The sequence below is a fragment of the Kitasatospora sp. NBC_01302 genome (assembly GCF_035976515.1).
GTDB lineage: Bacteria > Actinomycetota > Actinomycetes > Streptomycetales > Streptomycetaceae > Kitasatospora.
The window spans coordinates 1886380-2001722 of record NZ_CP108404.1 but is presented as its reverse complement, the minus strand read 5'-3'; the positions used below and the strand labels follow the sequence as shown (position 1 = coordinate 2001722).

The window sequence follows — 115343 nt, the reverse complement described above, 5'->3', positions numbered from 1 at the left end:
CGGATCCGTCTTGCCGGAGCTGTTCGGAACTGAGGACTCGTCATCAGGCCTTTCCCCGCTGCCTGCTGTCGCCGCGTCGGGTGGCCACCGGTGGGCCGCCGCCCGGACCGAGTTGTACGGCACCCCCCAGGCGGTGCTATTGTTCTTCTCGTTGCCCGGGCGATTAGCTCAGCGGGAGAGCACTTCGTTCACACCGAAGGGGTCACTGGTTCGATCCCAGTATCGCCCACCGGACAACATCGGGCCCCAACTGCCACGGCAGTTGGGGCCCGATGCATGTTCCGGGTCAGGCAGCGCTCTCGCAGCTGTGCCCGACGCCCGGCAGAGCGCCGCAGACGCAGCGGGCCGGGCGAAGCGGCCAGGACCGGTCCACCTGCTCCGGGGTGCCGGACCGGTCGAACCAGTCCTGCAGGCCCCGCGCTTGGGCCGCGTGCCAGCGGGCCTGGCGCAGGTGCAGCTCGGCCGTGGAGAACTCGCCCAGTGCGGTGCTGTAGCGCCGGCCCACCGCGCGGACCAGCTGCAGGGAGGCCCAGGCGTCGGCGCTCGCGTCGTGTGCGTCGGCGAGCGCTATGCCGTAGTGCGCGCACAGGTCGGTGAGGGTGCGCCGGCCTTTGCGGTAGCGGTCCACGTGCTTGTCCAGCACCCGCGGATCGACCACCAGCAGCTCGGCGTCGGCGAGCACGGCGGCCAGCGAGCTCTGCCGGTGACGGCGCAACTCCCGGTCCAGCAGGGTCAGATCGTAGGGCGCGTTCATCACCACCAGCGGGACGCCGGCCCTGGCCTGCTCGGCCAGCGCCCGGGCGATCTCGGCGGTCACCACGACCGGCGAGCGGCCGTGGGCGCGGACCTGCTCGTCGGTGATGCCGTGCACCGCGCGGGCCCCTTCGGGGATCGGGACCCCCGGGTCGACCAGCCAAGTCAGCCGCTCCACCGGCGCGTCGGGCGCGGCCTGCAGGACCAGGGCGGCGGAGACCACCCGGTCCTGTTCCACGTCCACGCCGGTGGTCTCGGTGTCGAAGGAGGCGAGTGGGCCTTCGTACCAGTGGAGGTTCCGCATCGTGACCACCCCTCAACTCCCCTGACGTGCCCCCGGACCCGGCCTGGTGCACCGTCGAGGACTGACGGTGCACCGGCGCACGGTGCGGTTCCGAGCAGGTGATACCCCGTGGCGCCACCGCTTCAATCCCGCGCGGCCCGGGCGGATGGCACGGCCCCCGGACGGGAGATCGCCGAGCCGCTGCCGACCCGCTGCCGGACCGGCGACCGGGCCGGTGGACGCAGGTGTACGGCGAGCACGGTGGGCTCGGTACCATCGGGGAGCGCAGTACCAGCTGCGTCCCCCATCACAGCCAGCACGTCAGGAGAGACCGGTGACGGACGTCCGGGTAATCATCAACCGCGAACCCGATCGGGAAGAGCGCGTGGTGACCACGGGCACTACCGCCGCCGAGCTGTTCGCCGACGACCGCGGCGTGATCGCGGCCCGGGTCGCGGGTGCCCTGAAGGACCTCGCGTACCAGCTGCAGGACGGCGACGAGGTCGAGCCGGTCGAGCTCACCAGCCCCGACGGCCTGAACATCCTGCGCCACTCCACCGCCCACGTGATGGCGCAGGCCGTGCAGGAGATCTTCCCCGAGGCCAAGCTGGGCATCGGTCCGCCGATCAAGGACGGCTTCTACTACGACTTCGACGTCGAGAAGCCGTTCCATCCCGATGACCTCAAGGCCATCGAGAAGAAGATGCAGGAGATCATCAAGAAGGGCCAGAAGTTCTCCCGCCGCGTGGTCACCGACGAGGCGGCCCGCGAGGAGCTGGCCGGCGAGCCGTACAAGCTGGAGCTGATCGGGCTCAAGGGCTCGGCTGCCACGGCCGGTGAGGGCGCGGACGTCGAGGTGGGCGGCGGCGAGCTGACCATCTACGACAACCTGGACCCGAAGAGCGGCGAGCTGTGCTGGGGCGACCTGTGCCGCGGCCCGCACCTGCCGAGCACCCGGATGATCCCGGCCTTCAAGATCATGCGCTCGGCCGCCGCCTACTGGCGGGGCAGCGAGAAGAACAAGCAGCTGCAGCGCCTCTACGGGACCGCCTGGCCGACCAAGGACGAGCTGAAGGCCCACCTGGACTTCCTGACCGAGGCGGCCAAGCGCGACCACCGCAAGCTCGGCAGCGAGCTGGACCTCTTCTCCATCCCCGAGGAGATCGGCTCGGGCCTCGCGGTCTTCCACCCCAAGGGCGGCGTGATGCGCCGGGCCATGGAGGACTACTCGCGCAAGCGGCACGAGGAGGCGGGCTACGAGTTCGTCTACACCCCGCACGCCACCAAGGGCACGCTGTTCGAGCTCTCCGGCCACCTGGACTGGTACGCCGACGGCATGTACCCCCCCATGCAGCTCGACGGCGAGAACGACTACTACCTCAAGCCGATGAACTGCCCGATGCACAACCTGATCTACCGCTCGCGCGGTCGGTCCTACCGTGAACTGCCGCTGCGGCTCTTCGAGTTCGGCACGGTGTACCGGTACGAGAAGTCGGGTGTGGTGCACGGCCTGACCCGCGCCCGCGGCTTCACCCAGGACGACGCGCACATCTACTGCACCAAGGAGCAGATGGCCGGCGAGCTCGACTCGCTGCTCACCTTCGTGCTGGACCTGCTGCGCGACTACGGCCTGACCGACTTCTACCTGGAGCTCTCCACCCGGGACCCGGAGAAGTCGATCGGCTCGGACGAGGACTGGGAGGAGGCCACCGAGACGCTGCGCGCGGCGGCCGAGAAGCAGAACCTCGAACTGGTCCTCGACCCCGAGGGTGCGGCTTTCTACGGCCCGAAGATCTCGGTCCAGGCGCGGGACGCGATCGGGCGCACCTGGCAGATGTCGACCATCCAGGTCGACTTCCAGCTGCCGAACCGTTTCGAGCTGGAGTTCCAGGGCGCGGACGGCAACCGGCAGCGGCCGGTGATGATCCACCGGGCGCTGTTCGGCAGCATCGAGCGCTTCTTCGCGGTGCTGCTGGAGCACTACGCCGGTGCGATGCCGCCGTGGCTGGCGCCGGTCACCGTGGTCGGCATCCCGATCACCGAGGAGCACGTGCCGTACCTCCAGGAGGTGGCGGCCGAGCTGAAGAAGCGCGGGATCCGGGTCGAGGTGGACGCCTCGGACGAGCGGATGCAGAAGAAGATCAGGACCGCTCAGAAGAGCAAGATTCCGTTCATGCTGATCGCGGGCAATGACGACGTCGAGGCCGGCGCGGTGAGCTTCCGCTACCGCAGCGGCGAGCAGAAGAACGCCGTCCCGGTCGCCGAGGCCGTGGCCGAGATCGTGGACGCGGTGGAGCGCCGGATCCAGGTGTGACCTGAGTGACGGGTGTGGGGCGGACTCCTTGCGAGGAGTCCGCCCCACACTGGTTTGGCGGGGGGTCCGGCCGAATATGCTGATCGACATGACGAGTGAGCCGGAACTGCAGCAGGGTGTCGGGGAGCCGGACGGCTTCCGGCGCCTGTGGACGCCCCATCGGATGGCCTACATCCAGGGTGAGAACAAGCCCACCGGGCCCGCCCCCGATGACGGTTGCCCGTTCTGCTCGATTCCGTCGCTCAGCGACGAGGACGGGCTGATCATCAAGCGCGGGCTGCACGCCTTCGCGGTGCTCAACCTGTACCCCTACAACGGCGGTCACCTGATGCTGGTCCCGTACCGGCACGTGGCCGACTACACGGAGCTGACCGAGGAGGAGACCGTCGAGGTCGCGCTGCTGACCAAGCAGGCGATGACCGCGCTGCGGGCGGCCTCGGGGGCGCACGGCTTCAACATCGGGATGAACCAGGGTGCGGCCGCCGGAGCCGGGATCGCGGCGCACCTGCACCAGCACGTGGTGCCGCGCTGGGGCGGGGACACCAACTTCATGCCGGTGGTGGGGCACACCAAGGTGCTGCCGCAGCTGCTGGCCGACACCCGCAAGATGCTGGCCGACGCCTGGCCGCAGCCGTAGGCGGCGCCGTAAAGCCGCGGGGCCCGGTGCGAACACCGGGCCCCGCAGCGTTTTGGCCTCTGGTCACCAGGCGTCGTAGACGTCCGACTTGAAGGGCCGGACGCCCTGCAGCTCGGAGCGCATGATCAGGCCGCGGTTGGTGAACCGGTCGGTGTTGATGTCGTGGTCGGCGAGGAAATCGATGGTGGCGGCGAGCACCGCGCTGACCACCGGGGTGACGATCCGCATGGAGTCGTCGGCCATGAAGCGGCTGTTCCAGGGCCCGGTGGCCCAGGCGGTGCGCAGGCCGAAGGGCTCCGGGAGCTTCATCGTGCCGCCGAGCCAGGCGAGCAGCCCGGGGGCCCGCAGGAACGGGGCGCGCAGCGCCTGGCGGACCACCTCGTCGTTGTCGATCAGCGGCAGTTGGATGGTCCGTTCCTCCCAGAACTTGCCCGTCTTGGCCTGGGTCATCTCCTTGGGCTTGGGCTTGTCGTGGAAGACGCCGGCCACCGGCCCCAGGGTGTGGCCGTTGACCGAGACCCGCAGGGTGTTGCCGAGCACGGTGACGGTGACCAGCACGCTGACGACCAGTCGGCCCTTGTTGAGGACGAACTGGGTGCCGAGGTAGTGCCGGGGGCCGTCGAGGCCGAAGCCCTGGCGGTTGGCGATGTTGACCACGGCGTGGTCGCGCATCCGCGGGCCGTCCATGTCGGGGCCGCCGGGGCGTCCGATCTCGTCGGCCCCGGCGCCGACCTCCATGATCACCCACTGCTCGACGGAGGAGTGCGGCACGCCGCCGTTGCCGACGTCGCTGCGGCCCAGCCCGTTAAGCCGGTCGGTGATCTTCTTGACCAGGTCCCAGGTGTGGAAGGTGCGGAAGTCCTCGTGGCCCTCGGCCGGCCGCAGGTCCTCCACCAGCTCCCAGGAGCCCCAGCGCTTGCCGAGGCCGAGTATCCCGTTGACGCCCGCGTAGTGCAGGACGTTGGTGTCCTGCTCCAGGGAGAGCTCGGTGAGCTTGACCTTGAGCTGGGCGGCGCGCTCGTCCTGGTCGTGGCGCGGCACGGCCTGTGGCACGACGGCTACCGCGTTGCCGTCGATCACCTCGGTCCACCGGGCCCGCAGCTCCTTGAGGGTGCTCAGGCAGATCCGCTTGGCGAGGAACCAGCCGAGGACCGGGACGAGCATGATCACCCGGAGGTAGAGGCCGAGCGGCCCGCCGACCGGTGGCCGCCAGGCGAGGAGACCGGCCAGCACCAGCAGCACGGTCACCACGATCGGACCGAAGACCCCCTCGCGGCGCGACGGCCCTGCGCGCAGCCAGATCCGCAGCCGGAAGCCGATCAGCCAGAGCAACGTGCCGGGCAGGAAGAGGACACCGGTGAGCAGCGTCACCAGCATCAGCCTGCGGTCGCGGGTGGCCCGCACCTCCTCGGCGGCGAGGCAGTGCTCGACCACCATCCGGGGCTCGGTGCCGAAGGAGGGCACGATCGGCTTGCGCCCGGCCCCCAGCGTGCGGGCGATCACGGCCTTGCTGTAGGCCTCGCCGAGGTTGGGGCGCAGCAGCTTGAACCGGCCAGGCTTTCCGTTGACGCCCGGCTGGACGGCCTCGACGAAGCCGTCCACCTCGCCGTCGCGGTAGGCGACCGACGCGAGTGCCTGGGTGACCGCGGTCTGCGGTGCGGCATCCGTGCGGGGTATCTGCGCACCCGGGGTCATGTCGAGCTTGCTCATGGCTGCGGCCTCCCCTCCTCCCCTGTCAGCGGCAGGGTATCGCGCCGCCGACCTGTCGCGTCGATGATCGTCTGAAGAGCCGTCACCCGATCGGTGTGGCACGAGTCTTCCCCGTCTGCGGCACTTCGATCCGGATGGTGCAGGATCGGTGTCATGGTTACTGAGGAAGCTCTGATCCGGGCCCCTGATCCGGTACTGGTCTTCGACGGGGACTGCGCGTTCTGCACCTCCTGCGTCCGGCTGGCCGAGCGGTACCTGCGCCAGACGCTGGCCTCGGGGGGCTGGACGGCCCGGCCGTTCCAGTTCGCCGACCTCGCGGCGCTGGGGGTGAGCAAGGAGCGTGCACAGCGGGAGGTGCTCTGGGTGACGCCCCCGGGGGAGGTCTTCGGCGGGGCGCAGGCGGTGGCGAAGCTGCTGCTGCGGTCGGGGAACGCCTGGGCGTACCTGGGCGCGGTGTTGACGCTGGCGCCGGTGCGGCCGCTCGCGTCGGGCCTCTACCGGGTGGTGGCACGCCATCGGCACCGGCTGCCGGGTGGCACCGCGGCCTGTGCGCTGCCGCGCCGGGCGTAGCGGGTCCGACGGCCTGGATACCATGGGTCACGCCGGGTGGGCTGATCCACTCGGCCGCCCGGTGCTGCCGCAGCTGATGGCCGCCGGTGAACTCCCCGAAGTGAGATCGGAGCGGTCGGGAAGGCCATGCTCAACAAATACGCGCGTGCCTTCTTCACACGTGTCCTGACCCCGTTCGCCGCCCTGCTGCTGCGCTGGGGGGTGAGTCCCGACGCGGTGACGCTGGTCGGTACGGCGGGTTCGGTGGCCGGTGCGCTGGTCTTCTTCCCGCGGGGCGAGTTCTTCTGGGGAACGATCACCATCACCCTGTTCATCTTCTCGGACCTGGTGGACGGGAACATGGCCCGCCAGGCGGGCACCTCCAACAAGTGGGGGGCGTTCCTGGACTCCACGCTGGACCGGGTGGCGGATGCGGCGATCTTCGGCGGCCTGGCGCTCTGGTACGCGGGCAGCGGGAACAACGACCTGCTCTGCGCGATGGCGGTGCTCTGCCTGGCGAGCGGCCAGGTGGTGTCGTACACGAAGGCGCGGGCCGAGAGCCTGGGCCTGCCCTGTGACGTCTCCGGGCTCGTCGAGCGGGCCGAGCGGCTGGTGATCACGCTGGTCGCGGCCGGAGTGGCGGGGCTGCACACCTTCGGGGTGCCGTACGTGGAGTGGCTGCTGCCGGTGGCGCTCTGGGTGGTGGGCGTGGGAAGTCTGGTCACGGTGCTGCAGCGGATGCTGACGGTGCGCCGGGAGGCCTTCGAGGCCGCGGCCCTGGCCGCGCGGGACACCGACGACGCACGGAAGAGCTGAGGCGGGCGAATGCGCGAGAAGCTGGTCGACTCCGGGTACGCCGCAGGCTGGGCGGTACTGAAGCTGCTGCCCGAGCCGGTGGTGCGGGTGCTGGGCGACCAGCTCGCCGACTTCACCTGGCGGCGGCGCGGGCGCGGGGTGAGCAGGCTGGAGGCGAACCTGGCCCGGGTACGGCCCACCGCCTCGCCGGCCGAGTTGCGCGAGCTCTCCCGGGCCGGGATGCGCTCGTACCTGCGGTACTGGATGGAGTCGTTCCGGCTGCCGACCTGGGACGACCGCAAGATCGCCGACCGGATGCAGGTCGAGGGCATCGAGCACCTGGTGACGGCGATGGAGTCGGGCCGGGGCGCGGTCATAGCGCTGCCGCACATGGCGAACTGGGACCTGGCGGGCGCCTGGGTGGTGCGGCACCTGGGATTCAACTTCACCACGGTGGCCGAGCGGCTCAAGCCGGAGTCGCTCTTCGACCGGTTCGTGGCCTACCGCGAGGGCCTGGGCATGGAGGTGCTGGCGCTGACCGGCAGCGACGTCTCGGTGATCGGCACGCTGGCCCGGCGGCTGCGCGCGGGCAAGCTGGTCTGCCTGGTGGGGGACCGGGACCTGTCGGCCGCCGGCCTGCCGGTGGAGTTCTTCGGTGAGACGACCCGGATGCCCGCGGGGCCGGCGGCGCTGGCCCAGCGGACCGGTGCGGCGCTGCTGCCGGTGACCCTCTGGTACGACGGGCCGGTGATGCGGGCCCGGATCCATCCGCCGATCGAGGCGCCGGAGGGGCCGGACCGGCAGGTGGCCAAGGCGGCGATGACGCAGGCGATGGCCGACCTGTGGGCGGCGGGGATCGCCGAGCACCCGCAGGACTGGCACATGCTGCAGCGGTTCTGGGTGGCGGATCTGCCGTCCGAGGGGGCTGCGCGGCCACAGGACGCGCAGCAGGAGCAGGGGACGTCGGCGGAGCCGACGACGCATGCCTAGTCGCGGGGGAGCGCCCATGAAGATCGGTATCGTCTGCCCGTACGACTGGGACGTCCCGGGCGGGGTGCAGTTCCACATCCGGGACCTGGCCGAGCAGCTGATCGCCCTGGGCCACAAGGTCTCTGTGCTGACCCCGGCCGAGGACGAGTCGGCGCTGCCGTCGTACGTGGTCTCGGCCGGGCGGGCGGTGGCCGTGCCCTACAACGGGTCGGTGGCGCGGCTCAGTTTCGGGATCCTGTCGGCCACCCGGGTGCGGCGCTGGCTGCGCGACGGGGAGTTCGACATCCTGCACGTGCACGAGCCGACCGCGCCGAGCCTGTCGATACTGGCCGCCTGGGCGGCCACCGGGCCGATGGTGGCCACCTTCCACACCGCCAACCCGCGCTCGCGGGTGATGGTGGCGGCCTCGCCGATCCTGCAGCCGGCGCTGGAGAAGATCAGCGGCCGGATCGCGGTGAGCGAGTACGCCCGCCGAACCCTGGTCGAGCACCTGGGCGGCGACGCGGTGGTGATCCCCAACGGCGTGGACGTCTCCTTCTTCGCCGAGGCGGGGCGGGACGAGCGCTGGACGGGCGCGACGATCGGCTTCGTCGGGCGGATGAACGAGCCGCGCAAGGGACTGCCGACCCTGCTCGCCGCGCTCCCGGCGATCCTGGCCGCCCACCCCGAGGTGCGCCTGCTGGTGGCGGGCAAGGGCGACGAGGCGGAGGCCGCGGCCGGCCTCGCGCCCGAGGTCCGGGCCCGGGTGGAGTTCCTGGGCATGATCAGCGACGTGGAGAAGGCGCGGCTGCTGCGCAGCGTCGACCTGTACGTGGCGCCCAACACCGGCGGGGAGAGCTTCGGGATCATCCTGGTGGAGGCGATGGCGGCGGGGGCGGCGGTGCTGGCCAGCGACCTGGACGCGTTCGCCCAGGTGCTGGACGGCGGTCGGGCCGGCGAGCTGTTCCCGGTGGAGGACGCCGAGGCGCTGGCGGCGACCGCGGTGCGGCTGCTGGACGATCCGGCGCGGCTGGCCGAGCTGCGGGCGGCCGCGACCGAGCACGTGCGGCGCTTCGACTGGTCGACGGTCGGCGCGGACATCCTCTCGGTGTACGAGACGGTGACCGACGGGATGGGCAGTGCGCCCAAGGTGCGCGAGGACGAACGCAGCGGCTGGCGCGAGCGGCTGGGGCTGACGCGGGACTAGGGCATGGGAGCGGGACCGGTAGGGGGCGGGCCGGGGGCGCCGTCCGGGGCCGGTAGCGTTACGCCTCGTGACTACCTGGATCTGGGCCGCGGTGGCCGTGGTGCTCTTCGCGGCCTACCTGAGCTGGACCGCGGGCCGGCTGGACCGGCTGCACGCGCGGATCGACGCCGCCCGCGCGGCGCTGGACGCCCAACTGCTGCGCCGCGCCTCGGTGGCGCAGGAGCTGGCCACCTCCTCGCTGCTTGACCCGGCCACCTCGATCGTGCTCTACGAGGCCTCGCACGCCGCGCGGCAGGCCGACGAGGAGCACCGGGAGGTGGCGGAGAGCGAGCTGAGCCAGGCGCTGCGCGCGGTCTTCGCCGAGCCCGAGCAACTGGCCGAGCTGCGGGCCGCGCCCGGCGGCGAGGAGGCGGTGCGCGATCTGACCTCGGCGGTGCGCCGGGTACCGATGGCCCGCCGGTTCCACAACGACGCGGTGCGCGCGGCGCGCGCGGTGCGCACGCACCGGCTCGTGCGGTACTTCCGGCTGGCCGGCCGCGCGCCGTTCCCGCTCGCCTTCGAAATGGACGACGAGCCTCCGGCGGCCCTGGTACCGCAGGGGACGGTGGCCTAGACCGGGGCTCGGCGGGGCACCGTACCCTGGCCGCGGGCTGCTCGGAAACGGACTGATTGTCGTATCGATTTGGTGTGCCTGGACTCGGTGGCGCATCGATCACGTACCCGAACGGCCTACCATAGGGCGATAGCACACCGGTTCGTCTTCGAGTGAGGTCTCACGTGTCCACCAGCACTCCCGCTTCCGCCGACCAGCCGCAGATCGGTACCGCCCGGGTCAAGCGCGGCATGGCCGAGCAGCTCAAGGGCGGTGTGATCATGGACGTGGTCAACGCCGAGCAGGCCAAGATCGCCGAGGATGCCGGTGCCGTCGCCGTCATGGCCCTGGAGCGGGTCCCGGCCGACATCCGCAAGGACGGCGGCGTGGCCCGGATGTCCGACCCGGACATGATCGACGGCATCATCAACGCGGTCTCCATCCCGGTCATGGCCAAGTCCCGCATCGGCCACTTCGTCGAGGCCCAGGTCCTGCAGGCGCTCGGTGTCGACTACATCGACGAGTCCGAGGTCCTCACCCCGGCCGACGAGGTCAACCACTCCGACAAGTGGGCCTTCACCACCCCCTTCGTCTGTGGCGCCACCAACCTCGGTGAGGCGCTGCGCCGCATCGCCGAGGGCGCGGCCATGATCCGCTCCAAGGGCGAGGCCGGCACCGGCAACGTCGTCGAGGCCGTGCGCCACATGCGCCAGATCAACGCCGACATCCGCCGCCTGACCACCCTGGACGAGAACGAGCTCTACGTCGCGGCCAAGAACCTGCAGGCCCCGTACGAGCTGGTCAAGGAGGTCGCGCAGCTCGGCAAGCTCCCCGTCGTGCTGTTCTCCGCCGGTGGTGTGGCCACCCCGGCCGACGCCGCGCTGATGATGCAGCTGGGCGCCGAGGGCGTCTTCGTCGGCTCCGGCATCTTCAAGTCCGGCGACCCGGCCAAGCGCGCCGCCGCCGTGGTGAAGGCCACCACCTTCTACGACGACCCGAAGGTGATCGCGGACGTCTCCCGCGGCCTGGGCGAGGCCATGGTCGGCATCAACTGCGACACCCTGCCCGAGACCGAGCGCTACGCCAACCGCGGCTGGTAGTCAGCCCGCGCCTGTCGGCCCGCCGCGCACCCTGGGGTCGCGGCGGGCCGCTCCGTGCGGATGTGGCCGCACCGAACCGCAGTACCGACGTGAAGAGGAATTCCACCGTGTCGAGCAGCACTCCCGTCATCGGCGTCCTGGCCCTGCAGGGCGATGTCCGTGAGCACCTGATCGCGCTCGCCGAGGCGGACGCCCTGGCCCGTCCGGTCCGCCGGGCCGAGGAGCTGGCCGAGGTCGACGCCCTGGTGATACCCGGCGGCGAGTCCACCACGATGTCCAACCTGGCGCTGGCCTTCGGCCTGATGGAGCCGCTGCGCGCCCGGGTGGCGGCGGGGATGCCGGTCTACGGCTCCTGCGCGGGCATGATCATGCTGGCCGAGAAGATCCTGGACGGGCGCGAGGACCAGCAGAGCGTGGGCGGCATCGACATGACGGTGCGCCGCAACGCCTTCGGCCGGCAGAACGAGTCCTTCGAGTCCGCGGTCTCCTTCGCGCACCTGGAGGGCGAGCCGGTGCACGGCGTCTTCATCCGGGCCCCGTGGGTGGAGTCGGTGGGCGCCGGCGTCGAGGTGCTGGCCGAGCTGCCGGCGGCCGACGGCGCCGAGAGCCGGATCGTGGCGGTGCGCCAGGGCAACCTGCTGGCCACCTCCTTCCACCCCGAGCTGACGGGGGACCACCGGGTGCACGCGTTCTTCGTGCGGATGGCCGAGCAGGCGCTGGAAGCGGCGCGGGTCTGACCGGTGACCGGTGCGCCGGTTCGACACCGGTAAGATCTCCCCTGTTTCATTTCCCTTTGGCGACGTAAAGGAGCTGGTGATGTCCGGCCACTCTAAGTGGGCTACCACCAAGCACAAGAAGGCCGTGATCGACGCCAAGCGCGGCAAGCTCTTCGCCAAGATGATCAAGAACATCGAGGTGGCGGCGCGCACCGGCGGCGGTGACCCGGCCGGCAACCCGACGCTCTACGACGCCATCCAGAAGGCCAAGAAGAGCTCGGTCCCGATCGACAACATCAACCGCGCGGTCAAGCGCGGTTCGGGTGCCGAGGCCGGCGGGGCCGACTACTCGACGATCATGTACGAGGGCTACGGCCCCAACGGCGTCGCGGTGCTGATCGAGTGCCTCACCGACAACCGCAACCGCGCCGCCTCCGACGTGCGCGTGGCGATGACCCGCAACGGCGGTTCGATGGCCGACCCGGGCTCGGTGTCGTACCTGTTCAACCGCAAGGGCGTGGTGATCGTCCCGAAGAGCGACGGCGTGGACGAGGACAAGGTCCTGGACATCGTCCTCGAGGCCGGCGCCGAGGAGGTCAACGACCTCGGCGACACCTTCGAGGTGATCTCCGAGGCGACCGACATGGTCGCGGTGCGCACCGCGCTCGTCGACGCCGGTCTCGACTACGACTCGGCCGACGCCAACTTCGTGCCCAGCATGCAGGTCGAGCTGGACGTGGACGGCGCCCGCAAGATCTTCAAGCTGATCGACGCGCTGGAGGACAGCGACGACGTGCAGAACGTCTTCGCCAACTTCGACATCTCCGACGAGGTGGGTGCGCAGCTCGACGCCGAGTGAGCTGAGGGCTCGTCAGCGTGACGTCCACCGGCCCGGCGGTCCTACAGGGACCGCCGGGCCGGTGTCTTTGGCGGCGCTGTCGCAGCGGGCGGCTATGGTCTGACCTGGTTGGACCGATGCTGATCCGGTCGGACCGACTCTGGGCCGGCAGGACTGACGGAGGGTGGGAGCGTGCGGGTGCTGGGCGTGGACCCTGGGCTGACCAGGTGCGGCGTCGGCGTGGTCGACGGCGCGCCGGGCCGGCCGCTGCGGATGGTCGGGGTCGGCGTGGTGCGCACCCCGGCCGAGGAGGAGGTCCCGCGCCGGCTGCTGGCGATCGAGGAGGGGCTGGAGAGCTGGCTCGACGCCCACCGGCCCGACATCGTGGCCATCGAGCGGGTCTTCGCCCAGCACAACGTGCGCACCGTGATGGGCACCGCGCAGGCCAGCGCGGTCGCCATGCTCTGCGCCGCCCGGCGCGGCCTGCCGGTGGTGCTGCACACCCCCAGTGAGGTCAAGGCCGCCGTCACCGGCTCGGGCCGGGCCGACAAGGCGCAGGTCACCGCGATGGTGACCAGGCTGCTGCGGCTGGACGCGCCTCCCAAGCCGGCCGACGCCGCGGACGCGCTGGCGCTGTCGATCTGCCACATCTGGCGCGGCGCGGCGAGCGGCAGGATCGCCGCCGCGCTGGCCGCCACAACCACTTCCGCCCGTCAGGTTCCCAAGGAGTACCGCGCGTGATCGCCTTCGTCCAGGGCCCGGTTGCCGCCCTCGCCCCCGGCAGTGCCGTCGTCGAGGTGGGCGGCGTGGGGCTCGCGCTGCAGTGCACCCCGAACACGCTGGCCGCGCTGCGCCTCGGCGAGCCGGCCAGGCTGGCCACCTCGCTGGTGGTCCGGGAGGACTCGCTGACCCTCTACGGCTTCGCGGACGAGGACGAGCGGGCCACCTTCGAGGTGCTGCAGGCCGCCCCCGGGGTCGGACCGCGGCTGGCGCAGGCGATGCTCGGGGTGCACAGCCCCGAGGCGCTGCGGGTCGCGGTGGCCGGCGGGGACGAGCGGGCCCTGATCAAGGTGCCCGGCATCGGCAAGGCCAAGGCGGCCAAGCTGCTGCTGGAGTACAAGGACAAGCTCGGCCACCCGCACGGCACCGTGGTCCCCGCGCAGCAACCGGCCGCCGCCGGCCCCGCGCCGTGGAGCGAGCAGCTGCACGCGGCCCTGGTCGGCCTCGGCTACGCGCCGCGCGAGGCGGACGAGGCGGTGCTCGCGGTCACGCCGGAGGCCGAGGCGCAGCAGCGCACCGACGTCGGTGCGCTGCTCAAGGCCGCGCTGCGCAGCCTGAACCGCACCCGCTGACCGTCCCCTTATCCCCCTGACGACTCGTCACTTTGTCGACTTGGAGCCCGCCCTGATGAGCCCGTACGACTCCGATCCCGAAGGCCGGCTGGTGGCAGCCGCTGCCGACGACGCGGACCAGGCGGTCGAGGCGGCGCTGCGTCCCAAGCTGCTGGACGAGTTCATCGGCCAGGAGCGAGTGCGCGAGCAGCTCTCGCTGGTGCTGCGGGCCGCCCGCAAGCGCGGTGCGGCGCCCGACCACGTGCTGCTCAGTGGCCCGCCCGGGCTCGGCAAGACCACCCTGTCGATGATCATCGCGGCCGAGCTGAACGCGCCGATCCGGATCACCTCGGGCCCGGCCATCCAGCACGCCGGCGACCTGGCCGCGATCCTCTCCTCGCTGACCGAGGGCGAGGTGCTCTTCCTCGACGAGATCCACCGGATGTCGCGGCCCGCCGAGGAGATGCTCTACATGGCGATGGAGGACTTCCGGGTCGACGTGATCGTCGGCAAGGGTCCGGGCGCCACCGCGATCCCGCTGGAGCTGCCGCCCTTCACCCTGGTCGGCGCCACCACCCGGGCCGGACTGCTGCCGCCGCCGCTGCGCGACCGTTTCGGCTTCACCGGGCACATGGAGTTCTATGCGCCCGCCGAGCTGGAGCGGGTGGTGCACCGGTCGGCCGCGCTCCTGGACGTGGAGATCGATCCGGTCGGCGCCGCCGAGATCGCCGGACGCTCCCGGGGCACGCCGCGCATCGCCAACCGGCTGCTGCGCCGGGTGCGCGACTACGCGCAGGTGGAGCACGACGGGCGGATCACCCGGCAGATCGCCGCCAAGGCCCTCGCGGTCTACGAGGTGGACGAGCGTGGTCTGGACCGGTTGGACCGGGCGGTGCTGGACGCGCTGCTGCGGCTGTTCGGCGGCGGCCCGGTGGGCCTGTCCACGCTGGCCGTCGCGGTGGGGGAGGAGTCCGAGACGGTCGAGGAGGTCGCCGAGCCGTTCCTGGTCCGCGAGGGCCTGCTGGCCCGCACCCCGCGCGGGCGGATCGCCACCGCGGCGGCCTGGCAGCACCTGGGCCTGACCCCGCCGCCGCAGTCCCAGTCCGGCCGCTCGGGAGTGCCGGGGCAGCAGAACTTCTTCGCGTCCGAACCGGTCTCCGGACCGGGTGCGCAGGAATCCGCCGAGGACTGACCGTGTCGGGGACTCGCCACCTTTGGCGGCAGGATGCGATGCTTGGCGTTGTCCGATCAGAGCGGGTCTCCTAGACTTCGCCGGACCGTCCCGTCTCACCTGCCGGGTCGACCATCGCCACTGGCCGTTTATCGGATGGCCTGTTTAAGGACCTTGCTGCTGTGCAACTCATCATTCTTCTCCTCCCGATCGCCGCGATCTTCCTGATGTTCCGATCGCAGAAGAAGCGGCAGGCGCAGGCCCAGCAGATGCAGTCGGCCATGGAGCCGGGCTCGGCGGTGCGCACCATCGGCGGCATGTACGCGCAGGTCAAGTCGATCAACGACAGCACCGTGGAGCTGGAGATCGCTCCCGGCGTGGTGGCCCACTTCGCCAAGAGCGCGATCGCCGCGGTGATCGACCCGCAGGAGTACGACGAGATCATCAACGGCCGTCCCGAGGAGGACGAGTCCGTCGAGCTTGCCGATGACGAGTCCGTCGAGGAGATCGACGCCATCGAGGCCGACTCCCTCGAGGACGCGCGCGAGCAGGAGAGCATCAGCCTGGCGAAGGCCGACGGCGACAAGCCCGCAGCCAAGTAGCACGGACGGTCTGCAGCACTTTCACGGTTGTCCGCGGTCAGCGCCGCCTCCTGCCTCAGTGCGGGCTGGCGGCGCTGGGCCAGCGGCATGGGACAGGGAGAAACGAGCAAGGTGGCAGCACCCAAGTCGCGTCCGCGCGACGGTTATCCAGGAAGGGCGCTGGCCCTGATCCTGGTGGTCACCGTCGGACTGGTCGCCCTCATGTTCGGGACAGGCCACAAGACGCCTCGCCTCGGGATCGATCTCGCCGGTGGCACCAGCATCACGCTGACCGCCTCCTCGCAGGACAAGGCCGCGATCAACCAGTCCAACATGGACATCGCGGTCGGGATCATCCAGAAGCGCGTCAACGCTTTCGGTGTCTCCGAGGCCGAGGTTCAGACCCAGGGCAACGACAACATCATCGTTGACATCCCCAAGGGCACGAACAGCGCGCAGGCTGCCAAGCAGGTCGGTACCACGGCCAAGCTGTACTTCCGCCCGGTGCTGGCCGAAGCGCCCACCGGTGTGACCCTGCCCCCCGCCAGCCCGAGCGCGCAGCCGAGCGCCAGCGGTTCGGCCAGCCCGTCGGCCGGTGCCTCCGCCTCCGCCAGCGGTTCGACCGCTGCCAGCGCCAGCGCCGGTTCGCCCAGCGCCGGTGCGGGCACGCCCAGCGCCTCCGCCAGCAAGGCCGGCAAGGCGCTCTCCGAGGGCCTGCTGGCCGCCGACCCGAGCGGTACGCCGAGCGCCGGCGCCTCCGGTGCCGCCACGCCGCCCAGCGGCGCCGCGGCCTCCGGCAGCCCCTCCGCCCCTGCCTCCGCGCTCCCGCCCGTGCCGACCGCCCCGGCCGACATCTCGGCCGCGCTGACCTCGGGCACCGTGCCGCCGGACCTGGCGCAGCAGTTCACCGCGCTGGACTGCTCGAACCCGACCCAGCGGATCGACTACCAGCAGGCCGACCCGACCAAGAACACCGTCGCGTGCTCCTACGACAAGGAGAAGCTCGCCACCGGTGGCAACGGCTGGTACAAGTTCGCGCTCGGCCCGGTCCAGGTCAAGGGCCAGGACGTCACCAAGGCCACGGCCGGCTTCGACACCCAGCAGGCCGCCGGCTGGCAGGTGCAGCTCTCCTTCAACGACGCCGGCTCCAAGGCGTTCGCCTCCACCACCGGTGCCCTGGCCGCCCAGCAGTCGCCGGCCAACCAGTTCGCCATCGTGCTGGACGGCCAGGTCGTCTCGCACCCCATGGTCAACCAGTCGATCACCGGCGGCAACGCGGTGATCAACGGCAGCTTCAGCCAGGACGACGCCACCAGCCTGGCCAACGTGCTGAGCTTCGGCGCGCTGCCGCTGAGCTTCAACCAGAGCGACGTCACCACCGTCAGCCCGCAGTTGGGCGGTGACCAGCTGCACGCCGGTCTGCTGGCCGGTGCGATCGGCCTGGCGCTGGTCGTCCTCTACTCGCTGATCTACTACCGCGGCCTGGGCCTGGTCTCGATCGCCGGTCTGGTGGTCTCCTCGATCCTGACCTACACGATCATGTGCCTGCTCGGTGCCAGCATCGGCTTCGCGCTGAACCTGCCGGCCGTCTGCGGTGCGATCGTGGCGATCGGTATCACCGCCGACTCCTTCATCGTGTACTTCGAGCGCATCCGCGACGAGGTCCGTGAGGGTGCCCAGCTGCGTCCGGCCGTGCAGCGCGCCTGGCCGCGGGCCCGGCGCACCATCCTGGTCTCCGACTTCGTGTCGCTGCTCTGTGCCGCGGTGCTGTACATCTGCTCGGTCGGCAAGGTCCAGGGCTTCGCGTTCACGCTGGGTCTGACCACGGTGCTCGACGTCGTGGTGATCTTCCTCTTCACCAAGCCGATGATCACGCTGCTGGCCCGCCGCAAGTTCTTCGCCAGCGGCCACCCGTGGTCCGGCCTGGACCCGAAGCGTCTGGGCGCCCGCCCGCCGGTGCGCGGCGGCCGCCGTCGCCCCGCCACCTCCGCCGCCGTCAAGGAGGCCTGACGTCGTGTCACGCTTCAGCAACCTCGGCCACCGTCTCTACCAGGGCGAGGTCAGCTTCGACTTCGTCGGCCGGCGCAAGCTCTGGTACAGCATCTCCGCGGTGATCGCCGCCGCGGCGCTGTTCGGCCTGACCGTGGTCGGCCTCAACCTGAGCATCGAGTTCAAGGGCGGCTCGGTCTACACGGTCAAGAAGCCCGGCCTGACGATCAGTCAGGCGCAGGACTCGGTCAACAAGATCGTCGGTGACTCGACCCCGCAGGTGCAGTCCACCGGTGACGGTCAGATCCGGATCCAGGTCAGCGCCAACGAGAAGATCCCCTCGGCCGAGGTCACCCAGAAGCTCGCCAGTGACCTGTCGATCCCCGAGGCGAACATCAACGCCCAGGTGGTCGGCCCGAGCTGGGGCCACCAGATCTCCCAGAAGGCGCTCACCGGCCTGGTCATCTTCATGATCCTGGTCACCGCCTACCTGGCGATCGCCTTCGAGTGGCGGATGGCGCTGGCCGCCCTGGTCGCGCTGCTCCACGACCTGGTGATCACCATCGGTGTCTACGCCCTGGTCGGCTTCGAGGTCAGCCCGGGTACGGTGATCGGCTTCCTGACGATCCTCGGTTACTCGCTCTACGACACGGTCGTCGTCTTCGACACCGTGCGCGAGAACACCAAGGGCATCGAGAAGCAGAACAAGCTCACCTACAGCGAGGCGGCCAACGCGGGCCTCAACCAGACCCTGGTCCGGTCGATCAACACCACCGTGGTCGCCCTGCTGCCGGTGGCGGCGCTGCTGTTCATCGGTGGCGGCCTGCTCGGCGCCGGCACCCTGAACGACATCTCGCTGGCCCTCTTCATCGGCCTCTCCGCCGGTGCCTACTCCTCGATCTGCGTCGCCACCCCGCTGCTCGCGCAGCTCAAGGAGCAGACCCCGGAGATGCGGGCGCTGGCCAAGCGGGTCGCGCAGCGGCGCTCGGCCGACGCCAAGGCGGCGGCCAAGGCCGCCGAGGCGGGCGAGGCGCCGCTGGACGACGCTGACGACGAGTCGGCGCAGGGTCAGGCGGCCGGCGTCGCGGCGGGTATGGTCGGACAGCGCAACCAGCCGGTCAGTCGCGCCCGCGGCAAGGGCCGACCGTCCGGCAAGCACTGACGACCAAAGGACTCCTGTGACCTCCGCTGACACCGCCTTGACCGAGCTGCTCAACAGCCGGATCAAGGACGTGCCCGACTACCCGAAGCCCGGGGTGCTGTTCAAGGACATCGCCCCGCTGCTGGCCGACGCCGAGGCGTTCGCCGCGCTCACCCGGGCGCTGGCGGACCGGGCGCGGGAGCTGGGCGCGACCAAGGTGGTGGGCCTGGAGGCACGCGGGTTCGTGCTCGCGGCCCCGGCGGCGTTCGCCGCCGGGCTCGGCTTCGTGCCGATCCGCAAGAAGGGCAAGCTGCCCGGCGAGGTCTTCGAGCAGTCCTACGACCTGGAGTACGGCTCGGCCACCCTGGAGGTGCAGTGCGACGCCTTCGCGCCCGGTGAGCGGGTGCTGGTGGTGGACGACGTGCTGGCCACCGGTGGCACCATCGCGGCCTCGCTCGACCTGGTGCAGCGCGCCGGGGCGACGCTGGTGGGAGTGGTGGTGCTGATGGAGCTGGGCTTCCTGGACGGCCGCGAGCGGCTCTCCACCCACCTGGCCGGTGCTCCGCTGGAGACGCTGATCACGGTGTGAGCGGCGCGCTCGGGCACGAGCGCCGGACGGCTTCGGGAGCGGTGACCGCCTTGCGGTCACCGCTCCCGGCATGTCAGGCACGGGCGGCGGAACACCCGCGGGTCACGCTCGGTACCATGAAGGTTCAACCGGTGCGTACCGAGGAGTGTCTTTGCCCGACGAGGTAGTGCCCACGGCCGCAGCCCAGGACGGCCAGCCGGCCGGCCAACCGCCGGCGGGCGACAAGCCCGCGCCCGCCGGGGCCACTCCGATGCGCCCGGCGGCGTCCCCGTCCGGCCTGGCCCGCGCGGTCACCCCCGCCCTGCGCCAGGCCTCCTCCTCCGGCGGCATGCGGGCCCGCCTGGCCCGCTTCGGCGGTCAGCGCCAAGCGGTGCTCAACCCGGTCCTGGAGCCGCTCTTCCGGACCATCCGGGCGGGCGACCCGAAGGCCGACCCGGCGCTGCTGCGCGACATCGAGCGCGCCTACGCGGTCGCCGAGCGCTGGCACCGCGGCCAGAAGCGCAAGAGCGGCGACCCGTACATCACCCATCCGCTGGCGGTCGCCACCATCCTGGCCGAGCTCGGGATGGACGCGCCGACCCTGATGGCCGGCCTGCTGCACGACACCGTCGAGGACACCGACTACGGCCTGGAGACCCTGCGCCAGGACTTCGGCGACTCGGTCGCCCTGCTGGTCGACGGCGTCACCAAGCTGGACAAGGTCAAGTTCGGCGAGGCCGCGCAAGCGGAAACGGTTCGCAAGATGGTCGTCGCGATGGCCAAGGACCCCCGGGTCCTGGTGATCAAGCTCGCCGACCGGCTGCACAACATGCGCACCATGCGCTACCTCAAGCGGGAGAAGCAGGAGAAGAAGGCCCGCGAGACGCTGGAGATCTACGCCCCGCTGGCGCACCGGCTGGGCATGAACACCATCAAGTGGGAGCTGGAGGACCTGGCCTTCGCCATCCTCTACCCGAAGATGTACGACGAGATCGTGCGCCTGGTGGCCGAGCGCGCCCCCAAGCGGGACGAGTACCTGGCCACCGTGATCGACCAGGTCCAGGGCGACCTGCGCGGCGCCCGGATCTCCGCCTCGGTGACCGGTCGGCCGAAGCACTACTACTCGGTCTACCAGAAGATGATCGTCCGAGGCCGCGACTTCGCCGAGATCTACGACCTGGTGGGCATCCGGGTCCTGGTCGACACCGTCCGCGACTGCTACGCGGCGCTCGGCACCATCCACGCGCGGTGGAACCCGGTCCCCGGCCGGTTCAAGGACTACATCGCGATGCCCAAGTTCAACATGTACCAGTCGCTGCACACCACGGTGATCGGTCCCGGCGGCAAGCCGGTCGAGCTGCAGATCCGCACCTTCGACATGCACCGCCGCGCCGAGTACGGCATCGCCGCGCACTGGAAGTACAAGCAGCGCGCGGTGGCCGGTGCCTCCAAGGTGCGCACCGACACCCCGGCCCAGGTCCGCAAGGACGACAAGGCCGGCGCGGTCAACGAGATGGCCTGGCTGCGCCAGCTGCTGGACTGGCAGAAGGAGACCGAGGACCCGAGCGAGTTCCTCGAGTCGCTGCGCTTCGACCTGTCCAACAACGAGGTCTTCGTCTTCACCCCCAAGGGCGACGTGATAGCGCTGCCCGCGGGCGCCACCCCGGTGGACTTCGCCTTCGCGGTGCACACCGAGGTCGGTTACCGCTGCATAGGGGCCCGGGTCAACGGGCGTCTGGTGCCGCTGGAGTCGACGCTGGAGAACGGCGACCTGGTGGAGGTCTTCACCTCCAAGGCCGAGGGCGCCGGGCCGTCCCGCGACTGGCTCGGCTTCGTCAAGTCGCCGCGCGCCCGGAACAAGATCAAGGCGTGGTTCTCCAAGGAGCGCCGCGAGGAGGCGATCGAGCAGGGCAAGGAGTCGATCGCCCGTGCGATGCGCAAGCAGGGCCTGCCGATCCAGCGGATCCTGACCGGCGACTCGCTGGTCACCCTGGCGCACGAGATGCGCTACCCGGACATCTCCTCGCTCTACGCGGCGATCGGCGAGGGCCACGTCTCGGCGCAGTCGATCGTGCAGAAGCTGGTCCAGGCGCTCGGCGGCGAGGAGGGCGCCACCGAGGAGTTCGCCGAGACCGCCACCGTGCCGACCCAGGACGGCCGCGCGGCGCGCCGTCGGCGGGCCAAGGGCGACCCCGGGGTCATCGTCAAGGGCGTGGACGACGTCTGGGTCAAGCTGTCGCGCTGCTGCACCCCGGTGCCGGGCGACCCGATCGTCGGCTTCGTCACCCGGGGCAACGGCGTCTCGGTGCACCGGGCGGACTGCGTCAACGTGGACTCGCTGACCCAGCAGCCGGAGCGCATGATCGAGGTCGAGTGGGCGCCGACCCAGTCCTCGGTCTTCCTGGTGGCCATCCAGGTGGAGGCGCTGGACCGCTCGCGGCTGCTCTCGGACGTCACCCGGGTGCTCTCCGACCAGCACGTCAACATCCTGTCGGCGGCCGTGCAGACCTCCCGGGACCGGGTGGCGATGAGCCGGTTCACCTTCGAGATGGGCGACCCCAAGCACCTGGGGCACGTGCTCAAGGCGGTGCGCGGGGTGGAGGGCGTCTACGACGTCTACCGGGTCACCTCGGCCCGCAAGTAGTCCATGCGAGAGGGGCCCCGCCGTTCAGTCGAACGGCGGGGCCCCTCCCGTGTCGGCGGCGGATCAGCCGCTGAACTCCTCCAGGCTCTTCAGCGCCTGGTCGAGCAGCGCCTGGCGGCCGGCCAGCTCGGTCTCCAGCTTCTTGGCCTTGGCCTCGTTGCCGGCCGCGCGGGCCTTGTCCAGGTCGGCCTTGAGCTTGTCGACCGCGCCCTGCAGCAGCCCGGTCATGCCGGCCGCGCGGGCCTTGGCCTCCGGGTTGGAGCGCTGCCACTCGGCCTCCTCGGCCTCGCGGATGGCCCGCTCGACCGTGTTCAGCCGGGCGTCCAGCTTCGGCCGGGCGTCGCGCGGCACGTGGCCGATCGCCTCCCAGCGCTCGTTGACCTCGCGCAGCGCCGCCTTGGCCGCCTTGAGGTCGGTGATCGGCAGGATCGCCTCGGCCTCCAGCAGCAGGGCCTCCTTGAGCTTCTGGTTCTCACCCTGCTCGGCGTCGCGCTCGGTGAAGATCGCCGAGCGGGCCTGGAAGAAGACGTCCTGGGCGCCGCGGAACCGCGCCCACAGCTCGTCCTCGGCGTCGCGCTGGGCGCGGCCCGCGGCCTTCCACTGCGCCATCAGGTCGCGGTAGCGGGCGGCGGTGTCACCCCAGTCGGTCGAGTCCGACAGCGACTCGGCCTCGGCGACCAGCCGCTCCTTGACCGCCCGGGCCTGGTCGCGCTCGGCGTCCAGTGCCGCGAAGTGCGCCTTGCGGTGCTTGGAGAAGACCGACCGGGCGTGCGAGAACCGGTGCCACAGCTCGTCGTCGCTCTTGCGGTCCAGCCGCGGCAGGCCCTTCCAGATGTCCACCAGCGCGCGCAGCCGGTCGCCGGCCTCCCGCCACTGGGTGGACTCGGCGAGCTGCTCGGCCTCGGCGACCAGTGCCTCCTTGGCCGTGCGGGTCTCGTCGGCCGCCTTGGCGCGAGCCGCCTTCCGCTCCACCTGGCGCGACTCGATCTCGCCGGCCAGGGTGTCCAGCCGGTGGGCGAGCGCGGCCAGGTCGCCGACCGCGTGCGCCTCGGTCACCTGGGCGCGCAGGTGGTCCAGCGCGGTCTGCGCCTCCTTGGCGGCCAGGTCCGTCTTGCGCACCCGGTGCTCCAGCAGGCCGATCTCGGCCGCCAGACCCTGGTACTTGCGCTCGAAGTAGGCGAGAGCCTCCTCGGGGGAGCCCGCCTGCCAGGAGCCGACGACGCGTTCGCCCTCGGCGGTCCTGACGTAGACGGTCCCCTGCTCGTCGACACGGCCCCACGGGTCGCTGCTCACAGCGCCTCCTCCACATGACGGTTCGCCCACGGCTCGGTGGTGCGGATCCGTCGTCCACAGTTGAATGTGCGGCGGACCGATGGTCCGCCGTCCCCGCCCGCCCGATCGGTTCGGCTGCCGAGGGTGACGGCGAGCGGGTCAGGGCACCCTATACAACAGCAACATAGGCGACCAGGCCCGGTGCTGTCCGCATCCGGGCCGGGCCAATTCACGCGCCGATCGCTTCGGGCTCACGACACCGGTCAGGCCTTGGTCGCGGTCACCGAGTTGAGCACGACGTTCGCGTTCGGCGCACCGTCGCCGCCACCGCCCTGGACACCGCCGGCGGCGATGTTGTTCAGCACGTCCATACCGCCGGTGATCTTGCCGAACGGGGTGTAGCTGGGCGGCAGCTGGGTGTCCTTGTAGACCAGGAAGAACTGGCTGCCGTTGGTGTTCGCGCCCGCGTTGGCCATCGCCACGGTGCCGGCCGGGTAGGTGGCGCCGCTCAGGTTCTCGTCCGTGAACGAGTAGCCGGGGGTGCCGCTGCCGGTGCCGGTGGGGTCGCCGCACTGCAGGACGTAGATGCCCTGGGTGGTCAGGCGGTGGCACTTGGTGTGGTCGAAGTAGTTCTGACCGGCCAGGAAGACAAAGGAGTTGACCGTGTGCGGGGCCTTGGACGGGTCCAGCTCCAGGTTCACGGCGCCGCAGCTGGTGTTCAGCGTGACGTCGTACTTGGCGTTGGTGTCCACCGACATGGCCGGCTCGGTCTTCCACTGCTTGCCGTTCGGCGAGCCCGCCGCCGGGGTGCTGCAGCCCTTGACCGCCACCGGGCTGGCCGCCGGCGCGGTGGCCGGCTGGCTGGGTGCCGACTGCGCGTCGGTCTTCTTGGCGTCGGACTTGAACGCACCGCCCGCCCAGGCACCGCCGGCCGCGAGCACCACCACGGCCAGTGCGGCACCGAGAATGGCGTTGCGGCGCTTGGCCTTGGCCACGGCCTCGGCGCGGTTCTTCTGCTGCCGCTCGTACTTCTCGCGGGCGAGCTGCCGTCGCCGCTGTTCGCTGCTGACCACCGGCCGTGTCTCCTCTATCGCACCGAATGTGGATGTTCGGGGGATCATCGCATCCACCGGCCGCCAAGTGTAGGGACCTTGTCTGTAAGCACGCGGTCAAGTGGCCCGATGGACGTAGCAGGGCGGCCCGCCGAGGGGGATCTGGTTCGCTACCGACCCCTTACCGCCGGTAGGCTGCACCGGGAGACTCTTCCGCCCGACCTGCAGAGCCACCCGAACGATCCCGCCGACCCCCGCCTGAGAAGGACTGCCGTGTTCATCGCCGGATTTCCCGCCGGAGCGTGGGGCACCAACTGCTACCTCGTGGCGCCGGCCGCCGGCGAGGAGTGCGTGATCGTCGACCCGGGGATGGACGCCACCGAGGGTGTCGAGGCGATGATCCGCGAGCACCGGCTGAAGCCGGTCGCGGTGGTGCTCACCCACGGCCACATCGACCACGTGGCCTCGGTGATGCCGATCTGCGGCGCCAAGGGCGTGCCGGCCTGGATCCACCCCGACGACCGGTTCATGCTGACCGACCCGGAGAAGGCGCTGGGCCGCTCGCTCGGCGCGCAGCTGCTGGGCGAGCTGACCATCGGCGAGCCGGACGACGTGCGGGAGCTGACCGACGGCTCGGTGCTGGAGCTGGCCGGCCTCGAGCTCACCGTCGACCACGCGCCCGGCCATACCAAGGGGTCGGTGACGTTCCGGACGCCTGCCACCGAAGAGATCCCGCCGGTTCTCTTCTCGGGCGACCTGCTCTTCGCCGGCTCCATCGGGCGCACGGACCTGCCCGGCGGCGACCACGACGCGATCATGCGCTCGCTGGCCCGGGTGTGCCTGCCCCTCGACGACGCCACCGTGGTCCTGTCCGGCCACGGCACCCAGACCACCATCGGCCGCGAGCGCGCCACCAACCCCTACCTCAGGCAAGCAGCGGGGGCGATCCCCCAGGCGGGCGGCGCAGCTCCCGCGGCCGTGCGACGAGGAATGTGACGGAAGACCAGTTGAGCACCTTCACCGCCCCCAAGGGCACCTACGACCTGCTGCCGCCCAGCTCCGCGACCTTCCTGGCCGTGCGCCAGGCGCTGGCCGCACCGCTGCGCCGGGCCGGCTACGGCTACATCGAGACCCCGGTCTTCGAGGACGTCAAGCTCTTCTCCCGCGGCGTCGGTGAGTCCACCGACATCGTCACCAAGGAGATGTTCACCCTCACCAAGCGCGGCAAGGAGGACCTCGCGCTGCGTCCCGAGGGCACCGCCTCGGTGGTCCGCGCGGTGCTCGAGGGCAACCTGCACAAGCTCGGCAACCTGCCGGTCAAGGTCTGGTACTCGGGCAACTTCTACCGCTACGAGCGGCCGCAGAAGGGCCGTTACCGGCAGTTCTCCCAGGTCGGCGCCGAGGCGCTGGGTGCCGAGGACCCCGCGCTGGACGCCGAGCTGATCATCCTGGCCGACGACGCGTTCCGCTCGCTGGGCCTGCGCGAGTACCGGCTGCTGCTCAACAGCCTGGGCGACAAGCAGTGCCGCCCGGTCTACCGCGCCGCGCTGCAGGAGTTCCTGCGCGGCCTGGACCTGGACGAGGACACCCGCAACCGGGCGGAGATCAACCCGCTGCGGGTGCTGGACGACAAGCGCGAGGCCGTGCAGGCCCAGCTGACCGGCGCCCCGCTGCTGCGCGACTTCCTCTGCGAGGACTGCAAGGCCTACGACGAGCAGGTCCGCGCGCTGCTGACCGCGGCCGGCGTGGCCTTCGTCGACGACCCCAAGCTGGTCCGCGGGCTGGACTACTACACCCGCACCACCTTCGAGTTCGTCCACAACGGCCTGGGCGCGCAGTCCGCGATCGGCGGCGGTGGCCGCTACGACGGCCTGTCCGAGATGCTCGGCGGCCCCGCGCTGCCCTCGGTCGGCTGGGGCCTGGGCGTGGACCGGATCTACCTCGCGCTGGAGGCCGAGGGCGTCGAGCTCGACGTGCCCGCCACCACCTCGGTGTACGCGGTGGCCCTCGGCGAGGAGGCCAAGAACGTGCTCTTCGCCAAGGTGACCGAGCTGCGCCGGGCCGGGGTGGCCACCGACCTCGCCTTCGGCGTCAAGGGCATCAAGAACGCCATGAAGTCCGCCGACCGCTCCGGGGCCCGCTTCGCCCTGGTCGCCGGTGACCGTGATCTCGCCGAAGGGGTCGTCCAGCTCAAGGACATGACCACCGGCGAGCAGAACCCGGTCGCACTCGAAGCACTCGTCACCACCCTGAAGGAGAAGCAGCTGTGATCCGCACGCACGACGCGGGCACCCTCCGCGCGGAGCACGCCGGAGCGACCGTCACCCTGGCCGGCTGGGTCGCTCGCCGCCGCGACCACGGCGGGGTGGCCTTCATCGACCTGCGCGACGCCTCCGGCACCGTGCAGGTCGTGGTCCGCGACCTGGAGTCGGTGCACGGCCTGCGCGCCGAGTACTGCGTCAAGGTGGTCGGTGACGTCCGGGTCCGCCCCGAGGGCAACGAGAACCCGGACATCCCGACCGGTGCGGTCGAGGTCGTGGTCAGCGCGATCGAGGTGCTCTCCGAGGCCGCGCCGCTGCCCTTCCAGGTCGCCGAGTACGAGCCCGGCACGGTCAACGAGGAGGTCCGGCTGCGCTACCGCTACCTGGACCTGCGCCGTGAGGGCCCGGCCCGCGCGCTGCGGCTGCGCTCGAAGGTGAACAACATCATCCGCCGGGTGATGGAGGAGAACGACTTCCTCGACATCGAGACGCCGTACCTGACCCGCTCCACCCCCGAGGGTGCCCGCGACTTCCTGGTCCCGGTCCGCCTGCAGCCCGGTCACTGGTACGCCCTGCCGCAGTCGCCGCAGCTCTTCAAGCAGCTGCTCATGGTGGCCGGCATGGAGCGGTACTACCAGATCGCCCGCTGCTTCCGCGACGAGGACTTCCGCGCCGACCGGCAGCCGGAGTTCACCCAGCTGGACATCGAGGCCTCGTTCGTCGACCAGGAGGACATCCTGGCCCTCGGCGAGAAGCTGGTCGCCGCCGTCTGGCGCGAGGTGCACGGGTACGAGATCCCCAACCCGCTGCCCCGGATGAGCTACGCGGACGCCATGAGCCGCTACGGCTCCGACAAGCCGGACGTCCGCTTCGGCCAGGAACTCACCGACCTCACCGAGTACTTCAAGGGCACCGAGTTCCGGGTCTTCCAGGCGCCGTACGTCGGCGCCGTGGTGATGCCCGGCGGCGCCTCGCAGCCGCGCAAGGCGCTGGACGCCTGGCAGGACTGGGCCAAGGCGCGCGGCGCCCGCGGCCTGGCCTACGTGATCATCGACGCGGAGACCGGCGAGCTGCGCGGCCCGGTGGCCAAGAACCTCTCGGCCGAGCACCTGGCGGGCCTGGCGGACGCGGTCGGCGCCAAGAACGGCGACGCGGTCTTCTTCGCGGCCGGCAAGGCCACCGCCTCGCAGGAGCTGCTGGGCGCCGCCCGTCTGGAGATCGGCCGCCGCTGCGAGCTGATCGACGAGTCCCAGTGGGCCTTCCTCTGGGTCGTCGACTTCCCGATGTTCGAGCCGATCGAGGACGACAAGGGCGTCTTCCAGGGCTGGCACGCGGTGCACCACCCGTTCACCGCGCCCACCGCCGAGTCGCTGGCGACCTTCGACACCGACCCGGGCAGCGCCCTGTCCAACGCCTACGACCTGGTGCTCAACGGCTCGGAGCTGGGCGGCGGTTCGATCCGTATCCACCAGCGGGACGTGCAGAAGCGGGCCTTCGACGCGATCGGGCTCTCCGAGGAGGAGGCGCAGTCGCAGTTCGGCTTCCTGCTCGACGCCTTCAACTACGGCCCGCCGCCGCACGGCGGGGTGGCCTTCGGCCTGGACCGGATCGTCACGCTGCTGGGCGGCTACGACACGATCCGCGACGTCATCGCCTTCCCGAAGACGTCCACCGGTGGCGACCCGCTGACCGGGGCGCCGACCCCGATCACCCCGGCCCAGCGCCGCGAGGCCGGTGTCGACGCCAAGCCGAAGTCCGAGGCTCCGCAGGAGTCCTGACATCTGATCAGCCATCTCCGGCCGGTGTGCACCTCGCGCACCGGCCGGAGTGCGTTCCACGAAGGGGTGGGCCGTGAAAGTACGCACCAGAGTCGAGGAGCCCGCGGACGCGCCCGCCGTCAGACGGGTGCACATGGCAGCCTTCCCCGGCCCCGAGGAGGCCGACCTGGTGGACGCGCTGCGCCGGGACCCGGCCTGGCTGCCGGGCCTGTCCGTGGTGGCCGTCGACGGCGGCGGGCTGGTGGTGGCGCACGCGCTCCTCACCCGGCTGAGGGTCGGCCGGGGCAAGGGCCTGGCGCTGGCCCCGGTCGCGGTGGCGCCCGAGTGCCAGCGCCGCGGGGTCGGCGAGCGGGTGGTGCGGGCCGCGCTGGAGCTCGCCGAGGAGGCGGGGGAGCGGCTGGTCGTGGTGCTCGGCGACCCCGCCTACTACGGCCGGTTCGGGTTCACCCCGGCGGCCCGGCACGGGGTCACCGGGCCGTTCGAGGTCCCGGAGGAGGTCTTCCAGGTGCTGCCGCTGACGGCCTACGACGGCAACCCGCGCGGGCACTGCGGCTACCCCGAGCCGTTCGAGGCGGCGGCCGTCGGGAGCTGATCCCGAGCTGCGGAGCCCGGCGAGCGGCCCTAATGTGAAAGGTCGTCAGCTCCGCTCCCCGGGAGGCGCCGCCATGTCCGACCAGCCCGCCAGGCAGCCGCGTCTTGCCAAGGCGCCCTATGAAGCCGAACTGCTCAGGCTGCAGAACGAGTTGGTGAAGCTGCAGGAGTGGGTGCGGGTCGAGGGGGTGCGCCTCGTGGTGGTCTTCGAGGGGCGCGATGCGGCGGGCAAGGGCGGCGTCATCAAACGGGTGACCGAGTACCTCAACCCGCGCGTGGCCCGGATCGCCGCGCTGCCCGCCCCCACCGAGCGCCAGCGCGGCCAGTGGTACTTCCAGCGCTACGTGGAGCAGCTGCCGGCGAAGGGCGAGATCGTCCTGTTCGACCGCAGCTGGTACAACCGGGCCGGGGTGGAGAAGGTGATGGGCTTCTGCACCGACGAGGAGTACTGGCAGTTCCTGCACCAGTGCCCGACCTTCGAGCGGATGCTCATCGAGGCCGGCATCGAGCTGCGCAAGTACTGGTTCTCGGTCAGCGACACCGAGCAGGAGCGCCGGTTCCAGTCCCGGCTGGACGACCCGATGCGGCGCTGGAAGCTCTCCCCGATGGACACCGAGTCGATCAGCCGGTGGGAGGACTACTCGCGGGCCAAGGACGAGATGTTCGTCTACACCGACATCCCCGAGTCGCCGTGGAACGTGGTGGAGAGCGACGACAAGCGCCGGGCCCGGATCAACATGATCGCCCACCTGCTCTCCACGCTCCCCTACACCGACGTCACCAAGCCGCCCGTCGCCCTGCCCCCGCGCCCGGCCTCCAAGGGCTACCAGCGTCCCCCGCGCGATCTGCAGAAGTACGTCCCGGACCACGCCGCCGCGCTGCGCGAGGTCAAGCTCCCGACGGGCCGGCGCAAGCGCAAGCACAAGCACAAGCACGACTGAGCCTGTCGGTCCACTCGCATAGGGTGGCGGGGTGGACGAACCGGACCTCTTCACCGCAGCCGCCGAGGACCGCCAGGCGCAGGAGCCCGGGCGCGCCCCGCTGGCGGTGCGGATGCGCCCGCGCACCCTGGACGAGGTGGCCGGGCAGCGCCACCTGCTGGCCGACGGCTCACCGCTGCGGCGGCTGGTGGCCGGCTCGCGCGGGCCGGCGGCGACCAGCTCGGTGATCCTCTGGGGGCCGCCCGGCACGGGCAAGACCACCCTCGCGCACGTGATCAGCCAGGCCGTGGAGGGCCGCTTCGTCGAGCTGTCCGCGATCACCGCCGGGGTCAAGGAGGTGCGCGCGGTGATCGAGGGCGCGCGCCGCGCGGTGGGCATGAGCGGCAAGGAGACGGTGCTCTTCCTGGACGAGATCCACCGCTTCTCCAAGGCCCAGCAGGACTCGCTGCTGCCCGCCGTGGAGAACCGCTGGGTCACCCTGATCGCCGCCACCACCGAGAACCCGTACTTCTCGGTGATCTCCCCGCTGCTCTCCCGCTCCCTGCTGCTGACCCTGCAGTCGCTCACCGACGAGGACATCCGCGCTCTGCTGCGCCGCGCGGCGGCCGACGAGCGCGGCCTGGCCGGCAGCGTGGTCCTCGGCCAGGAGGCCGAGGACCACCTGGTGCGCCTGGCCGGCGGCGACGCCCGGCGGGCGCTGACCACGCTGGAGGCGGCGGCCGGGGCCGCGCTGGAGCAGGGCGAGGCGGAGCTCACCCTGGCCACCACCGAGACCGCCGTCAACCAGGCCGCGGTGCGGTACGACAAGGACGGCGACCAGCACTACGACGTGGCCAGTGCGCTGATCAAGTCGATCCGGGGCAGCGACGTGGACGCCACCCTGCACTACCTGGCCCGGATGATCGAGGCGGGGGAGGACCCGCGGTTCATCGCCCGGCGCCTGATGATCTCCGCCAGCGAGGACATCGGCCTGGCCGACCCGACCGCGCTGCCCACCGCCGTCGCGGCGGCCCAGGCGGTGGCGCTGATCGGGTTCCCCGAGGCCCGGATCATCCTCTCCCAGGCCGCCATCGCGCTGGCCCTCGCGCCCAAGTCCAACGCCGCCTACCTGGCCATCGACGCGGCGCTGGCCGACGTGCGCCAGGGCCTGGCCGGCGCCGTTCCGCCGCACCTGCGCGACGGCCACTACGCCGGCGCCGCCAAGCTGGGCCACGCGCAGGGCTACCAGTACCCGCACGACCTGCCCGGCGGCATCGCCGCCCAGCAGTACGCGCCGGACACGGTGCACGGCAAGGCCTACTACCAGCCGACCCGGCACGGCGGCGAGGCCCGGTACGCGGACATCGTGGAGTGGACCAGGGCCCGCCTCAAGGGGGAGCGGCCCAAGCCCTCGGGTGAGTGAGCGGGCGGCCCTGCGGTCATCGGCCCGGTGATCAGCCGGTATACTCGGCCGAAGTGCCTTGTTCCGGGTCCGGCAGCCGTACGGCTGACCGGCCGCACCAGCGGGACAACGGCCCGCGGCTTCCCCTGCGGGAGCCGCCAGGAGCGTCGCGCACCTTCACAGGTGTCGCGGGCGGCCCGTCGCCTTCACCGGATGACGCAGCCGCGCGTGTGCATGCACGTCAGTGCCCGGCCTCGGAGAGCGGCTGACCACCCCTGGTGGTTTTTCTCCGGACCGCGAGAGGCGACCTCCGTCAACACCTGGTGAAGCCGTATTCGCACACTGAAAGAGGTTTGGTTCCATGGCGAACCAGAAGCGTCCCAAGGTCAAGATCGCGCGTGCCCTTGGCGTGCCGCTGACCCCGAAGTCCGTCAAGTACTTCGAGGCCCGCCCGTACCCGCCCGGCCAGCACGGCCGTGGCCGCAAGCAGAACTCGGACTACAAGGTCCGTCTGCTCGAGAAGCAGCGTCTGCGCGCCCAGTACGACCTGAGCGAGAAGCAGATGGCCCGCGCGTTCGACCGCGCGAAGAAGGCCGAGGGCAAGACCGGTGAGGCGCTGGTCGCCGAGCTCGAGACCCGTCTCGACTCGCTGGTGCTGCGTTCGGGCATCGCCCGGACCATCTACCAGGCCCGCCAGATGGTCGTGCACGGTCACATCGAGGTCAACGGCGGCAAGGTCAACAAGCCGTCGTTCCAGATGAAGCCGGGCTACGTCGTCACGGTCAAGGAGAAGTCCAAGGAGAAGGTCCCGTTCCAGGTCGCCCGTGAGGGTGGCTACGCGGGTGAGGGCCAGACCCCGAAGTACCTCGAGGTCAACCTCAAGGCCCTGGCCTTCCGCCTGGACCGCGCCCCGCAGCGTCGTGAGGTCCCCGTGATCTGCGACGAGCAGCTGGTCGTCGAGTACTACTCGCGCTGACCCGCGAGCCCGGTACCCCGGTACCGGGGCGGGAGCCCCCGCGGCCTTCGGGCCGCGGGGGCTTTCGCGTTCCCGGCCCGGCCCCTCGGCCGGCCCGGTACGACCCGCGCTGCCAGCGCTTTATCCGGTCCGACCACGGTCCGCGGCGCGATAGGGTTCCACTCTGAGGAGTGAAGGGAGCACGCGGGTGTCCGTGGGAGAGCTGGCCGGCCTACTGGTTGCCGTGGGCTGGGTCGTGCTGGTCACCCTGCTCGCCGTCGTCCTGGTCCGCCTGTCCAAGGTGTTGCGCGAGGCCACCGTGCTGGTCTCGGCCGTCACCGAGCAGGCCGTCCCGTTGCTCTCCGACGCCAGCGCCGCCGTGCGCAGCGCCCAGGAGCAGCTGGAGCGGGTCGACGACATCACCGCCAACGTGCAGGACGCCGCCGCCAACGCCAACGCGCTCTCCTCCACCGTGGCCGCCACCCTGGGCGGACCGCTGGTCAAGATGGCGGCGTTCAGCTACGGCGTGCGCAAGGCCGTCGGCCGCCAGCAGGCCGGGCTGACCGTGCCCGCGCAGAGCAGCGAGCGCGAGGCGCTGGCCCAGCTGATCCGTGCCGAGGTGCGGGCCGCCACCGCCCCCAGGGGCGGGCTGCTCTCCCGCGTCCGGCGAGCCGTGAAGGGCTGATGCACCGTGGTACGTCGCATCTTCTGGATGACGGTCGGCGCCGGCGCCGCCGTCTGGGCCATGAACAAGGCCAACGAGGCCACCCGCCGGCTCACCCCTGACAGCCTCTCGGGCGCCGCCGCCCGCAGCGCGCTGCACCTGGGCGACACGGCCAAGCGCTTCGCCCTGGAGGTCCGGGCCGGCATGGCCGAGCGCGAGGAGCAGCTGCGGGCCGACCTCGGCCTGGACGGCACCGCGGTGGTCGAGCCACCCGCCCGCCGCGCGGCGCGAGCTATCGAGGCGGCACCGAGCCCAGGCCAGGTCGCCGCCCTGCCCCCGTCGCGCGTCATCACCCCCTATGTCATCGCGTCAACGCCCCGTCAGCTCGAGCAGCGCCGGGACAAGCACCCTTAACCGGAAGGACCACTCATGGAGTCGGCAGAGATCCGCCGCCGCTGGCTGCGCTTCTTCGAGGAGCGCGGCCACACCGTCGTTCCGTCGGCGTCCCTGGTCGCCGACGACCCCACCCTGCTGCTGGTCAACGCCGGCATGGTGCCGTTCAAGCCGTACTTCCTGGGCGAGGTCAAGCCCCAGTTCTCCCGTGCCACCAGTGTCCAGAAGTGCGTGCGCACGCTGGACATCGAGGAGGTCGGCAAGACCACCCGGCACGGCTCGTTCTTCCAGATGTGCGGCAACTTCTCCTTCGGCGACTACTTCAAGGAAGGGGCCATCAAGTTCGCTTGGGAGCTGCTCACTTCCTCCGTCGCGGACGGCGGCTACGGCCTGGAGAAGGAGAAGCTCTGGATCACCGTCTACAAGGACGACGACGAGGCCGAGCAGATCTGGCGGGACGTCATCGGTGTGCCCTCGGAGCGCATCCAGCGCCTGGGCATGAAGGACAACTTCTGGTCGATGGGCGTGCCGGGACCGTGCGGCCCCTGCTCGGAGATCAACTACGACCGCGGCCCCGCCTACGGCGAGGAGGGCGGCCCGGCCGTCAACGGCGAGCGCTACCTGGAGATCTGGAACCTGGTCTTCATGCAGTACGAGCGCGGCCACGGTGACGGCAAGGACGGTTTCGAGATCCTCGGCGACCTGCCGAGCAAGAACATCGACACCGGTCTCGGCCTGGAGCGCCTGGCCGCGATCCTGCAGGGCGTCGACAACCTCTTCGAGATCGACACCAGCCGCCTGATCCTGGACCGGGCCGCCGAGCTGACCGGCCACACCTACGGCGCCGACCACAAGTCCGACGTCTCGCTGCGCGTGGTCACCGACCACATCCGCACCGCCGTGATGCTGATCGGCGACGGCGTCACCCCGGGCAACGAGGGCCGCGGCTACGTGCTGCGCCGCATCCTGCGCCGCGCGATCCGCAACATGCGCCTGCTCGGTGCCACCGCCCCGGTGGCCAAGGAGCTGGTCGACATCACTATCGAGGCGATGTCCCCGCAGTACCCCGTGCTGGAGACGGACCGCAAGCGGATCGACACCGTCGCCGTCGCCGAGGAGTCCGCCTTCCTGCAGACCCTGCGCAGCGGCACCCAGCTGCTGGACGCCGCGGTCACCGAGACCAAGCAGGCCGGCCACGCCGCGCTCAGCGGTGAGCAGGCGTTCAAGCTGCACGACACCTACGGCTTCCCGATCGACCTCACCCTGGAGATGGCCGAGGAGCAGGGTCTGGCCGTCGACGAGGCCGGCTTCCGCCGCCTGATGCAGGAGCAGCGCGACCGCGCCAAGGCCGACGCCAAGGCCAAGAAGATGGGCCACGCGGACGTGGCCGCCTACCGCGAGGTGGCGGACCGGTCCGGCGCCTCCGTCTTCACCGGCTACAACAGCACCGAGGGCGAGGCCACCGTCGTCGGCCTGCTGGTGAACGGCGCCCCGGCGCCGGCCGCCACCGAGGGCGACGAGGTCGAGATCATCCTCGACCGCACCCCCTTCTACGCCGAGGGCGGCGGCCAGCTCGCCGACCACGGCCGGATCCGGCTCGACTCGGGTGCCGTCGTCGAGGTCCGCGACGTCCAGCAGCCGGTGCCCGGGGTGGTCGTGCACTCCGGCGGGGTGCTCTTCGGTGAGGTGGTGCTCGGGGCCTCGGCCTACGCCACCATCGACATCGAGCGCCGCCGCGCGGTCTCCCGCGCCCACAGCGCCACCCACCTGACCCACCAGGCGCTGCGCGACGCGCTCGGCCCCACGGCCGCCCAGGCCGGTTCGGAGAACGCCCCCGGCCGCTTCCGCTTCGACTTCGGCTCGCCGGCCGCCGTCCCCGGCACCGTGCTGACCGACGTCGAGCAGAAGATCAACGAGGTGCTGACCCGCGAACTCGACGTCACCGCCGAGGTGATGACGATGGACGAGGCCCGCAAGCAGGGCGCCATCGCGATGTTCGGCGAGAAGTACGGCGACTCGGTGCGCGTGGTCACCATCGGCGACTTCTCCAAGGAGCTGTGCGGTGGTACGCACGTCGGCAACACCGCCCAGCTGGGCCTGGTGAAGCTGCTCGGCGAGTCCTCGATCGGCTCCGGCGTGCGCCGGGTCGAGGCGCTGGTCGGCGTGGACGCCTACAAGTTCCTGGCCCGTGAGCACACCGTGGTGGCCCAGCTGACCGAACTGGTCAAGGGCCGTCCGGAGGAGCTGCCGGAGAAGATCTCCGGGATGCTCACCAAGCTCAAGGACGCCGAGAAGGAGATCGAGAAGTTCCGCGCCGAGAAGGTGCTGGCCGCGGCTGCCGGTCTGGCCCAGGGCGCCGAGGACGTCCGGGGAGTGGCCCTGGTCGCCGCCCGGGTCGCCGACGGCACCGGCGCGGACGAGCTGCGCAAGCTGGTCCTGGACGTGCGCGGCCGCCTGGGCTCGCGCCCGGCCGTGGTCGCCGCGTTCACCGTGGTGAACGACCGTCCGCTCACCGTGATCGCCACCAACGAGGACGCCCGCTCGCGCGGCGTCAAGGCCGGCGAGCTGGTGCGCGCCGCCGCCAAGACCCTCGGCGGCGGCGGTGGCGGCAAGGACGACGTGGCCCAGGGCGGCGGCACCGACCCGGCCGCCGTCGGCGCGGCCATCGAGGCCGTGCGCGCCCTGGTCGCGGAGCGCGCCGCCTGATGGAGCCGCAACTCCAGGAGCCCAAGCCCTGGCGCCGGGGCCGGCGGATCGCCGTCGACGTCGGTGACGCCCGGATCGGGGTCGCCTCCTGCGACCCCGACGGGCTGATCGCCACGCCCGTGGAGACGGTCCCCGCCGGGGGCCGTTCCCAGGGGCGGCTCAAGGCCATCGTCGAGGAGTACGACGCCATCGAGGTGGTGGTCGGCCTGCCGCGCTCGCTGAGCGGCAAGGAGGGCCCGGCGGCTGCGAAGGTCCGCGGCTACGCGGGCCGGCTGGCCGCGCTGCTCGCCCCGGTGCCGGTGCGGCTGGTGGACGAGCGGATGACCACGGTGACCGCGGCCCAGGGCATGCGCGCCGCGGGCGTGAAGGCCAAGAAGGGCCGGTCGGCGATCGACCAGGCCGCGGCCGTGGTGATCCTGCAGAGTGCCCTGGAGGCTGAACGAGTGAGCGGTCGGCCGCCCGGTGAGAGTGTCGCACCAGTCAGCTGATCACTCTTCCTAATGTGTGCGCAGGGGCCCGCCCGGACGCGTCCGGGCGGGCCTCCTCGCTGACCGGGCAAGGGCACACAAGGGGCAGAGGCGATGGACCAGGACGCGGTGCCCGGGCTGAGCCCGGGTCATCTCGGGGCCCCGGCCTTCGAGCCGGCCCCGGCTCCCGACGACCTGTGCACCGGAGCCGACCCCGCCGACGAGCTGCCCGCCGAACCGCCGTCGAAGCACCCCGACCGCACGGGTCTGGCCTGCGGGCTCACCCTGCTGCTGCTCGCGCTGCTGGCCGGCGGCACGCTGCTGGGCCTGCGGGCCGTGTTCGTCCACTCGGGGCCGACCCGCCCGGCCGACTACGCGGGAGGCGGCCACGGGACCGTGATCCAGATCTCGGTGCCGACCGGCGCCAGCCTCACCCGGATCGGCCAGATCCTGCAGCAGAACCAGGTGGTGGCCAGCGTCAAGGCGTTCACCTCCGCCGCGGCCAACAGCACCGCCAGGATCCAGCCCGGCACCTACGCGCTGCGCCGCCGGATGTCGGCCGGCGCCGCGCTGGGGGTGCTCGGCAACCCGGCCAACGCCAATGCGCTGACCATCCCGGAGGGCCGTCGGGCCAGCCAGGTCTACACCGCCATCGACCAGCGGCTGAACCTGCCGCCCGGCACCGCCCAGCACACCGCCGAGCAGCACCTGGCCGACCTCAACCTGCCGGACTACGCGGGCGGCAACCCGGAGGGTCTCTTCTACCCCTCCACCTACAGCGTGACCGGCGACACCACGGCGCTCGGCCTGCTCCAGCAGATGGTGGCCCGGGCCGGCCACGAGTTCGGCGCCGACGACCTCGACCACCCCGAGATCAGCGGGCTGACCGGTTACCAGGCGCTGGTGGTGGCCAGTCTGGTGCAGGGCGAGTCGGACAACCCGGACGACATGGCAAAGGTGGCCCGGGTCATCTACAACCGGCTGGCCCGCTCGATGCCGCTCCAACTGGACTCCACCATCAACTACGCGCTGGGCCGCACCACCCTGCACACCACGGTGAGCGACACCCAGCTCGACTCGCCGTTCAACACTTACCGGGTGCCCGGCCTGCCGCCGACCCCGATCGACAACCCCGGGCACGACGCGATCCAGGCCGCGCTGAACCCGGCGCCGGGGGACTGGATCTATTTCGTCACAGTGCGCCCCGGCGACACCAGGTTCACCGACAGTGAGCAGCAGCAGCGCAAGAACGTCGACGAGTTCAACGCCTACCAGGCCCGGCACTCCGCCTCCCCCAGCCCCAGCGGTGCCGTTCCGCCCCCACTGAGCGGGCACTGACGGGCCGTCGGCCGCGGCGCTGAGGCGCGGTCGGGGCCTGACGCGGCGATGAGGGAACAGGGAGTACCGTGCGGTACGGTAACGTCTCCCCTCAGCCGTCGCGCTAGCACGCCGGTTCGAGGTACTGCCGGGACGCCGTCCCGGACGGCCGGTCCGATCAACCGTCCGTCTCCGTCGGCCTAAGGGATTTCATGACTGATCTGGGTCGGGGCTACGGCTCCCAGCCGTGGCACGCCACCGAGCCCGGCTACGGTGAGCAGCCGGCGCAGGCCGCCACTGCCGGTGAGTCGGAGTACCTCCCGCAGGATCCGTACGGGCAGCAGAACCACCAGTACCAGGTCCAGGGCCAGGAGCAGTACGGGCAGCAGCAGGCCTACGTGCCGCAGGACCCGTACTCCCAGCAGCAGTGGCAGCAGCAGGCCTTCCAGCAGCAGTACCCGCAGCAGCAGGGCTACCCGCAGCAGGGTGGCTACGTCCAGCAGACCGGCTACCCGCAGCAGGCCGAGTACCAGCAGCAGGGCCACCCGCAGCAGGACGGCGGCTACCAGCAGGTGCCGCAGCAGTACGTCTCGCAGCAGTTCGACACCGGTCAGTTCGCGACCGGGCCGTTCGACACCGGGCAGTTCCCCCAGCAGCAGCAGTTCGCCGGTCAGCAGCAGGGCTTCCAGCAGCAGCCGCCCCAGCAGCAGCCGCCCCAGCAACAGGCCGTCCCCCAGCAGGTCGCCCAGCCCCAGCCGCAGGCCCAGCCCCAGCCCCAGCGGACCGCGCCGCGGCAGGCCCCGCGGCCCGCGGGGCCGGGGCCGGACGGCATCGACTGGGAGGCCGAGGCCGCCGCGCTGGAGGCCGGCGCGCACCCGGGTGCCGCGGCCCGGCAGGCCGCCGAGGGCGAGGAGAGCGCCGAGGGCGAGGGCACCGAGGGCGAGTACGCCGACGAGGAGTACGAGGAGTACCCCGAGGACGGCGAGCACACCGAGGACGACTTCGCCGAGGAGGGGCACGAGGGCTTCCTCGGCCCGCAGGACCTCAGCCAGGAGGCCGAGGCCGAGCGCAAGGCCAAGGGCAAGAAGTCCGGACGCCGCAACGGCGGCGCCTGCCTGCTGGTGGCCCTGGTGCTGCTCGGCGGCCTGGGCGGCGCCGGGTGGTGGGGCTACGGCTTCTACCAGAGCACCTTCGGCCCGCCGCCGGACTTCACGGGCGCCGGCACCGGCAAGGTCCAGATCCAGATCCAGGACGGTGCCTCGGCCGGCGACATGGGGCAGGTGCTGCAGAAGGCCGGCGTGGTCAAGAGCGTGGGCGCCTTCAACAACGCCTACACCAAGGCGAACAAGACCATCCAGCCCGGCTACTACTCGATGCAGCTGCAGATGTCAGGCGACGCGGCGGTGGCGCTGATGGTCAGCGAGGCCGGCGGCGACTCGCTGATCATCCCCGAGGGCAAGAAGTCCTCGGACATCTACGCGATGATCGACACCAAGCTGAAGCTCTCCCCGGGCACCACCGCGAACGCGGCCAAGGCGAACGCGGCCAACCTCGGCCTGCCCGCCTACGCGAACAACAACCCCGAGGGCTTCCTGTGGCCGACCAAGTACTCGGTGGCCCAGGGCATGAAGCCGGAGGACCTGCTCAAGCAGATGGTGAGCAACGCCCTGGCCGAGTACAGCCAGCTCAACCTGGACACGGCGGCCCAGAGCGTCGGCCTGAAGAACGCCTACGACGTGGTCAACGAGGCGAGCATCCTGCAGGCGGAGGGCAACAACGTCGCCGACTTCGGCAAGATGGCCCGGGTCATCAGCAACCGGCTCGCGTCCAACGACATGCACCACGCGCTCGGCATGGACACCACGCTGCAGTACGCGCTGGGCACCAAGACCCTGACCTATGCGCAGATCCACGACGGGTCGAACAAGTACAACAGCTACATCAACCCGGGCCTGCCGCCGACCCCGATCTCAAACCCGGGCGAGGACGCGATCAAGGCGGTGCTCAACCCGACGCCGGGCGACTGGACGTACTTCCTCGCGATGACCCCGACGAACACGGTGTTCTACAACAACAGGGGAGACTTCTCGGCGGGCGTGAAGCAGTACTGCACCGCGCACGGACAGGCCTTCGACGCCAGCGACACCACCTGCAAGTAGCGGGCGCGCGGCGGCCGGTAGGTTGGTCCGGCTCTGTCCGGCAGGAAAGGTGACCAGGCTCGTGACCATCCACCACCGCGCGGCCGTGCTCGGCTCGCCCATCGCGCACTCGCTCTCCCCGGTGCTGCACAACGCCGCCTACCGGGCGCTGGGGCTGGACGACTGGGAGTACGGCCGCTTCGAACTGGACGAGGCCGGGCTGCCGGGTTTCCTGGCCGGCCTCGAACCGGGCGGCTGGGCCGGCTTCTCGCTGACCATGCCGCTGAAGCGGGCGGTGATCGGGCTGCTGGACGAGGTGAGCGAGACCGCCCTTGCGGTGGACGCGGTGAACACCCTGGTCCTCGAGGCCGACGGCCGGCGCACCGGTGACAACACCGACGTGCCGGGCCTGGTCGCGGCGCTGCGCGAGCGCGGCATCGAGCAGGTGCCCGCGGCGGCGGTGCTGGGCGCCGGTGCCACCGCCTCCTCCGCGCTGGCCGCGCTGGCCCGGCTCGGCGCCGAGCAGGTGACCGTCTACCTGCGCAGCCCGGAGCGGGCGCGGCAGATGCGGGAGCTGGGGGAGCGGCTGGGGGTGGCGGTGCGCACCGCCGACTGGGCGCGCGGCGCCGAGGCGCTGGCCGGCCCGCTGACCGTCTCCACCACCCCGGTGGGCGCCACCGACGCCTTCGCGGACGGGCTCACCGCCACCCCGGGCGCCCTGTTCGACGTGCTCTACCACCCCTGGCCGACCGCGCTCGCCGCCGCCTGCGCCGAGCGCGGTGCCACCGTGCTCGGCGGTCTCGACCTGCTGGTCCATCAGGCGGTGCTGCAGTGCGAGCGGTTCACCGGGATCACCCCGGGGCCGCTGGCGGCGATGCGGGCGGCGGGCGAGGCGGCGCTGGCCGGGCGTTAGGGCCCTCGGGCCTCAGTGCTGCGCGCCCGGCTCGCGGCCGCGCAGCACGGCCACCAGGCCGAGCAGCGAGACCACCGCCCAGACGCCCTCCAGCAGCAGGAACCCCCACTGCGAGGTCAGCGCGGCCTGGGTGGCCAGGATCGCCGAGCCGCACAGGTTCAGCAGCAGGTAGCCGCGCGAGCGCGCGTCGAGCTTGCCCCACTGGGCGAGTGCGAACGGGATCAGGATGAGAATCGAGCCGAAGATCTGCACGGCCTGTTCCATGACGGGGACCCCTCCACGGGTCTGCGTCGTCTTGTCGGTCCGGGTACGGCGCGTCTCGTCCGGTGGCCGCCGGGAAGCGGTCGAACACCATTGTGCCTGATCAAACGCGGGACGGACATGTCCGCTCCCCGGACCGTGGCCCGCGTGCGGGCGAGGTCGTGAAAGGATTCACCGCAGGGCTCGCCGCACGGGCCCGCAGACCGAACCCCGGCCCGGAGCGCCGCGCGAGCGCCGTGAACCGGACCGCTGACGAAGGAGCACCGTTGGGTACGTTGCGCTGGCTCACGGCGGGGGAGTCGCACGGCCCCGCTCTCGTTGCCACCCTGGAGGGCCTGCCCGCGGGCGTGCCCGTGACCACCGCCGCGGTGGCGGATGCGCTGGCCCGGCGCCGGCTGGGCTACGGGCGCGGCGCCCGGATGAAGTTCGAGCAGGACGAGGTGACCTTCCTCGGCGGGGTGCGGCACGGCGAGACCATGGGCAGCCCGGTGGCGATCATGGTGGGCAACACCGAGTGGCCCAAGTGGCAGCAGGTGATGGCGGCCGACCCGGTCGACCCCGACATCCTCGCGGGCCTGGCCCGCAACGAGGCGCTGACCCGCCCCCGCCCCGGCCACGCCGACCTGGCCGGCATGCAGAAGTACTCGATCGACGAGGCCCGCCCGATCCTGGAGCGCGCCAGTGCCCGCGAGACGGCCGCCCGGGTCGCACTCGGCGTGGTGGCCCGCGCGTTCCTCAAGGAGACCTGCGGCATCGAGATCGTCTCGCACGTGGTCGAGCTGGGCGCCGCCAAGGCCCCGGCCGGCGTGTTGCCGCAGCCCGCCGACGAGGCCCGCCTGGACGAGGACCCGGTGCGCTGCCTGGACGCGGCGGCCTCGGAGGCGATGGTCGCCGAGATCGACCAGGCCCACAAGGACGGTGACACGCTCGGCGGCGTGGTCGAGGTGCTGGCCTACGGCGTGCCGGTGGGCCTGGGCTCGCACGTGCACTGGGACCGCCGGCTGGACGCGCGGCTGGCCGCCGCGCTGATGGGCATTCAGGCGATCAAGGGCGTCGAGGTCGGCGACGGCTTCGAGCTGGCCCGGATCCCCGGCTCGCAGGCGCACGACGAGATCGTGCCGACCCCCGAGGGCGTCAAGCGCACCTCCGGGCGCTCCGGCGGCACCGAGGGCGGCCTGTCCACCGGCGAGCTGCTGCGGGTGCGGGCCGCGATGAAGCCGATCGCCACCGTGCCGCGCGCGCTGCGCACCATCGACGTGCGCACCGGCGAGGAGGCCAAGGCGCACCACCAGCGCTCGGACGTCTGCGCGGTGCCGGCCGCCGGCATCGTCGCCGAGGCGATGGTCGCGCTGGTGCTGGCCGACGCGGTCAGCGAGAAGTTCGGCGGGGACCACGTCAGTGAGACCCGGCGCAACGTGCAGGGCTACCTCGACAACCTGATCGTCCGATGAGCGGTGTCATGCCCGCGGGGCCTTCGTCCGGCGGGCCCAGGGCCGTGCTGGTCGGTCCTCCAGGGGCCGGCAAGAGCACCGTGGGCCGACTGCTCGCCGAGCGGCTCGGCTGCGGCTTCCGGGACACCGACACCGACATCGAGCAGCGGGCCGGCAAGCCGATCCCGGACATCTTCATCGAGGACGGCGAGCCGCACTTCCGCGAGCTGGAGGCCGCCGCGGTCGCCGCCGCGCTGGCCGGCCACGACGGCGTGCTGGCGCTCGGCGGCGGCGCGGTGATGGCGGACGCCACCCGGGCGCTGCTGGCCGGCCGCCCGGTGGTCTACCTGGAGGTGGCGCTGCACGACGCCGTCAAGCGGGTGGGCCTGGACGCGCCGCGCCCGCTGCTCGCGGTCAACCCGCGCCAGCAGTGGCGCGAGCTGATGGAGCGTCGCCGACCGCTCTACCTGGAGGTGGCCGCCGCCACGGTGGCCACCGAGGGGCGCACCCCGGAGCAGGTCGTGGACGCCGTACTGGAATCTCTGGAGTTGAAGGACGCATGAGCAGCACCGACACCGTCACCATCCACGTCGGCGGCTCGGCCGGCCACGCTCCGTACGACGTGCTCGTCGGCCACCAGCTGCTGGGGGAGCTCAGCGGGCTGATCGGCAACCAGGCGCGCCGGGTGGCGATCATCCACCCCGAGGCGCTGTCGGCCACCGGCGAGGCGATCCGCGAGGACCTGGCCGCCGAGGGCTACGAGGCGATCGCGCTGCAGGTGCCGAACGCCGAGGAGGCCAAGAGCGCCGAGGTCGCCGCCTACTGCTGGTCGGTGCTCGGCCAGACCGGGTTCACCCGCTCCGACGTGATCGTGGGCCTGGGCGGCGGCGCCACCACCGACCTGGCCGGCTTCGTGGCCGCCAGCTGGCTGCGCGGCGTGCGCTGGGTCGCGATGCCCACCACGCTGCTGGGCATGGTGGACGCGGCGGTCGGCGGCAAGACCGGCATCAACATCGCCGAGGGCAAGAACCTGGTCGGCGCCTTCCACCCGCCGGTGGGCGTGCTCGCCGACCTGGCCACCCTGGAGACCGTGCCGAAGCACGACTACGTCTCCGGCCTGGCCGAGGTGATCAAGTGCGGCTTCATCGCCGACCCGGTCATCCTCGACCTGGTGGAGGCCGACCCCGCCGGTGCCGCGACCCCCGCCGGGCCGCACACCGTGGAGCTGATCCGGCGCGCCATCCAGGTCAAGGCCGACGTGGTCTCCGGCGACCTCAAGGAGTCGGGCCTGCGCGAGATCCTCAACTACGGGCACACCCTGGCGCACGCCATCGAGCGCAACGAGCGCTACAAGTGGCGGCACGGCGCCGCGGTCTCGGTCGGCATGGTCTTCGCCGCCGAACTGGGCCGGCTGGCCGGGCGGTTGGACGACGCGACGGCCGACCGGCACCGCACCGTGCTGGCCTCGGTGGGCCTGCCGCTGAGCTACCGGGCGGACGCCTGGCCGAAGCTGCTGGACGCCATGAAGGTCGACAAGAAGTCGCGCGGCGACCTGCTGCGCTTCATCGTGCTCGACGGCCTGGGCAAGACCTCCGTGCTGGAGGGCCCGGACCCGTCGCTGCTGGTCGCTGCCTACGCGGAGGTCTCCGGATGAGCCGGGTGCTGGTGCTGAACGGTCCCAACCTGGGGCGCCTGGGCAGCCGGGAGCCGGACGTCTACGGCGCCACCTCCTACGCCGGGCTGGTCGAGCGCTGCACCAAGCTCGGCCGGGAGCTGGGCTTCGAGGTGGAGGTCAAGGAGACCAACTCCGAGCAGCAGATGATCGAGTGGCTGCACTGGGCGGCCGACGAGAAGACCCCCGTGGTGATCAATCCGGGTGCCTTCACGCACTACTCGTACGCGCTGCGCGACGCGGCGGCCCAGCGCACCGCGCCGCTGATCGAGGTGCACATCTCCAACCCGTACGCCCGCGAGGAGTTCCGGCACACCTCGGTGATCGCCGCGATCGCCTCCGGCACCATCGCCGGCTTCGGCCTGGGCTCCTACGAGTTGGCGCTGCGCGCCCTGGCCGAGCAGCTCACCACCCGCTGACTGCGCGCACCTCGGTTCTGCACGCAGGCCCGGCCCCGGCCCGCAACTGGGCTCGGCGCCGGGCCTGCGTGTAATGTCCCCGCCGGGAGGTGTGTCCGTGACGCAGCAGTACGCAGGGGGAGTGCCCCCGCGCCCGGTCGTGCCGCCGCCGGTGGCGCCGCGCCAGAGCGTGCAGCCGTATCCGGCCACCCAGGGCGCTCCCGTGCCGCCCCCCGCACTGCCTCCGGCGCCGCCGCAGGCCGCCGAGCCGGACACCGTGCCGCTGGTCACCGTCCCGCCCGCGCCGCAGCCCGCCGGTCCGCCGGGCGCCGCGGCGTCGCCCGGCGGCGCGACCGGGCACTTCGTGATGCCCACCGGTGCGCCGGTCCAGCTGCCGGCTGCCGCGCAGCCCCAGCAGGTGGGGCCGCTGGCGGTGCTGCTGATCGGCCCGGCCGGCGCGGGCAAGACCACGGTGGCCCGGCACTGGGCCGAGCGCCGGCCCACCGCCACCGCGCACATCAGCCTGGACGACGTCCGCGAGTGGGTGTGCTCCGGTTTCGCCAACCCGCAGTCCGGCTGGAACAACGCCTCCGAGGCCCAGTACCGGCTGGCCCGCCGCACCTGCGGCTTCGCCTGCCGCAACTACCTGGCCAACGGCATCTCCTGCATCATCGACGACGCGGTCTTCCCGGACCGGCCGGCGATCGGCCTGGGCGGCTGGAAGCGGCACATCGGCCCCGGCATGATCCCGGTGGTGCTGCTGCCCGGTCTGGACTCGGTGCTCGCCCGCAACGCCCGGCGCTCGGGGAACCGGCGGCTGAGCGACGAGGAGGTCGCGCTGATCCACGGCCGGATGGCGGGCTGGTACAACTCCGGGCTGCCGATCATCGACAACTCGCAACTGGACGTCGCCGCCACTGCCGAGGCGCTGGACCGGGTGATCGCGGCCCGGCTGGCTGGCCGGCCGGTGCGCTGAACCGAGGCGCCTGCGCCGCCGACGCCAACTCAACTCCGAGAACCGAGACCTGAGAGCCCCGATGCCCGAAGGCCACATCCTGCACCGGCTCGCCGCCCAGCACCAGGCGGCCTTCGGCGGCCGGCCGGTGGCCGTCGCCAGCCCGCAGGGCCGCTTCGCCGAGGGCGCCCGGCTGGTCGACGGCCACCCGCTGGAGCGTGCCGAGGCCGACGGCAAGCACCTCTTCCTCGGCTTCGGCGAGGCCTGGATCCACATCCACCTGGGCCTGTACGGCGTCGTCACCTTCGGCCCGGCCCCCGCGCCCGCGCCGGTGGGCCTGATCCGGCTGCGGCTGGCGAACGAGGACCAGTACGCCGACCTGCGCGGCCCGACCACCTGCGAACTGCTCACGCCCGCCGAGAAGGACGCCGTGCACGCGCGCCTGGGCCCGGACCCGCTGCGCGCGGACGCCGAGCCGGACCGCGCCTGGCAGCGGATCGCGCGCAGCCGCAGCACCATAGCGGCGCTGCTGATGGACCAGAAGATCCTGGCGGGGGTGGGCAACGTCTACCGCGCCGAGGTGCTCTTCAGGCACGGCATCGACCCGCACCGGGCCGGTCGCGACCTGGCACCGGCCGAGTGGCAGCTGATCTGGCACGACCTGGTGGAACTGATGCGCGAGGGAGCGGCGATCGGACGGATCGACACCGTGCGCCCCGAGCACACGCCCGAGGCGATGGGCCGCCCGCCGCGGGTGGACGACCACGGCGGCGAGGTCTACGTCTACCGGCGGGCCGGGCAGCCCTGCCTGGTCTGCGGCACCGAGGTGCGCACCGAGCAGCACGCGGCCCGCAACCTGTTCTGGTGCCCGCGCTGCCAGCAGCGCTGATCCGACGTCAGGAGATGCTGACCGCACGGTGGTTGGCCGCATCCGCCGCTCGCGTGACGGGTGCCGGTGCCGGTGCCGCTGCCAGCCGCCGCAGGCAGGCCCGCCGCTGCACCAGCGCGAGCCCCGCGATCACCGTGCCGAGCGCCAGCCAGCCGGCCGGCCCGGCCGTCATCACCGCGCCGGTCAGCAGCAGCGGGCCGACCGACTTCTGCACGGACTGGGACATGCCGGCCACCCCGAGGTAGGAGGCGCGGGCCCGCGGCGGTGCCAGCCGCACCGCCAGCTCCCAGGAGCTCACCGAGCGCATCAGCTCCGCCAGGGTGACCAGCGCCGCCGCCCCGAGCAGCGCGAGCGAGGCGGCCCAGGACCCGCCGCCGGTGGCGACCGCCAGCACCGCGCAGCAGGCGAGCATCGTCACGCCGTACACCGCCACCGCTCCCGCGGCCCGGCGCGCTCCCTCGGCCCGGGCCGAGACCCGCAGTTGGAGGGCCACCACCAGCACGGTGTTGAGCACCAGGAAGGCCGGCACGAAGGCCTGCGGCGCGCGGGTGTGGTGCACCAGCCACAGCGGCAGGCCGACGTTCAGCACGGAGTCGTCGAGGTTCATCGGGACGTCCAGCAGGACGAAGAGCAGGTAGCCGCGGTCGCGCCACGGGCTCGGTGCACGCTCGTCCTGGCGGGCGCCGCCCGTGCCGTCCGGCCGGGCCGCGGTCTGCTCGTGCGCCCGCGGCTCCCGGGTGCGCCGCACCAGCGCCGCGGCCAGCGCGAAGGAGAGCGCGTTGCCCAGGATCAGTGCCCGGTAGGCGTCCCTGGTGCCCACCGCCAGGCCGAGCGCCGCGATCCCGGCGCCCAGCGCGTAGCCGGCGTTGGCCGCGCTGCGGGAGAGCGCCTGGTAGGTGGTGCGCCGCTCGCCCGCGACCCGGGTGGCGAAGAGCATTTCCAGCGTCTTGGCCGCCCGCTCGCCCAGGCAGGTCACGGCGACCACGGGCAGCAGCGTCGCGAAGCCGTCGCAGACCAGCAGCAGGCCCATGGTGCACAGGCGCAGCAGGTGGCAGCCGATCAGCAGTCCGCGCACCGGCAGTCGCCCCGCCAGCCGCCCGGCCAGCGGTGAGCCGGCGATGCCCGCCACCGCGGCGACGCCCAGCAGCAGCCCCACCTGACGGGCGTCCAGGTGGCTGACGACGGTGAAGTACAGCACCGAGGCCGCACCCCACACCCCGGTCCCGGTCCGGTCGAGGAACTGGGTGAGCAGCATGGTCCGCGCGTCCCGGCCGCCCGGTGGCCGGCGCAACTGCGCCACCAGCGTCTGTCCGTTCCCGCTCCGCCGCACGACCGGCCCCCGCTCCGCTCCGGACGCCGCGAAGCCACCGTGGTCGCAGGGGAGCAGGAAGCAGCCTGGCCGATATCAATCTTGATGTCAAGATACTTGATATCAAGACACTGCTTGGGGCTCCTCAACAGCGGCCCTCGATCACCTTCGCCACCAGTGACAGCAGCAGCTCCCGCTCCTCGGGGACCAGCGGCGTCAGCAGCTCCTCGTTCGCCGTGTCGCCGAGCCGCTCCAGCCGGGTCAGCAGCTCGGCACCGGCCGGGGAGAGTGCGATCGCGTTCTTCCGGGCGTCCCGGGGGTCCCTGTCGCGCAGCACCAGGCCCTTGGTCTGCAGGTCGTTGAGGATGCCCACCACATCCTTCGGGTCGATCCGCACGGTGCGCGAGAGTTCGGCCTGCGCGAGCGGGCCGAACTCGGCCACCGCGCAGAGCACCGCGTGGTGGCCCATCCGCACCCCCTCCTCGCCGAGCGCGTCGGCGACCAGGCGGTGGGCGAGGGCTCCGGCGCGGCCGAGGAACCAGCTCGGGAGGGTCTGCAGGCGGGAGAACGGGGCTTCGGTCATGGAGTCCTTCAGGGGATCCGTCATGAGGTCATCCTAAAGTCGTTGGAGATCCCAATGAAAGCTGCTAGCGTTGGGGTCACCAACGGTTTTCGAGGGGGAGCGAACCATGCGCAAGGTCAGGTTTCACCGCTACGGCGGCGCCGAGGTGCTGCGGCTGGACGAGGTCGCCGCGCCGGTGCCCGGTCCGGGTGAGGTGCGGGTGGCGGTGGAGGCGGCCGGGGTCAGCCTGATGCTGCTGAAGATGCTCGCCGGCGTCGGCGGGAGCCCGCTGCCCGGCTCGCCCGGTGGCGGCTTCGTCGGCCGGATCACCGCGCTCGGTCCGGATGTGACGGAGTATCAGATCGGTGACCGGGTCGGCGGGGTCGCCGCCGAGGTCTACGCCGACCAGCTGCTCGCGGCGCCCGCCCTGATCACGCCGGTGCCCGAGAGCGCGAGCGCCGCCGACGCGCTCTGCCTGGTCCACGGGGGGTTGGTGGCGCTCGCGGCGCTGCGGACCGGTGCGCTGGAGCCGGGGCAGTCCGTCCTGGTGACCAATGCGGCGGGCGGGGTCGGCCACCTGATCGTCCAGCTGGCCAAGCTCCTCGGCGCCGCCCGGGTGGTCGCGGCGGTCGGTGGCCCGGGCAAGGACGACTTCCTGCGCTCGCTCGGCGCGGACGAGGTGGTCCGCTACCAGGACGCGCACTGGGGCGAGCCGGTGGACCTGGTCCTGGAGGGGACGGGCGGTGAGGTGCTGCCGCGCGCGCTGGCCGCACTGGTGCCGTTCGGCCGGCTGGTCACCCTGGCCGGTCACGGCGGCACCCTGGACGCCGGGGCCGTGCTCGGCTCGGCGGCCACGGTCACCGGCCTGTCGATGGGGCAGTTGGCCCGCCACCGGCCCCAGGTGGTCGCCGGCTGCCGCGCCGAGCTGTGGCGGCTGCTCGCCGAGGGCCGGCTGCGGCCGGTCAGCCAGGTCCTCCCGCTGGCGCGCGCGGCCGAGGCGGCGGCGCTGCTGGAGTCCAGGCGCAACCTCGGCAAGGTGGTGCTGGCGGTCAATCCCTAGGACCGGACAGGTGCTGGCGGGCCTCAGCGCCGGCGCGCCATCGGGGCCAGGTAGACCCGCAGCCTGGTCCGGTGCCACCAGGCGCCGGTGGCCCGCCGCTCCGGCCGGCTGGTGAACCGGTAGCGGTAGAGCACCGCCCGGACATGGGTCGGCGGTGCGTCGGGGAAGGGGTTGTGCCGCAGCAGCCGCAGGGTCGCCCGGTCGCCCGCCAGCAGCCGCTCGGCGAACGGCCGCAGCCACGGGCGCGCGTAGGCCGGGGAGATCGCCGCGAACCACATCAGCCAGTCCAGCCGCAGGTGGTAGGGCGCGTACTGGCGCGGCCGGTGCCGCACGTCGCCCGGCTTGCCGCGGAACTCGTACGCGCGCCACACCGTGTGCGGCGTCAACCGCTCCTCGTCGGTGCCCTCGACGACCACCTCGAAGCGGATCCGGCTGATGCTGCCGAAGGCGCCGTAGGTGTTGACCAGGTGCAGCCGGTTGAAGGAGTAGTTCATCAGCTGGCCGCGCGAGAGCAGGTTGCGGGCCGGCCGGTAGCTGAGCCAGACCACCAGCGCGGTCGCGGCCAGCACCACCACCTCGTACCAGAGCGGTGCCCGCGCGGTGGCCGGCCGGCCGGCCCCGGGCAGCCGCAGGGCGCCGAAGGCCAGCGCGATGGTCAGCCAGTTGAGCCAGGCGAAGTTGCCCGAGGCTACCAGCCAGAGCTGGGTGACCACCATCGCCGCGGCCGCCCAGGAGGCGACCGGCTGCGGGGCGAACAGCAGCACCGGCAGGCCGAGCTGGGCCAGGTGGTTGGCGGCCGCCTCCACCCGGTGCAGCGGCATCGGCAGGTGGTGGAAGTACCAGCTCAGCGGTCCGGGCATCGGCTGGGTCTCGTGGTGGTACTTCAGGCAGGTCAGGTCCCGCCAGCAGCGGTCGCCGCGCAGCTTGATCAGCCCGGCGCCGAACTCCACCCGGAACAGCAGCCAGCGGAACAGGAAGAGCACCAGGACGGGCGGGGCGACCTTGTCGTTGCCCAGGAAGACCGCCAGGAACCCGGCCTCCAGCAGCAGCGACTCCCAGCCGAAGGAGTACCAGGTCTGCCCGACGTTGACGATCGACAGGTACAGCAGCCAGAGCAGCGCCCACAGCAGCATGGCGGCCCACAGCGGCACCAGGTCGGCCAGCCCCGCCGCCACGGCGGCGGCGAGCAGCGCCCCGCCCCCGGCGAGGGCGGCGAAGGCGCGGTCCGAGTAGCCGAACTGGAACAGGCTCGGCGCCTCCCGGAAGGGCCGGTGGCGCAGGTAGCGCGGCACCGGCAGCATCCCGTGCTCGCCGATCAGCGCCCGGAACTGCCGGGCCGCCGCCAGGAAACCGACCAGGTAGACGAGGGCCAGCAGGCGCAGCAGCACCAGCCGGCTGAGCGCGTACCCGGGCGCGGTGAACCACTCCACCCGTCCATCTGACCACCCGTGGCCGCGGCACGCCGTCCGGGCGCGGCGCCCGGCCCGCGTGGAACGGCCCAGTAGAACAGGCGCGCCGGGGACGGCCTCCCTAGGCTTCCAGACATGTCCGATGCGCACGCGGCCCGCCGGGAGCGGCTCAGCGAGTACTGCAGCGCCAGTGGGGCGGACGCGGCGCTGATCAGCAAGCCCGCCAACGTCCAGTACCTGACCGGCTGCCCGCCGTGCGGTGCGGCCCTGTTGCTGACCCGGGAGCGAGCACTGCTGGTGTTGCCCGCCGATCTGCCGCCCGACGACAGCGGCGAGCGGCCCGACGAGTCCGGTCTGCCGCGGCTGGCCGCCGCCGCGGGCCAGGACACCACGGCGGCCGCCGCCGCGGCCGCCGCCCGCTTCGGCGTGGCGGAGCTCGTGGTGGAGGAGCACGACCTGACCGTCAGCCGGCACCGCACGATCGCCGAGTCGGCCCCGGGGGTGCGGCTGGCCGACGTCAAGCGCGCGGTCGAGCGGCTGCGGGTGGTCAAGGACGAGCAGGAGCTGGCCGGACTGCGGATCGCCGCCGAGATCGGCGACCAGGCGCTCGGCGAGCTGCTGGAGTCGATCCTGGTCGGCCGCACCGAGCGCCACCTGGCGATGGAGCTGGAGCGCCGGATGATCGACCACGGCGCGGACCGGGCGGGCTACCCGGTCTCGGTGGGCACCGGCAGCCACTCCGGGCGGGCCGACCACCGGCCCACCGACCGCCGGGTCGAGGAGGGCGACTTCCTGACCGTCTCGCTCGGCGCCCAGTACCGCGGCTACTCGGTCTGCACCACCCGCACCTTCGTGATCGGCGCGGCCCCCGCGGCCTGGCAGGTGGAGCTGCACCGGCTGGTCTTCGAGGCCCAGCGGGCCGGGCGCGAGGCGCTGGCCCCGGGGGTGCCGGGCAGCGAGCCGGACCGTGCGGCGCGCGAGGTGCTGCGGGCCGGCGGGTACCAGGAGGAGCGGCCGCAACCGTTCGGGCACGGCGTGGGCCTCGAAGTCCGGGAGGCGCCGCAGCTGGGGCCCGCCGAGATGGGTAAACTGGACAACCGCGTGCCGGTCACCGTCGGTCCAGGGGTACACCTCCCGGGCCGCGGCGGAGTCCGGATCGAGGACACGCTCGTGGTGCGCCCCCTCGAAGAGGGCGGACCTGAGCTGCTCACCATCACCACCAAGGAGCTCCTCGCCCTGTGACCACCGCTCCCGGTGGGGGCAGGCCCGCACCCTTGGTTCCTTGACAGCTATATCAGGAGTAAGTGCGCCCGTGGCTTCCACGAACGATCTCAAGAACGGCATGGTCCTCAAGCTCGAAAACGACCAGCTCTGGTCCGTCGTCGAGTTCCAGCACGTCAAGCCGGGCAAGGGCCCCGCCTTCGTGCGCACCAAGCTCAAGCACGTGCTGAGCGGCAAGGTCGTCGACAAGACGTTCAACGCGGGCACCAAGGTCGAGACCGCGAACGTCGACAAGCGCGGCATGCAGTTCTCGTACAAGGACGGCGAGCAGTTCGTGTTCATGGACATGGACACCTACGACCAGCTGTTCATCGGCAAGGAGGTCGTCGGCGACGCGGCCAAGTACCTGCTGGAGGGCTTCGAGGCCCTGGTGGCGGTCTACAACGGCGCCCCGCTGTACATCGAGCTCCCGGCCTCCGTCGAGCTGGTCATCGAGGAGACCGAGCCCGGCCTGCAGGGCGACCGCTCCACCGGTGGCACCAAGCCCGCCAAGCTGGAGACCGGCGCCGAGATCGCCGTCCCGCTCTTCATCACCACCGGTGAGAAGATCAAGGTCGACACCCGTGACGGCAGCTACCTCGGCCGGGTGAACAAGTAACCGTGGCGTCAGCACGCACCAAGGCGCGCACGCACGCCTTCCAGATCCTCTTCGAGGCCGACGGCCGGGGCGTCGACCCGCTGTCGGTGCTCGCGAGCTGGGTTGCCCGCGCCCGCGAGCCCAAGCCCGACGAGGGTGTGCCGCAGGTCGGCGAGTACACCATGCAGCTGGTCGAGGGCTATGTGCAGCACGCCCGCCGGATCGACGAGCTGATCTCGACCTACGCGGTCGGCTGGACGCTCGACCGGATGCCGGTCGTGGACCGCAACGTCCTGCGGCTCGGCGCCTACGAGCTGATCTGGGAGGACGGCGTCCCGGACGCGGTCGTCCTGGACGAAGCGGTGGAGATCGCCAAGGAGTTCTCCACGGACGACTCTCCGGCCTTCGTGAACGGCATGCTCGCCCGTTTCATGGAGCTGAAGAGCACGATCCGCCGCGACTGAGCGATCGCCCTCCCGCCCCTTCGATGGCCGTCGGACCTTTTGGTCCGGCGGCCATCGCGCGTATGTTGTTACTGACCAGTAGCCAATTGCGAAGGGCGTTCCGCCATGACGACTGCGACCCGGACCGACAGCGAGTTCGACCAGGCGATCGCCCTGGAACCGGACCCCGGCACGCCGGGGCGCCACCGCGGTGAGCTGGGCGCCGGCTGGCAGATCGGCGGTGGGGTCAACGGCGGGCTGCTGCTCGCGGTGGCCGCCAACGCGCTGCGCCAGGAGCTGCCCGAGCACCCCGACCCGCTGTCGATCAGCGGCTACTACCTGGAGACCTCGCACCCCGGCCCGCTGACGGCGCTGACCTCGACGGTGCGCCGCGGCCGTTCGCTCTCCACCGCCACCGCTTCGCTCTACCAGGACGGCGCGGACGGCACGCCGGTCGAGAAGCTGAGAGTGCTGGCCAGCTACGGCGAGCTGGCCGCGCTCACCGGTGAGGTGCACACCTCGGCCGTGCCCCCGCAACTGCCGCCGGTGGAGCAGTGCGTGGGCATGGAGCACGCGCCCCCGGCGCTGCTGGAGCAGGCCGCCCTGCTGGAGCGCTTCGACCTGCGGCTGGACCCGGCCACCGTCGGCTGGGCGCTGGGGCAGCCGGCCGGGGCGGGCCGGATCCAGGGCTGGTTCCGGCTCGCCGACGGGCGCGAACCCGACCCGCTGGCGCTGCTGCTGGTGGCCGACGCGCTGCCGCCGGTCACCTTCGACCTGGGGCTGCCCGGCTGGGCGCCGACCGTCGAACTGACCGTCCACCTGCGGGCGGTGCCGGCCGCGGGCTGGCTGCGGGTCAGCCACGCCACCCGCAACCTGGCCGGCGGCTACTTCGAGGAGGACTGCGAGATCTGGGACTCGGCCGACCGCCTGGTGGCGCAGTCGCGCCAGCTGGCCCGTGCGCCCCGCGGGCGGGCCTGAGCGGCCCAGGGGCGGGTCCGACGCCTGACGGGCCGGCCCGAGCGCCTGACGGGCCGGCCCGGCCCGTCACGGCGGCCGGATACGCCGACGGCGCGGTCCCCCCGGGGACCGCGCCGTGACGTTTCTGCAGCTTGCGAGGGTGTTCCCGCGCTCAGCTCGCGTCCTCGTCGCGCACCGCGCGACGAGCGTCCGAGTTGAGCACACCCCAGCTGATCAGCTGCTCGGTGAGGATGGACGGCGACTGGTCGTAGATCACGGCCAGCGTGCGCAGGTCGTCCTGGCGGATCGAGAGCACCTTGCCGTTGTAGTCCCCGCGCTGGGACTGGATGGTGGCCGCGTAGCGCTGCAGCGGGCCGGCCTTCTCGGAGGGGACCTGGGTCAGTCTCTCCAGGTCCAGCACCAGGCGCGGCGGCGGCTCGGCCGCACCGCCCGGCGTGCCGCCGGGCAGCAGCTCCTGCACCGGGACACCGTAGAACTCGGCCAGTTCGGCCAGCCGCTGCACCGTCACAGCACGGTCGCCACGCTCGTAGGAGCCGACGACGACCGCCTTCCAGCGTCCCTGGGACTTCTCCTCGACACCGTGCAGGGAGAGACCCTGCTGAGTGCGGATAGCGCGGAGTTTTCCTCCGAGCTGCTTCGCGTAGTCGCTGGACATTGTTCTCCCCGGACGAGAATTTCCTGATCATGACGGTCACGGGGGAGTGGGGGTGATCCCGCGTCCCAAAGAGCGTCCTACCGGTGGGTTCGACGTCTGTTCCGTAACTCACTGTGAGGTTACGTAGAGTAAGGTAGCTGCGTCAAGCCGAATGGGGCAGTCGTGCGAATGGTCTGCTACCTCTGCGTGAACACGACACGACGGATGGCGGGCGGCCCATGATCGCCCTGGTAGCATGGCCAAGGCTCCGGGTGCGACCCGGCGGCCACTCCCGACATCCTTTAAGACCCGTCCCGTGAGGCGGGGAAGGAGGTCCGCTTCGGCATGACCACATCACAGACAGACATTCCGCGTCCGCCGCACCAGGTGCTGGACGGCGCCGACATCTCCCGGGTGATCACCCGGATCGCGCACGAGATCGTGGAGCGCGCGAAGGGCGCCGAGGACGTCGTCCTGCTCGGCATCCACACCCGCGGTGTCCACCTCGCCCGCCGGTTGCACGCCAAGCTGATCCAGATCACCGGGCGCGAGATCCCGCTCGGCACGCTGGACATCACCATGTACCGCGACGACCTGCGGCTCAAGCCCGCCCGGGCGCTGGAGCACACCGAGATCCCGGCCGGCGGCATCGACGGCCGCCTGGTGATCCTCGTCGACGACGTGCTCTTCTCCGGCCGCACGGTGCGCGCCGCGCTCGACGCGCTGGGCGACATCGGCCGCCCCCGGGCCGTGCAGCTGGCCGTCCTGGTCGACCGCGGCCACCGCGAGCTGCCGATCCGCGCCGACTACGTGGGCAAGAACCTGCCGACCTCGCTGCGCGAGGCGGTCCAGGTCCAGCTCGCCGACGCCGACGGGCAGGACGCCGTCCTGGTCGGCGACCGCGACTACGCCGCCCGCAGCTCGCAGGCACTCGCCACCCCGAACCGCCCGGACCCCCAGATTTCGGAGTAATGGTCCCGTGAAGCGCCACCTCGTCTCCGCCGCCGATCTCAGCCGCGACGACGCGCTGCTGATCCTGGACACCGCCGAGGAGCTGGCCCAGCTCTCCGGACGGGCCGTCAAGAAGCTCCCCACGCTGCGCGGTCGCACCGTCGTCAACCTCTTCTTCGAGGACTCCACCCGCACCAAGACCTCCTTCGAGGTCGCCGAGAAGCGGCTGAGCGCCGACGTCATCAACTTCGCCGCCAAGGGCTCCTCGGTCTCCAAGGGCGAGAGCCTCAAGGACACCGCGCTGACCCTGCAGGCGATGGGCGCCGACGCCGTCGTCATCCGGCACCACGCCTCCGGTGCGCCGGCCCGGCTGGCCCAGTCCGACTGGCTGCACGGCAGCGTGATCAACGCCGGCGACGGGACACACGAGCACCCCACCCAGGCCCTGCTGGACGCGCTCACCATGCGCCGCCACCTCAACCCGGGCCTGGGCAACGACCTGAGCGGCCGGCGGATCACTATCGTCGGCGACGTGCTGCACAGCCGGGTGGCCCGCTCCAACGTGCTGCTGCTGCAGACGCTCGGCGCGCAGGTCACCTTCGTGGCCCCGCCCACCCTGCTGCCGATCGGCATCCCGAACTGGCCCTGCGAGGTCAGCTACGACCTGGACGCCGCGCTCGCCAAGACCGACGCGCTGATGATGCTGCGCGTCCAGCGCGAGCGGATGAACGCCGCGTTCTTCCCCACCGAGCGCGAGTACGCGCGCCGCTACGGGATGAACGGCCAGCGGATGGCCAAGCTGCCCGAGCACGCCATCGTCATGCACCCCGGGCCGATGGTGCGCGGGATGGAGATCACCGCCGAGGTGGCCGACTCTCCGCGCTGCACCGCCGTCGAACAGGTCGCCAACGGCGTCTCGATCCGGATGGCCGTCCTGTACCTGCTGCTTGGCGGGGCCGTCTTCAACGACGGTCCCACCGACGCCCCCCGCACCGAAACCAGTGAGGCCGCCCAGTGACCAGCTACCTGATTCGCAACGCCCAGATCCTCGGCGGCCCCGCGCAGGACATCCTCATCACCGACGGTGTGATCAGCGAGATCGGCACCGGCCTGAGCGCCGAGGCCGACGTCGACATCGACGCGCACGGCCTGATCGCCCTGCCGGGCCTGGTCGACCTGCACACCCACCTGCGCGAGCCGGGCCGCGAGGACGCGGAGACCGTGCTGACCGGCACCCAGGCCGCGGCCATGGGCGGCTACACGGCCGTGCACGCGATGGCCAACACCTTCCCGGTGGCCGACACCGCGGGCGTGGTCGAGCAGGTCTGGCGGCTCGGCCGGGCCTCCGGCTACTGCGACGTGCAGCCGGTGGGCGCCGTCACCGTGGGCCTGGAGGGCAAGAAGCTCGCCGAGCTGGGCGCGATGCACGACTCGGCCGCCGGTGTGCGGGTCTTCTCCGACGACGGCAAGTGCGTGGACGACGCGGTGATCATGCGCCGCGCGCTGGAGTACGTGAAGGCCTTCGACGGCGTCGTCGCCCAGCACGCCCAGGAGCCGCGGCTCACCGAGGGCGCCCAGATGAACGAGGGCCAGGTCTCCGGCGAGCTCGGGCTCGGCGGCTGGCCGGCGGTGGCCGAGGAGGCGATCATCGCCCGCGACGTGCTGCTCGCCGCGCATGTCGGCTCGCGGCTGCACGTCTGCCACGTCTCCACGGCGGGCTCGGTGGAGATCATCCGCTGGGCCAAGGCCAAGGGCTGGAACGTCACCGCCGAGGTGACCCCGCACCACCTGCTGCTCACCGACGAGCTGGTGCGCAGCTACGACCCGGTCTACAAGGTCAACCCGCCGCTGCGCACCGCCGAGGACGTGCAGGCGCTGCGCACCGCGCTGGCCGACGGCACCATCGACGCGGTCGCCACCGACCACGCCCCGCACCCCGCGGAGGACAAGGACTGCGAGTGGGCCGCCGCCGCGATGGGCATGGTGGGCCTGGAGACCGCGCTCTCGGTGGTCCAGCAGGCGATGGTCGACACCGGCATGCTGACCTGGGAGGGCGTCGCGGACCGGATGTCGCACCGCCCCGCCCGGATCGGCCGTCTCAGCGGGCACGGACGGCCCGTCTCGGTCGGTGAGCCGGCCAACCTGGTGCTGTTCGATCCCGCGTACCGTGGCAGCGTGAATCCGGACAGCTTCGCCTCCCGCAGCCGCAACACCCCCTACCGCGGGCTCGACCTGCCCGGCCGGGTGCACGCCACCTTCCTGCGCGGGGTGGCCACCGTGCTGGCCGGCGAGCTGGTCGAGCAGGGCGAGCTCGCATGAGCGCCGTGCCCGCCCTGCTGGCCATGGAGAAGGCCAAGGTGCACGACTGGCCGAATTACATCGGCTGGTCGGTCGGCCTGCTGATCGTGATCGCGGTCGTCTACTGGCTGATGCGCCAGGGCTGGAACTGGCGGCGCACCCTGCAGTCCGACCTGGCGGCGCTTCCCGCCGTGCCGGCCGAGACCGGCACGGCCATCCTGGAGAGCAGCGGCCGGTACCACGGCAGCACCATCGCCGGGAGCTGGCTGGAACGGGTCGTGGCGCACGGCCTGGGCGCCCGCAGCCTGGCCGACCTGACCCTCACCGAGCGCGGCCTGCTGGTCCGCCGCCCGGGCCAGGCGGACCTCTGGCTGGCCGCCGGGGACCTGACCGGCGCCCGGACCGACTCCGGCATCGCCGGCAAGGTGGTCCCGGCCGGCCTGCTGGTGGTCGGCTGGCGGCTGGCCGGCCCCGGCGGGGAGACCGGCACCGAGCTGGAATCCGGCTTCCGGCTGGACCACCCGGACGACCACGCGGCCTGGGTCACCGCGATCGCACAACTCGCAACACAGCCGGCCCCGGCCGGTACGACGAAGACGGAAGGCGTAACACCATGACCGCACCTGCCCCCACCGCGCCGCGCCCCTGGCGCGACCGCGTGCCCGCCGTGCTGGTGCTGGAGGACGGTCGCACCTTCCGCGGCCAGGCGTACGGCGCGATCGGCGAGACCTTCGGCGAGGCCGTCTTCAACACCGGCATGTCCGGCTACCAGGAGACCCTCACCGACCCCTCCTACCACCGCCAGGTGGTCGTGATGACCGCCCCGCAGATCGGCAACACCGGCGTCAACGACGAGGACCCCGAGTCCAAGCGGATCTGGGTGGCCGGTTACGTCGTGCGCGACCCCGCCCGGGTCCCGTCCAACTGGCGCTCGCAGCGCTCGCTGGACGCCGAGCTGATCGAGCAGGGCGTGGTCGGCATCAGCGGGATCGACACCCGCGCCCTCACCCGCCACCTGCGCGAGCGCGGGGCGATGCGGGTGGGCATCTTCTCCGGACCGGCGCTGGCCGAGCCGGCCGAGCTGCTGAGCCGGGTGCTCCGGGCGCCGGAGATGAAGGGCGCCGACCTGTGCGCCGAGGTGGCCACCAACGAGCCGTACATCGTCCCGGCGATCGGTGAGAAGAAGTTCACCGTGGCCGCGGTCGACCTCGGCATCAAGGCGATGACCCCGCAGCGGATGGCCGAGCGCGGCATCGAGGTGCACGTGCTGCCCGCGAACGCGACGGCCGAGGACATCTACGCCGTGCAGCCCGACGGCGTCTTCTTCTCCAACGGCCCCGGCGACCCGGCCACCGCCGACCACCAGGTCGCGGTGCTGCGCGAGGTGCTGAGCCGCCGGACCCCGTTCTTCGGCATCTGCTTCGGCAACCAGATCCTGGGCCGCGCGCTGGGCTTCGGGACCTACAAGCTCAAGTACGGCCACCGCGGCATCAACCAGCCGGTGCAGGACCGCACCACCGGCAAGGTCGAGGTCACCGCGCACAACCACGGCTTCGCCGTCCAGGCCCCGCTGGACCAGGTGAGCGACACCCCGTTCGGGCGCGCCGAGGTCTCCCACGTCTGCCTCAACGACGACGTGGTGGAGGGCCTGCAGTGCCTGGACACGCCCGCCTTCAGCGTGCAGTACCACCCCGAGGCGGCGGCAGGCCCGCACGACGCCGCCTACCTGTTCGACCGCTTCGTCGAGCTGATCGCCGCTGCCCCGACCCGCACCACCGCAGGGAGCTGACCCGTGCCGAAGCGCACTGACATCAAGTCCGTCCTGGTCATCGGCTCCGGCCCGATCGTCATCGGCCAGGCGGCCGAGTTCGACTACTCCGGCACCCAGGCCTGCCGGGTGCTGCGGGCCGAGGGCCTGCGGGTCGTGCTGGTGAACTCCAACCCGGCCACGATCATGACCGACCCGGAGATCGCCGACGCCACCTACGTCGAGCCGATCACCCCCGACTTCGTCGAGCGGATCATCGCCAAGGAGCGCCCCGACGTGCTCCTGCCCACGCTGGGCGGGCAGACCGCGCTGAACACCGCCATCTCGCTGCACGAGAACGGCACGCTGGCCAAGTACGACGTCGAGCTGATCGGCGCCAATGTCGAGGCGATCCACAAGGGCGAGGACCGCCAGCTCTTCAAGGGCGTGGTGGAGGCCGTCAACGCCAAGATCGGCCACGGCGAGTCGGCCCGCTCGGTGATCTGCCACTCGATGGAGGACGTGCTGGCGGGCGTCGAGACGCTCGGCGGCTACCCCGTCGTGGTCCGCCCCTCCTTCACCATGGGCGGCGCCGGTTCCGGCTTCGCGCACGACGAGGAGGACCTGCGCCGGATCGCCGGCCAGGGCCTGGCGCTGTCGCCGACCACCGAGGTGCTCCTGGAGGAGTCCATCCTCGGCTGGAAGGAGTACGAGCTCGAGCTGATGCGCGACCGCAACGACAACGTCGTGGTGGTCTGCTCGATCGAGAACTTCGACCCGATGGGCGTGCACACCGGCGACTCGATCACGGTCGCGCCGGCCATGACGCTCACCGACCGCGAGTACCAGACGCTGCGTGACATCGGCATCGCGATCATCCGCGAGGTCGGCGTCGACACCGGTGGCTGCAACATCCAGTTCGCGATCAACCCGGTCGACGGCCGCATCATCGTGATCGAGATGAACCCCCGGGTCTCCCGCTCCTCGGCGCTGGCCTCCAAGGCGACCGGCTTCCCGATCGCCAAGATCGCCGCCAAGCTCGCCGTCGGCTACACGCTGGACGAGATCCCCAACGACATCACCGAGGAGACCCCGGCCTCCTTCGAGCCGTCCCTCGACTACGTGGTGGTCAAGGTCCCGCGCTTCGCCTTCGAGAAGTTCCCGAGCGCGGACGCCACGCTGACCACCACCATGAAGTCGGTCGGCGAGGCGATGGCGCTGGGCCGCAACTTCCCCGAGGCGCTCAACAAGGCGCTGCGCTCGCTGGAGAAGAAGGGCTCGCAGTTCACCTGGGTCGGCGAGGTGGGCGACAAGGCGGAGCTGCTGACCAAGGCGCAGGTGCCCACCGACGGCCGGATCAACACCGTGATGCAGGCGATCCGGGCCGGCGCCACCCAGGAGGAGGTCTTCGAGGCGACCCGGATCGACCCGTGGTTCGTCGACCAGCTCTTCCTGCTCAACGAGATCGCCGTCGAGCTGGCCGAGAGCGACAAGCTCGACGCCGAGCTGCTGCGCCATGCCAAGCGGCACGGCTTCTCCGACCAGCAGGTCGGTGAGATCCGCGGCCTGAAGCCGGACGTGGTCCGCGAGGTGCGGCACGCGCTCGGCATCCGTCCGGTCTTCAAGACGGTCGACACCTGCGCCGCCGAGTTCGCCGCCAGGACCCCGTACTTCTACTCCTCCTACGACGAGGAGAGCGAGGTCGCCCCGCGCACCAAGCCCGCGGTGATCATCCTGGGCTCGGGCCCGAACCGGATCGGTCAGGGCATCGAGTTCGACTACTCCTGCGTGCACGCCTCCTTCGCGCTCGCGGACGCCGGCTACGAGACCGTCATGGTCAACTGCAACCCGGAGACCGTCTCCACCGACTACGACACCTCCGACCGGCTCTACTTCGAGCCGCTCACCCTGGAGGACGTGCTGGAGATCGTCCACGCCGAGCAGCAGGCCGGTCCGCTGGCGGGTGTGATCGTGCAGCTCGGCGGCCAGACCCCGCTGGGCCTGGCGCAGGCGCTGAAGGACAACGGCGTGCCGATCGTGGGCACCCAGCCCGAGGCGATCGACCTGGCCGAGGAGCGCGGCGCCTTCGGCCGGGTGCTGCGGGACGCCGGCCTGCCGGCGCCCAAGCACGGCACCGCCTTCTCCTTCGAGGAGGCCAAGGCCATCGCCGACGAGATCGGCTACCCGGTGCTGGCCCGCCCCTCCTACGTGCTCGGCGGGCGCGGCATGGAGATCGTCTACGACGAGCCCTCGCTCGCCTCCTACCTGGAGCGGCACGCCGGTCTGATCTCCGAGCACCCGGTGCTGATCGACCGCTTCCTCGACGACGCGGTGGAGATCGACGTCGACGCGCTCTACGACGGCACCGAGCTCTACCTCGGCGGCGTGATGGAGCACATCGAGGAGGCCGGCATCCACTCCGGCGACTCGGCCTGCGCGCTGCCGCCGATCACGCTGGGCGGCCACGACATCAAGCGGCTGCGCACCTCCACCGAGGCGATCGCCAAGGGCGTCGGGGTGCGCGGTCTGATCAACATCCAGTTCGCGCTCTCCGGGGACATCCTCTACGTGCTGGAGGCCAACCCGCGCGCCTCGCGGACCGTGCCGTTCACCTCCAAGGCGACCGCCGTGCCGCTGGCCAAGGCGGCGGCCCGGATCTCGCTCGGCGCCACCATCGCCGAGCTGCGCGCCGAGGGCCTGCTGCCGGCCGAGGGCGACGGCGGCACGCTGCCGGCCGACTGCCCGATCTCGGTCAAGGAGGCCGTGATGCCGTGGAGCCGCTTCCGCGACATCCACGGCCGCGGCGTGGACACCGTGCTCGGCCCGGAGATGCGTTCGACCGGTGAGGTCATGGGCATCGACAAGGTCTTCGGCACCGCGTACGCCAAGGCCCAGGCCGGTGCGTACGGCGCGCTGCCGACCAAGGGCAAGGTCTTCGTCTCGGTGGCCAACCGCGACAAGCGCAACCTGGTCTTCCCGGCCCGGGCGCTGGTCGAGCTGGGCTTCGAGGTGCTCGCCACCGCCGGCACCGCCGAGGTGCTGCAGCGCGGCGGGATCCCCTCCACCCTGGTGCGCAAGCACAGCGAGGGCGAGGGCCCGAACGGCGAGCGGACCATCGTGCAGCTGATCCACGACGGCGAGGTCGACCTGATCATCAACACCCCGTACGGCACCGGCGGCCGACTGGACGGCTACGAGATCCGCACCGCGGCCGTCTCCCGCGGGGTGCCCTGCCTGACCACCGTGCAGGCGATGGGCGCGGCCGTGCAGGGCATCGACGCCCTGACCCGTGGCGACGTCGGGGTGATGTCGCTGCAGGAGCACGCGGCGATGATCAACTCCGCCCGCCAGTAGGACGATCCTGTGTGGGGGGCACCGTGCCTCGGTGCCCCCCACAGCCATGCGAGGAGCCCCCTGTGTACAAGCTGCTGTTCAATCTGGTCTTCCGGAAGATGGACCCCGAGAAGGCCCACCACCTGGCGTTCTTCTGGATCCGGCTGGCCGCCTCGGTGCCGGGCCTGCGGCAGCTGGTCGCCCTGGTGCTGGCCCCGCGCGACAAGGCGCTGCGCACCACCGCGCTCGGCCTGGACCTGCCGGGCCCGTTCGGCCTGGGCGCCGGGTTCGACAAGAACGCGGTGGGCATCGACGGCCTGGCGATGCTCGGCTTCGACTACGTGGAGATCGGCACGGTCACCGGTGAGCCGCAGCCCGGCAACCCGGCGCCGCGGCTGTTCCGCCTGGTGGACGACCGTGCGCTGATCAACCGGATGGGCTTCAACAACCAGGGCTCGGCCCGGATCGCGGCCCGCCTGGCGCAGCGCCAGCGCGGCTCGCTCTCGCCGGTGGTCGGCGTCAACATCGGCAAGACCAAGGTGGTCGAGGAGGCCGACGCGGTGGCCGACTACGTCAAGAGCACCGAGCGCCTGGCCAAGTACGCGGACTACCTGGTGGTCAACGTCTCCTCGCCGAACACCCCGGGGCTGCGCAACCTGCAGGCCGTCTCGCACCTGGGCCCGCTGCTGAGCGCCGTGCGCGAGGCCGCCGACCGGTCCACCCCGCACCACGTGCCGCTGCTGGTGAAGATCGCGCCCGACCTGGCCGACGAGGACGTGGACGCGGTCGCCGACCTGGCGCTCGAGCTGGGCCTGGACGGCATCATCGCCACCAACACCACGATCGGCCGCGAGGGGCTGCGCGAGCCGGCCGCCCGGATCGAGGAGATCGGGATGGGCGGGCTCTCCGGGGCGCCGCTGAAGGAGCGCTCGCTGGAGGTGCTGCGGCGGCTGCGCAAGCGGACCGACGGGCGGCTCACGCTGGTCTCGGTCGGCGGGATCGAGACTGCCGAGGACGCCTGGCAGCGGATCATCGCCGGGGCCGACCTGGTGCAGGGCTACAGCGCCTTCATCTACGAGGGGCCGTTCTGGATGCGCCGGGTGCACAAGGGCCTGAGCCTGCGGTTGCGCCGCGCGGGCTTCGGGAGCCTGGCGGAGGCCGTGGGTTCGGCGGCCTGATCCGGCAGCCCGGCTCGGCAGCCCCGACCGACAGTGTGATCATCTGACGGTATGTCATAAATCGGGGGGATGTGACAGCCGACAGCCTGGTTTGGGAGAGTTCCGGGAGCCAGCCAACCCAGAAGCAGCCAGAGCGGTCGAAAGGGGCCTGTCCATGGCCAACCCCCTGCAGCTGCGGGCCGAGGTGCTCGCCAACCATCCCGAAGGGGCGTACCACCGCCTGGTGCTGCACGCCCCAGGGGTGCCGCAACGGGTGCGGCCCGGCCACTTCGCCACCCTGGCGGTGGGCGGGCCCGGCTCGGCCCTGGTGCTGCGCCGGCCCTTCGCGATCCACCGGGCCGACCCGCAGGCCGGCACGATCGAGCTGGTGATCGCCCCGAAGGCGGCCGGCAGCCGGGAGCTGGCCGGCGCCCGGGTGGGCGAGCGGCTCGACCTGATCGCCCCGCTCGGCACGCCGTTCCCGCTGCCCGAGCAGCCCGTCAGCGCCCTGCTGGTGGCCGGCGGCTACGGCAGCGCACCGCTGTTCGCACTGGGCGCCGAGATCCGGCGGCGCGGCGGGCGGATCGGCTTCGTCCTCGGCGCGGCCGGCACCGGGGGGCTCTACGGCGTCGACCAGGCCCGCGCACTCACCCAGGACGTCCTGCTGCTCACCGAGGACGGCTCGACGGGGCTGGCCGGGCGGGTCACCGACCCGCTGGCCGAGGCGATCCGGGCGATCGGGGCCACCGTGGTCTACGCCTGCGGCCCGATGGCGATGCTGCGGGCCGTCAGCGAGATCGCCGTCGCCCACGAGGTGCGGGTGCACACCGCGGTCGAGGAGGCGATGGCCTGCGGGACGGGCATCTGCATGACCTGCGTGCTGCCGGTGGTCGGCGAGGACGGGCGCAGCCGGTTCGTCCGCTCCTGCACCGAGGGACCGGTCTTCGACGGGGCCCGGGTGCGCTGGGCGGACATCGGCAGCGTCCCCGACGACCTGGAGGGCGCCGCCGCGATGGGAGGAGGGCTGCGATGACGGCACGGTTCACGGCTACCGAGGTCGACCCCGAGGACGTCGACCTCAGCGCACCACTGGGCAGCCGCACGCTGCCCAACCCGCTCAGCACCGCCTCCGGTTGCGCCGGGTACGGGCGGGAGCTGGCCCGGTTCGTCCCGCTGGACGCGCTGGGCACCGTGACCACCAAGACGATCATGCCCTACCCGCGCTCCGGGCAGGCCACCCCGCGGCTGGCCGAGACGCCCTCCGGCATGCTCAACGCGATCGGCCTGCAGGGCGCGGGGATCGAGCACTTCGTGCGCCACGAGCTGCCCTGGCTGGCCGAGCGCGGCGCCCGGGTGCTGGTGTCGATCGCGGGGGAGCGGCTGGAGGAGTTCACCGAGACCGCCGAGCGCCTGAACGGGCAGCCCGGGGTGGTCGGCCTCGAACTCAACATCTCCTGCCCCAACGTGGCCGACCGCGGGCTGGTCTTCGCCCGCAACCCCGCCACCTCGTACGACGTGGTGCGCGCGGTGCGGAAAATCACCGACGCCGAGCTGCCGGTCTATGCCAAGCTCTCGCCCGACGTCACCTCGATCACCGAGATCGCGGCGGCCTGTGTGCAGGCCGGGGCCGACGGCCTGTCGATGATCAACACCTCGCTCGGCCTGGCCGTCGACCTGGACACGCTGCGCCCCGCGCTGGCCGGCGGCACCGGCGGCCTCTCCGGGCCCGCGCTGCGGCCGATCGCCGTGCGCTGCGTCTACCAGGTGCACGCCGCGATGCTGGCCGGCCGGATCCCGCAGGTGCCGATCCTGGGCATGGGCGGGATCCGCAGCGGGCGCGACGCACTCGAGTTCACCCTGGCCGGCGCCAGCGGGGTGGCCGTGGGGACCGCGCTCTTCCAGGATCCGGCCGCTCCCCAGCGCATCCTCGCCGAGCTGCGCGCCGAACTGGCGACGCGCGGCTTCGCCAAGTACACCGACGCGGTGGGCTACGCCCACCGCCCCTCCTCGCCCGCGGGCCCGCCCCGCCGGCCCTCTTCCACCGAAAGGCCCTCATGACCCTCGCTCCCTTCGGCGCCCGGCTGCGCCACGCCATGGACGACCGCGGCCAGCTCTGCGTGGGCATCGACCCGCACGCCGCCCTGCTCTCCGCCTGGGGACTGGGCGACGACCTGGCGGGCCTGACGACCTTCAGCCGCACCGTGGTCGAGGCGCTCGCCGACCGGGTGGCCGTGCTCAAGCCGCAGGCCGCCTTCTTCGAGCGGTTCGGCAGTAAGGGCGTCGCCGTCCTGGAGCGGACCGTGGCCGAGGCCCGGGCGGCCGGCGCGCTGGTGGTGATGGACGCCAAGCGCGGCGACATCGGCTCCACCATGGCCGCCTACGCCGAGGCCTTCCTGCTGCCCGACAGCCCGCTGTTCTCCGACGCCCTCACCGTCAGCCCCTACCTCGGCTTCGGCTCGCTGCGCCCGGCGCTCGACCTGGCCCGCGAGCACGGCTGCGGCATCTTCGCGCTCGCGCTGACCTCCAACCCCGAGGGCTTCGAGGTGCAGCGCGCGATGGCGCCGAACAACGTCAGCGTCGCCCAGCAGGTGCTGCGGCACCTGGCCGCGGAGAACGCCGGCGCCGAGCCGCTCGGCTCCTTCGGTGCGGTGGTCGGCGCCACGCTGGCCGACGCGGGAGTGGAACTGGCCATCAACGGGCCGCTGCTGGCTCCCGGGATCGGCGCCCAGGGCGCGACGATGGCCGACCTGCCGCGGGTCTTCGGTGCGTCCGTAGCCGACGTAGTGCCGAGCGTGAGTCGCGACGTACTCAAGCACGGACCGTCCGTGACGGCCCTGCGGGAGGCCGCGCAGCGCTTCGTCGACGATGTGAGGGCTGTCACACTCGCTTGACGAGGAGGGCCCAAACCGGGCCGTTTTCTCCCGAAAAGTCCTGGCCTACCTGTGCTGACCAGGACTTTTCGGCTTCTTTTCCTGACGTGGGCGCGCAATGCGGGTAGTGTCCGGCGGTAGGTGCCCTCGGTGGTGCGATTCTCGTTGCTCTCGCAGGTCAGAGTGGCTAGGTTCCACTGCGGTCGTAGTCCGAACGGGCTGTGGCAGGCGCCTGGTTCGACCAATGTCCTAGCACTTCATTTCCTTCCAGACCCTGAGGTGAACGGCGTGGCTCTTCCGCCCCTTACCCCTGAACAGCGCTCCGCCGCGCTGGCCAAGGCCGCCGAGGCTCGCAAGGAGCGCGCTGAGGTGAAGAACCGGCTCAAGCACTCGGGAGCCTCCCTGCACGAGGTCATCAAGTCCGGCAAAGAGGACAACGATGTCATCGGCAAGATGAAGGTCTCCGCACTGCTGGAGAGCCTTCCGGGCGTCGGCAAGGTCCGCGCCAAGCAGATCATGGAGCGTCTCGGCATCAGTGAGAGCCGCCGGGTCCGTGGTCTTGGTACGAACCAGATCTCCGCGCTGGAGCGGGAGTTCGGCGCCACGTCGTCCTGACGCGCGCCGGTTCGGCACCGGGTGGTCCCGGGTCCGTCCAGGATCCGGGATAATCGGTGCATGAGTGAACGTCCGCGGCTGACCGTGCTCTCCGGCCCTTCGGGGGTCGGCAAGAGCACGGTCGTCGCTCATATGAGGCAACAGCACCCCGAGGTCTGGCTCTCGGTGTCGGCGACCACCCGGCACCCGCGGCCCGGCGAGAAGGACGGGGTCCATTACCACTTCGTCGACAGCGACGAGTTCGACAAGATGGTCGCGAACGGCGAACTGCTGGAGTGGGCCGTCTTCGCCGGCAACAAGTACGGCACCCCGCGTGCGGCCGTCGAGGCCAAGCTGGAGCGCGGCGAGCCGGTGCTGCTGGAGATCGACCTGCAGGGCGCCCGCCAGGTGCGCGAGTCGATGCCGGAGGCACAGCTGGTCTTCCTGGCTCCGCCGAGCTGGGAGGAGCTGGTCCGCCGGCTCACCGGTCGGGGCACCGAGCCCCAGGCGGTGATCGACGAGCGGCTGGCCGCCGCCAAGGTCGAACTGGCCGCCGAGCCGGAGTTCGACACCACGCTGGTGAACACCTCGGTCGAGCAGGTGGCGACCGAGCTGCTAGCCTTGCTCGGTGTAGACTGATCCGATCTTCTCTGCTAGCGGTTCACAGTGATCCGTGACCGGGGAATCGACATCAGGCGTTCTGTTTTTTCCACCCTTTCGGAAGGTTTTCGCGTGTCCTCTTCCATGACCGCGCCCGAGGGCATCATCAACCCGCCGATCGACGAGCTGCTTGAGGCCACGGACTCCAAGTACAGCCTGGTGATCTACGCGGCCAAGCGTGCCCGTCAGATCAACGCCTACTACTCGCAGCTCGGCGAGGGTCTGCTGGAGTACGTCGGCCCGCTGGTCGACACCCACGTGCACGAGAAGCCGCTGTCGATCGCGCTGCGCGAGATCAACGCGGGCATGCTCACCGCGGAGGCCGTCGACGCCGCCTGATGCGACGTGTGGAAGGGCCCGCCGGATTCGTCCGGCGGGCCCTTCTGTGTGCGCTGATCGCAGACCCCCGGCGGATCCTGTGAAGCGGACCCCCGGCGGACCCTACTAAGGTGAACGCGCATCTTTTGAGCGAATGGAGTCCCATGAGCCAGCCCCGGGTGGTCCTCGGTGTGAGCGGTGGCATCGCCGCCTACAAGGCGTGCGAGCTGCTGCGGCGTTTCAGCGAGTCCGGTCACCAGGTCACCGTGGTGCCCACCGCGGCGGCGCTGCACTTCGTGGGCGAGGCGACCTGGGCGGCGCTGTCCGGGCGGCCCGCCGCCACCGAGACCTGGGACCGGGTGCACGAGGTCCCGCACGTGCGGATCGGGCAGCAGGCCGACCTGGTCGTGGTGGCGCCGGCCACCGCCGACCTGCTGGCCAAGGCCGCCCACGGGCTGGCCGACGACCTGCTCACCAACACCCTGCTGACGGCGCGCTGCCCGGTGGTCTTCGCCCCGGCGATGCACACCGAGATGTGGGAGCACCCGGCCACCCAGGAGAACGTGGCCACCCTGCGGCGGCGCGGTGCGATCGTGCTGGACCCGGCGGTGGGCCGGCTGACCGGGGCGGACACCGGCAAGGGCCGGCTGCCCGACCCGGACGCGATCTTCGCCGCCTGCCGCCGGGTGCTGGCCCGCGGTGCGGCGGCGCCCGACCTGGCGGGCCGTCATGTGGTGGTCTCGGCCGGCGGCACCCGCGAGCCGCTGGACCCGGTGCGCTACCTGGGCAACCGCTCCTCCGGGAAGCAGGGCTACGCGCTGGCCACCACCGCCGCGGCGCGCGGTGCCCGGGTGACGCTGCTGTCCGCCAACGTCGGGCTGCCGGACCCGGCCGGGGTCGATGTGGTCAAGGTCACCACCGCGCTGGAGCTGCGCGAGGCGGCGGTGAAGGCGGCGGCCGAGGCCGACGTGGTGGTGATGGCCGCGGCCGTGGCCGACTTCCGGCCGGCCGAGTACGCGGCGGCGAAGATCAAGAAGCGGGACGGCGTGGAGCCCGCGCCCGTCGCCCTTGTCCGCAATCCGGACATCCTGGCGGAACTGTCCGGCCACCGGGCCCGCCCGGGTCAGTTGGTGGTGGGCTTCGCCGCGGAGACCGACCAGGTGCTCGCCAACGGCCGGGCCAAGCTCGCCCGCAAGGGCTGCGACCTGCTGGTGGTGAACGAGGTCGGCGAGGCCAAGGGCTTCGGGACCGACACCAACGAGGCCGTGGTGCTGGCTGCCGACGGCTCCGAACACCCGGTCGCACCAGGGCCGAAGGAGGATCTGGCCGACGCGGTCTGGGATCTGGTCGCGGCCCGGCTGGACGGCGCCGGGCAGTCCTGAGCGGGGCCGGCCCGGCCGACGTGATCTGGCGCACGTGTTCGACCGCGGAGACGGTTGGTCCGCTGGTCGGGCGGGCTGTGGGCCGATGGTTGGTCTGCCCACCACGTGAGACGCAGCGTCCGTGAATCGGCGAAAGGAGTGTCGAAGGTCGATAGCCGACCGTTACACTCCAGGAATCAAGTCTTTCCGGATGCCCTTCGATCGGGGGCATTCAGTCAGCAGCCGCTGCAACCCCAGGGAGCGCTGTGTCTCGCCGCCTGTTCACCTCGGAGTCCGTGACCGAGGGACACCCCGACAAGATCGCTGACCAGATCAGCGACACCATTCTCGACGCCCTGCTCAAGGACGACCCGACCTCCCGGGTCGCCGTCGAGACGCTGATCACCACCGGCCAGGTGCACGTGGCCGGCGAGGTCACCACCAAGGCGTACGCGCCGATCGCGCAGCTGGTGCGCGAGAAGATCCTGGAGATCGGGTACGACAGCTCGAAGAAGGGCTTCGACGGCGCCTCCTGCGGCGTCTCGGTCTCGATCGGCTCGCAGTCCCCGGACATCGCGCAGGGCGTCGACACCGCCCACGAGCACCGGGTCGACGGCGAGGACGACGAGCTGGACCGGCAGGGCGCCGGCGACCAGGGCCTGATGTTCGGGTACGCGTGCGACGACACCCCTGAGCTGATGCCGCTCCCGATCACCCTGGCGCACCGCCTGTCGCGCCGGCTGACCGAGGTGCGCAAGAACGGGACCATCCCCTACCTGCGCCCCGACGGCAAGACCCAGGTCACCATCGAGTACGACGGCGACAAGGCCGTGCGGGTCGACACCGTGGTGGTCTCCACCCAGCACGCCAGTGACATCGACCTGGACTCGCTGCTCGCGCCCGACATCCGCGAGTTCGTGGTCGAGCCGGTGCTGGCGGGTGTGGACATCGACACCTCGAACTACCGCCTGCTGGTCAACCCGACCGGTCGCTTCGAGATCGGCGGCCCGATGGGCGACGCCGGTCTGACCGGCCGCAAGATCATCATCGACACCTACGGCGGCATGGCCCGCCACGGTGGCGGTGCCTTCTCCGGCAAGGACCCGTCCAAGGTCGACCGCTCGGCCGCCTACGCGATGCGCTGGGTCGCCAAGAACATCGTCGCCGCGGGCCTGGCCCGCCGCGCCGAGGTGCAGGTCGCGTACGCGATCGGCAAGGCCGAGCCGGTGGGCCTGTTCGTGGAGACCTTCGGCACCGAGACCGCCCCGGTCCTGAAGATCCAGGAAGCCGTCACCCGGGTCTTCGACCTGCGTCCGGCCGCCATCATCCGCGACCTGGACCTGCTGCGGCCCATCTACTCCCAGACCGCCGCCTACGGCCACTTCGGCCGCGAGCTGCCGGACTTCACCTGGGAGCGCACCGACCGCGCCGAGCAGCTGAAGGCGGCTGTCGGGGCCTGATCCCCAGCACCGCGCGGGGCCAGCGGGCCCTTCGCGTCGACCGCGGCGGCGGCGTCCATCCCCAGGGTGGGCGCCGCCGCCGCGGTCTGTCCGTGTCACGTGGTACCACTGGACCCGGGTGATCCACGGTGGCGGCACGGGAAAGGGGGCCGGCGAGCCCATGAGCAGCGACGACACGCCCCCGGGCGGGCCGCCGGAGCAGCTGGCGCTGATCCGTGAGACGGTGCGCCGGGCCAAGCCGCGCACCTGGCACGGCGCGCACCTGGCCGAGGAGCTGCCGGTGGCCCGGGTGGTGGTCGACAAGGGCCTGCTCCACCTCGACCAGTTCTTCGACTACGCGGTGCCGGTCGCGATGGCCGAAGCCGCCCAGCCGGGCGTGCGGGTCCGGGTCCGGTTCGGCGCCCGGGTCAGCGCCGCGGGCCGCCGCGAGGGCGGCGAGCTGCACGACGGTTTCATCGTGGCCCGGCTGGCGAGCAGCGACTACCGCGGCCCGCTCGCCCCGCTGGCCCAAGTGCTCTCCGCCGAGCGGGTGCTGACCCCGGCCCTGCTGAAGCTCAGCCGCACCATCGCCGACCGCTACGCCGGCACCCTGGCCGACGTGCTGCAGCTGGCCGTGCCGCCGCGGCACGCCAAGGCCGAGGCGCAGCCCTCGCCGGCCCCGCTGCCGGCGCCCGCCGCGCCGGCCGCCGGCAGCTGGCAGCGCTATCCGCAGGGGCCCGAGTTCCTGAGCGCGCTGACCGCCGGGCACACCCCGCGCGCGGTCTGGACGGCGCTGCCCGGACCGAGCTGGCCGCAGGAGATCGCGCTGGCGGTGGCCGCCACGCTGGCCGGCGGGCGCGGCGCCCTGGTGGTGCTGCCCGACGGGCGGGCGGTGGCCCGGGTGGATGCGGCGCTCACCGAGCTGCTCGGCGGCTCCGGGCACCACGCGGTGCTCACCGCCGACCTCGGCCCCAAGGACCGCTACCGCAACTGGCTCGCCGTCAGCAGGGGTTCGGTGCGCGCGGTGCTCGGCACCCGGGCCACGGTCTTCGCGCCCGTGCACGACCTGGGCCTGCTGGTGGTCTGGTCGGACGGCGACAGCAGCCACAGCGACCCGCGGGCACCCCATCCGCACGTGCGCGAGGTCGCGCTGCTGCGCGCTGCCGAGGAGGGGGCCGCCGTGCTGGTCGGAGGGCTCGCGATGACAGTGGAGAGTGCACAGCTGCTGCGCACGGGCTGGGCCCGTCCGCTGGCCGCCGACCGCGCGGTGGTGCGCGAGGTCGCGCCGCGGGTGCGCACCGTCGGCGAGGCCGACCAGGCCAGGGACGCCGCCGCGCAGGTCGCCCGGCTGCCCTCGGTGGCCTGGCAGGCGGCGCGCGAGGCGCTGCGCAGCGGCCCGGTGCTCGTCCAGGTGCCGCGCCGCGGCTACGTGCCGCGGCTGGCCTGTGGGCGCTGCCGCACCCCGGCCCGCTGCACGCACTGCGCCGGGCCGTTGGAGGCCGTCGGCGCCGGGGAGGCGCTGCAGTGCGCCTGGTGCGGGGTCGCCGCGCTGGACTGGCACTGCGAGGAGTGCGGCTCGTTCCGGCTGCGCGCGCAGGTGGTGGGCGCCCGGCGGACGGCCGAGGAGCTGGGCAAGGCCTTCCCGGGGATCCCGGTGCGGACCTCGGGCCGGGACGCGGTGCTGGCCGGGGTGTCGGCCGAGCCGGCGCTGGTGATCTCCACGCCCGGGGCCGAGCCGGTGGCCGAGGGCGGTGGGTACGCCGCCGCGCTGCTGCTGGACGGGTGGGCCCTGCTCAGCCGGCCCGACCTGCGCTCCGGGGAGGAGACGCTGCGGCTGTGGCTGGCGGCGGCCGCGCTGGTGCGGCCGGCCACCGAGGGCGGCCAGGTGGTCGTGGTGGCCGAGCCCACCGCGCGGCCGGTGCAGGCGCTGGTGCGCTGGGACCCGGCCGGGCACGCGGACCTGGAGCTGGCGGAGCGGGCGCAGCTGGGCTTCCCGCCGGTCTCCCGGATGGCCTCGGTCACCGGGACGCCCGCCGCGGTGGCCGATCTGCTCGGGCTCACCCGGCTGCCCGAGGGGGCGGACCTGCTCGGCCCGGTGCCGCTGCCGCCGCTGCGCGGTCAGGAGCAGGAGCGTGCCCTGCTGCGGGTGCGCCCGGGGCAGGGCGGGGCACTGACCGCGGCGCTGAAGGCGGCGCAGATCGCGCGGGTCGCGTTGCGGGGGGCGGAGCCGGTGAAGGTGCGGATCGATCCGACCGACATCGGGTGAGGTCGGGCTCGCTGCCCGGAGCAGGGCCGACCCTGGGTGCAGGAAGTCGGGGAGGCCGACTTCCTGCGCACTGGGGCTCGGGCGTGCGGCGGGATGCGGTGACGGGGCGTCAGACGGTGCCGCTCAGAGGGCGTCGCGCGGAAGGTCAGCCGCGCAGCGGGATGCCGGGCCGGTCGAGACCGCCCTGGCGCGCCGCCGGGACGGAGCGGGCGAGCGGGACGCCGGCCGGGGCCGGGGTCTGGGCCGGCGGGGCGGGCGTCTCCTCCGCGCGCAGGTCGTCGCGCGGTGCGGCCGGAGCCGGCAGCGTGGCACCCAGCGCCGCCGGGCCACCGGGCACGCCGCCGGCCGCCGCCGCGCCCAGCAGCTCGGTCGCCGAGCGGCGCATCCCGTACCTGCGGTGCACCGCCTGCTTGGTCACCCCGAGGGCGGAGCCCACCGAGTCCCAGGAGAAGCCGAGCGCCCGGTCGAACTCCACCGCCGCCGCCACCAGGGTCTCCACGCTCTCGCGCAGCTCCTGGGCCAGCCGTACGGTCGGCGCGGGCGCCCGCCCGTACACCACGAAACCGCCCGAGCTGCTGGGGCGCCGGGGCCGGTAGACATTGCCCAACTGGGCGGTGAGGGTACGCAGGGCGTCGACCTGGCGGCGGACCCGCTCGATGTCGCGCACCAGCAGGTGCAGGCTCGCCCGTGCCCGGGTGTCGTGGTTGATCTGCTCGGCCATCGTGCTCAGGCCACCTTCCGTGCAAATGATGGGGCCTCGCGCCGGCCCGGTGAAACTCACGGTCAATCTCTTTTGACCAACGCCGAAGCGGGGTCCGGGGTCACGCGTGAGTGCGCTCCGGGATCCGGGAGGCGGGATTCGGGATCCCGGCCGCGCCGCATAGACTGACGTGCTGCCCGTATGAACGCCTGCCCGAGACCGCCGACCGAGAAGGAGCCCGCCGCCGTGGCGATCCAGCCGATCCGGATCTTCGGTGACCCGGTCCTGCGCGCCAAGGCGCAGCCGGTGACCACCTTCGACAAGGAACTGCGCACCCTCGTCAAGGACCTGACCGAGACCATGCTGGACGCGCCGGGCGCGGGCCTGGCCGCGCCGCAACTCGGCATCTCGCTGCGGGTGTTCACCTACCACGTGGACGGCGTGACCGGTCATCTGATCAACCCCGACCTGTCGTTGACGGAGGAGGAGCAGGACGGCCCCGAGGGCTGCCTGTCGCTGCCCGGACTGCGGTTCGACACCAAGCGCGCGTTCGGCGTGGTGGCCCGCGGGTTCAACGAGTACGGCGACCCGGTGACCGTCGAGGGCACCCAGTTGCTGGCCCGCTGCATCCAGCACGAGACGGACCACCTGGACGGGATCATCTTCATCGACCGGCTGGACCGGGAGACCCGCAAGGCGGCGATGCGGGCGATCCGCGAGGCCGAGTGGGGCGACGGTCCGGCCCCCGAGCTGCGGATATCGCCGCACAGCACGTTCGGGCCGATCCGCTGACCGCCGTTCGCCGCTCCTGACCCTCCCGTTCGCCGCTTCTGACGCTCTCGTCAACTCGACTGATCCGAAGGACTACTGCCTTGCGTCTCGTCTTCGCCGGAACCCCCGAGGTCGCCGTCCCCGCGCTGGAGGCGCTGCTCGCCTCGGAGCGGCACGAGGTGGTCGCGGTGGTCACCCGTCCCGACGCCCCCGCCGGGCGCGGACGCAAGCTGGTGGCGAGCCCCGTCGGCCAGCGGGCGGCGGAGGCCGGCATCGAGGTGCTCAAGCCGGCCAAGCCGAGCGAGCCCGAGTTCCTGGCACGGCTGGCCGAGCTGGCCCCGGACTGCTGCCCCGTGGTCGCCTACGGCGCGCTGCTGCGCGAGGCGGCCCTGGAGATCCCCGCGCAGGGCTGGGTCAACCTGCACTTCTCGCTGCTGCCGGCCTGGCGCGGGGCCGCCCCCGTGCAGCACGCGGTGCTGGCCGGTGACGAGGTGACCGGTGCCTCGACCTTCCGGATCGAGCGCGGCCTGGACTCCGGCCCGGTCTTCGGCGTGATCACCGAGGAGATCCGTCCCACCGACACCAGCGGCGAGCTGCTCGACCGGCTGGCCCGGGCCGGCGCCGGCCTGCTCACCGCCACCATGGACGGCATCGAGGACGGCAGCCTGGTCGCCGTCCCGCAGCCGGCCGACGGGATCACCCTGGCGCCGAAGATCAACGTCGAGGACGCCCGGATCGAGTGGCGCCACCCCGCACTGGCGATCGACCGCCTGGTGCGCGGCTGTGCGCCCGCGCCCGGTGCGTGGACCACCTTCCGCGGCGAGCGGCTCAAGCTCTCCGGGCCGGTGAAGCTGCTGCCCGGTGGCGCGGAGCTGGCCGCCGGCGAACTCGCGGTGAGCAAGAACGCGGTGCGGGTCGGCACCGGCAGCCACGAGGTCGAGCTGGGCGAGGTCCAGCCGCAGGGCAAGAAGCCGATGCGGGCGGCGGACTGGGCGCGCGGGGTGCGGATCGAGAGCGGCGAGCTGCTCGGCGGCTGAGGTGTGACCGGCCGCCGGTCCGCGCGCTCCGGCGTTACTGTTTCTGATATCCCCGTAGCACTTTTGAGGTCCCCATGAGCACCCCCGCGTCGAACCCCGCGTCGAAGTCCGTCAAGCGCGCCCCCCGCCCGCACCGCCGTCCCAAGAAGGACCCGGCGCGCAGCGTCGCCTTCCGCGCCCTGCGCGCCGTCGACGAGCGGGACGCCTACGCCAACCTGATCCTGCCCTCGCTGCTGCGCGAGGCCGAGCAGAAGGGCATGGACCGGCGCGACGCCGCCCTCGCCACCGAGCTCGTCTACGGCACGCTGCGCCTGCAGGGCACCTACGACGCGATCATCGCCGCCTGCATCGACCGGCCGCTGCGCGAGGTGGACCCGCCGGTCCTGGACGTGCTCTCGCTCGGCGCGCACCAGCTGCTGGCCACCCGGATCCCCAGCCACGCCGCCGTCTCGGCCACCGTGGAGCTCGCCCGGGCGGAGATCGGCGACGGGCGGGCCAAGTTCGTCAACGCCGTGCTGCGCCGGATCAGCGCGCAGGACCTGGAGGCGTGGATCGCCCAGGTCGCCCCGCCGTACGAGGATGACGCCGAGGACCACCTGGCCGTGGTCCACTCCCACCCGCGCTGGGTGGTCTCCGCGCTCTGGGACTCGCTGGGCCGCTGGCAGCCCGGTGCCGCCGGGCGGGTCGCGGTGGAGGAGCTGCTGCGCGCCGACAACGACCGCCCCGAGGTCACCCTGGTGGCCCGCCCCGGGCGGATCGCCACCGAGCAGCTCGCGGCCGAGCTGCCGGACAGCTCGCCCGGGCGCTGGTCGCCGTACGCGGTGCGGCTGGCCGAGGGCGGCGACCCCGGCTCGCTACCGGCGATCCAGCAGAACCAGGCCGGTGTGCAGGACGAGGGCAGCCAGCTGGTCGCCCTCGCGCTGGCCGCGGCTCCGCTGGAGGGTCCCGACCGGCTCTGGCTGGACGGCTGCGCGGGGCCGGGCGGCAAGGCCGCGCTGCTCGGTGCGCTGGCCGCCGGGCGCGGCGCCGCGCTGGTCGCCTCGGAGCGGCAGCCGCACCGGGCCCGGCTGGTCGCCCGCGCGCTGGACGGCAACCCCGGTCCGTACACCGTGATCACCGCCGACGGGACCAGGCCCGCCTGGCGGCCCGGCAGCTTCGACCGGGTGCTGGTCGACGTGCCGTGCTCCGGTCTGGGCGCGCTGCGCCGGCGCCCCGAGGCGCGCTGGCGCCGGCGGCCCGAGGACGTGGCCGGCTTCGGCCCGCTCCAGCGCGACCTGCTGCGCTCGGCGCTCGACGCGGTCCGGGTCGGCGGCGTGGTCGGCTACGCGACCTGCTCGCCGCACCTGGCGGAGACCCGGGCCGTGGTGGACGACGTGCTGCGCGGGCGCGCGGACGTCGAGTGGGTGGACGCCCGACCACTGCTGCCCGGCGTGCCCGCGCTGGGGGAGGGGCCGGACGTCCAGCTCTGGCCGCACCTGCACGGGACGGACGCGATGTACCTGGCGCTGCTGCGGCGCGCTGCGTGAGGGGCTGAGGGCTTGGGGGTTCGGGGCCCGGTGTTGCTGAGCTGACGTCAGGTGCGGGTTCCGAAAGTGCTGGACAGCGGGCCGGTCGCGGCAGAGAGTGGGATCATGGAGTACACCCACCTCGGCCGGACCGGCCTCCGCGTCTCCCGTCTCTGCCTGGGCACCATGAACTTCGGCCCGCACACCGAAGAGCCCGACGCCCACCAGATCATGGACGTCGCGCACGACCAGGGCATCAACTTCTTCGACACCGCCAACGTCTACGGATGGGCCGAGAACCGCGGCCGCACCGAGCAGATCATCGGCAACTGGTTCGCCCAGGGCGGCGGGCGCCGCGAGCGCACGGTGATCGCCACCAAGCTCTACGGCGACATGGGGACCTGGCCCAACGAGGGCAAGCTCTCCGCGCTCAACATCCGCCGCGCCGTCGACGCCAGCCTGAAGCGGCTGCAGACCGACTACATCGACCTGTACCAGATGCACCACGTCGACCGGAGCACTCCGTGGGAGGAGATCTGGCAGGCGATGGAGGTGCTGGTCGCCCAGGGCAAGATCGTCTACGTCGGGTCCAGCAACTTCGCCGGCTGGCACATCGCCCGCGCCCAGGAGACGGCCAAGGCGCGCGGCTTCCTCGGCCTGACCAGCGAGCAGTCCCTCTACAACCTGCTGGAGCGGTCGGTGGAGTTGGAGGTGTTGCCCGCTGCCGAGGCGTACGGCCTCGGGGTCATCCCCTGGTCGCCGCTGCACGGCGGACTGCTCGGCGGCGTGCTGCGCAAGGACCGTGAAGGGGTGCGGCGGTTGAGCGGCCGGGCGGCCGACACGGTGGCCGACAAGCGCGAGCAGCTCCAGGCGTACGAGGACTTCGCGGCCGAACTGGGCCACGAGCCCGGCGACATCGCGCTCGCCTGGCTGCTCACCCGCCCGGCCGTGACCGCGCCGATCGTCGGGCCGCGCACCCTGGAGCAACTGCACGCGGCGGTGCGGGCGGTGGACCTGACGCTCGATCAGAAGTCGCTGGACCGGCTGGACGAGATCTTCCCCGGGTACCGGACGGCGCCGGAGGCGTACGCCTGGTAGTCCTGGTGGGGTGCGTCCCGGTCAGGAGAGCGCGTGGGCGATCAACTCGTCCGAGAGCGACCGGAGTCGGGTGCGCGCATCGGGGTCGTAGGCCTGCTGGTCGGCGGTGGCGGGCTGAAGCCCGTTGAAGTACCGGCCGGTGCGCGCCCCCGCGGATCCGGTGACCAGCTGGAGGGTCGCCTCGACCCCCTGGGCGACCGTGCTCAAGGGGGTCACCGCGGCCTCCTGGACCATGGTGGTGGCCATGAAGCTGGCCGGGTGCAGGGCGTTCACCGTGACCGGAACGTCCGCCTCGGCCAGCCGTTCGGCCAGGTCGAAGGTGGCGATGATCTGGGCGAGCTTGCTGCGCCGGTAGGCCACCACGCCGTCGTAGTGCGAGGTGAGCTGCGGGTCGGCGAAGTCGATCGGGTGCTGCCCGGCGGAGGCCACGTTCACGATCCGTGCCGCCTTCCCGGGGGCCGCCGCCTCGGTGAGCCGGGGCAGCAGTCGCCCGGTCAGCCGGTAGCCGGCCAAGTAGTTGACGGCGAGGCGCAGTTCGATGCCGTCGGCGGACTCCTGGCGGCCCGAGTCCGGGGTGCCGAAGCCGATCCCCGCGTTGTTGACCAGGACGTCGAGCCGGTCGAAGTCGGCCAGTACGGTGTCCGCGAGCCGGTCCACCTGGCGCAGGTCGCCCAGGTCGGCGAGGCGGACCTCCGCCTCGCCGCCGGCCGCGCGCACCTGCCGCTGCACCTCGGCGGCCCGCTCGGCGGACCGGCCGTGCAGCACCAGCAGGGTGCCGGGGCCGGCCAGCCGCAGGGCGAGTTCGCGGCCCAGGCCGTCGGTGGCGCCGGTGATCAGGATGGTGGTGGGGGTGTGTGGCATGGTGTCAGCTCCGGCGGGGTGTTGGGGTGTTGGGGTGTTGGTGTGGTGGGGGGCTGGGGTGTTGGGGCTTGGGGGCTTGGGGGAGTGCGGTGTCCAGGATTCTCGGGAGGGACGGATGATGGCAAACGCATATGAGGACCCGCAGCTGGCGGCGTCGTACGAGCGTGGCAACGAGCTGCCCGCGCGGTCGCTGCGGGCCTGGGCGGAGCTGATCGCCGGCTACGCGCCGACCGGGCCGGGCGCTCCCGCGGTATCGGATGCTCCCGCTGTGCCGGGGGCTCGCGCGGTGCCGGGGGCGCCGGCTGTAGGGGCCCAGCCCGCTCCCGCGGTGCTGGAGGTGGGCGCCGGAACGGGCATGTTCTGTGCCGCGCTGGCCCGCGCACTCCCCGCCGCCATCGTGACCGGCGTGGAGCCGTCGCAGCCGATGCGGGAGCAGGCCGCCGCGCACAACGCCCACCCCCGGGTGCGGTACCTGGACGGCTCCGCCGAGCGGCTGCCCGTCCCGACGGCCGGCTTCGGACTGGCGCTGCTCTCCCGCGTCGTCCACCACCTGCCCGACCGCCCCGCCGCCGCGCGCGAGCTCGCCCGGGTGCTGCGCCCCGGCGGGCGCCTGGTGATCCGCACCACCGTGCGCGAGCGGCTCGACGCGCCCGTCTACCGGTACTGGCCGCAGCTGTTGGCCAGTGACGCGCTGCGGTTCCCGACCGAGGGCGAGCTGCTCGCCGACTTCGGGGCGGCCGGCTTCGCCGTGCACCAGGTGCGCTCCTACGCGCAGCCGGTCGCCGCCGACCTGCGGAGCTGGCGGGAGCAGGTGGCCGGGCGGGCGCAGTCGAAGTTCCTCGCGCTGAGCGGGGAGCAGTTCGCGGCGGGGCTGGCCCGGCTGGACGAGGAGCTGCGGGAGGAGCTGGGAGAGGAGCTGGGCGTGGAGCTGGCGGGCGGGGATGCTGCTGACGGGGATGCCCCCGGCGGGGTGCGGTCGGCGGCGGCTGTTCAGGAGCGGTACGACGTGATCGTGCTGGAGCGCACCCCGGGCGGGGCCTGAACCTGGTGCGCAGGGGATGATAGGGGCAGGCGACCGCGTGGGTGGCCGGTCCGACGAGTGGTGAAGGTTTTCGGAAATGGCGCAGATCAACCCCAGCATCCTGTCCGCGGACTTCGCCCGCCTGGCCCAGGAGGCCGAGGCGGTGCGCGGAGCCGACTGGCTGCACGTCGACGTGATGGACAACCACTTCGTGCCCAACCTGACGCTGGGCATTCCGGTGGTGGAGTCGCTCGCCCGCGCCACGGACACCCCGCTGGACTGCCACCTGATGATCGAGCAGCCCGACCGCTGGGCCCCGCAGTACGTGGAGGCCGGTGCCGGTTCGGTGACCTTCCACGTGGAGGCCGCCGCCGCACCGGTCCGCCTCGCCCGCGAGATCCGGGCCAAGGGCGCCCGCGCCTCGATGGCGCTCAAGCCCGCGACGCCGATCGAGCCGTACGAGGACCTGCTGCCCGAGCTGGACATGCTGCTGATCATGACCGTCGAGCCCGGCTTCGGCGGCCAGTCCTTCCTGGACATCATGCTGCCCAAGATCCGCCGCACCCGTGAGCTGATCAGCAAGCACGGCCTGGAGCTTTGGCTCCAGGTGGACGGCGGGGTCGCGCCCGCCACCATCGAGCGCTGCGCCGAGGCCGGCGCGGACGTGTTCGTGGCCGGCTCCGCCGTGTACGGCGCCGCCGACCCCGCCGAGGCGGTGCGCTCGCTGCGCGCGCAGGCGGAGGCGGCCACGGCCGGCGCCGGGTGGGCCTGCCGGCACTGAGGCCGGTGCCGGCGCGCATCACTGGACTGTTCTTCACACTGGACTGTTCTCAACAAGGGGGAGTACGTGTCCCAAGCGGGCCCGTATGTGGTTGGCGACGCGCCTGGCGTCGGGGGCTGGGCCGGGGCTGATGCTTCGGCCTTCGTCGGCGCTTCGGCCGAGGTCGCGGCCGAGGTCATGGGCGACGTCGCGGCCGAGGTCATGGCCGGGGTCGGGCGGCGGATGCTGGCCTGGTTGGTCGACTTCGCGCTGGTCCTGGCGACCGCCACGCTGGTCGTGATCGTGACGATGCACCGGATCGGGCTGCTGCTCACCAATGTGCCGAGCCTGGCCGGCGAGAGCGCCTGGCAGCTCGTCAAGTCGCACGGTCACCTGGTCGGTGCGGCCGAGGGCCTGGGCCGCTCGCTCTGGCACTCGGCACTGTCCGACGTCCAGCAGGGCCTCGGCGCGCTGGTGCTGCTGACCTTCGCCTACCAGTTCGGCGCGCTCGCGCTGTCCGGCCGGACCCTGGGCAAGGCCCTGCTCCGGCTGCGGGTCGGCGACTGGCGCGAACCGGGCGTCCTCGGACGGCGTCGGGCCGCGGTCCGGGCCGCCGTCACCACGGTCGCCGACATCGGCTGCTTCGCGCTGGCCTGCTCGCTGCTCGTCGGCGGATCGTTCCTGCTCGCCGCCCTCTGCTGGGCGCTGGCCGTCGCGCTGCTCTGGGCCAACGCCGTCCCCGCCCTGCTGGGCGTGCGGCGCTCGCTCGCCGACCGGCTGGCGGGCACCGGGGTCCGCGGCGCCCGGCGGGTGACTCCGGCGGTGGGCGATCGCCGCTGAGCGCCCGTCAGACCGTTACGGTGGGGCGATGAGCAACCTTGATCTCAAGCCCGTTGCGACCCGCTGCGGCGGCGATGCCAGCACCGGCCCGGTCCGTGAGCTGCTGACCGGACGGGCCGTACAGCTCGGCGAGAGCACCGAGGTGCGCCGACTGCTGCCCGCCATGGGGCGGCGGATGGTCGGCGCCTGGTGCTTCGTGGACCACTACGGCCCCGACGACATCGCCGACGAGCCCGGCATGCAGGTCCCGCCGCACCCGCACATGGGCCTGCAGACGGTCAGCTGGCTGCACGAGGGCGAGGTGCTGCACCGCGACAGCCTGGGCAGCCTGCAGACCGTCCGGCCGCGCGAGCTGGGCCTGATGACCTCGGGCCGGGCCATCTCGCACTCCGAGGAATCCCCGCGCTCGCACGCGCGGTTCCTGCACGGCGCACAGCTCTGGGTCGCCCTGCCCGACGCCCACCGCCACACCGCCCCCACCTTCGAACACCACGCCCACCTCCCCGAGATCACCGCCGCCGGCCTGCACGGCACCGTCATCCTCGGCTCGGTCGACGGCGCCACCTCGCCCGGCACCACCTACACCCCCCTGCTCGGCGTCGACCTCACCCTCACCGAGCGCACCGCCACCCGCCTCCCCCTGGAACCCGCCTTCGAGTACGCGGCACTCGCCATAAGCGGCAGCGTCGACGTGGACGGCGTCCTCGTGGAGCCGGGTTCGATCCTCTACCTCGGCTGCGGCCGCCGCGAACTCCCCCTGCTGGCCCGCACCGACGCCTCGCTGCTGCTCCTGGGCGGCGAGCCGTTCGAGGAGGAGATCGTCATGTGGTGGAACTTCATCGGCCGGACCGACGAGGACATCAGGCAGGCGCGCGAGGAGTGGATGACCGGGTCGAGGTTCGGTGAGCTGCACGGCTACGACGGACAGCGGCTGGCCGCTCCCGAGGTGCCGCAAGTGCCCCTGAAGCCACGGGGGAGGGCGCGCTGATTCGTTGCGCTGACAGGGGCGGCTGGAGTCGGGCCGCCGGTGTGCGTGTTGCCCGCCATCGCGAGCGAGGACAAACGCGGATGCCTTGCCCGGCTCAATGAACGCTGGGGAACCCAGAGCTCGGGTCCCGCCGCGCGTATGACCATCGCTGCAGGCCACGATGTCGCCGCGAGCGATAGCGTGCCCTGGTCTCACGAAGTTGACGCTGCTCGGGCGACGCCTGTCATCAGGCTGCTCGTCAGGCGGAGCTCACCCAATCCGCAGTGATCGTATGAGCAGGCGCGACGCTCCACCGTGGCCCCACAGTTCAGTACACCCAGGGCATCAGACGAGTCGGCCCGCGCAGGGTGAAAATCGCTCCCCAAACGGCCGTACCCCCTCGGCGGAGGGGGTACGGGTATTGGGCGCGCTGTGTCGTGCGGTGCTTGCGCTTGCGGGAGCGCGCTCGGTCAGTGGGGTGCTGCCCCGGTCGTGGCGAGTGCAGTGAGGAGCCGCGCTGTCTTGGTCGGGTCGGTCGTCACGGGTTCGGGTTGTAGGTGTCGGACTTCCAGATGTAGGTCCCGGCGGAGTTGTAGACCACGAAGTTGCAGTCGTCCTGGACGATGGCCTTGGCGCCTGCATTGTTCAGGGTGTTCGTGCTCCACAGGGCGTTTGCGGCGCTGCCGGGGGTGGGGTATGTGGGATTGCCGTTGCCGTCCGTGAGGGGCTTGTAGACGACGAGGTTGCCGTCGGTCTGCATGGTGGCCCAGGCGCCGGGGTTGTTGTAAGTGCCGCTGCTCCAGAGGGCTTGGCTGGTCTTCAGGGAGTACAGCACGAGGTTCCCGTCGGGTTGCATGACCAGGCGTGTGTGGGCCGAGTAGGCGGTGTCTCCCGGGCGCATGATGCTGCCGCCGGTGAGGGTGGCGTTGACGTCGGCACCGAGCAGTCCGAGTGCGACCGGGTTGCCGAGCTGGGGGAGCGTGCCGTTCGGTGTGGTGCCGGGGTACTCGTAGACCTGCTGCAGGTTGTTGACGGCGTAGAGGTCGGGGTTGCCGTCGCCGTTGACGTCACCGGGGGTGATCACTTGGGGGAAGGTTGTGCTGTTGAGGCCGATGTTGAGGACGGTCTGCGGGGTCGGCAGGGTGGTGCCGGCGGCCCAGTTCTGGGAGTTGCTGCCGTTGCAGGTGTAGATCTGCAGCTGGGCGGTGCCGTCGGTGTTGCCGTTCGGGTCGTCCAGGCACATCTGGGCCTGTGGGCTGACCTGCGAGACCAGCGAGCCGTTGCTGCCTTCCGCCCACTGCTGGGCGGAGGTGTTGTTGCAGTCGTGGAGCTGGACCTTGGTGCCGTTGGTGATGCCGCTCTGATTGACGTCCAGGCACTTGCCGAGTACGTGCAGCGTCTGGTCGGTGCCGTAGGTCAGTGCCTGCGATGCGGAGTTGTTGCAGACGTACATGCGGACCATGGCGCCGTCGTTGGTCGCGCCGTTGGCGTCGTCCAGGCAGAGCGCGGTGTTGTTGGCACCGACGACGGCTTGCAGGGCGGCCTGGCCGGGCGGGGTGAGCTGGCTGGTCGGCTTGCCCGTGCTGTCGAAGGTCAGCGGGTAGCTGTTGATCGCACCTGTGGTGTTGTTGCGGACCCAGAGGGTGGGGGTACCGGTGATCTCGTCGGTGTAGCTGTGGGCGGGCGTCGAGTTGTTGGCGGGGACGCTGATGGTGCTGGGAGTGGCGCCGACCCGGCCGACGCCGATGAGGGTGGTGTTGGACCAGTCGCCCGCTGCGCCGATCGGGTAGGCCGAGTTGAGGTAGGTGCTCGCGTTCGCGCCGGAGGTGTAGTACCAGAGCTTGCCGTTCTCCACGGTGAGGAGATCGGGGGCCTGGGGGATGTTCGTTCCGGTGCCCGCTGCGGCCTGGAGGGCCGCGGTGGAGAGTGTCCCGGGGGAGATCATCTGCTGGAGGGAGGACGAGGGCCAGGTTGAGGCGTAAGCGGTGCAGGTGCTCTGCTGGACGGGCGCGCAGTTCGGCTTGGCCAGCGGCGTGCTGATGTTCTGGGTCAGGCTGAAGTGGCCCGGTGTGCCGGGGGGTGTCGCCGTGGAGTCGTTCCGGTAGGTGTAGAGCTGCTTGCTGTTCTTGCTGTAGGCGAACAGGTCGTCCATACCGGACTGGGTGAGGCTTCCGCCGTGGGCGACGAGGAAGCTGTCCCAGCCGTGGCCGTCGGGGCTGGTGGACGGTGTCGAGGCGATGATCTGCTGGGAGTACCCGTCACTGTTGCCCGGGATCACGATCAGGTTGCCGTTGCTGCTCGGGGTGACCAGGTCCGGGGTGCCGTCGTCGGTGACGTCGCCGGTGGCGACCTTGGCATTGGGGTTCCACGGCGCGTAGAAGCTGTACTGGGCGACGGTTGCCTGGGTGTTGCCGGCGCCGTCGACGGCCTCGACGTACAGGGTGTGGGTTCCCCACTGGTTCGTCGGGAGGTTGATCGGGATGTTGGCGGTCGCGGTGCCGTTGCCGTCCGGGACCACGTTGATGGTGTGGGCGCCGACGGTCGGGACGTTGCTGTCCAGTGACCACAGGAACTCGGCGACACCGCTCTTGACGCATGCGTTGCGGGTGCAGCCGCCCGGCGTCGGGTCGGTGCTGGACACCTGGATCGAGATGTTGGGGTCACCCGCGTGGGCCGTGGGAGTCCGGCCGCTTCCCAGTGGCGGGAAGGCCGAGGACGGGGTGAAGACGGCGATACTCGGCGGGGTGGTGTCGACGTTGAAGACGCAGGGCGTGGCGGGCGGGCCGTTGCGGGACTGGTCGGTGGCCCAGACCTGCCAGGAGTATTGGTGTCCGTCGGAGAGGGCGACCGGAACCGGGATCTGGACGGTGCCGCCGCTGCTGACCGAGCCGGGGCTGGCCGGCCAACCGGCGGTGAACGGGTTGCCGCTGCCGTCGTTGGTCGTGTTGTCGAGCAGGCGGGAGCCGCCCCACAGGTTGACGCCTGGCATGTTGGTGGTCAGGCGGGCGCTCAGCTGGACGTTGGAGACGTTGCTGTACGGGGTGGTGGCGCCGAGCCAGCCGGGGTTGCCGCCGTTGCAGACGGCGCCGTTCTGGTTGATGGACACCGAGTCCGGCATGTTCGGCGGGATCTCGTACGTGGTGACCAGGTACGGGTTGGTGCTGAAGCGCATGAACCCGTAGTTGCCCGGGTACTTGTTCTCGTTGCCGTAGATGCCGAAGGTCAGGTTGCCGGCTCCCAGGTTCTGGCTGACTGTGCCGGTCACGTCGAAGATGGCCTGCTGGTACCCGTTCGTGCTGTTCGCGGGGAGGATGTACTGCTGGCCGAGGCTGGCGATGGCGGGCGGTTGGTGGGTCCAGGTGGTGCCGCCGTTGATGCCGATGGTGTAGTTGAGGCCCACGCCCCACGTGTCCTTGCCGGTGGTGTCTTGGTCGGCGCCGGAGGTCTCGGTCAGGTACAGCTTCGAGTTCTGGATCTGCATGTTGCCGGTGAGCGCACTCGTGTTGATCTCGTAGAACGAGCGGTAGAGGCCGTCGCAGCCGCCGGGGTAGTGCTGGTAGCCGATCCCCTCGCCGTGCTCCTGCGCGTTGTCGTAGAGGGCCTGGTCGGGACAGCCTTCCTTGATCTCGGCGTAGTGGTTGGTGGTGCCGGTGGGCGCGACGGCGGGGTCGATGTACAGCGGGTAGACGGGGCTCCCGCCGTTGAGTTGGGAGGTGTCGGGGGCCAGGGTGAGGCTGCTGTTGTCGGCCTGGACGGCGATCTTGGCTATGTGCGAGTCCTGGCCCGGGCCGTCCTTGGTGGAGACGGGGTTGCCGGCGGGGTCGACGGCGCTCGGCGGGTCGGCCGGTGATACGGGGGCCGCCCCGGGGGTGGTGCTCGGTGCGGTCTCGGAAGCGAGCGCGTTGGCGTGTGAAGCCGTGGCCACGGTGGCGGCGGGGGTCGCCGTGGTGGCGGAGTCCCACATGACGGGGGCCGGGGCGCTGAAGGCGGCGGTGCCGTCGGCGGCCTTGACGGTGACGTTGCCGTCGGCGTCGGTGCTGGTGTTCAGACCGTTGCTGTTGATGGCCAGTCGCAGGGTCTTGAGCTGCGGGTCGGCCGCGGCCTGGGCGTTCTTGACGACGAGGACTTCGTGGAAGGCGCCCTGGTCGGTGACGGTGGCCTGGAGGTCGACGTCGGGCAGGACACCGGTGTAGGTCGCGGTGTCGCCTTGGATGCTCGGTGCGGGGAGCGCGAACGGCAGCGTCAGGGCGAGCTGGCGGCCGGCCGGATCGGTGAACGTGGCCAGCGGGGCGGTGCCACCGCCGGAGAGGGCGACACCGGAGGCGGTGGCCTTCGGCGAGAAGGTCCCGTCGCCGTTGTGGGCCAGAGTGGCGTCGACATCGGTCCAACTGCCGTTCTGCTTCACCCGGGTGGGCAGCACGTTCTGGGTGGTGGTGAACGTACCGTCCGGGTTCGCGACGGTCAGGCTGGTCTCGGTGGTCAGCGCGTCGATGGTGACCGGCTTGTTGGCGCTCTTCGCCTGTGCCAGCGCGAGCTGAGTCGGCCCGGCCTGGTCGGCGGGTAGCGGAGTGAGGGCCGGCTGCGTGCTGACGGGCGAAGCGGTTGGCGTGGAAGCGGTCCCGGAGCCGGCAGCCAGCGCGGGGCCGGTCGTGCCGGTGAGGACGGTGGTCAGCGCTGCTATCAGCGCCAGTCGGCGCCGGTGAAGCGGGCGCGCGGACGATCTAGGGCCGAGGTTGGCCACGGAGGAGTCCTTTGCGTCAAGGGTAAGCAAAATATTCACTGCGCCTCTTGGGTATTCCTTTACTCGGCATCTGGCGGTATGTCCGGTTCGCCGGAGGCTGGGACGCTTTGACCAGTGCCGAACCAAGGGGTTCGGGTGCCCATGAGGCTGCCATGAGTGGCAGTCGGTATGCAGGGTATTGCGGCGCGTGTTCGATTGCCAATAGCGTTCCGGCTGGTCACGTCTTGTGCCTGGCCGGTCTTTTGACGACTTTTCTGGTGAAAACGTGAAGTGTGGGGGATCAGAGTGCGTTCACGCATGCCTTGGTTCTCATCTCCACTGAGGAGATCGGGAACTCGGCGCGGAACCGTGCTGGTGGCCGTCCTCGCCGCGATGGCGACGGTGGTGCCGCTGGCGGAGGCCGACACGGTGGTCGGCGGCTATCAGTACGAGGGCAAGCTGTGGGCAGCCGATCCGCTGCCGGCCCAACCGAAGGTCCAGGGGCATCCGGCAACCGGCCGGACGGCATCGATGCCTACGCCGGCACCGCCCGGCTCGCGCGCACTGGAGAAGTACGCACCGACTGCGCCGAAATGGCCGAGCGCGTCGACGACGACCGTCAACATTGCTGCGGGTGACGCGAGTTCGTCTGCGGCCGCAGTCACCGCCGCTGCGGTTGTCGCAGCCGCCGCACCGAACGTGCCGACCACTGCGGTGGCGGCCTCGCCAGTGTCCGTTGGACCTGCCGCGGGTGTGGCGCGGCCTGCTGCTGCCGCTGACGGCGCGGCGAGCCCGGGCGCTCCTGCTGCGGTGCGCGTCCAGACAGCGGATCACGCGGCCGCGCAGGCGGCGAACGTGGATGGTCTGCTGGTGGGCCTGTCGCGGGCCGACGGATCCTCGGCGGCGGGCAAGGTTTCCGTGTCGGTCGACTACTCGTCGATCGCGCAGGCGTACGGCGGTGGTTGGGCCTCGCGCCTGCACCTGGTCGCGATGCCGGCCTGTGCACTGACCACGCCTCAGCTGGCCGAGTGCCGCACGCAGCAGCCGCTGGCCACGAGCAACGACCCGAAGTCCGGCAAACTGACCGCGACGGTCGACCTACCGGGCGGCACCACTCAGGCGGCGGCCACGACGGGTGGTACGGCGGGGCAGCCGAGGGCTGTTTCCGCCGCGCTGCTCGGGTCCTCGCAGGCCGCGCAGGTGGCTACGAGTGCGACGAGCGCCTCCGGCACGGCGGTGGCCGCGATCTCGGGCACGTCCAGCTCGCAGGGCGACTACACCGCGACGTCGCTGTCGGCGTCCGGCTCATGGTCGCAGTCATCCTCCGGTGCGTTCACCTACGCCTACCCGATCCAGGTGCCTCCGGCGCTGGGCGGCTCCGCACCGTCGGTTGCGCTGTCCTACAACTCGCAGTCGATCGACGGTGAGACCTCGGCGCGCAACTCACAGTCCTCGTGGATCGGCGACGGCTGGGACTACACCCCCGGGTTCATCGAGCGCTCGTACAAGTCCTGTTCGGCCGACGGAATCACGGGTTCGGCCGACGAGTGCTGGGCCGGTTACAACGCCACCCTGTCCCTTGGCGCACACTCGGGCCAGCTGGTCCGTGACAGCAGTGGTGCCTACCACCTGCAGGGCGACGACGGCACGAAGATCGAGGATCTGTCGGGTGCCTCGAACGGCCTGTGGAACGGCGAGTACTTCAAGGTCACCACGACCGACGGCACCCAGTACTACCTGGGCCTGAACCACTCTCCCGGGACCACCTCCGACCCGGCGACCAACAGCGCCTGGGGCGTCCCGGTCTTCCACCCCAAGCCTGGCGACCCTTGCTACAGCGCTGCCCAGGGCAACGCCTCGCAGTGTGCCGCGGAGCCCGGTTGGCGGTTCAACCTCGACTTCGTGGTCGACCCGAACGGAAACGTTCAGCGCTACGACTGGGCCAACGAGGCCAACTGGTACAACATGGGCTACGGCCAGGTCGCACAGACCGGTGGCGGCGGCACCATGACCGCCTACACCCGTGGCGGCTACCTGACCCAGATCTCCTACGGCTACAAGCTGGCCGACGAGCAGGCGGGCCACGACCCGGCGGCGAAGGTGGTCTTCACCCCCGCGCAGCGCTGCACCACCGACCCCACGACCTGCCAGGCGTCGAACCTGAACGCCACGACGGCGACGAACTGGCCGGACACCCCGTACGACCTCAACTGCACCGCGGGCATGGCGACATCCGGTGCCGGCAACAATGTCTGCCAGATCGCTGCGCCGAGCTTCTGGTCCACCTCCCGACTCCAGTCGATCAAGACGTCGGTGAAGAACGGCTCCGGCTGGCAGGACGTCGACTCCTGGGCACTGACCCACCTGTTCTCGAACGCCGGTGCGACCGTTGACCCGGTCACCGGCAGTACCGTCGACCCCACGGACGCGGGCTCGCTGCAGTCGATCATGTGGCTGTCCCAGATCCAGCACACCGGCTTGGATACCGGAGCCGGCAGCAGCGGAACCATCACGCTCGACCCGGTCACCTTCACCGGCGTCGAGACGGACAACCGCGTCGACGGTTCGAGCACGTCGGTGGCCCCGGCGCCTCCGCTCTTCCACCCACGCATCTCCGGCATCCAGACCGAGACCGGCGAGTCCATCGCCGTGGACTACCGGGCGCCGGAGTGCTCGCGGGTCCACAACACCATGCCCTCACCGGACACTGACACCATGGCTTGCTACCAGGCCTACTGGACCACTCCAGGCGCGGCACAGCCGATCGCGGACTGGTTCAACAAGACGCTGGTCTCCCAGGTCTCCGACAACGACGCGACCAAGGCCGGCTCGCCCGCCAGGATCACCACATACGCGTACAGCGGCGCGGCCTGGCATCGCGACGACTCCGACCTGACGGACGACCAGTACCGCACCTGGAACCAGTTCCGCGGCTACCGCACCGTCACCGTCACGACAGGCGCGGCACCGGACCCGGTGACCCAGACCGTTACCTCGTACTTCCAGGGCATGGACGGGGACTACAAGGCAAACGGTAGCCAGCGCTCGATCAGCCTGGCGAACTCGCTGGGTGAATCCGCCACCGACAGCGCCTGGCTGGCCGGCAGTGCACAGGAGATCGACACCTACACCCAGGTGGGCGGCAGCCCCGTCGCCAAGTCCTTGCCGGGTGTGCCGGCCGTGACGACCACGGCCTCCAGCCCACGCACGGCCTGGACATCCAAGTCTCCGGCGCCGGCAACGCTCTCCTCCTTGCCCGACCTGACGGCCCGGCGCAGCCAGAGCAGCTCCAGCCGTTCGATGTCCCTGTTGGCGAACGGTAGTTGGCGCTTCACGCAGACCAATATCACTCTCGACAGCCTGGGACGCCCGCAACAGGTGGACAGTAAGGGCGACCTCGCTGTCCCCTCGCAGGAGACCTGTACCACCACCAGCTACGCCAATCCGCCGGCGTCGAATCCGATGATGCTGACCTACCCGAGCGAGACGATCACTGTCTCCGGCGGCTGTGGCACTGCACCTGGCAGCGGCACCACGGTCAGCGACCGCCGGACGTTCTACGACGGCGACGGCACCATCACCAACCCCGGGGCCCTGGGCCAACTCGGTGCCAACGGCTCTACTCTGGGCCTGGCCACCTCGTCCCAGGCCGTCCAGTCCTACGACGGTTCCGGGAACCCTGTGTTCCAGACCTTGGGCGCCACGACGTACGACGCGTACGGCCGCACCACCAAGGCCCTGGACGCGGCTGGTGCGGCGACCACCACGGCCTTCACACCGGCGGCCGCGACCCTCCCCACTGCGGTGTCGACCACCAATCCGGCCGGCTGGACCGCAACCAGCACCATCGCTCCGGCCCGCAGCCTGGTCATGCACGCGGTCGACGTCAATGGCCGGGTCACCGACTCGACCTATGACGCACTCGGGCGTAGGACACAGACCTGGCTACCCGGCCGGACCATGGGCACGCAGAGCGCGGACATGGTCTTCAGCTACGCGGTGCACGGCACCGGTTCGACCCCTGACCCGTCCTCGGTCACCACGCAGACGCTGCGCGAGGGTGGCTCTTACAGCACCTCGGTGGACATCTACGACGGCTTCCTGCAGAAGCGCCAGACCCAGACGACCCCCGCCGACAACAGCGCCGGCCGGCTGATCTCGTCCACGCATTACGACAGCCACGGCTGGGTCCACAGCAGCACCGCGCCGTACGTGGACAGCACGACCGCGCCGGACAGCGCGCTCTTCGTCGAGCAGGAGAACACCCTGCCGTCGGAGACCGTCAACGTCTACGACGGGCTCGGGCGTTCGGTCAGCAGCACGCTGAACTCCATGGCGCAGCCCCTGTGGACGTCCAGCACGTCCTATCCGGGCGCCGACGAGACCGACAGCACCCCACCGCCCGGCGGCACACCGACCAGTGTCTTCACCAACGCGCTCGGCCAGACCACCTCCTCGGTGGCCCACGGCGGCACCGGCGTCGGCGACGTGACGACCACCTACACCTACACCCCGGCGGGCAAGGTCGCCACCGTCAAGGACAACGTCGGCAACACCTGGTCGTACAGCTACGATCTCCAGGGGCGCAGGACCTCGCAGACCGACCCGGACAGCGGGACCTCCACCACCAGCTACGACCTGCTCGGCCGGGTCGCCACGACGACCGACGCCCGTGGGCAGAGCCTGGCCTACAGCTACGACCAGCTCAGCCGCCGCACGGGTGAGTACGCGGGCACCAGCACCACCGACGCGACCAAGCAACTCACCTCCTTCAGCTACGACACCCTCGCCAAGGGCTACCAGACCTCCGCCACGCGGTACGTCGGCGGCGCCTCCGGCAGCGCATACACCCAGGCCGTGACCGGCTACAACAACGCCTACCAGCCCACCGGTTCCAGCGTCACCATTCCGGCTGCGGAAGGGAATCTCGCCGGCACCTACACGCTCGGCGCGAAGTACACCCCCGACATCGGCCTGCTCACCGACACCCTCTTCGGAGCGGACGGCGGCCTGCAGGCCGAGGACGTCGGCTACAGATATGACGCGCAGGGCCTGCTCACGGCATTCGGCTCCGGCCAGCTCAACCACTACCTGGATATTGCCAACTACAGTCCGCTCGGCCAGATCCTCCAGACGACCTACGGCAACGCCGGCGCACAGCTGCGCACCGCGCAGACGTACGACAATGCCACTGGACGACTGACCACCAACCGTGTCACGCCGCAGACCACGACCAACAATCCGATCAGCGCCACCACCCTGGGCTACGACCCGGCCGGCAACCTCACCACCACCAGTGAGCTGGAGTCCTCCGGCGGCGCCGATCAGGTCTTCGACACCCAGTGCTACCAGTACGACGGCTTGGACCGCCTGATCACCGCCTGGACAGACACCGCGGGGGTCGGCTCACCGACCGCCGGCCAACTCGCCCACTGCAATAGCACCTCGCCCACACCGTCGACCATCGGCGGCCCGGCCCCGTACTGGCAGTCCTACACCTACAACCTGCTCGGTGACCGCACCCGGCAGACCAAGCACGACATCACCGGCAACACCGCGAACGACACCACCCAGAGCAGCAGCTACCCCGGCAACGGCACCGCCCCGGCGGCCCAACCGAACACCGCCGGCAGCATCACCACCACCGGCCCTGCCGGTACCTCGGCGCTCACCGCGCAGTACGACCAGGCCGGGAACACCATCAGCCGCGCGACCACCACCAGCCACACGGCCACGGGCGGCCCTGTCTTCTCGGGACTGGCGGCCAGTGATGGTTCTCGCCTGTGTCTGGACGACAGTCAGTCGTCGACCGCTGACGGCAATCCGGTCGACATCTACGGTTGCAACAACACCAACGCTCAGAACTGGACCGTTGGTAGTGATGGGACCATCCGCGTCCTGGGAAAGTGCCTGGATGTCGTGGGTGGTGGCACCAGTAGCGGCACCAAGGTCGATATCTCCACGTGCAGCGGCAGTGGTACTCAGGGGTGGAAGAGCACCTCGAACGGTTCGCTGGTGAACCAGGCGTCGGGCTTGTGCCTGGACGACCCCTCCGGTTCCACCAATGGGGGTACCCAGCTGCAGGTCTACGGCTGCAACAACACCAACCCCCAGAAGTGGACGCCGACCGTCGTCGGCAGCACGGTCACTGGTGGTCCTGTCTTCTCGCAGCTGACCGCGAGTGATGGTTCTCGCCTGTGTGTGGACGACAGTCAGTCGTCGACCGCTGATGGCAATCCGGTCGACATCTACGGTTGCAACAACACCAACGCTCAGAACTGGACCGTTGGTAGTGATGGGACCATCCGCGTCCTGGGAAAGTGCCTGGATGTCGTGGGTGGTGGCACCAGTAGCGGCACCAAGGTCGATATCTCCACGTGCAGCGGCAGTGGTACTCAGGGGTGGAAGAGCACCTCGAACGGTTCGCTGGTGAACCAGGCGTCGGGCTTGTGCCTGGACGACCCCTCCGGTTCCACCAACGGGGGTACCCAGCTGCAGGTCTACGGCTGCAACAACACCAACCCCCAGAAGTGGACGCCGACCGTCGTCGGTGTCACACCCCCCAGCAGCCAGAACCAGTCCTTCACCTACGACCAGGAAGGCCGCACCGCCGCCGTCACCACGACGGTCGGCACCAACAGCCCGCAAACCACCGGCTACCTGTACGACGCCGACGGCAACCTGCTGATCCAGCGGGGCCCGAGCAACACGGTCCTCTACCTCTTCGGTGGAGCCGAGCAGCTCACCCTCACCGGCACCGCTACCACCGGCACCCGGTACTACAACGGCCCCGACGGCACGGTCATCGTTCGCAACAGCAACGGGACCGTCGACTACCAGCCCACCACCCCCCAGGGCACCGCACAGCTCCAGGTCGACGCCAGCTCGGGCGCCGTCACCCGGCGCTCCTACGACCCGTACGGCAACCTGCGCGGACCGGTCCCCAGCACCTGGGCCGACAACCACGGCTACCTCGGCCAACCCACTGACACCACAACAGGGCTCGACCTCCTCGGAGCACGCAACTACGACCCCGCCATCGGTCGCTTCCTGACCGCCGACCCGCTCTTCGAGGCCGGCGATCCGAACCAGATGGGCGGCTACACCTACGCCGGTGACAATCCCACCACCAGCAGCGACCCCAGCGGCTTGTCCTCCAACGTTCGCCTCGTCGGTGGCGGCGATGCGGTGCCCTGGCAGCAGATCGATGGCTGCGGAGGTGAGCGTTGTGTGGGTGGCGGCCTCACCAAGGCACTGGAGGGCGCCGCGGCCGCAGTCGGAGACAGCCTCTTCGGCGATCTCTACAACACTGCTACCCATGTCGGATCGGATCTGCACAACTCGTGGGCAGACACGATCAACAGCGGTATGCCGCCGGGCTCGACCTACGTGCCGCACACGGATCCGCCGGATGACAACCATCCGTTCGCCGATCTGACGCACACTGATCCGACCACCGAGTTCTACAAGACCTGGCACTTCGGGGGGAGCGTCGCCGCTCTGGGCACCGCCACGCTCGACGTGTTCAAGGCGGTATCGCTGGCGACGGATGCCGTCAAGGCGGTCAGGGCACTGTCGGCCGCGGCCGATGCGGCAAAGGCGGCCGAAGCGGCTCAGGCTGCCGCCGACGCGGCCAGGGCGGTCCGGGCGGTGGGTGACGGCCCTTCCGACGCTGCGGCGTCCAGCCCGCTCGCTGGAGCCTGCAGTTTTTCTGCCGACACCCCTGTGATGATGGATGACGGCACGAGCAAGCCGATCGGTGACATCCAGACCGGCGACAAGGTCCAGGCCGCAGACCCCCAGACAGGCGACCACCAGGGCGCCAAGACTGTAACGGCCACGTACGTCAAGCAAGACAACGACCTGGTCGACGTGACAGTCGGCAACTCGGACGGTAGGACCGCGACACTCCACACCACGGACAACCACCCCTTCTGGGACCTCACCGACCACAGCTGGGTCCTCGCCGGCAACCTGGTCGTCGGGCACGCTCTCGAGACCGAATCCGGATCCTCTGTTCATATCACTGCAGTGCGAACGGTCAGCGGGACAGCTGATCGCATCAGCCTGACGGTGGACCAGCTCCACACGTACTATGTGCTGGCGGGGACCACGCCGGTCCTTGTGCACAACTGCGACGGCGATGTTGACCCCCAGAGTGCTCCTGGTGGGAAAAATGGCGCTGCTGTTAGCATCAAGCAGGTGAAGATGGCGCTCGGTCGAGCCGGTATGAGTGTTTCCGACTACGACATTGTGCACGTTCCAGAGATCAGCACTGCAGGAGATGGCCTGCCTGCCTACGGGAATAGCCCCCATGATGGTAGTGGAATGCCGAACCTGGGCCCGCGAGGCCGCCCGGTGATTCAGATTTCCAATATGGGGCTGGCTGATATGGATACGGCTGTAGCCACGATCTTCCATGAGATCTATCATCATCAGATGTACGCTACTTGGCCGAGCTCCATGGGCGGAACGGAGTCCGCTGCCGAGATCTACGGGCAAGCCATGCTCGGCATTTTTACACGGAGGACGGGTTGATGGCCCAGATGAGGCGCTTCGCACCCTCGGAGATCGAGACTCTGGGGCGAGAGCGAAACTTCCTTCGAGATCAGTCAGAGTGGCTTTGCCCTGCATGTGGGGAGGTTTCGGTTCGCACCTACCTCCGCAAGACGCAACATGCGAATCGCCCCGCGGTGATCAGCTACACGTGGTGTGCTGCTTGCCGCAGGATGGCTGGCTCAACCGGTCCTCTGCCGCCCGGGTTGATCATCTCTGATCCCTGGCGGGAGTTGGATCCGGTAGCGTGGGAGGAATTCGATATGAGCTTGCACAAGCTCTTCGCTAGGCTCGACCGGCTATGGGAAGGAGGCGTGCTACCGCAAAGCCTCGCTTGGACAGGGCGGTAGAACGCTGACGGATGTCAAATGCCAGCCTAAGGGTATACCCGGAATGTCGGGGTGCACGGCGGATATCCATCGCCTATTTCCGGCAGTCAAGTGCGGCGCGAATTGCTCCGGTCGAATAGCGTTGATTCCGCCCGAATGGGTTCTTGGTCCTTCGTTTTGCTGGGGCAAATGAATTACTCAGAACCATCGTAAAACAAACAAATGGGAGCCCCGCCAGATGACCTCCTGGCGGGGCTTCTGCGTGAGGTGACGGCAGTAGTTGACGGCAACGTCAGCGGACGGGTGCTGCACAAAGCGGCGGATCGTCGCTGTCGTCGGGGTTGATGGCGGCCTCGAACGGCTTGCCGAGGGTGCGGCCGAGGAGGTCGATGGCGTCGCGCTGGAGGCGGAGGCGGACGTGGGCGTACACCGTCGCGGTGACGCCGATGTGGGCGTGACCGAGGAGTTCCTTGATGACGACGAGTTCGACGCCCTGTTCCAGGAGGAGCATCGCGGTCGAGTGCCGCAGGTCGTGGAACCGGATCGCCCGCAGGCGGGAGCACCGAAGCAGCGCGTTGAAGTGCCGCGTGAGGGTGGAGGGTTCGATGGGGTGACCGTCCTGGCGGGTGAAGACGAGGCCGTTGTCCACCCACCCGGCGCCGGCTTGCTGCTTCTCGGCGGCTTGTCGGTCACGGTGCTCGTGGAACGAGGCGACGCAGGCGGCCGGGAGGGCGATGCGGCGTTCCGAGCTGATGGTCTTGGTCGGCAGGGTGGTGAGGCCGCCTGTCCCGGTGCGCTGGAGGGTGCGGCGGATGCTGGCGGTGCCGTTGTCGAGGTCGAGGTCTTCCCAGCACAGGCCGAGGAGTTCGCCCTTGCGGAGTCCGGTGCGCAGGGCGAGTTCGAACAGGGCGTGGAGGCGGTGGCTCTGTGCGAAGGCGAGGAAGGTGCGGGCCTCGTGGGTCGTGAGGGGGTTGAAGCGGCGGGGTCGGGGTGTGCCGGTGCGGACGTTGCGGGCGACGTTGCGTGGGATCTCTTCCTCGCGGACGGCGTGCTCCAGTGCTGACTTCAGCACGGAGTGGATGTAGGCGAGCGTCAGCGGGGAGAGGTACTTGCGGCAGCACTTGCCGATGGCGCAGCAGCGCGGGCGGCGGCCGGCTGGGGCGTCGGACTTGCGGCGGGCGTCGATGCCGCGTGCGCAGCATTGGCAGACGCTTCGCAGCTCGTTGAGCCACGTCCGGACGTCCTTGGCGGCGAGCTTGGCGATCTTCTTCTGACCGAGGCCCGGGATGAGGTACTGGGCGACGACGGCGGTGTAGCGGGTGTGGGTGGTCTCCCGGAGCTGGTGGACGGCGACGTTCTCCAGCCAGTACGTCAGGTAGGCGGCCAGGCTGCCCTGGGCAGTGACGACGGGGACGCCGCGGTTGCTAGCCGCGATCTTCTCTGTGAGCTTGGCGAGGGCGTCCTTGCGAGTGGCGCCGTAGACGCTGACGCGCTTGCTGGTGTTGCCGGGGGCTAGGACGTATCCGGCGGCTTCCCAGCGGCCGTCCTTGCGCTGGTAGACGGTGCCGTCGCCGTTGGCGCGGACCCTGCGAGAGCTGGTGCTGGTGTCGGGGGTGGTCATCAGGCTGCCTGTTCGAGTTGGTGGTGGACGAGGGTGGTCAGGGCGTGGGTGGGGATGCGGCGGGCGCGGCCGATGGTGATGGAGGCGAGCTGTCGGGTGCGGATGAGGTCGTAGACGGTGGAGCGGCTGATCTTCAGGCGCGCCATGACCTCGGGGACGGTCAGGAGCTCGGCGTCGGCGGTCACTCGGTCACCTCCGCCGGGGCGGCGGTCAGCGGGTCGGCGGAGTGGCCGGTCCGGTCACCGGGGCGTTGCGCCTGCCGGGGGCGGGCTGCTTGCTCGGGTCGGGGCTTCGGTGCGGCGGCCAGGAGGTCGGCGAGGTGCGCGAGTTCGGGCAGGAGGCCGCTTCCGGTGTACTGCCAGTGCGAGATCACCAGGGTCGTGTCCGTGCCGACGCGCCGCCCGGCAGACCACCCACACCATCGTCCGTGCCGAGCCCGGAGCTTGGCAGTAGGATCACGCGCGCAGCCGGCGACAGCACAACTGGTCTACACCTCTGACGGCAGTAGTGACGGCAACAACCACGGACCTCGGCGCACATCTACGGACGCCGACGGACCGTCAAATTACCGTTGACCTGCGAGAAAGCAGGTAGGGAGGGGTCGCGTAGCACACGTACTATGTGCTGGCAGGGACCACGCCGCTCCTGGTCCATAACTGTGGGTCGACTAATTTCCTGGACGAGGGCGACCAGCTCAACTCTTTGATACCAAAGACTAAAGCCGAGCCGGGGTTCCATGATGTTTGGATCCACGGGGCTCCAAATGGCGTGGCTCCCTCCTTTAATGCAGCCGAGGGTGGCACAGGGCTTATCGACCACCGGACACTTGCTCGGATGATCAAAAACGACTCGACCTATAATGGCGGTCCGATAAGGCTTTGCTCATGTCAGGCCGGCTCTTCCTCTGGGACATTCGCTCAGGACCTGGCGAATAAAATGGGAGTGGATGTGATGGCTCTAACTGGATACCTGTATGTCTACCGCAATGGTCGGATGGCAATCGGCGCCGATGGCGCCCCATTGGGGCCGCCATATACTGGTGGGGCATGGAAGACGTTCCGAGCGGGAGAAAATTAATGGCTGGTGATGTAGGCCTGAGGGAAGTCGGTTTCTATGGATCGGCGGCAGACGTCTCCGCCGCAGCCAGGTCTACTGAGATGCCGCAGGAGTCGATGGCGGTGGACTACTTGGAGCGGGGGGTGACCGTGTTGGCTTCCGCCAGCTGGTCGGACGATTTGCTGAATAGTCAGAGAAAGAATATTTGTCAATATTCAACTTTGACGGACGGTGTATGGATTTGGCCGAGCGATCTGGTTTACTATGCGAGGACCTATCATGTAGTATTGCCCAAAGAATTCCTGGATCACATGGCCTCGCATGAGTGGGTCGTGCCTGAGCTAGACGATGCGGAACTGGATGCAATATGTGAGCGACTGGAAGCGCAGCACGGTGCATCATAGGAAGTAATTCCATCATCGTTCGGGAGCTGTGCGGCAAGGTCCAAAGAACGGGAAGCTAGATGCGTGATCGGCCCGCCAGTGAAGCTGGCGGGCCGATCACGCATTGCCCCGCACGTACTCTGTCCTCGCCGGCAACACATCGGTACTGGTACACAACTCCTGCGCTGGAGCCGAGCTCGACAATGTGAGCGAGTCCTACGTTCGCAGCAAGCACATGCCCGGCGGTGTACGCGCCGATCATCAAAGGGCCTTTTCAATGACAATGTGGACCTCTGCAAACTGCCGAGGACTCAAACTCTACAGAGCCGACCAGGCAGGACAATGGCAACTGGTCGCGCATCGTGACCGCTCCGGATACTATCGGCGCGGATGTCGAGACCGGCCTCCCTACTAAAACATACACAGTGATCCAGGACACCTGGGGATCTGTTATTACGGTGCATCCTGGAGTTCCACAATAACTTCTTGACCGACAATAGTTAGGAGCATGAGCACAGTGGCACTAAGTGTACTAGTCAGATTCTTCACTGGAGATGTCGTCTCCGAGTTCATGAGCCCCGCCATCGGCTCGCTCTGCCGCCTCGCCAGCGAACGAGATCTGCCATTCCTGGGAACCGTGGATATCTATGACGACACTATTTTCAATAGACTCCATATTCCGCGCATCCAGGGCGAGCTCGAATCGCTTCTCGGAAGCTGTGGACCGGGCGAGGGGCAGGCTATCGCCGAAATCTTAAAAATCGCCGAATGTATACTCAAAAGACCGCGTCACTACTTGCTATTCAATGGCGATCAGGTTCGTTCCAGGCAGCGTACAGAATTTGTATTCGGAGTAGTCGGAGAGCACTCCGAATACAGGGCCCATCCAAAGTCCCGGTGACCACGTGATTCCGCTACCTGAACTTGAATTCGTGATGTCGGTCTGAGGGTGATCAGCCGTCCATGATCAGGCCAGTGGTGGCGAGGTAGGCGTCGATGAGGTGAGGCCGGTACTGGATCTTCTTCAAGCTGCGTCTGACGGCTCGGGCGAGCTGGTCGAGGTCGGCGGCGGCGAGGTTGCCGATGGTGCGCTTGACCAGCGACCAGATGCCCTCCTGTGGGTTGAGGTCCGGTGCGTAGGAGGGGTGTTGGAAGACGGTCAGCCAGTCCTTGCTGGCCTGGATGAACTCCTGCATCGGCGGCATCAGGTGGGCACGGAGGTTGTCCCGCACGAGCACGATCGGGCCGCCGAGCTGGATGTGTGCGCGGATCAGCAGGTCCCGGTAGTCCTGCCAGGTCAGGCCCTTCTTCTCGCCCTTGCGACCGTGGTAGACGTGGAAGCTGTAGAACATCCGCGAGCGCCTGCCGGGCTTGTAGCAGCTCAGCCCCGCCATGGAGACCCGGCCGGCACCCCTGCCCCGCACCCGCACGACGGGGGTGCACCCGAGCCTGCCCCAGGTCCTGGCGCGCGGCGGCCTCATCGACTGCCCGGCTTCGTCGCTGAGTAGGCCCGGGGCGCGGTGCCGGGATTGCTCCCGGTCCGTTTCCCCGGACCTCTCGCCGAACCCGCCGTGCGTCTCTCGACGCAACGGGCTCTCCACGGTCTCTGCCGTCAGGTGGTCCCAGTGACCCAGGGGTTGGGGATCGTGTTGCCGCGGTAGCGATACCGGGTGACCGGGATCGCGCTGATCTTCCGCAACTCGATCTCGCCCGCGCTAATCGGCAGCCACCGCCCGGTGGGGGTGGTGAGCCGTCTGCGGACGTCCGACCAGTTCCAGTGATGCCGCTCTTGCAGCAGCCGGATGACCCGCCACCAGACGAGGTTGTCCAGGTTGCTGAAGGTGTGCTTCGCAACGGCATGCCTGAAGTAGTTGGCCCATCCGTGGGTGACCCTGTTCAGATTGATCAGCACCACGGCCAGGTCCTGCTGCGACGTTCTGTGGGTGAGGGCACGGATCTTCGCCTTCACCGACCGCAGAGGCCGGTCGGCGATGAAGGTGTAGACGTACCACTTGTCCGTTCCGCGCTTGCGGCGCCACTGGATGTGGAACCCCAGGAAGTCGAACCCCTCGCTCAGGTGCACCAGTTGGGTCTTGGCTTCCGAGAGCCGCAACCCCATGGGTGCGAGAACCTGGGCGATCTCCCCGCGCAGTGCCTCGGTGTCCTGCCTGGCCCCTTTGACCAGGACGACGAAGTCGTCCGCGTAGCGGACCAGCCGCCACGAGGGCAGGCCCTTGGCGCTCCGCTTCTCGCGCCGAGAGCTGGTGGACAGTTCCCCGTCCGGTTCCCATGCCCGGTGCAGGTGCTCATCGAGCATCGACAGGGCGATGTTCGCCAGGAGCGGGGAGATGATGCCCCCTTGCGGTGTGCCGGTGAAGGTCTCCTGCTGTTCCCCGAGCTCTGTAAGGAGACCGGACTTCAGGAACGCCTTCACCAACGCCAGTACCCGTTTGTCCTTGACCCGGCTCCGGACCCGGTCCATCAGCGCGACGTGGTCGATCTCGTCGAAGCACGCCGCGATGTCCGCGTCCAGCACCCACCGATAGCCGTGGGTGCCGTAGAAGTGGATCTCGGCAATCGCGTCCTGGGCCCGCCGCTTGGGTCGGAACCCGTAAGAGACCGGCTTGAAGTCGGCCTCGAAGATCGGCTCCAGCACCAGCTTCAGCGCGGCCTGGACGACCCGGTCGGCGATCACGGGAATCCCCAACCGCCGCACCTTCCCCGCCCCGCCCGGCTTGGGGATCTTGCGTTCCCGTACCGGTAGCGGCCGGAACGAGCCCTGCCTGAGCTGGGCCCGAAGGTCGTCCAGGAACCCGGGGACCCCGAATCGCTCCTCGACGTCGGCGGCCGTCAGGCCGTCCACGCCGGGAGTGCGGGCTCCCCGATTGCCGGCGACCCGGTCGAACGCCGCGATCAGCGTCGCCGGGTCGTGCACGAGGTTGAACAGATCATCGAACCGGCGGCCGGGATCGGCCGCCGCCCAACGGTGAAGCTTGGCCTGCATCTCCGATACCCGCTGGCGTGGACCCACCGGGTCCGCCTCCAGCGGAGCGCCGCTGTTCAGCGGTGCGTCTTTCGGCATTGCAGTCTCCTTCCCTTCTCGATACCGCTGCCGCCCTTCCCCATGTGCGCGGGCTCTCCCCGGCTCGGAGTACTACGGCGGCTCCGCCCCACCCGGACCATTCGGCAGTCGATGTGCCTATCCCCAACCGGGCACTGGCCGTGCACGACCGGGGAGTTGAGAACGGGTGGTTCCCGTGTTCACTGCGATTCGCTCGTTGGAGTAGGAGCCCGACTGTGTCCCTGCGGCATCGCCACGAGTACGCCGTAGACCTTCCTCGTGGCCTCCCGAACGGCTTCGAAATACCGGTCAAGGAGTTCCTCACTGCCACAGGACAGCGAGTGCGCACCGCCTCCGGCCCAGATCCGTCAGGTTCGAGCCGGTGTATTGGTTAAGAGACGTAAAGACGCCGGTTCCTCGCGTACTCCTCTCCATCCCGCTCGCCGGACCCGCACCATCTGGCAGTACTGGCACGTCCCGGCTTTGTCAGGGCCGCTCCCGCCCTCCCCGGCATCACCCGGATCAGGCTGCCCTCAGCTCCACCTCCCTGCTACGACAGGTCGGCGGTGAAGGTCTCTCACCTCCACACGAATCACAGCGCCTCACGGCGCAACTCGAAGACAAGCCAGGCACCGCGGGCCGCCGCGGCGCTTTTACCCGCGGCCACGTCTCCTTCTTCCACAACTCCACCGCCGCATCGTCGCGTTCGATCGCCCGGCGGGCCGGCTGCTGCCAGGACCAGCCGTGCCGCCTGAGCAGGACCCACGTGCCCTCCACGGTGTAGGAGACGTGGAACAGCCGGCCGATCAACGTCTTCACCCGTGCCAGGGTCCACCGCTGGTCCTCCCAGCCGTGGGCCAGCGGCCCGCGCTCCAACTCCCTTTCCAGTCGCACGATCTGGGCGTCGGAAAGCTTCGGACGACCGGGCGATCCCTTCGAAGCCACACCTGCCGCACCGCCCTCGCGCCACTGCCGGCGCCAGCGCTCCACCGAACGCACGCTCACCCGCAGTACGGCCGCGATGTCCCTGTTCTTCTCGCCGCCCTCGAAGCGTTCCACGGCCTGCTGCCGGATCCGCTCCCGCGCGGCCCTCTGCGCGTCGGTCAAACCACCGCCCTGTGCATACCTCACAGCACACGACTACCGGGACTGTCCCTCCGCCGGCAGGCGAACGCTACTGCTTCACCCAACCGAGCGACATCACGCATTCAAGTTCAGTAGCGCGGCCCTCTACCCGGGGCCGCTGCTTATCGAGGACCTGCCGCAGTCGCCCGGCGACCGCGTCGCCGAGCGGAGGGGCGCAGCCCACGGACTGTGAAGAAGGCGCTGAGGGGACGGCGTCCGATTCGGAGCGCCGAGTCCGGGCTGGAGAGGCCCCAGGCGCGCCTGTCGGCCGGTGGCGGGCCCGCATCATGACGCTTTGATCGAATTGGATCGAGAGGACCTCGTGAGTACAGCAAGGCCAGTCAGGGCTTCGCTCAAGATCATGCGCGAGCACAAGCGGCTGCTGCTTCTTCCCGCCGTAGCGGGCACCGGACTCGCGCTGCTGGTAGGGGCTTTGGTGCTCCTGGAGTTGAGGCTCGGGGCCAGTGGCGGTTCCGCCGCTCTGGGTGTCGCCGGGATCGTGCTGGTGGTCTGCCTGGCGACCTTCCTCAGCGCCGTCCTGATCTGCGCCGCGGACGACGCCCTGCGCGGGCAGCCGGTCTCGATAGCGGCAGGTTGCGCGCGGGCCGTCCGGCGGCTGCCGGCGCTCCTGGCCTGGGCGGTACTCGGCAGCCTGCTCGCGGCTGTCGGCTCGTTGCTGGACCGGGTGCCGGTGGTGGGGCTGCTCCTGGAGAAGGTCTTCGGGATCGCCGTGGGCTTGCTGAGCTATCTGGTACTTCCGGCCATGACGATCGACGGTCTCGGAGTCCTGGCGGCGCTTCAGCAGACAGGCAAGCTGCTGCGGCACAGCGGCGGTCAGCAGATCCGGGGGACGATCTGGATCTACCTGCCCGTCTTCCTCGCTCTGCTGCCAGCCGCAGTGGTGGTCGTCCTCGGCGTCGAGTCGGACAACCAGGTGCTCGCCCTCGCCGCCCTGGCCGGCGCAGCCGCATGGATGGCACTCGCCGTGACGCTGGCCGTGACCATCTCCGGAATCTTCCGCACGATGCTCTACCACGACGGAAGCAACACGCTGGCGTCGTCGACGACCGCGTAGCCGCCGCGACAGCCCCTTCTGCTCACGCCTTCCGTCCAGGAGATCGCAGAGCTTCTGACCCTGCGCCTGTCGAGAATGCCATCCATGCCCGTCGGTGCGGGCTGTGCTGGGGCGTCTGGCCGCCCTGGACCTGCCGCCCTGGTTCTTGACGGCGGGTTCGCTGTTCCAGACGGTGTGGAGCGTGGCGGCCGGCCGGGAGGATCTGACGGCCGGGATTCGTGATCATGACCTGTTCTTCTTCGACGAGGACACCTCGTGGGAGGCGGAGGACGTGGTGATCAAGCGGTGCTTGGCTGCGGTCGACGGGCTCGGTGTGGAGCTTGAGCCGCGCAACCAGGCCCGGGTGCACCTGTGGTATCCGAAGGAGTGGGGCAACGAGATCGCCCCGTACCGCGACCTGGCCGATGCCATCAGCTCCTTCGCGGCGACGAGCTGCTGCGTGGGGCTGAGCCTGGACAGCGGCGGCAAGCTGACGGTGCACTGCACCCACGGATTCAGGGACTTGTTCAACCTCGTGCTGCGGCCCAACCCGCTGACCGTTGCTCCCCAGGCGGTGTACGACGCCAAGGCGGAGCGGTGGATGCGGGAGTGGCCGCAGCTGACGAAGCTGCCGTGGGTGGAGCCGTCCGGTCGGCGGTAGGTCCGACGCCGGTCAGGTGGCGGTCGGTGTCAGGGCGGAGTGGTCGCTCAGGCGGCCGGTCCGCACTCAAGACCTGGCGTGCGCGGCGACGTCGGTGGTGACGGCGTCGGCCAGGGCTGGGCCGGTGGTGTGGCCGCCGAGGACGTTGTTGATCGCGGGGATGCGGCGCAGGGTGTGACAGAGGGAGACGGGCTCGATCAGCACGGAGCGCAGGCCGACGCTGGCTGCCATCACGGCAGCTGCGCAGCCAGCGGGGCCGCCGCCGATGATGATCAGATCACTGCTGGGCGGTGGAGGTGTCGCGGTCATGGTCCTGGTCCAGGGCGGGCTCGGTGAGCCGGGCGAAGAGCTGGGCGGTGGTGAGGAGCTGGCCGGCGCCGATGAAGCGGCGGGCGACGACGAGTCCGGCGTCGTGGACCTGGGGGCCGGCGTCGCTGGCGCAGGCGTCGGTGACGATCCAGGGGGTGAACTCGCGCTCGAAGGCGTCGGCTGCCGACTTGAGGACGCAGCTGTCGGTGGCGATGCCGCAGAAGACGAGGTCGCTCCAGCCTTCGGCGGTGGCCAGAGCGGTGGTTCGGGGCGTGAAGCAGGTGTAGGCCGGCTTGTCGATGACCGCGGCCGCTCGGCGGGCGCGGTCCTGGAGTTCGGGTACGAGGTCCGTCTCGGGGGCCTCGCGCAGGCGGGTCCAGTGGATGAGGCGCTCGAACTGGCTGCCCTGGTGGTTGAGGTAGCGGGTGAACACGACCGGGCGTCCGGTCGCGGACCACCGGTCGACCAGGTCCGCCACCACGGGCACCAGGTGCCGGGTGTGGTGGTTGAGGAAGCCGTTCTGCATGTCGACGACGATCAGCGCCGCTCGGATGTCCATCCCGCCCCGCTCCCTTCACGGTCGGCCGGCGGAGTCCCGCAGCGCGTCCTGAGCGGCACGCATGCGGGCGGCCGGGCCGCTGCTCTCCACGACGGCCTCGCGCATCAGGACGTGCTGAGCGGTCTCCCGGGCGGGGCCGTGGTGGGGCGAGAGTACGCCGCCCGCAGGAACCGCCAGCCGTAGCCCTCGGGCGTGGTGGGGTCCTGCCGTCCTCGACGAGGAGCTGGGTCTGGTGGCAGTACGCCCGCAGGGTCTGGCCCGCGGACCGCTACAGCGCGGCCGTGGGGGTCGCCGAAGCACGGGCGGACCTTCACTCCGGATGCCGCGAGCTGAGCCGGCATCGTGGCGATCCGCGGGTTCGACTGGGCGAAGAAGGTCCCCGAGAACGCGAGCACGTCGATGCCCTGCTCTGCCTCCAGCAGCAGCGAAAGCCACATCACCGGTGACGTGCATGAGGTGGGCGACCGCTTGCTGTGCGTGTTGCCCGCCATCGCGAGGGTGAGAGGGTGGGACGGCCGGGGGAGGGGTGGGTTGTGGTGGGGTGGGAAGGGTTTGAAGAGGTCCGGCAGCGAAACGGTGCGTTCGGGCGGGGGCTGGGGCCGTATGGCTGGGTGCGGCGTGTGGGGGGGGAGGGGGAGGGGTGGGGCTTTACCCTCCATCTGCTCAACAGGGGGTCGGGGCTGCCTGCAATGATGCTGTGCGCACAGCAGATGGCTCAGGAACGGGGAACGCGGCATGGTGAACGGACAATTTCAGGTACATCCAACGACTCTGACGGCGCTCGGTGGCAAGTTCGGTACCGAGTCGCAGACGTTGGGCGGGCAGGTGGCGTCGTTCGAGACGACTGCCGGTGATGTCGGGCAGGCGTTCGGGCTGCTCGGGGCTTGTGACGGGGCGCTCTCGCAGTACCTGCAGCTGTTCAACAGCACCTCCAAGGCACTCAACCAGCTCACCCAGGTGTTGGACGCCAACAACAGCCGGCTGCAGACGAGTGCGGCGGCTTATCAGGCGACCGACAAGGCGGTCAAGGACAACGCCGACAGTGTCGGCAAGAGCGTCTGAGGGGGCGGGCGATGAGTGTCAACGGCTGGATCGACGGCAAGGTCATGGACATCCTGCAGGCCCTGGGGATCGAACTGCCCGGTGGTGACGGGGACAAGCTGCGCACGGTGGCCGGTGCCTGGGACACCATGGGCAACGAGATCAGCGGGGTCTCGCAGGCGATCGACACCACCATCCACTCGATGGGTCCGGGTGACTGGTCGGGGCCGGCGTACGACGCGTTCCTGTCGCACTGGGGCGACCAGAAGAAGGCCTTCGAGGACATCGCGAAGCACTTCCACGAGATCGCCAAGGGGCTGCGCGACTACGCCGATCAGATCGACTCGATCAACGAGTCGATCATCGACATCGCCACCCAGATCGCCGAGATGGAGGTGGCGGGGGCCGCGCTGTCGCTGTTCACCGGGTTCGTCTCGGACCTGGTGGCCAACACCGCGGTGGCCGCCAAGGCCGCCAAGATCCTCGACCTGGTCAAGCTCTTCACCGCGGCGGCCGAGAAGGTCACCGAACTGCTGAAGAAGTTCTTCGACCTGTCCGAGGAGATGGCCGCCACCATCGAGAAGTTCCTCACCGCGGCGGCCGAGTTCGGCGGGAAGTTCGGCAAGAACTTCCTGAAGAACTTCGCCACCAACCTGGCCGCCGACTACGGCAGCGCGGTGGGCCAGCAGGCGCTCAGCGGGCAGCCGATCACCTACGGTACGGACTTCACCAACGCCCGCCGGGCCGCGGCCGGCACGTCACTGTTCGTCGCGGGCGGGGCCTCGGCGGCCGAGGAGCTCAAGCTGAGCGGCACGGTGGGCAACATCCTCACCGGCGAGGGGCGGATGGGCAACGCGGTCAACGGCGGGCTGGGCAACATCGTCGGCGGGTTCAGCCAGGACCTGCAGAACGGATCGAGCGGCAGCACGCTCTGGCAGGACGCGGTCACCAACGCCATCACCGGCTCGGTCGGCAATGCGAGCAACAAGGAGTTCGCCGACATGGCCACCAAGGAGGGGATGCTCGGTGGCAAGAACCGCAGCGACAAGGCCAAGCTCCGGGACGCCGCGTTGGAGCAGGGCTTCGGCACCGGTCTGAATGCCGCCATATACTCGGCCGGCTCGGGCATCGAGACCGATGCCCAGAACCTGGCCCAGGGGAAGTAGGAGAGCACCAGTGCCGGACAAGTGGGACCTCGCGACGGTGGTGCACAACGGCCCGCACCTCGAAGGCGTCATGGCGGACGTGTGGATGACCGTCGGCGGCTTCGGGGTGGTTCTCGCGATCTTCGGCGCGGGGCTGATCCGCAAGGGCAAGGACGCGGGCGGCAGTTCGGCCGGTTCGCCGGCCGGCCTGGTGGTGCTGCTGGTGGGCCTGCTGATGGCGGTGGGCGGCTTCTGGGCCGCTTAGGCCGTGTCTCACAATTCCCGTCAGGAGCGCGACGCCGGCCCGCAGCGTCAGCTGCTGATGTCGCATCCCGCCTGGACGCACCGGCGAATCATCCAAGTACGACCCAGTACGAGGACGCTTCGCCGGCACGCCCAGCCGGGCGCCCAACACCGCGCGCTGATCCGACGCGAATTGTGAGACACGGCCTAGCTTGATCTTTAACCTGTGCGGCGTGGGCGAGGGGCGCTGGACTTCTTCGGTTTCTTCGCTGGCGCCTTCGTTGAGCCTGTCTTGTGGGCTGTGTGGACGTCGTGGCGTGGGGTTGGGTGGGTGTTCTTGCGGCCGGGAGGTCGTCCGGGGCCAGGGTGGCTGGGTTTCGGTGCACTGGCCGGGCTGGCGGCGTTCGGACGGAGGTGCCGGAATCCTCGTCGAACGCGAGCGGGGGTCAGGCGTTCGGGTGGTGCGGGTTTCTCCCAGGGGCGGCGGAGGTCGGCTGCGAGGGGGCGGGCGAGGCGGAGTTGGGTGTAGGCGGCCAGGATCAGCCAGGTCCAGCGGTCGGCTGCTTCGGGGGTGCGGATCTTCGGGCGGGTCCAGCCCAGGGTCTGCTTGAAGAGGCGGAAGGTGTGCTCGATGTCGAAGCGTCGGAGGAACGCCTGCCAGAGGCGGTCGACGTCCGCGGGGGTGGCGTCGGTGCCGGACCACCACAACCAGACCGGCTTGGGGATGGCTCCGCTGGGCAGGTGGTCGACCTCCAGGCGGATCACGGTGCCTTCGATGACCGGCAGGGTGCCGGTCTCGGCGGTCCAGGAGGACCGGTGGGTCAGTTTGGGGTGCAGTCGGTCCCAGGAGCGGGCGGTGGCGGTGCCGTAGAGGCGGGTCTCGGTGACGGTCGCCGCATCGGGGATGCCCCAGGTGTCGGGCTGGCCGAAGACGAACTCGCCGCCGTGGCGGGGCGGTCGGCCCATCGTGCCGGGCAGTCGCGGTGGGCATGCTCTGCGCAGGACGCGGTCGGAGCGCATCCGGGCCAGGACCTGCACGGGCAGGTCCTTCAGGAGGAAGGCCAGGCGGGGCGCGTCGTAGCCGGCATCCGCGACGACGAGCAGGTCCGGGTCTCCGGCCTTCCACTGCCCTGCCGTGACGAGGCGCTCGACCAGGTCGCGCAGTTGTCGTGCGGTGACCGCGGCAGCGTCGTCACCCGGCGCCAGCCGCACCGCGTCCAGCGGCGCGGTCCACGAGCTGCGGCCTGGTTCCAGCGCGGTGATGACCGAGTAGGGCCAGCCCGGGACGGGGATGTGCTGGTCCTTGCCCCGCCCGTAGGTGTGGCACAGGATCCGCTGCGGTGACGTGTGGGCATCGGGCCGCAGCCAGCAGGTGATGTCGACGGCCAGCACAAGTCGGCCGTCAGCGGCGCGGGGCAGTGGCACGGCCGCCAGCGCCCTTCGCAGCCGGTCGGCATCGAGGCGCCCGTGGGCCAGGGCGTCGTAGAGCCCGCCGTGGCCTCGCCGGTGCTCGCCCACCAGGGAGAGTTCCACCAGCGACCGGACCGGACCGTCGGCGCACAGCACCGCGTCGGCCAGCTCGAACAGGGCGTCCGCCCGCCGAGTCAAACAGGAGTAGAACTCACCCCGGAAGCGTGACAGTTCAGCGAATGTATCCCGCCGGACGCCGTCGTGCAGCAGACTCATCTCCACGGCCTTCGTACTGATCGTGTGTGTTCCTTGGTCGGAGCACATGATCAGGCGAAGGCCGCTTCCGCGTACGGCAGATACCGATACGAGTGAACAAGTTCGACGGCTCGTTCGAGACGATTGCTTAAAGATCAAGCTAGCTGCGGGTGAAGCGCAGGATGCCGGTCTCGGTGCCCTGGTAGAGGGTGCCGTCGGGGCCGGTGGTGCCGGTCATCTGGAGGGGGTTGTAGAGCAGGCCGAGTCCGATGGGGGAGGAGCTCAGCTGGGTGCCGGTCGCCGGGTCGAGCGTGGCGTAGGAGTAGCGGGCGAAGGTGTTGCTGCCGAGGATGCCGGTCGGGCCGCTGACGGTGAGGGTGTAGATCTTCCCGTCGGCGAGCGAAAGGCGGGGCAGCGCGGCCGACTTGACGTCGCTGTTCCACACCGGGTGGCAGCCGTGGCCGTCGGCGTCCAGGTCCACCCGGCTCAGCCCGCCGTCGAAGTCCGCCGAGGAGGGCACGCTGGCGGGGGCGCCGGCGGGCAGCGCCGGGTACGGGTAGCCGTAGGTGTTGGTGACGAAGACCGAGCTGCCGGAGGCGATCACCGCGTCCTCCGTCCCGCTGGCCGGGTACTGGGTGAGCACCGGCGTGCTGCAGACCGGGGTCGGGCCGTCCGCCACCCGGTAGACCAGCAGGTTCTCGTGCGGGGCGGCGTTGTCGGTGATGGTCACGTACTCGGTGCCGTCGCCGGGGCCGAAGAAGCTCGGGGTCGCGCCGGTTCCCCAGCTCAGCTGGCCGGGCTTGCGGCCGGGGCCGCGGTCGTAGGGGGCCCGCCAGTCGATCACCGGGGTGCCGTCGGGTGCCTCGGAGAGGAGGTAGAGCGCGTGGTCGGTGGCGACGGCGGTGTGGCCCGGCACGGTGGAGATGCTGTTGCCGACGCCTTCGCCGGTGCTGATGGTGCGCACGGTCCCGGTGCCGGTGTCCACCGTGCCGATCACGCCGCCGGAGGTGGCGAACCACACCCGGCCGTCCCAACCCGGGCTCAGGCCCACCACGTTGTCGCCTGCCGGGATCGCACCGGCCAGCGAGGTGGACTGGTCCACGGTCAGGGACCAGCCGCTCGTGCCGTGGTGGTGCCCGATCCGCAGCAGGTTGTCGTTGCCGTCCACCGCGACCAGTGCCCCGGTGGCGTCCAGGTAGGCGTAGACGCCGCCGAAGAGGCTGCCCTTGGGGAGCGCGAGCGAGGCCAGGTCCGCGCCGGAGTGCGGGTCGAGCAGGTGGACGGTGGGGGTCTGCCCGAAGATCGTGGTGCAGAGCGCGACCGGCAGGCCGTCGGCGCCGATCACCACGGTGGGGCAGGCGGAGGCGAGTGCCGTCCGGTTCCAGGAGACGGCGCCGCTGCCGGGCCCGGGATAGGGCGTGGTGTCGCTGGAGGCGCTGTCTCCGTGCATGGTGGCCGTGCCGTTCGGGGCGGTGGCCGGGTTCTGCGGGGGCAGCGGGCCGAAGCCCGGTGCGGCGAGGGAGACGCCGGCCGTGCTGGTCCAGAGCAGGCTGGCGAGGGCGAGTGCGGCGGCGGGTTTCGGGGTGCGCAGGCGCATGGGAGTCCTGTTCCAGGTTGCGGCGGGACGGCGGCCGGGCGCACGGGCGGGGCCGCCGGGGAGGACGAGCGGTGGCGGCCCTCGGACGCCCCGGCGCAGGCCGGGGCGGAGGTGGGAGTTACAGGGGGCCGCGTCAGTTGACGCGGCGACAGCCGGTCGTGGTGGCACGGCCATGGTCGACATGGCGGCGGCTCACGAGCGGGGTCATGCGGGTCACTGTAGCGGAGCCGGGGGGCTTGCTGTCAGCGCCTGACACCATGTGGGACGGCGCAGGTCAGCGGTGCTTTTTCAGGCGGGGAAGGGCGCGCGCCCCGGGGTGCGCGGACGGTGGCGCAGGTGGTGCTGCGATAGTGGGCGGGTGCGTGTCGGCCTGCTCGGACCCTTGATGCTCGATCCCGGAACGGGCCCGCTGGTGATCGGCGGGGCGCGGTTGCGCGCGCTGGTGGCCCGGTTGGGACTGGAGGGCGGGCGCGCCGTGCGGCCGGAGGTGCTGGCCGAGGCGCTGTGGGCCGGGGCGCCGCCGGCCGACCAGGTGAACGCGCTGCAGTCCCTGGTGTCCCGGTTGCGGGGCCTGCTGGGGGATCCGGCGCTGCTCGGCCTCGGACCGGCCGGGTACCGGCTGGCCGTCGAGGCGGCTGCGGTGGACGTCGTTCGGTTCGAGCAACTGGCGGGCTCCGGTAGGCAGTTGCTCGCGCAGGGTCGGCCTGCCGAGGCGGCCCTCGCGCTGCGGGAGGCGCTGGGGCTGTGGCGCGGCCCCGCGTTGGCGGACGTGCGGGAGGCGCCGTTCGCCGAGGCGGCGGCCGAGCGGCTCGAACGCGCCCGGCTGGCCGCTCTGGAGGAGCGGATCGAGGCGGACCTCGCGCTGGGAGCGGGCCCCGAACTCGTCGCCGAGCTGGAGTCGCTGACGGCGGATCACCCGCTGCACGAGCGGCTGCATGCGCAGCTCGTCCGGGCGCTGGCGGTCGGCGGCCGGGGCGCCGAGGCGCTGGCCGGCTACCAGCGGATCCGCGAGCGGCTGGCCGACACCTTCGGCAGTGACCCCGGGCCCCAGCTGCAGGCGGCCCATCTCGCGGTGCTGCGTGGCGAGTTGCCGTCGCAACAGGACCGTCCGGAGCCCTGGCGGGCCCGGCTGCCCGGCAACCTGGAAGCGCCGCTGACCAGCTTCGTGGGCCGCGAGGACGACGTGCGGCGGGTGGTCGGGCTGCTCGGGCAGGTGCGGCTGGTCACGCTGGTGGGGCCCGGCGGGGCCGGCAAGACCCGGCTGGCCACCGCGAGCGGGCGCGAGCTCACCCCGAGCGGCGGGGTGTGGTGCGTCGCGCTGGCCCCGGTCGCCGCGGACGACCTGCCCCGCGCGGTGCTCGGTGCGCTGCGGGCGCGCGAGGCCGGTGTGCCCAAGGGCGCGTCGGGCCCGGGCGGCGCGGGTGAGGAGGTCCTGGACCGGTTGGCCGGGGTGCTGGCGGGCGAGGACCTGGTGCTGGTGCTCGACAACTGCGAGCACCTGGTGGAGGCGGTCGCGGCACTGGCCGAGACCCTGCTGGGCCGGTGCCCCCGGCTGCGGGTGCTGGCCACCAGCCGGGAGGCGCTGCGGATCGAGGGCGAGGTCCTGCACCCGGTGCTCCCGCTGGGTCTGCCCGACCCGGACTCGACGGCCGAGCAGGCCCGCACCAGCGCGGCTGTCCGGCTGTTCCGCGACCGGGCCCTCGCGGTCCGTCCCGACTTCGAGCCGGTCGGCGACGCGCTGACGGCGGCGATCGAGATCTGCCGTCGGCTGGACGGCCTGCCGCTGGCGATCGAACTGGCCGCGGCCCGGCTGCGCACCCTGCCGGTCGAGGTGGTCGCGGCCCGGCTGGACGACCGGTTCCGGCTGCTCACCCGGGGCAGCCGAACGGCGCTGCCCCGGCACCGGACGCTGCGTGGTGCGGTGGCCTGGAGCTGGGAGCTGATGGACGCGGACGAGCGGGTGCTGCTGGAACGGCTCTCGGTGGTGCCCGGCAGCTTCACCGAGGACGCGGCACAGGCGGTCGGCGGGCTCGACGTCCGGTGCGGGGACGGTCGCGGGGCGGACGGCCGCGGGGCGGACGGTTACGCGGCGGATGTGCGGGAGCTGGTGGCGGCGCTGGTCGACAAGTCGCTGCTGCACCCGCTCGGGGCCGCCGCCACGGGCGAGCCGCGCTACCGGATGCTGGAGACCATCCGGGAGTACGGGCTGGAGCAGCTCACCCGGCGCGGGGAGGCCGGGGCCGCTCGCGCACGGCACGCCGCGTTCTTCCTGGAACTGGCCGAGCGCGCGGAACCGCTGCTGCGCACCCGCGACCAACTGCGCTGGCTGGCGCGGCTGTCGGCCGAGCGGGACAGCCTGCCGGCCGCAGTGCGCTGGGCGGTCGACTCCGGGGACGCCGGGACGGCGGTGCGGCTCGCCGCCGCGCTCTGCTGGTTCTGGTCCATGCGGGGCTACCCGCCGGAGTCGCTGGACCTGCTCGGCCGGGTGCTGGAGCTGCCGGGGCCGGTCGATCCGGTGGCCCGTGCACTGGTGGTCGCGACGCACGAGGTCGGCACCGAGTCGATCGGCCGGCCGCAGGAGCGGGAGGCCGCCTTCGGCCGGATCGAGGAGGCGATGGCGGGGATCGATCCCGGGGTCCATCCGCTGCTGGAGCTGGCCCGGCTGGCCGCCGCGATCGGCGGACCGAAGCCGCCCGCGGGCTCGCCGGGTGCGCCGGGCTCGCCGGGTGGGTCGGGTGCGCTGGGTGGGTCGGGTGCGCTGGGTGCACCGGGCTCGCCGGGTGCGTCGGCTCCGCCGGTCGGCGAGCGGCGGGACCCCTCGGGCCGGCCGTTCGGCCTGCTGGTCCAGGGCCTGCTGACCCTGCACACCGGGAACGTCACCGAGGCGACGGACCACCTCACCCGCGCGCTGGCCGGTTTCGAGGAGCTCGGCGAGCGGTGGGGCCTGGCGACGGCACTGAGCACCCTCGGGTCGATCCGGCGGCGCTCCGGCGACCTGGCCGCGGCGCTGGCGATGAACGAGCGGGCCACCCGCTGTTTCGAGGAGCTCGGCATGCAGGAGTACACGGTCGAGAACGAGGTGCAGGCCG

The 115343-nt window shown here is 71.1% G+C and carries 95 protein-coding genes, 1 tRNA gene, 3 pseudogenes and 1 riboswitch (1 of these 100 running past the window's edge); of the genes and pseudogenes, 77 read left to right on the top strand and 22 right to left on the bottom strand.

Features of this window, described 5'->3' with window-relative positions; genetic code table 11:
* Positions 1-157: 157 nt before the first annotated feature.
* Positions 158-229 (top strand) — tRNA-Val (locus tag OG294_RS08025).
* A gap of 57 nt (positions 230-286) precedes the next feature.
* Here the strand turns inward: OG294_RS08025 and OG294_RS08020 are convergent.
* Complete coding sequence (locus OG294_RS08020; protein ID WP_327065733.1) at positions 287-1057, bottom strand: exonuclease domain-containing protein; 771 nt, start codon at positions 1055-1057, stop codon at positions 287-289.
* A 313-nt stretch (positions 1058-1370) separates the two neighbouring features.
* Between OG294_RS08020 and thrS the strand changes: the two genes are divergently transcribed.
* Both thrS and OG294_RS08010 read left to right on the top strand, forming a co-directional pair.
* Positions 1371-3350 (top strand): threonine--tRNA ligase, encoded by a 1980-nt coding sequence (gene thrS / locus OG294_RS08015; protein WP_327065732.1) that lies wholly within the window; start codon positions 1371-1373, stop codon positions 3348-3350.
* A 76-nt stretch (positions 3351-3426) separates the two neighbouring features.
* Positions 3427-3987, top strand: a complete 561-nt coding sequence (locus OG294_RS08010) for an HIT family protein (RefSeq protein ID WP_327065731.1) — start codon at positions 3427-3429, stop codon at positions 3985-3987.
* 63 nt (positions 3988-4050) lie between these two features.
* Here the strand turns inward: OG294_RS08010 and OG294_RS08005 are convergent, their stop codons facing one another.
* Positions 4051-5697, bottom strand: coding sequence for a hypothetical protein (locus tag OG294_RS08005; RefSeq protein WP_327065730.1), 1647 nt, complete (start codon positions 5695-5697; stop codon positions 4051-4053).
* Between the two features lie 153 nt (positions 5698-5850).
* Here OG294_RS08005 and OG294_RS08000 point away from each other — a divergent pair, with 153 nt between their 5' ends.
* The 16 genes from OG294_RS08000 to OG294_RS07925 all read left to right on the top strand — a co-directional run bounded on the left by OG294_RS08000 (position 5851) and on the right by OG294_RS07925 (position 21888).
* Positions 5851-6267 (top strand): thiol-disulfide oxidoreductase DCC family protein, encoded by a 417-nt coding sequence (locus tag OG294_RS08000; RefSeq protein ID WP_327065729.1) that lies wholly within the window; start codon positions 5851-5853, stop codon positions 6265-6267.
* A 126-nt stretch (positions 6268-6393) separates the two neighbouring features.
* Complete coding sequence (gene pgsA, locus OG294_RS07995) at positions 6394-7062, top strand: phosphatidylinositol phosphate synthase (protein WP_327065728.1); 669 nt, start codon at positions 6394-6396, stop codon at positions 7060-7062.
* Positions 7063-7071: 9 nt separating this feature from the next.
* On the top strand, positions 7072-8031 hold the full coding sequence (locus OG294_RS07990) for a phosphatidylinositol mannoside acyltransferase (RefSeq protein ID WP_327065727.1): 960 nt from the start codon (positions 7072-7074) through the stop codon (positions 8029-8031).
* A 16-nt stretch (positions 8032-8047) separates the two neighbouring features.
* Entirely contained in the window at positions 8048-9217 is a 1170-nt protein-coding gene (locus OG294_RS07985; RefSeq protein ID WP_327065726.1) for a glycosyltransferase family 4 protein, read from the top strand.
* Between the two features lie 67 nt (positions 9218-9284).
* Entirely contained in the window at positions 9285-9830 is a 546-nt protein-coding gene (locus OG294_RS07980; RefSeq protein ID WP_327065724.1) for a hypothetical protein, read from the top strand.
* Positions 9831-9994: 164 nt separating this feature from the next.
* Positions 9995-10909, top strand: coding sequence for a pyridoxal 5'-phosphate synthase lyase subunit PdxS (pdxS, locus tag OG294_RS07975; protein WP_327065723.1), 915 nt, complete (start codon positions 9995-9997; stop codon positions 10907-10909).
* Between the two features lie 107 nt (positions 10910-11016).
* Positions 11017-11646: a pyridoxal 5'-phosphate synthase glutaminase subunit PdxT gene (pdxT, locus tag OG294_RS07970; RefSeq protein ID WP_327065722.1), complete on the top strand. Its 630-nt coding sequence runs from the start codon at positions 11017-11019 to the stop codon at positions 11644-11646.
* A 79-nt stretch (positions 11647-11725) separates the two neighbouring features.
* Positions 11726-12484, top strand: coding sequence for a YebC/PmpR family DNA-binding transcriptional regulator (locus OG294_RS07965; protein WP_327065721.1), 759 nt, complete (start codon positions 11726-11728; stop codon positions 12482-12484).
* A gap of 171 nt (positions 12485-12655) precedes the next feature.
* The gene (ruvC, locus tag OG294_RS07960) at positions 12656-13204 is read left to right on the top strand and encodes a crossover junction endodeoxyribonuclease RuvC (RefSeq protein ID WP_327065720.1); all 549 of its coding nucleotides are present in this window, start codon (positions 12656-12658) and stop codon (positions 13202-13204) included.
* Complete coding sequence (ruvA, locus tag OG294_RS07955) at positions 13201-13815, top strand: Holliday junction branch migration protein RuvA (RefSeq protein ID WP_327065719.1); 615 nt, start codon at positions 13201-13203, stop codon at positions 13813-13815. The genes ruvC and ruvA overlap by 4 nt, the downstream gene beginning before the upstream one ends.
* 55 nt (positions 13816-13870) lie before the next feature.
* Positions 13871-14986 (top strand): Holliday junction branch migration DNA helicase RuvB, encoded by a 1116-nt coding sequence (gene ruvB / locus OG294_RS07950; protein ID WP_327065718.1) that lies wholly within the window; start codon positions 13871-13873, stop codon positions 14984-14986.
* Positions 14987-15147: 161 nt separating this feature from the next.
* Positions 15148-15567: a preprotein translocase subunit YajC gene (gene yajC, locus OG294_RS07945; protein WP_327065717.1), complete on the top strand. Its 420-nt coding sequence runs from the start codon at positions 15148-15150 to the stop codon at positions 15565-15567.
* 111 nt (positions 15568-15678) lie between these two features.
* Entirely contained in the window at positions 15679-17556 is a 1878-nt protein-coding gene (gene secD / locus OG294_RS07940) for a protein translocase subunit SecD (protein ID WP_442789120.1), read from the top strand.
* A gap of 4 nt (positions 17557-17560) precedes the next feature.
* Positions 17561-18697 carry a protein translocase subunit SecF gene (gene secF, locus OG294_RS07935; RefSeq protein ID WP_327065716.1) on the top strand — a complete coding sequence of 379 codons (1137 nt, stop codon included), beginning with the start codon at positions 17561-17563 and terminating at the stop codon, positions 18695-18697.
* Positions 18698-18713: 16 nt separating this feature from the next.
* Entirely contained in the window at positions 18714-19265 is a 552-nt protein-coding gene (locus tag OG294_RS07930; protein ID WP_327065715.1) for an adenine phosphoribosyltransferase, read from the top strand.
* A gap of 151 nt (positions 19266-19416) precedes the next feature.
* Positions 19417-21888, top strand: a complete 2472-nt coding sequence (locus OG294_RS07925; RefSeq protein WP_442789119.1) for a RelA/SpoT family protein — start codon at positions 19417-19419, stop codon at positions 21886-21888.
* A gap of 63 nt (positions 21889-21951) precedes the next feature.
* Here the strand turns inward: OG294_RS07925 and OG294_RS07920 are convergent, their stop codons facing one another.
* Positions 21952-23181, bottom strand: coding sequence for a DUF349 domain-containing protein (locus OG294_RS07920; protein WP_327065714.1), 1230 nt, complete (start codon positions 23179-23181; stop codon positions 21952-21954).
* Between the two features lie 242 nt (positions 23182-23423).
* Positions 23424-24233: a peptidylprolyl isomerase gene (locus OG294_RS07915; RefSeq protein WP_327065713.1), complete on the bottom strand. Its 810-nt coding sequence runs from the start codon at positions 24231-24233 to the stop codon at positions 23424-23426.
* A gap of 252 nt (positions 24234-24485) precedes the next feature.
* On the opposite strand from OG294_RS07915, the gene OG294_RS07910 reads away from it, so the two are divergent.
* The 14 genes from OG294_RS07910 (at position 24486) to OG294_RS07845 (ending at position 40717) form a co-directional block, all read left to right on the top strand.
* Complete coding sequence (locus tag OG294_RS07910) at positions 24486-25208, top strand: MBL fold metallo-hydrolase (RefSeq protein ID WP_327065712.1); 723 nt, start codon at positions 24486-24488, stop codon at positions 25206-25208.
* A gap of 11 nt (positions 25209-25219) precedes the next feature.
* On the top strand, positions 25220-26482 hold the full coding sequence (gene hisS, locus OG294_RS07905) for a histidine--tRNA ligase (RefSeq protein ID WP_327065711.1): 1263 nt from the start codon (positions 25220-25222) through the stop codon (positions 26480-26482).
* Positions 26479-28251: an aspartate--tRNA ligase gene (gene aspS / locus OG294_RS07900; RefSeq protein WP_327065710.1), complete on the top strand. Its 1773-nt coding sequence runs from the start codon at positions 26479-26481 to the stop codon at positions 28249-28251. Before hisS ends, aspS begins: the two co-directional genes overlap by 4 nt.
* A 73-nt stretch (positions 28252-28324) precedes the next feature.
* Positions 28325-28843, top strand: coding sequence for a GNAT family N-acetyltransferase (locus tag OG294_RS07895; RefSeq protein ID WP_327065709.1), 519 nt, complete (start codon positions 28325-28327; stop codon positions 28841-28843).
* A gap of 73 nt (positions 28844-28916) precedes the next feature.
* Positions 28917-29783 (top strand): polyphosphate kinase 2, encoded by an 867-nt coding sequence (ppk2, locus tag OG294_RS07890; protein ID WP_327065708.1) that lies wholly within the window; start codon positions 28917-28919, stop codon positions 29781-29783.
* Between the two features lie 31 nt (positions 29784-29814).
* Positions 29815-31185: a replication-associated recombination protein A gene (locus OG294_RS07885; protein ID WP_327065707.1), complete on the top strand. Its 1371-nt coding sequence runs from the start codon at positions 29815-29817 to the stop codon at positions 31183-31185.
* A gap of 340 nt (positions 31186-31525) precedes the next feature.
* On the top strand, positions 31526-32140 hold the full coding sequence (gene rpsD, locus OG294_RS07880; RefSeq protein ID WP_327065706.1) for a 30S ribosomal protein S4: 615 nt from the start codon (positions 31526-31528) through the stop codon (positions 32138-32140).
* A 187-nt stretch (positions 32141-32327) separates the two neighbouring features.
* On the top strand, positions 32328-32804 hold the full coding sequence (locus tag OG294_RS07875; RefSeq protein ID WP_327065705.1) for a DUF948 domain-containing protein: 477 nt from the start codon (positions 32328-32330) through the stop codon (positions 32802-32804).
* Between the two features lie 6 nt (positions 32805-32810).
* Positions 32811-33197, top strand: coding sequence for a DUF6167 family protein (locus OG294_RS07870; RefSeq protein WP_327065704.1), 387 nt, complete (start codon positions 32811-32813; stop codon positions 33195-33197).
* A gap of 15 nt (positions 33198-33212) precedes the next feature.
* Positions 33213-35882, top strand: coding sequence for an alanine--tRNA ligase (gene alaS, locus OG294_RS07865; protein ID WP_327065703.1), 2670 nt, complete (start codon positions 33213-33215; stop codon positions 35880-35882).
* Positions 35882-36370, top strand: coding sequence for a Holliday junction resolvase RuvX (ruvX, locus tag OG294_RS07860; protein WP_327065702.1), 489 nt, complete (start codon positions 35882-35884; stop codon positions 36368-36370). The genes alaS and ruvX overlap by 1 nt, the downstream gene beginning before the upstream one ends.
* A gap of 93 nt (positions 36371-36463) precedes the next feature.
* Positions 36464-37687: an endolytic transglycosylase MltG gene (gene mltG / locus OG294_RS07855; protein WP_327065701.1), complete on the top strand. Its 1224-nt coding sequence runs from the start codon at positions 36464-36466 to the stop codon at positions 37685-37687.
* 191 nt (positions 37688-37878) lie between these two features.
* Positions 37879-39825 (top strand): endolytic transglycosylase MltG, encoded by a 1947-nt coding sequence (gene mltG, locus OG294_RS07850; protein WP_327065700.1) that lies wholly within the window; start codon positions 37879-37881, stop codon positions 39823-39825.
* Positions 39826-39886: 61 nt separating this feature from the next.
* Positions 39887-40717, top strand: a complete 831-nt coding sequence (locus OG294_RS07845) for a shikimate dehydrogenase (protein ID WP_327065699.1) — start codon at positions 39887-39889, stop codon at positions 40715-40717.
* A 12-nt stretch (positions 40718-40729) separates the two neighbouring features.
* Here the strand turns inward: OG294_RS07845 and OG294_RS07840 are convergent, their stop codons facing one another.
* On the bottom strand, positions 40730-40981 hold the full coding sequence (locus OG294_RS07840; protein ID WP_327065698.1) for a CBU_0592 family membrane protein: 252 nt from the start codon (positions 40979-40981) through the stop codon (positions 40730-40732).
* 20 nt (positions 40982-41001) lie between these two features.
* Positions 41002-41066, bottom strand: a riboswitch (guanidine-III (ykkC-III) riboswitch).
* A gap of 178 nt (positions 41067-41244) precedes the next feature.
* On the opposite strand from OG294_RS07840, the gene aroC reads away from it, so the two are divergent.
* From aroC to OG294_RS07810, 6 genes are all read left to right on the top strand, one after another.
* A complete protein-coding gene (gene aroC, locus OG294_RS07835; RefSeq protein ID WP_327065697.1) occupies positions 41245-42429 on the top strand; it encodes a chorismate synthase in 1185 nt (394 codons plus the stop codon).
* Complete coding sequence (locus OG294_RS07830; protein WP_327065696.1) at positions 42426-42971, top strand: shikimate kinase; 546 nt, start codon at positions 42426-42428, stop codon at positions 42969-42971. The genes aroC and OG294_RS07830 overlap by 4 nt, the downstream gene beginning before the upstream one ends.
* A complete protein-coding gene (gene aroB / locus OG294_RS07825; RefSeq protein ID WP_327065695.1) occupies positions 42968-44062 on the top strand; it encodes a 3-dehydroquinate synthase in 1095 nt (364 codons plus the stop codon). Before OG294_RS07830 ends, aroB begins: the two co-directional genes overlap by 4 nt.
* On the top strand, positions 44059-44499 hold the full coding sequence (gene aroQ, locus OG294_RS07820; protein WP_327065694.1) for a type II 3-dehydroquinate dehydratase: 441 nt from the start codon (positions 44059-44061) through the stop codon (positions 44497-44499). The genes aroB and aroQ overlap by 4 nt, the downstream gene beginning before the upstream one ends.
* 73 nt (positions 44500-44572) lie before the next feature.
* A complete protein-coding gene (locus OG294_RS07815; RefSeq protein ID WP_329578088.1) occupies positions 44573-45454 on the top strand; it encodes an AAA family ATPase in 882 nt (293 codons plus the stop codon).
* A 61-nt stretch (positions 45455-45515) separates the two neighbouring features.
* Positions 45516-46322, top strand: a complete 807-nt coding sequence (locus OG294_RS07810) for an Fpg/Nei family DNA glycosylase (protein WP_327065692.1) — start codon at positions 45516-45518, stop codon at positions 46320-46322.
* Positions 46323-46329: 7 nt separating this feature from the next.
* Here OG294_RS07810 and OG294_RS07805 read toward each other — a convergent pair whose 3' ends face one another.
* Together OG294_RS07805 and OG294_RS07800 are read right to left on the bottom strand one after the other, a co-directional pair.
* Entirely contained in the window at positions 46330-47622 is a 1293-nt protein-coding gene (locus tag OG294_RS07805; RefSeq protein ID WP_327065691.1) for an MFS transporter, read from the bottom strand.
* Between the two features lie 154 nt (positions 47623-47776).
* Complete coding sequence (locus tag OG294_RS07800) at positions 47777-48214, bottom strand: MarR family winged helix-turn-helix transcriptional regulator (protein WP_327071471.1); 438 nt, start codon at positions 48212-48214, stop codon at positions 47777-47779.
* A 106-nt stretch (positions 48215-48320) separates the two neighbouring features.
* Here OG294_RS07800 and OG294_RS07795 point away from each other — a divergent pair, with 106 nt between their 5' ends.
* The gene (locus OG294_RS07795; RefSeq protein WP_327065690.1) at positions 48321-49253 is read left to right on the top strand and encodes a quinone oxidoreductase family protein; all 933 of its coding nucleotides are present in this window, start codon (positions 48321-48323) and stop codon (positions 49251-49253) included.
* A gap of 23 nt (positions 49254-49276) precedes the next feature.
* Here the strand turns inward: OG294_RS07795 and OG294_RS07790 are convergent, their stop codons facing one another.
* Positions 49277-50683: a lipase maturation factor family protein gene (locus OG294_RS07790; protein WP_327065689.1), complete on the bottom strand. Its 1407-nt coding sequence runs from the start codon at positions 50681-50683 to the stop codon at positions 49277-49279.
* Between the two features lie 114 nt (positions 50684-50797).
* Between OG294_RS07790 and OG294_RS07785 the strand changes: the two genes are divergently transcribed.
* The 4 genes from OG294_RS07785 (at position 50798) to OG294_RS07770 (ending at position 53941) form a co-directional block, all read left to right on the top strand.
* Positions 50798-51904 (top strand): M24 family metallopeptidase, encoded by a 1107-nt coding sequence (locus OG294_RS07785; RefSeq protein ID WP_327065688.1) that lies wholly within the window; start codon positions 50798-50800, stop codon positions 51902-51904.
* Between the two features lie 70 nt (positions 51905-51974).
* Positions 51975-52541: an elongation factor P gene (efp, locus tag OG294_RS07780; protein WP_327065687.1), complete on the top strand. Its 567-nt coding sequence runs from the start codon at positions 51975-51977 to the stop codon at positions 52539-52541.
* Between the two features lie 2 nt (positions 52542-52543).
* Positions 52544-52984: a transcription antitermination factor NusB gene (nusB, locus tag OG294_RS07775; protein WP_184940486.1), complete on the top strand. Its 441-nt coding sequence runs from the start codon at positions 52544-52546 to the stop codon at positions 52982-52984.
* A gap of 105 nt (positions 52985-53089) precedes the next feature.
* Positions 53090-53941, top strand: a complete 852-nt coding sequence (locus OG294_RS07770) for a thioesterase family protein (RefSeq protein WP_327065686.1) — start codon at positions 53090-53092, stop codon at positions 53939-53941.
* A 151-nt stretch (positions 53942-54092) separates the two neighbouring features.
* Here OG294_RS07770 and bldD read toward each other — a convergent pair whose 3' ends face one another.
* On the bottom strand, positions 54093-54596 hold the full coding sequence (gene bldD, locus OG294_RS07765; protein WP_327065685.1) for a transcriptional regulator BldD: 504 nt from the start codon (positions 54594-54596) through the stop codon (positions 54093-54095).
* A 324-nt stretch (positions 54597-54920) separates the two neighbouring features.
* Between bldD and pyrR the strand changes: the two genes are divergently transcribed.
* From pyrR to OG294_RS07685, 16 genes are all read left to right on the top strand, one after another.
* Complete coding sequence (gene pyrR / locus OG294_RS07760) at positions 54921-55547, top strand: bifunctional pyr operon transcriptional regulator/uracil phosphoribosyltransferase PyrR (protein WP_327065684.1); 627 nt, start codon at positions 54921-54923, stop codon at positions 55545-55547.
* Positions 55548-55554: 7 nt separating this feature from the next.
* On the top strand, positions 55555-56544 hold the full coding sequence (locus OG294_RS07755) for an aspartate carbamoyltransferase catalytic subunit (protein ID WP_327065683.1): 990 nt from the start codon (positions 55555-55557) through the stop codon (positions 56542-56544).
* Complete coding sequence (locus OG294_RS07750) at positions 56541-57845, top strand: dihydroorotase (protein WP_327065682.1); 1305 nt, start codon at positions 56541-56543, stop codon at positions 57843-57845. Before OG294_RS07755 ends, OG294_RS07750 begins: the two co-directional genes overlap by 4 nt.
* A complete protein-coding gene (locus OG294_RS07745) occupies positions 57842-58441 on the top strand; it encodes a PH-like domain-containing protein (protein WP_327065681.1) in 600 nt (199 codons plus the stop codon). The genes OG294_RS07750 and OG294_RS07745 overlap by 4 nt, the downstream gene beginning before the upstream one ends.
* Complete coding sequence (gene carA / locus OG294_RS07740) at positions 58438-59613, top strand: glutamine-hydrolyzing carbamoyl-phosphate synthase small subunit (protein WP_327065680.1); 1176 nt, start codon at positions 58438-58440, stop codon at positions 59611-59613. The genes OG294_RS07745 and carA overlap by 4 nt, the downstream gene beginning before the upstream one ends.
* A 3-nt stretch (positions 59614-59616) precedes the next feature.
* Entirely contained in the window at positions 59617-62925 is a 3309-nt protein-coding gene (gene carB, locus OG294_RS07735) for a carbamoyl-phosphate synthase large subunit (protein WP_327065679.1), read from the top strand.
* 62 nt (positions 62926-62987) lie between these two features.
* On the top strand, positions 62988-64082 hold the full coding sequence (locus OG294_RS07730; RefSeq protein WP_327065678.1) for a quinone-dependent dihydroorotate dehydrogenase: 1095 nt from the start codon (positions 62988-62990) through the stop codon (positions 64080-64082).
* Between the two features lie 154 nt (positions 64083-64236).
* Positions 64237-65094 carry a dihydroorotate dehydrogenase electron transfer subunit gene (locus OG294_RS07725; protein ID WP_327065677.1) on the top strand — a complete coding sequence of 286 codons (858 nt, stop codon included), beginning with the start codon at positions 64237-64239 and terminating at the stop codon, positions 65092-65094.
* Entirely contained in the window at positions 65091-66119 is a 1029-nt protein-coding gene (locus OG294_RS07720; protein WP_327065676.1) for a dihydroorotate dehydrogenase, read from the top strand. Before OG294_RS07725 ends, OG294_RS07720 begins: the two co-directional genes overlap by 4 nt.
* Positions 66116-66952 (top strand): orotidine-5'-phosphate decarboxylase, encoded by an 837-nt coding sequence (gene pyrF / locus OG294_RS07715; protein WP_327065675.1) that lies wholly within the window; start codon positions 66116-66118, stop codon positions 66950-66952. Before OG294_RS07720 ends, pyrF begins: the two co-directional genes overlap by 4 nt.
* Before the next feature lie 267 nt (positions 66953-67219).
* Entirely contained in the window at positions 67220-67546 is a 327-nt protein-coding gene (mihF, locus tag OG294_RS07710; protein WP_327065674.1) for an integration host factor, actinobacterial type, read from the top strand.
* Positions 67547-67606: 60 nt separating this feature from the next.
* Positions 67607-68164, top strand: a complete 558-nt coding sequence (gene gmk / locus OG294_RS07705) for a guanylate kinase (protein ID WP_327065673.1) — start codon at positions 67607-67609, stop codon at positions 68162-68164.
* A gap of 93 nt (positions 68165-68257) precedes the next feature.
* The gene (gene rpoZ / locus OG294_RS07700; RefSeq protein WP_035840778.1) at positions 68258-68524 is read left to right on the top strand and encodes a DNA-directed RNA polymerase subunit omega; all 267 of its coding nucleotides are present in this window, start codon (positions 68258-68260) and stop codon (positions 68522-68524) included.
* A gap of 143 nt (positions 68525-68667) precedes the next feature.
* Positions 68668-69885 (top strand): bifunctional phosphopantothenoylcysteine decarboxylase/phosphopantothenate--cysteine ligase CoaBC, encoded by a 1218-nt coding sequence (gene coaBC, locus OG294_RS07695; RefSeq protein ID WP_327065672.1) that lies wholly within the window; start codon positions 68668-68670, stop codon positions 69883-69885.
* A 245-nt stretch (positions 69886-70130) separates the two neighbouring features.
* Entirely contained in the window at positions 70131-71324 is a 1194-nt protein-coding gene (gene metK / locus OG294_RS07690; RefSeq protein WP_327065671.1) for a methionine adenosyltransferase, read from the top strand.
* Between the two features lie 160 nt (positions 71325-71484).
* On the top strand, positions 71485-73569 hold the full coding sequence (locus OG294_RS07685; protein ID WP_327065670.1) for a primosomal protein N': 2085 nt from the start codon (positions 71485-71487) through the stop codon (positions 73567-73569).
* 145 nt (positions 73570-73714) lie between these two features.
* Here the strand turns inward: OG294_RS07685 and OG294_RS07680 are convergent, their stop codons facing one another.
* Positions 73715-74290, bottom strand: coding sequence for a hypothetical protein (locus OG294_RS07680; RefSeq protein ID WP_327065669.1), 576 nt, complete (start codon positions 74288-74290; stop codon positions 73715-73717).
* Between the two features lie 225 nt (positions 74291-74515).
* Between OG294_RS07680 and def the strand changes: the two genes are divergently transcribed.
* The 4 genes from def (at position 74516) to OG294_RS07660 (ending at position 78680) form a co-directional block, all read left to right on the top strand.
* The gene (gene def, locus OG294_RS07675) at positions 74516-75061 is read left to right on the top strand and encodes a peptide deformylase (protein WP_327065668.1); all 546 of its coding nucleotides are present in this window, start codon (positions 74516-74518) and stop codon (positions 75059-75061) included.
* 80 nt (positions 75062-75141) lie between these two features.
* Positions 75142-76077 (top strand): methionyl-tRNA formyltransferase, encoded by a 936-nt coding sequence (gene fmt, locus OG294_RS07670; protein WP_327065667.1) that lies wholly within the window; start codon positions 75142-75144, stop codon positions 76075-76077.
* Positions 76078-76151: 74 nt separating this feature from the next.
* A complete protein-coding gene (locus OG294_RS07665; RefSeq protein ID WP_327065666.1) occupies positions 76152-77603 on the top strand; it encodes an RsmB/NOP family class I SAM-dependent RNA methyltransferase in 1452 nt (483 codons plus the stop codon).
* A gap of 105 nt (positions 77604-77708) precedes the next feature.
* Positions 77709-78680 (top strand): aldo/keto reductase, encoded by a 972-nt coding sequence (locus OG294_RS07660; RefSeq protein WP_327065665.1) that lies wholly within the window; start codon positions 77709-77711, stop codon positions 78678-78680.
* A gap of 21 nt (positions 78681-78701) precedes the next feature.
* Here OG294_RS07660 and OG294_RS07655 read toward each other — a convergent pair whose 3' ends face one another.
* Positions 78702-79541: an SDR family NAD(P)-dependent oxidoreductase gene (locus OG294_RS07655; RefSeq protein WP_327065664.1), complete on the bottom strand. Its 840-nt coding sequence runs from the start codon at positions 79539-79541 to the stop codon at positions 78702-78704.
* A 118-nt stretch (positions 79542-79659) separates the two neighbouring features.
* Here OG294_RS07655 and OG294_RS07650 point away from each other — a divergent pair, with 118 nt between their 5' ends.
* The 4 genes from OG294_RS07650 to OG294_RS07635 all read left to right on the top strand — a co-directional run bounded on the left by OG294_RS07650 (position 79660) and on the right by OG294_RS07635 (position 83150).
* On the top strand, positions 79660-80583 hold the full coding sequence (locus tag OG294_RS07650) for a class I SAM-dependent methyltransferase (protein WP_327065663.1): 924 nt from the start codon (positions 79660-79662) through the stop codon (positions 80581-80583).
* Positions 80584-80659: 76 nt separating this feature from the next.
* Positions 80660-81343, top strand: coding sequence for a ribulose-phosphate 3-epimerase (gene rpe, locus OG294_RS07645; RefSeq protein ID WP_327065662.1), 684 nt, complete (start codon positions 80660-80662; stop codon positions 81341-81343).
* 66 nt (positions 81344-81409) lie between these two features.
* Positions 81410-82162, top strand: a complete 753-nt coding sequence (locus OG294_RS07640; RefSeq protein ID WP_327065661.1) for an RDD family protein — start codon at positions 81410-81412, stop codon at positions 82160-82162.
* Positions 82163-82190: 28 nt separating this feature from the next.
* Positions 82191-83150 (top strand): pirin family protein, encoded by a 960-nt coding sequence (locus tag OG294_RS07635; RefSeq protein WP_327065660.1) that lies wholly within the window; start codon positions 82191-82193, stop codon positions 83148-83150.
* A gap of 517 nt (positions 83151-83667) precedes the next feature.
* On the opposite strand, the gene OG294_RS07630 is transcribed toward OG294_RS07635, so the two are convergent.
* A complete protein-coding gene (locus OG294_RS07630; protein WP_327065659.1) occupies positions 83668-87870 on the bottom strand; it encodes a ricin-type beta-trefoil lectin domain protein in 4203 nt (1400 codons plus the stop codon).
* Between the two features lie 354 nt (positions 87871-88224).
* Between OG294_RS07630 and OG294_RS07625 the strand changes: the two genes are divergently transcribed.
* Positions 88225-96387: a ricin-type beta-trefoil lectin domain protein gene (locus OG294_RS07625; RefSeq protein ID WP_327065658.1), complete on the top strand. Its 8163-nt coding sequence runs from the start codon at positions 88225-88227 to the stop codon at positions 96385-96387.
* A gap of 639 nt (positions 96388-97026) precedes the next feature.
* Here the strand turns inward: OG294_RS07625 and OG294_RS07620 are convergent.
* From OG294_RS07620 to OG294_RS07610, 3 genes are read right to left on the bottom strand one after another with little or no spacing between them, the layout of a single operon-like run.
* Complete coding sequence (locus OG294_RS07620) at positions 97027-98355, bottom strand: tyrosine-type recombinase/integrase (protein ID WP_327065657.1); 1329 nt, start codon at positions 98353-98355, stop codon at positions 97027-97029.
* Entirely contained in the window at positions 98355-98540 is a 186-nt protein-coding gene (locus OG294_RS07615) for a helix-turn-helix domain-containing protein (RefSeq protein WP_327065656.1), read from the bottom strand. Before OG294_RS07615 ends, OG294_RS07620 begins: the two co-directional genes overlap by 1 nt.
* A complete protein-coding gene (locus tag OG294_RS07610) occupies positions 98537-98728 on the bottom strand; it encodes a hypothetical protein (RefSeq protein ID WP_327065655.1) in 192 nt (63 codons plus the stop codon). The genes OG294_RS07615 and OG294_RS07610 overlap by 4 nt, the downstream gene beginning before the upstream one ends.
* 673 nt (positions 98729-99401) lie before the next feature.
* On the opposite strand from OG294_RS07610, the gene OG294_RS07605 reads away from it, so the two are divergent.
* Both OG294_RS07605 and OG294_RS07600 read left to right on the top strand, forming a co-directional pair.
* A complete protein-coding gene (locus tag OG294_RS07605; RefSeq protein ID WP_327065654.1) occupies positions 99402-99815 on the top strand; it encodes a hypothetical protein in 414 nt (137 codons plus the stop codon).
* Positions 99816-100302: 487 nt separating this feature from the next.
* Complete coding sequence (locus OG294_RS07600) at positions 100303-100695, top strand: hypothetical protein (RefSeq protein WP_327065653.1); 393 nt, start codon at positions 100303-100305, stop codon at positions 100693-100695.
* Between the two features lie 52 nt (positions 100696-100747).
* Here the strand turns inward: OG294_RS07600 and OG294_RS07595 are convergent.
* The 3 genes and pseudogenes from OG294_RS07595 to OG294_RS07585 form a co-directional block, all read right to left on the bottom strand.
* A pseudogene (locus OG294_RS07595) lies at positions 100748-101302 on the bottom strand (transposase); the annotation flags it as partial.
* Positions 101303-101406: 104 nt separating this feature from the next.
* On the bottom strand, positions 101407-102876 hold the full coding sequence (gene ltrA, locus OG294_RS07590) for a group II intron reverse transcriptase/maturase (RefSeq protein ID WP_327065651.1): 1470 nt from the start codon (positions 102874-102876) through the stop codon (positions 101407-101409).
* Between the two features lie 592 nt (positions 102877-103468).
* Positions 103469-103986: pseudogene (locus OG294_RS07585) on the bottom strand (winged helix-turn-helix domain-containing protein); the annotation flags it as partial.
* Between the two features lie 289 nt (positions 103987-104275).
* Between OG294_RS07585 and OG294_RS07580 the strand changes: the two are divergent.
* Positions 104276-105055 (top strand): DUF6159 family protein, encoded by a 780-nt coding sequence (locus tag OG294_RS07580; RefSeq protein WP_327065649.1) that lies wholly within the window; start codon positions 104276-104278, stop codon positions 105053-105055.
* A 103-nt stretch (positions 105056-105158) separates the two neighbouring features.
* The gene (locus tag OG294_RS07575) at positions 105159-105695 is read left to right on the top strand and encodes a nucleotidyltransferase family protein (RefSeq protein WP_327065648.1); all 537 of its coding nucleotides are present in this window, start codon (positions 105159-105161) and stop codon (positions 105693-105695) included.
* An 87-nt stretch (positions 105696-105782) separates the two neighbouring features.
* Here OG294_RS07575 and OG294_RS07570 read toward each other — a convergent pair.
* A pseudogene (locus OG294_RS07570) lies at positions 105783-106004 on the bottom strand (FAD-dependent oxidoreductase); the annotation flags it as partial.
* A complete protein-coding gene (locus tag OG294_RS07565) occupies positions 105973-106563 on the bottom strand; it encodes an isochorismatase family cysteine hydrolase (RefSeq protein ID WP_327065647.1) in 591 nt (196 codons plus the stop codon). The gene OG294_RS07565 and the pseudogene OG294_RS07570, both read right to left, overlap by 32 nt.
* Before the next feature lie 735 nt (positions 106564-107298).
* On the opposite strand from OG294_RS07565, the gene OG294_RS07560 reads away from it, so the two are divergent.
* Genes OG294_RS07560 through OG294_RS07550 form a run of 3 tightly spaced genes read left to right on the top strand, consistent with a single transcriptional unit; the run spans position 107299 to position 109014 of the window.
* A complete protein-coding gene (locus OG294_RS07560; RefSeq protein ID WP_327065646.1) occupies positions 107299-107625 on the top strand; it encodes a WXG100 family type VII secretion target in 327 nt (108 codons plus the stop codon).
* 11 nt (positions 107626-107636) lie between these two features.
* Complete coding sequence (locus OG294_RS07555; protein ID WP_327065645.1) at positions 107637-108770, top strand: WXG100 family type VII secretion target; 1134 nt, start codon at positions 107637-107639, stop codon at positions 108768-108770.
* A 10-nt stretch (positions 108771-108780) separates the two neighbouring features.
* On the top strand, positions 108781-109014 hold the full coding sequence (locus OG294_RS07550; RefSeq protein ID WP_327065644.1) for a hypothetical protein: 234 nt from the start codon (positions 108781-108783) through the stop codon (positions 109012-109014).
* Positions 109015-109211: 197 nt separating this feature from the next.
* Here the strand turns inward: OG294_RS07550 and OG294_RS07545 are convergent, their stop codons facing one another.
* Both OG294_RS07545 and OG294_RS07540 read right to left on the bottom strand, forming a co-directional pair.
* Positions 109212-110678 carry an NF041680 family putative transposase gene (locus tag OG294_RS07545; protein ID WP_327065643.1) on the bottom strand — a complete coding sequence of 489 codons (1467 nt, stop codon included), beginning with the start codon at positions 110676-110678 and terminating at the stop codon, positions 109212-109214.
* A gap of 139 nt (positions 110679-110817) precedes the next feature.
* Positions 110818-112254, bottom strand: a complete 1437-nt coding sequence (locus tag OG294_RS07540; RefSeq protein ID WP_327065642.1) for a hypothetical protein — start codon at positions 112252-112254, stop codon at positions 110818-110820.
* 385 nt (positions 112255-112639) lie between these two features.
* Between OG294_RS07540 and OG294_RS07535 the strand changes: the two genes are divergently transcribed.
* Positions 112640-115343 carry the 5' portion of an ATP-binding protein gene (locus tag OG294_RS07535; protein ID WP_327065641.1) on the top strand. It continues 629 nt past the right edge of the window, so only the first 2704 of its 3333 coding nucleotides appear in the window; its start codon is at positions 112640-112642; its stop codon lies beyond the right edge, outside the window.

Excerpts from the sequence above, each read along its gene's own strand:
- OG294_RS08020 (WP_327065733.1), bottom strand. The coding sequence starts at position 1,057 with ATGCGGAACCTCCACTGGTACGAAGGCCCACTCGCCTCCTTCGACACC.
- OG294_RS08010 (WP_327065731.1), top strand. The coding sequence starts at position 3,427 with ATGCTGATCGACATGACGAGTGAGCCGGAACTGCAGCAGGGTGTCGGG.
- OG294_RS08005 (WP_327065730.1), bottom strand. The coding sequence starts at position 5,697 with ATGAGCAAGCTCGACATGACCCCGGGTGCGCAGATACCCCGCACGGAT.
- OG294_RS08000 (WP_327065729.1), top strand. The coding sequence starts at position 5,851 with ATGGTTACTGAGGAAGCTCTGATCCGGGCCCCTGATCCGGTACTGGTC.
- pgsA (WP_327065728.1), top strand. The coding sequence starts at position 6,394 with ATGCTCAACAAATACGCGCGTGCCTTCTTCACACGTGTCCTGACCCCG.
- OG294_RS07990 (WP_327065727.1), top strand. The coding sequence starts at position 7,072 with ATGCGCGAGAAGCTGGTCGACTCCGGGTACGCCGCAGGCTGGGCGGTA.
- OG294_RS07985 (WP_327065726.1), top strand. The coding sequence starts at position 8,048 with ATGAAGATCGGTATCGTCTGCCCGTACGACTGGGACGTCCCGGGCGGG.
- OG294_RS07965 (WP_327065721.1), top strand. The coding sequence starts at position 11,726 with ATGTCCGGCCACTCTAAGTGGGCTACCACCAAGCACAAGAAGGCCGTG.
- ruvB (WP_327065718.1), top strand. The coding sequence starts at position 13,871 with ATGAGCCCGTACGACTCCGATCCCGAAGGCCGGCTGGTGGCAGCCGCT.
- ppk2 (WP_327065708.1), top strand. The coding sequence starts at position 28,917 with ATGTCCGACCAGCCCGCCAGGCAGCCGCGTCTTGCCAAGGCGCCCTAT.
- rpsD (WP_327065706.1), top strand. The coding sequence starts at position 31,526 with ATGGCGAACCAGAAGCGTCCCAAGGTCAAGATCGCGCGTGCCCTTGGC.
- alaS (WP_327065703.1), top strand. The coding sequence starts at position 33,213 with ATGGAGTCGGCAGAGATCCGCCGCCGCTGGCTGCGCTTCTTCGAGGAG.
- ruvX (WP_327065702.1), top strand. The coding sequence starts at position 35,882 with ATGGAGCCGCAACTCCAGGAGCCCAAGCCCTGGCGCCGGGGCCGGCGG.
- mltG (WP_327065701.1), top strand. The coding sequence starts at position 36,464 with ATGGACCAGGACGCGGTGCCCGGGCTGAGCCCGGGTCATCTCGGGGCC.
- mltG (WP_327065700.1), top strand. The coding sequence starts at position 37,879 with ATGACTGATCTGGGTCGGGGCTACGGCTCCCAGCCGTGGCACGCCACC.
- OG294_RS07840 (WP_327065698.1), bottom strand. The coding sequence starts at position 40,981 with ATGGAACAGGCCGTGCAGATCTTCGGCTCGATTCTCATCCTGATCCCG.
- OG294_RS07830 (WP_327065696.1), top strand. The coding sequence starts at position 42,426 with ATGAGCGGTGTCATGCCCGCGGGGCCTTCGTCCGGCGGGCCCAGGGCC.
- aroB (WP_327065695.1), top strand. The coding sequence starts at position 42,968 with ATGAGCAGCACCGACACCGTCACCATCCACGTCGGCGGCTCGGCCGGC.
- aroQ (WP_327065694.1), top strand. The coding sequence starts at position 44,059 with ATGAGCCGGGTGCTGGTGCTGAACGGTCCCAACCTGGGGCGCCTGGGC.
- OG294_RS07815 (WP_329578088.1), top strand. The coding sequence starts at position 44,573 with ATGTCCCCGCCGGGAGGTGTGTCCGTGACGCAGCAGTACGCAGGGGGA.
- OG294_RS07810 (WP_327065692.1), top strand. The coding sequence starts at position 45,516 with ATGCCCGAAGGCCACATCCTGCACCGGCTCGCCGCCCAGCACCAGGCG.
- OG294_RS07800 (WP_327071471.1), bottom strand. The coding sequence starts at position 48,214 with ATGACCGAAGCCCCGTTCTCCCGCCTGCAGACCCTCCCGAGCTGGTTC.
- OG294_RS07795 (WP_327065690.1), top strand. The coding sequence starts at position 48,321 with ATGCGCAAGGTCAGGTTTCACCGCTACGGCGGCGCCGAGGTGCTGCGG.
- OG294_RS07785 (WP_327065688.1), top strand. The coding sequence starts at position 50,798 with ATGTCCGATGCGCACGCGGCCCGCCGGGAGCGGCTCAGCGAGTACTGC.
- OG294_RS07770 (WP_327065686.1), top strand. The coding sequence starts at position 53,090 with ATGACGACTGCGACCCGGACCGACAGCGAGTTCGACCAGGCGATCGCC.
- bldD (WP_327065685.1), bottom strand. The coding sequence starts at position 54,596 with ATGTCCAGCGACTACGCGAAGCAGCTCGGAGGAAAACTCCGCGCTATC.
- pyrR (WP_327065684.1), top strand. The coding sequence starts at position 54,921 with ATGACCACATCACAGACAGACATTCCGCGTCCGCCGCACCAGGTGCTG.
- OG294_RS07745 (WP_327065681.1), top strand. The coding sequence starts at position 57,842 with ATGAGCGCCGTGCCCGCCCTGCTGGCCATGGAGAAGGCCAAGGTGCAC.
- carA (WP_327065680.1), top strand. The coding sequence starts at position 58,438 with ATGACCGCACCTGCCCCCACCGCGCCGCGCCCCTGGCGCGACCGCGTG.
- OG294_RS07725 (WP_327065677.1), top strand. The coding sequence starts at position 64,237 with ATGGCCAACCCCCTGCAGCTGCGGGCCGAGGTGCTCGCCAACCATCCC.
- OG294_RS07720 (WP_327065676.1), top strand. The coding sequence starts at position 65,091 with ATGACGGCACGGTTCACGGCTACCGAGGTCGACCCCGAGGACGTCGAC.
- pyrF (WP_327065675.1), top strand. The coding sequence starts at position 66,116 with ATGACCCTCGCTCCCTTCGGCGCCCGGCTGCGCCACGCCATGGACGAC.
- gmk (WP_327065673.1), top strand. The coding sequence starts at position 67,607 with ATGAGTGAACGTCCGCGGCTGACCGTGCTCTCCGGCCCTTCGGGGGTC.
- coaBC (WP_327065672.1), top strand. The coding sequence starts at position 68,668 with ATGAGCCAGCCCCGGGTGGTCCTCGGTGTGAGCGGTGGCATCGCCGCC.
- OG294_RS07685 (WP_327065670.1), top strand. The coding sequence starts at position 71,485 with ATGAGCAGCGACGACACGCCCCCGGGCGGGCCGCCGGAGCAGCTGGCG.
- OG294_RS07680 (WP_327065669.1), bottom strand. The coding sequence starts at position 74,290 with ATGGCCGAGCAGATCAACCACGACACCCGGGCACGGGCGAGCCTGCAC.
- OG294_RS07665 (WP_327065666.1), top strand. The coding sequence starts at position 76,152 with ATGAGCACCCCCGCGTCGAACCCCGCGTCGAAGTCCGTCAAGCGCGCC.
- OG294_RS07660 (WP_327065665.1), top strand. The coding sequence starts at position 77,709 with ATGGAGTACACCCACCTCGGCCGGACCGGCCTCCGCGTCTCCCGTCTC.
- OG294_RS07655 (WP_327065664.1), bottom strand. The coding sequence starts at position 79,541 with ATGCCACACACCCCCACCACCATCCTGATCACCGGCGCCACCGACGGC.
- OG294_RS07650 (WP_327065663.1), top strand. The coding sequence starts at position 79,660 with ATGGCAAACGCATATGAGGACCCGCAGCTGGCGGCGTCGTACGAGCGT.
- rpe (WP_327065662.1), top strand. The coding sequence starts at position 80,660 with ATGGCGCAGATCAACCCCAGCATCCTGTCCGCGGACTTCGCCCGCCTG.
- OG294_RS07635 (WP_327065660.1), top strand. The coding sequence starts at position 82,191 with ATGAGCAACCTTGATCTCAAGCCCGTTGCGACCCGCTGCGGCGGCGAT.
- OG294_RS07620 (WP_327065657.1), bottom strand. The coding sequence starts at position 98,355 with ATGACCACCCCCGACACCAGCACCAGCTCTCGCAGGGTCCGCGCCAAC.
- OG294_RS07605 (WP_327065654.1), top strand. The coding sequence starts at position 99,402 with ATGGAAGACGTTCCGAGCGGGAGAAAATTAATGGCTGGTGATGTAGGC.
- OG294_RS07600 (WP_327065653.1), top strand. The coding sequence starts at position 100,303 with ATGAGCACAGTGGCACTAAGTGTACTAGTCAGATTCTTCACTGGAGAT.
- ltrA (WP_327065651.1), bottom strand. The coding sequence starts at position 102,876 with ATGCCGAAAGACGCACCGCTGAACAGCGGCGCTCCGCTGGAGGCGGAC.
- OG294_RS07565 (WP_327065647.1), bottom strand. The coding sequence starts at position 106,563 with ATGGACATCCGAGCGGCGCTGATCGTCGTCGACATGCAGAACGGCTTC.
- OG294_RS07560 (WP_327065646.1), top strand. The coding sequence starts at position 107,299 with ATGGTGAACGGACAATTTCAGGTACATCCAACGACTCTGACGGCGCTC.
- OG294_RS07555 (WP_327065645.1), top strand. The coding sequence starts at position 107,637 with ATGAGTGTCAACGGCTGGATCGACGGCAAGGTCATGGACATCCTGCAG.
- OG294_RS07545 (WP_327065643.1), bottom strand. The coding sequence starts at position 110,678 with ATGAGTCTGCTGCACGACGGCGTCCGGCGGGATACATTCGCTGAACTG.
- OG294_RS07540 (WP_327065642.1), bottom strand. The coding sequence starts at position 112,254 with ATGCGCCTGCGCACCCCGAAACCCGCCGCCGCACTCGCCCTCGCCAGC.